This window comes from Micromonospora sp. NPDC047187, assembly GCF_040643355.1.
In the GTDB taxonomy this organism is placed as follows: Bacteria; Actinomycetota; Actinomycetes; order Mycobacteriales; family Micromonosporaceae; genus Micromonospora; species Micromonospora salmantinae.
The window spans coordinates 1-100,724 of the sequence record NZ_JBEYUF010000025.1 but is presented as its reverse complement, the minus strand read 5'-3'; the positions used below and the strand labels follow the sequence as shown (position 1 = coordinate 100,724).

The following is a 100,724-nucleotide window of genomic DNA, read 5'->3' as shown; positions in this document are numbered from 1 at the left end:
GCTTTACAAGCACCCTGTTGAGTTCTCAAAGAACAACCACACACCGACCAGAAGCCCCACCACAGTGGAACCCCAACCGGGGCTAATTCCCGCTCTCACACCCGGCGCTTTCAGCGCCAGGCACTTTTACTACGTTACCCGCTCGTTTCCGCCGTGTCAAACCGATATTTCGCGGTCCGTCATGCTTCAACCCGATAACGCGGGCACCATGTCGCAACCGGCTTGCGCCGCTCTCGTCATGGATTCGGCAGGCCGGCCGTCGCGATTTCTCGCGACCCGCCCGGTGCCCTGCCGGTTCGTAACCATACCCGGTCGGTTTCGCGGCGCCAAATCCGCCTCGCGGCGTTTCTGGCGGCACCTCCCGGTCGGGGTTCCGGTGGGCGTGCCCACCCGACCCCCCAGGCCGTTGGCCGGCGCTCCGGCCGCTTCAGACTTTCGTCTGTTTCGTCCGTTCCGCGCTGGCAGAGAGAAAGTTACGCGTCCGGCGGGATGATCGTCAAATCCGCCGGACGCGTCCCCCGTCACATCGTCGACAGGTGGCTATTCACCCAGCTCAACGCCCGCGAACGAACGCTTCCCCCGGCGCAGCACCAGGTATCGCCCGTGCAGCAGGTCGGCCGGCGACACCCTGGCGTCCACAGCGGTCACCCGGTTGTTGTTGACGTAGGCCCCGCCTTCGGCGATCACCCGCCGAGCCTCCTTGAGGCCACTCACCAGACCGGAATCCCGCAGCAGACCCGCCACATCCGGCAATTCGCCGCTGAGCCGTACGAGGCCCGCCTCGGTCAGGGCCGCGCGCAAAGTCTCCGGCGCCAACTCGTCCAGCGAGCCGCGGCCGAAGAGCGCCTGACTGGCGGCGATCGCCTGTCGGGTCTCGTCGGCACCGTGCACCAGCGTGGTCAGTTCCTCGGCGAGCGCCCGCTGCGCCAGGCGGGCCGCCGGTCGTTCGGCGGTCGCCTTGGCCAGCTCCTCCAGCTCGTCGCGGGTGCGGAAGCTGAAGTACCGCAGGTAGCGGTCGACCTCCTGGTCCTCGACGTTGAGCCAGAACTGGTAGAACGCGTACGGGCTGGTCATCGTGGGGTCTAGCCAGACGGTGCCGCCCTCGGTCTTGCCGAACTTCGTGCCGTCGGACTTGGTGACGAGCGGCGTGGTGAACGCCTGCACCGGCCCCGCGCCCCGCCGGCGGACGTAGTCGACGCCCGCGGTGATGTTGCCCCACTGATCGGAGCCGCCGAACTGGAGCTGACAGCCGTGCCGGCGGTGCAGCTCGAAGAAGTCGTTGGCCTGCAAGAGCTGGTAGCTGAACTCGGTGAAGCTGATGCCGGTCTCCAGGCGGGCGCGCACCACCTCCCGCGCGAGCATCTTGTTCACCGGGAAGTGCTTGCCCACGTCGCGGAGGAACTCGACGATCGACATCTCGCCGGTCCACTCCAGGTTGTTGACCAACTGGGCCGCGTTCTCGCCGGAGTACGACACGAACGGCGCCAGCTGGTCACGGATGCGCTCGACCCAGCCGGCGATCACGTCGGGCGGGTTGAGGGTCCGCTCGGCGCTCTCCTTCGGGTCACCGATCTGCCCGGTCGCCCCGCCCACCAGCAGCAACGGGCGGTGGCCGGCGAGTTGCAACCGGCGGGCCATGGTGACCTGCATGAGCGAGCCGACGTGCAGGCTCGCCGCGGTGGGGTCGAAGCCCACGTAGTACGTGGCGGACTTCCCACCGTCGAGCAGCTCACGCAGCTCGTCGAGGCCGGTCGAGTCCTGTATCAGGCCACGCCAGAGCAGGTCGTCGGTCAGGGAGTCCCGCCCGGGCGGCGGAGGGCTGATGTCGGTCACGGTCACCGATTCTCCCCCATCGCCGGCACCAACCCGTACCGGGTTTGACGCAACCCGCCCCGGCTAGGCTTGCGCCCGTTGATCGAGGAGGGCTTTGCCATGGAGATTCCGGATCTGACGGGCGGTCTCGTCGCCCTGCTCGACCTCAAGTTCGAGGAGGCCAGCGCCGACCGGGTGGTCATCAGTTGGCGAGTCCGCCCGGAGCTGCACCAGCCGTCCGGCATCCAGCACGGCGGGGTGTACTGCTCGGTCGTGGAGACCGCCGCCAGCGTGGGTGGCTCCCTCTGGCTGGCCGACCGGGGCACTGTGGTCGGGGTGTCGAACCAGACCGATTTCCTGCGGGCCGTCCGGGACGGCGAGCTGAGGGCTGTCGGCACCCCGGTGCACCGGGGCCGCAGCCAGCAGCTCTGGCAGGTGGAGGTCACCGACGCCGACGAGCGGCTGGTCGCCCGTGGTCAGGTCCGGCTGCAGAACCTCTCGCCCGCCTGAGCGACGGCACTCGCCCGGCGGGTCAGCTGCGGGCCTCGTCCAGCATCGGCTCCGCGGCCTGGTCGGTGTCGGCGTCGCCGTCAGCTTCATCGGGTACGCGGCTGAGCCGTACCTCGGTGATCGCCCGGTGGTCGATGCCGGCCACCACCAGCACCCACCCGTCCAGCGTGACGTCCTCCCCGGCGACGGTCGGGATGTGCCCGAGCCGAGCCAGCACCAGCCCGGCGACTGTGGTGTAGTCACCGGCCGGGCGCGACGGCAGCTCCACGCCGATGTCCGGCAGATCGTGCACCGGAAAGGTGCCGGGCAGCAGCAGCGCACCGTCGGGGTCGCGCCGTACCGAGCGCACATCCCGGTCGGTCTCGTCGTAGATCTCGCCGACGATCTCCTCGAGGATGTCCTCCAGGGTCACGATGCCGTCGACGGCGCCGCGCTCGTCCACGACGAGCGCGATGTGCTGACGCTCGGCCTTGAACTGGCGCAGCGCGTCCACCACCGGTAGCGAGTCGGGCAGCAGCATCGGCGGTCGGGCGATCTCGTCGACCGGGCGGTCGTCGGGCACACCCACCAGGTCACGCAGGTGGATCACTCCGGCCGTGTCGTCCAGACCGCCGTGGCGCACGACCGGAGCCCGGGAGTGCCCGGTGGCGGCCAGGACCAGCCGCGCGGCCTCCGCGGTGGTCCCGCTGTCGAGCGTGAAGACCTGCAACCGGGGTACGAGAACAGCCCGCAACCGTCGGTCGGCGATCTCCACGGCGCCCGCGATGATGGTGCGCTGCTCCTTGGTGAAGCCGTGGTTGCCGGCGACGATGTCGCGCAGCTCGTCCGGGCCGATCTCCTCCGGCTCGTGTTTGGGGTTGAGCCCGACCAGGCGGACCACCACGTCGCTGGTGGCGCCGAGCGCCCAGACGGCCGGCCGGGTGAGGCTGGCCAGCAGGTCGAGCGGGCGGGCCACCAGCAACGCCCACCGCTCGGCGGACTGCATGGCGATCCGCTTGGGCGCCAGCTCGCCGAAGACCAGGGTGACGAAGGTCAGCGCGAGGGTGACCGCCACGATCGCCACGGTCTCGGCGGCGCCGCCGAACATCCCGAGCAGCGGTACCAGGGGTTTGGCCAGCGACACGGCCGCGGCGGCGGAGGCCAGGAACCCGGCGAGGGTGATGCCGATCTGGATGGTGGCCAGGAAGCGATTCGGGTCCTTGGCGAGCCGGGCCAGCACCCGCCCGGCCCGGCTGGTGCGCTCCAGCCGCTGGATCTGGCTGTCTCGCAGCGACACCAACGCCATCTCGCTGCCCGCGAAGAGCGCGTTGATCACGACCAGGACTCCGACCAGGGCCAGTTGGCTCCCGTAGCTCTGCACGCCCGGTTCGCTCCCTCGTGGTGGTGGCACCGGCCGCTACGCGCGGCACCCGCCGGTCGGCGAGCCCGCCCGGCGTAGGCGTGTCTTTGCCCCGTCCGGCGCCGGCCGAATCCTGCCCCGGCGACGCTACGCCGAATCGGGCGAGGTGAGGCTACGCCGAATCGGACGACGGTGACGCTACGCCGGCTGGGGCGTCGGTGAGCTAGGCCGCCTGGGGCGTCGGTGACGCCGGCAGGTCGAGGACGTACGAGTCGCCCTCCGGGCGGAAGCCGAGCCGGTGGTAGTAGGGGGCCACCATCCGGGGCGGGCTGACCACCCGGTGGAAGCCCCGTTCGGTGAACAGGTGGCTGCGCCGGTAGACGAACTCGCCCGGTGTGAAGTCACGGAACTTCGGGGTCACGTAGTCCAGGTCGATCTGGGCGACGCCGGGCGCCTCGGCGTGCGACAGGACCACACCGACCACCTCGTCGGCCGTGACCACGAGGAACGCCGAGCACCCGGACGCGTCCGGGTCCCAGTGGAAGCCGGGGTTGAACCGGGCGATGTCGGCGGCGTGCACCCGCAGCGTGTGCGCGAGGAACTGGTCGCCGACGCCGACCTCCACCACCTGGTAGGTCTTCTCGTCGTGCCGGGTGGCGAGCATCCCGCGCAGGTACCAGATGTTGATCACCGCGAGCACGACGTTGAGCCCGACGCCGGGCCAGACCTCGATCGCGGCGTTGTAGCCGATCAGCACGAAGCAGCCGACGAGGTTGAGCGCCCGCAACCGCAGGATGCGCGACTGCAGCAGCGACCAGACCAGCACCGCGGAGCCGGCCCAGCCGACGAGATCCAACCAGTTCACGCCGCGAGACTAGTGCCCGCCCAGGTCAGGGCCGTCGGCGGGCAGCTCCAGCAGCCACTCTTCGACGTCTTCGCCGCGGCCGTTGGCGTACCCCGAGTCTGCACCGACCACCACGAACCCGCACTTGCGGAGCACCGCGAGGGAGGCGGCGTTGTCCTTGGCGGCGCGGGCGTGCACCGGCCGGGGCAGCTCGCGCAGCAGGGCGGCCAGGGCCGCCGTGGCGTGGCCCCGACCCCAGCGTGCCGGGTCGATCCAGTAGCTGACCTCGGTCTGCCCCTCGGCCGGCCAGGCGCTCACGTAGCCGACCACCTCGCCGTCGACCTCGGCGGTGCGGACCAGGTTCGCCGGGTTGGTGAGCACCCGGGCCCAGTGTGCGGCGAACTCCCGACGGTCGGACGGGTCCTTGGGGCCGAACGCGGCCATCCGGTTGGCCTCCGGGTCCTGCTGGTGCAGGAAGAACTCGACGAGGTCGTCCTCACGGACCGGGCGCAGCAGCAGATCGGAGGCCATCGGCCGAGGGTACGCAACGGCTGTGACACGAAGCCGCGGCGCGGCGTCAGCCGGCGACGGCTACGACCGCCAGCACGGCGGCGCCCAGGGAGCTCGCCACCGACAGCAGGCGACGCCACGGCACCCGCGCGTCGACCACCGGCAGGGCCCGCCACCGGGTCGCCGCCAGGGCCACCCCCGCCGCCGACAGGCCGACGCCGAGCGGCCACAGCCAGGCCGGCACCATCGACCAGTCCCCCATCCGGTGCCCCAACCCGAGATAGGCGAACGCCCAGACCGCCGCGGCCAGCAGCGTCACCTGGTCCAATTGGCGACGGCGGGCGGTGCCGAGCAGGGAGAGGCCGCCGAGGAAGGTGAGGACGACCGCGAGGCCGGCGCCGATCCACGGCAGCACCATCGACGTCGCCGAGTCGGCCTCCTTCGGCGACACCCCGAGCAGCCGCAGCCCGATCGGCTCGACGCCCTTGTCGGTGTTGCCGAGCACCACCACCGCCCGGCCGGTGGCCCGTTCGAGGCCGACGTAGGACCGGAACCCGCCGGTAGCGCCGTTGTGCCAGACCACCTCGCGATCACCGTGCCGGGTGGTGAACCAGCCGTACCCGATGCGGGTGTCCTCGTCCTCGCGGAAGCGGGCGGTGGCAGCGTCGGCACCTGGTGCGGTGCCGGCGAGGGTCGCGGCGAACAGCCGGCCGAGGTCCTCCGCCGTGGACCAGTGGCCGGCGCCGGCCGGCGCGTAACCCGCTCCCGCCCACGGATCGAGCGGCCGGCCGCCGGCCCGGCTGCCCTGGGCGCGATCGGCCGGCAACTCGTCGTCGCGGGTGGCGACGACCGTGGCCGTCATGCCGAGCGGCCGTAGCAGCCGGTCGTGCAGCAGCTCGGGGTACGCGACGCCGGCCTTCGCGGCGAGCGCGTGGCCGAGCACTGACGGCCCGAGGTTGGAGTAGTGGACCTCGCCGCGCTCGTCGTCATCGGTGCTGACCCGGTCGGCGGCGCTGCGGATGGCGTCGACGCCCTGCCCGGCGTAGAGGTTTCCGCCGGAGACGTTGGACCAGAGGATGCGTGCCCACCCCAGCGGGGAGCCGGGGGCCAGCCGGGGCAGGCCGGCGCGGTGGCTGGCGAGTTCGGCGAGCGTGACGTCGCGGGCGGGGCCGCTGACCTCGGGCCAGGTGGCGCCGAGTCGGTCGTCAGGGCCGACGACACCGGCGGCGGCCTGGTCGGCGAGGAGCATGCCGGTGAGCGCCTTGGTGACCGAGCCGATCTCGAACGGGGTGCCAGGCTCGACGGGCCGACCGGCGAGGTCCCGGTCGCCCAGGCCGGCGGTGCGGATCCGGCCGTTCTCGACCAGGGCGACGGCGAGCCCGCGGAGCCCCGACGGGTCGGGCGTGGCCGACCGGGCGGCAGCGGCCAGGTCGCGATCGCCGGTGGTCTGCGCGTCGAGTCGGGGCACCTGGGGCATCAGCGCCACCCCGACCAGGCCGGCGATCAGCGCGACGACGAAGGCGGTGACGGTCGTCCGGCGCATGGTGGTTCCTCCGTGGGGGGTCGTCGGATGGGCGGCCGAGCCGCGTCTGGTCAGCGGCCGGCGGCGGTGAGGATGGCCAGCAGCGGCACCACGCGTTCGGCGGGGACCGCGTACCGACCTCGGCCGGCGCTGCGCAGCCAACCGGCGGCGGTGATCTGGCGCAGGTGGTGGTGCAGTTGGCCGGTGGTGCCCAACTCCTCGATCTCGGCCAGCTCGCTGGTGCTCTGCCGGCCGCCGATGATCTCCCGCAGTAGCCGCAGCCGCACCGGATGGGCCAACGCGGAGAGGGTGCCGGCCAGCTCCGTCCAGTCGGCGGCGAGCAGGTCGTCGACGGTGCGGCCGTACTGCCAGTCGTAGTGCTGGTCGGCGACGCGGACGGTGCCGGTGTAGACGACCGCGCCTGTGCCATCGACCGGCAGTCGTTGCTTGAGGCCGTCGAGCGCCCAGAAGGCGCCCTCGGGAGCGGGCGGCGTCGGCGGTGCGACCGTCAACCGCTCGGTCAGGGTGGCGACCTGCGCCTCCAGTGCGGCAAGCCGCTCCTCCATCGTGCTCATACGTCGATATTACGAAGTTACGTACTTCCGTGCAAGGCGGAGCGACATCCGTGACTAGCCGTACAGCTCCAGCAACCGGCCCCGCGATGCCTGGAGACGGTCGACGACCACGGCCATGAGCCGGAGGGTGAGCTGCCGCCCGAGGGCGTCGTCGGATTCGATCAGCCGCCGCACTCCCTCGGCGCTGAACTCGACCGTTGTGGTACGGCGCACCGCGACCGCCCCGAACTGCCACCGGTACGGCGGAAAGATCCAGGACCAGCCGAGCACCCCGCCCGCGCCGATCGTCTCGATCCCGATATCGCCCCGGCCGGGCACCGGAAAGTCCAGGGCCACCGCGCCGCCGGAGAGCAGCCAGAACCGTTCGGCCGGCTGACCGGCGCGAAACACCCGGTGGCCGGGGTGCCAGACCACCGGTCGGGCATACCCGGTGAGCCTCGGCAGGCACTCCGGCGGCAGCCCGGTCAGGAAAGGGTGCTCCCGGAGCACGTCCAACGGGGTCATGGTGCCGTCCTTCCGTCGCGGCCGCTGCCGGCCCTTACCCCTCCGACCCCCTCCCGGATACGCGGCGCGAGGGCCGTTGGTCCCGGGCCGCATGGGCGCAACGCCTCTGCCCGGCGCGCTCGCACAGCCGGATGGTGGGACGAGACGGCGTGCCGACGACACGCGCACAAGACGGGGAGGTCGCGGGTGACGACGACCGGAGGACGAGGCGGGATCCTGGAGGACCCCGTCGACCTGGCCGTGCCGGTCGGGCTCGACGCGGCCGAGGCCGCCGCCCGGCTGCGGTCCACCGGCCCCAACACGGTCGCCCCACCACCCCGCCAACACCTGGCCGTACGGGTCCTGCACCAGCTCACCGACCCGCTGGTGGCACTTCTGCTTGCCGCGGCGGCCGTCACCACAGTGCTCGGCGACTACCCGGACACCGCGGTGATCGTCCTGGTCGTGCTGGTGAACACCGTCATCGGGGTCGTGCAGGAGGTACGCGCCGATCGCGCGATCGCCGCTCTGGACCGGCTCGCCGCGCCCGCCGCCCGGGTGGTGCGCGACGGCCGGGAACTGGCGGTGCCCGCCGCCGACCTCGTCCACGGCGACCTGGTCCGCGTCGAGGCCGGCGACATCGTCCCGGCCGACCTGCTGCTGATCGAGGCGAGCCGGCTGCACCTGGACGAGTCCGCGCTGACCGGTGAGTCGGTGACGGTGGGGCGTACCCCCGGCGAGGAGGCGTTGGCCGGGACGGTCGTCACCACGGGACGGGCAGCCGGCACCGTGCTCCGCACGGGAGCAGTGAGCGCCCTGGGCCGGATCAGCGCACTGGTGGCGGGTACCCGTCCCACCACCACACCACTGCAGCGCCGGCTCTCCGCCCTGGGTCGGGTGCTCGGGTTGGTCGCCGTGGCCCTGTCCGGGCTGGTGTTCGCCATCGGCGTGGTCGGTGGCCGCCCGGTGGTGGACATGGCGATCACAGCGGTGAGCCTGGTGGTCGCGGCGGTGCCCGAGTCGCTGCCGGCCGTGGTGACCCTGGCCCTCGCACTCGGCGCGCGCCGGATGGCCGCCGCGCACGCCATCCCGCGCCAACTGCACGCGGTCGAGACACTCGGCTCGGTGACGGTGATCGCCTCCGACAAGACCGGCACCCTCACCGAGGGGCGGATGGCGGTGCAGCAGGTGGTCACGTCCGACGGTGCCCGATATGGAATCACCGGCACCGGATACGCCCCGTACGGCACGGTGCACCGGGACGGCGCGGCGGTGGCCGTACCGGAGAGGCTGCGCCGACTGGCGCGCGCCGGGCTGCTCTGCAACGACGCCGCCCTGTCACCCCCGGATGACGAACGATCCGACTGGGCGGCTGTCGGTGATCCCCTGGAAGCGGCGCTGGTCGCCTTCGCGGCCCGGTGCGGTCTCGACCCACAGACCACCCGCGCCGCCTGGCCCCGGATCGCTGAGCACCCATTCGACCAGGCACAACGCCGGATGATCACCGTGCACCGCTCCTGCGACCAGCGTTACCTGGTGGTCTGCAAGGGCGCACCGGAGAGCATCCTCGGCGCGCCCCTGCTGGACGCCAGCGCCGAGGAGATCACCGAACTGACCAGCACCGCCCATCGGCTGGCGGCCGAAGGGTTGCGGGTTCTCGCCGTCGCGGCCGCCCTGGTGGACCGGATGCCCAACCTCGCCGCACCCACCGGGCTGCGTCCGGTGGGGCTGGTCGCCGTCGGTGACCCGCTGCGCGTCGGCGCCCCGGAGATCGCCGACAGCTTCGACACCGCCGGCGTACGGCTGCTGCTGATCACCGGAGACCACCCGGCCACGGCCGCGGCGATCGGGGGTCAGCTCGGCCTCTGGCGCGCTGGCGACCCCCTCGGCAGCGGCGATGACGACCAAGCGGCGCACCCGGACACCCGGGTCTTCGCCCGGACCCAGCCGGAACAGAAGCTCGACATCATCGCCGGCCTGCAGGCCCGTGGCGAGGTGGTGGCGATGACCGGTGACGGGGTGAACGACGCCCCGGCGCTGCGGCGCGCCGACATCGGGGTGGCCATGGGTAGCGGCACCGAGGTCGCCCGGCAGGCCGCTGACCTGGTGCTGGTCGACGACGAGCTGTCCACTGTTGCCGCCGCGATCGGCGAGGGCCGCCGGATCTACGACAACATCCGCCGGTTCCTGCGATACGCCCTCGCCGGCGGGGTGGCCGAGATCATGGTGATGCTGATCGGCCCGCTCTTCGGGTTGGCCGTACCGCTGCTGCCCGCCCAGATCCTCTGGGTCAACCTGCTGACCCACGGTGTGCCCGGTGTGGCGCTCGGTGCCGAGCCGGCCGAACTCGGCGTCCTGCGCCGCGCGCCGCGCTCGCCCCAGGAGTCGGTGCTCGGCGCCGGGCTGGGTCGGGACGTCCTGGTCACCGGCGCACTGATCGCCGCCGTGGTGCTCGGCGCCGGCGTGTTCGCCGCACACCGGGGCCTGCCGTGGCAGTCGGTGGTCTTCGTGGTGCTCGGGCTGGCCCAGCTCGGTGTGGCGCTGGCGGTCCGAGCGCCCCGGCTGCCTGGAGCCCGACACGGCAACCCCGGCCTCCTCGTCGCGGTGGCGGCGTCGGCGCTGCTCCAGGTCGGTGGGGTGCTGTTCGCTCCGCTGCGGGAGCTGCTCGGCACCGACCCGCTCGGGCCGAGCGTGCTGCTGGCCTGCGCGGCGGTCAGCGTCGTGCCCGGGCTGGCGCTGCGGCTGGCCCGTCGCCGGCCGTCGCTGGCCTCGTCCCGCCATGACGCTGACACGGCGTGACGAATGACGGGACCAACGGCCCTCCGATCGTTGTCGTACGCCCCTGACCGCCGGGCCAACCTCGCACGAGGATGAAGACGGATGAAGGAGGACATGATGACCAGCAGATCCGGTGCTCCCGTGGTGGTGGCGGTGGACGGCTCGACCTCGGCGCTGGAGGCGGTGCGGGTCGCCGCCCAGGAAGCGACGGTGCGACAGCGCCCCCTGCGGGTGGTGCACGCGTTCATCTGGCCGCTCTACGACGTACCGCTGATTCCGGGGCCTGGCGCTCCCGTCGACGCCGGGCTCCGCAACCAGGCTGAGCTGACCGTCGCCGAGGCGGTGACCGAGGCCGGCAAGACCGCGCCGGAACTCGCCGTCACCGGCGCGGTGATCGACGGCGCGGCCACGCCGGTGCTTCTGGGCGAGTCCCGGGACGCGGCGCTGCTGGTGCTCGGCAGTCGGGGCCTGGGAGGTTTCGCCGAGCTGCTGATCGGCTCGGTGGCCGTGCAGGTCTCCGCCCGCGCCGAGTGCCCGGTGCTGGTGGTCAAGGGTGAGGCGCGCGCCGACGGCCCGGTGCTGGTCGGCGTCGACGGCTCGGCCCTGTCCACGGAGGCACTGGCATTCGCCTTCGAGGAGGCCGCGCTGCGCGGCACCGACCTGGTGGCCGTGCACGCCTGGCTCACCCCCACGCCGACCGGCCCCGGCGACATCCTGCCGTTGGTGTACGACGTCGACGCGCTGGCCGCCGACGAGAAGCGGGTGCTCGCCGAATCTCTGGCCGGCTGGTCGCAGCGGTACCCCGAGGTGCCGGTCCGCCAGTGTGTGGCGTACGGCGCGGCGGCGCGGGTGCTGGTGCAGCAGTCCGCCACCGCGCAGCTCACCGTGGTCGGAGCACACGGCCGGGGCGCCCTCGCCGGTGCTCTGCTCGGCTCGGTGAGCCACGCGGTGCTGCACCACTCGCACAGCCCGCTGGCGATCGTCCGGCACCGCCGGGACGCCTGAACGCCGTACCGCCGAACGCGCCGGCCACCTATCGGCCGGCGCGTCCGGCGGCGCGGCGCGGGTACGAGGTCGACAATGACCTGACCGACCCAGGGAGCGCCGATGAACCGACCTGTCGTGGTGGGCGTGGACGGATCGCCGTCCAGCCTCGTCGCCGCCGAACACGCGGCGCGGGCCGCCGTGCTGCGGTCCCGACCGCTGCTCCTGGTGCACGGCTACCTGCATCCGTCCGGGTACGGCGTGCCACTCAACCCGTACGACCTCGGGGTGCCGGCGCCCTCCGAGGAGGCGCAGCAGATGTTGGAGCGCACGGCGGCCGAGCTGACCGGCCGGTGGCCCGGCCTCGCCGTCGAGGTGCGTCAGGTCCTCGGGGGCCCGGGGGCCACCATGATCGAGGAGTCCCGCCGGGCGGAGCTGGTCGTGGTGGGCAGCCGGGGCCTGGGCGGGTTCACCGGGCTGTTGCTCGGCTCGGTCGGCGCGCAGGTGACCGCGCACGCGCACTGCCCGGTGCTGGTGGTTCGCCCGGACGAGCAGCCGATCCCGGTGGACGGCCCGGTGCTGGTCGGCGTGGACGGGTCCGAGTCGTCCCGGCTCGCCGTGGGCCTGGGCGCCGACGAGGCGGCGCTGCGGGACGTGCCGCTGGTGCTGGTGCACGTCGGTCCTGCGGACGGGGACCGGACGGTGCCGGAGGAGATCGAGGAGTCACAGGCCGCGTACCAGGCCGAGGCGGTGCGACTCCTGGCCGACGCCTCCGCCGTGGTGCGCGCCGAACACCCCGACCTGGTGGTGCGGGAGCATCCGGTCCGGGCGGCCGGCGCGGCCCAGGGGCTCATCGAGGCCAGCGGCACGGCGTCGCTGCTGGTCGTGGGCACCCGGGGCCGGGCCGGGTTCGCCGGTCTGTTGCTCGGGTCGGTCAGCCAGGCGGCGATCCAGCACGCGCACTGCCCGGTGCTGGTCGCCCACCCGGTCAGCTGACCGGCGCTCCGCCGTCGCCTCGGCCGAGCATCTGCAGGAAGTCGGTGGTGAGGGCGAACGGGTCGGCCGGCCCGGTGGCCGGTGGCCGGCGCTCGATCTGGTCGGCCAACTCCCCGGCGGCGCGCCGGATCCGAGCACGCAACGCGCCATCGGCGGTGCCGTCGGACCAGTCCTCCGGGGCGGCGAAGACCGCAGTCGGGACGACCACCGACCGAAGGTAGGCGAACATCGGGCGGACGGCGTGCTCCAGTGCCAACGAGTGCCGGGCGGTGCCGCCGGTCGCGCCGATCAGCACCGGCCGGTCGACGAGCGACTCGGAATCCAACACGTCGAAGAAGGACTTGAACAGCCCGTTGTACGAGGCGCTGAAGATCGGGGTGACGGCGATGAGCCCGTCCGCCCCGGTCACCATGTCGACGACCTCGCGCAGCGCGGCCGGCGCGAACCCGGTGAGCATGTTGTTCACCACGTCGTGGGCGTACTCGCGCAGGTCGACGACGCGCAGCTCCACTTCGGAGCCGCGCCGGACCAACTCGTCGCGGGTGGCCGCGGCGAGCTGGTCGGCGAGCAGCCGGGTCGACGAGGGCTGACTCAACCCCGCCGAGACGACGGCCAGGGTGCGGTGGGTCATCGGGTCGCCCCCTCCGGAGCCTTGCCCGTCACGTCGTCGACGGCGTGCACGGTGCTGTCCTTGGCACCGCCCGCGGCGGCGACCAGCGAGGCGTGCGTCGGCGCCGCCGGCACGTGCGCCGGACGCAGCGCGGCGAACTCCTTGCGCAGCACCGGCACGACCTCCTCGCCGAGCAGGTCGAGCTGCTCCAGCACTGTCTTCAGCGGCAACCCGGCGTGGTCCATCAGGAAAAGCTGCCGCTGGTAGTCGCCGACGTACTCCCGGAAGCCGAGCGTGCGGTCGATGACCTGCTGCGGGCTGCCCACTGTCAGCGGGGTCTCCCGGCTGAACTCCTCCAGCGACGGCCCGTGCCCGTAGACCGGGGCGTTGTCGAAGTAGGGCCGGAACTCCCGGACCGCGTCCTGCGAGTTGCGGCGCATGAACACCTGCCCACCGAGGCCGACGATGGCCTGGTCGGCGGAGCCGTGGCCGTAGTGCGCGTACCGCTGGCGGTAGAGCGCGATCATCCGCTGGGTGTGCTCCTTGGGCCAGAAGATGTGGTTGGCGAAGAAACCGTCGCCGTAGTAGGCGGCCTGCTCGGCGATCTCCGGGCTGCGGATCGAGCCGTGCCAGACGAACGGGGGCACGCCGTCGAGCGGGCGCGGCGTCGAGGTGAACGACTGCAACGGGGTCCGGTACTTGCCCTTCCAGTCGACCACGTCCTCGCGCCACAGCCGGCGCAGCAGGTCGTAGTTCTCGATGGCCAGGGGGATGCCGGCGCGGATGTCCTTGCCGAACCACGGGTAGACCGGGCCGGTGTTGCCGCGGCCCATCATGAGGTCCACCCGGCCGCCGGAGAGGTGCTGGAGCATCGCGTAGTCCTCGGCGATCTTCACCGGGTCGTTTGTGGTGATCAGCGTGGTGGCGGTGGACAGCAGCAGCCGCTCGGTGCGCGCGGCGATGTAGCCGAGCATGGTGGTCGGTGACGACGGCACGAACGGCGGGTTGTGGTGCTCGCCGGTGGCGAAGACGTCCAGGCCGACCTCTTCGGCCTTGAGCGCGATCGCGACCATCGCCTTGATCCGCTCATGCTCGGTCGGCTCCCGACCGGTGGTCGGATCGACAGTGACGTCACCGACGGTGAAGATTCCGAACTGCATGACCAGCTCCTCGCGTGTCAACCGGGTGCCGTCGTGGTACCCGGACGCAGCTCTCAACTTATTTGACGACGCAACTATTCCGTGGGCGGGACGCCTGGCAGTGGCGCCGGTCACCCCCGTAACCGGACATCGGGTCAGGAATCCCCTCGGTGTCGACCCGGTCAGCCGCCCGCCACCGAGGGCAGCACCTGCACCTCCGCGCCGTCCTCGACCGGGGTAGCCAGACCGCCGGAGTGCCGACAGTCTTCGCCGTCGACGAAGACGTTGACGTAGCGGCGCAGCTCGCCGCGCTCGTCGCGGATGCGCCGGGCCAGCCGGGGGTGCGCGACGGCCATCTCGTCGAGGACCGCCCGCAGTGTCCCGGCGGCGGTGACGTTCAGCCGACTCGCGCCCCCGGCCTCGCCGCGCAACGGGCCGGGCAGCAGCACGGTGACCACGCTCAGACCTCCGCAGCGCGAACGCAGAGCACGTCGGGCAGGTGCGCCGCGACCGTCGACCAGGAGTCGCCCTCGTCGCGGCTGGCGAAGACCGAGCCGGAGCGGGTGCCGAAGTAGACGCCACCGGGGGTGGAGTCGTCGGCGCACATCGCGTCCCGCAGCACCGCCGGATAGAACGGGCCCTCGGGCAACCCGACCGACAGCGGCTCCCACTTGCCGCCGGCGTCGGCGGAACGGAACACCCGACAACGGTGGTCGGTCGGGAACCGCTCGCCGTCGGCCACCAACGGGAAGGTCCACACCATGTCGCCACGCCCGGGGTGGGCCACCATCGGGAAGCCGAAGTCGCTGGGCAGCCCGTCGGCGATCGAGGACCAGGTGCGGCCGTCGTCATCGGAGCGGTAGACGCCGTGGTGGTTCTGCGCGTACAGCCGCTCGGGGTTGCCGGCGTCCCGGGCGACCTTGTGCACGCACTGGCCGAACTCCGGCCACTCGTCCGGCATGAAGTAGGCGCGGATTCCGGTGTTGCCCGGCGCCCAACTCGCCCCGGCGTCCTCCGAGCGGTAGACCCCGCCGGTGGACATCGCGACCAGCAGCCGAGCCGGGTCACGCGGGTGGGGCAGCACCGTGTGCACGGCCTGACCACCGAAGCCGGCCTCCCACTGCGGGCGGTGCGGGTGATCCCAGAGGGAACGGACCAACTCGAAGCTGCGGCCACCGTCGGTGGACCTGAACAGCGCCGAGGGCTCGGTGCCGGCCCAGACGACGTCCGGCTCGTCGGGGCCGGCCGGCATCAGCTGCCAGACCCGGCCGAGGGAGACCCCGGTGTCGGCCGGAAACGCGACCGGCGCCTCGTCGGGCTCGTCCCAGGATGCGCCGAGGTCGTCGCTGGTGGCGACGCTGGGGCCGAAGTGTGAGCTGGTCATGCCGGCGAGCAGCCGCGGGGTGGGACGACGGGTGTCGACCGCCACCGCGTAGACACCGGTCATCGGAAAGTGCGGCCCGGTGATCTCCCAACTGCGCCGGTCGTCGGTGCTGGTGGCAAGGAACAGTCCCTTCGCCGTGCCGATCGCGAGCAGTGTCGCCATGACGTCCTCCGAACCGTCGGTGAGCAGGTCCGGTGATTATGGCCACACCCCCCGACAGGTTCCGCCGCCCACACGCCGGACGACGCGCTCAGCGGCGCAGGCGCGGCACGTGCCGGCGGTAGGCGCTGACCGTAGGGTCGGCGTCCAGCCAGAACCGCCAGGGCAGATCGTGGGCGCCGGTCACGCCGACCCGAGGACCCGCCACCACCGTCTCCGGCGGCACCGGTCGGGCCGGGGGGCGCAGCCGGACCGGGCCGTCGCCGAGCAGGTACGCCCCGTACGCCTCGCGGTCGATGCCGAGCGCGGAGCAGAGCCGGGCGGGCCCGCGGGCCAGGTCCACGTCCCGCCGGATGGCCGGCCGGCGCTCCCGTGCCGTGGCCAGCCCGTCAACCACCTCACCGGCGCGCAGCAGTACGGCGGATGCCTCCCCCTCGACCCCGGTGACCACGTTCATGCACCAGTGCATGCCGTAGGTGAAGTAGACGTAGGCGTACCCGGCGGGGCCGAACATCACGGCGTTGCGCGGGGTGCGACCCCGATGGGCGTGCGAGGCGGGATCGCCGCCACTTCCCGCGTACGCCTCGACCTCGGTGATCCGGACGGTGACCCCGTCGGCGTGCAGCCGGCAGCCCAGCAGCCCGCGCGCCGCCGGCAGCAGTGGACCGGCGAGCAGGTCCGCCAGCGCCGCCAGGTCGGTGTCGGTGCTGCGGTCACCGGACGACAGGGCCATGTCCACGACGGTACCCATCCCGCCACCGGCCGGGCGCGGCGACCATTCAGCGCCGGCCCGAACAAGACTCACGTCGCACATCAGACAACCGGCCGAACAGTGAAACCGGACCGTCGGCTCGGGGGTGTTCCCGATGTCGTCGCAGGGAGCGACGACATCACGGGAGGAGTCACCATGACCGTACGGAGCATCCGGCGACCACTGATCGCCACCGGCCTCGTCGCGGCGGCCGCGACAGTGGCCTTCACACCGTCGGCCAGCGCGAGCGTCCCGCTGCGCGCCGCGGCGCAGGCCGACGACGCGTCAGTGACCGCGTTCGTGGTCGGTGCCACCGGCAAGATCGAGGCGAAGGGCGCGGCGGCGATCGTGCCGGTCACTGTGACCTGCTCGAAGGCCATCGACTTCGACATCACGGTCAAGGTCGCGCAGGCGGTCGGTCAGACGATGCGCGCGGGCACGACGGTGCGGAGGGTCACCTGCGCGGAGGGCACCCAGCAGGTGCGGATCGCGGTGGTCCCGGTCGAGCGTCCGTTCGTGGCGGGCGTCGCGTTCGGCGTGCTGACCGCGAACCCCTGTGACCCGTACTGCACACCTATGCACGACGAGCGCCAGTTCAACCTGGCGCTCTGAGGTGTCGCCTGGCGGCACGGCATGCCCGTGCCGCCAGGCTTCAACATTTCGTTGACAATTAGGCGTTCATAAGGTGTGCTCGGGGTATGACGACCGAGGACATCTTCACCGCGCCGGACCCTGGCCGGGCCCGCGCCCACCGCACCCACGAGGCGTTACAGCGGATCAGCGAGCGGCACGCCGGCACCGACACGCGGCGCGGCCGGTGGGCCCACCCGTACGTGCTCGACCCGTGGGAGGCGGTCGCCCTGGTCACCGCGCTGGCCGCCGGCGGGGCCGAGCGCGAACCCGCGGAGGAGCCGATCGACGCCGCCGACCTGACCGCCGCGCTGACCCTGCTGCCCCACGTCCGCGCCGAGTTGGACGCCCTGGAGGCCGGCCTGCTGACGCTGGCCCGCGACCGGGGGCTGACCTGGCAGGCGATCGCGTACGGGCTGGGGTTGGGCAGCGCACAGGCGGCCCGGCAGCGCTACGAACGGGTCGCCGCCCGCTCGGCCGAGCAGACCCCCTGATCCGGCGCAGCTTGGGCCGGGACCGGGCGGATCGGCACGCCGCGCGTGTGACGGCCGCGGGGCGGGCACACTGTGCGCACGACGAGGAGGCACCCATGGAGCGCGCGGAGATGTTGGCGTACTGCCTGGCCAAGCCGGGAGCGTGGCTGGACCAACCGTGGGAGGGCGACGAGGTGGTGAAGGTGGGCGGCCGGATCTTCGCGTTCCTCGGCAGCGCCGGGGGCAAACCGACGGTAGGCATCAAGTGCGGGCCGACTCGCGAGGTGGCCGACGAGTGGCTGCACCGGCACCCCGACGACGCCAGCGTGATGGCCTACATCGGCCGGTCCGGGTGGAACACGCTGCGCCTGGACGGCGGGATCGACGACGAGGAGCTGACCGAGGCGGTCGACTCGTCGTACGACATGGTGGTGGCCAAGCTCCCCAAGCGGGAGCGCCCGACGGCCTGAACCGCCGCGGCGCCGGCGGCCAACGCCGACGCCACGGCACAGCTCAGCGCGGAACGACCCGCTCGGTGGCCCACTCCCGCCAGCCGGCCAGCCGGTCCGCCGCGTCGGCGAGCTGGTCGGCGACCGGGCCGGGGCCGGTGGAACCGGGGGTGGTCCGGGCCGCGAGAGCCGAACGGACCGAGAGCACGTCGCGCACCGACGGGTCGAGGTGCCCGCTGATAGCGGCCAGGTCCTCGTCGGAGACGTCGTTCAGCTCGCACTCCCGAGCCGCGCAGAGCGCCACCAACTGGCCGGTGATCTCGTGCGCGTCGCGGAACGGCACGTTGCGTCGGACCAGCCAGTCGGCGACCTCGGTGGCGAGGGAGAAGCCGACCGGTGCGGCGGCGACGAGGCGGTCCACCCGGACCGTCATCGTGGAGATCATTCCCGCCAGGGCCGGAAGCAGCAGCTCCAGGGTGTCGACCGCGTCGAAGGCCGGCTCCTTGTCCTCCTGCATGTCCCGGTCGTAGGTCATCGGCAGGCCCTTGAGCATGGTGAGCACTGTCATCAGGCCGCCGACCAGACGCCCGGACTTGCCCCGGGCCAGCTCGGCGATGTCCGCGTTCTTCTTCTGCGGCATGATCGACGAGCCGGTGGCGAAGGAGTCGTCCAGTTCCACCCAGCCGAACTCGTGCGAGGTCCAGAGCACCACCTCCTCGCCGAGCCGGGACAGGTGCACCCCGATCAGGGCGGTGGTGAAGAGGAACTCGGCCACGAAGTCCCGGTCGGCGACGGCGTCCATCGAGTTGGCGAACGACGTACGGAAGCCCAGCTCCTTGGCCACCGCCACCGGGTCCAGTGGGAGCCCGGAACCGGCCAGGGCGCCCGCGCCGAGCGGGCTGATCGCCGCCCGGTGGTCCCAGTCGCGCAGCCGCTCGAGATCGCGCAGCAGCGGCTGCACGTGGGCGAGCAGCCAGTGCCCGAAGGTGACCGGCTGGGCGTGCTGGAGGTGGGTCATGCCCGGCGCGGCAGTGTCGATGTGCCGCTCGGCCTGCTCGACCAGCGCCTCCGCCAACTCGACCAGGCGGCTGGCCACGCCCCGGGCGTGGTCGCGCAGGTAGAGCCGCAGGTCGGTGGCGACCTGGTCGTTGCGGGACCGGCCGGCGCGCAGCTTGCCACCGAGGCTGCCGAGACGCTCCAGCAGACCGCGCTCCAGCGCGGTGTGCACGTCCTCGTCGTCGATGGTGGGGCGGAACGTTCCGGAGGCGCAGGCGGCCTCCAGGTCGTCCAGCGCGGCCAGCATCCGGCCCAGCTCCTCCGGATCGAGCAGGCCGGCGCCGGCGAGGACCCGGGCGTGCGCCCGGGAACCGGCGATGTCGTAGGGGGCCAGGCGCCAGTCGAACTGCACGCTCACCGACAGTCGGGCGAGCGCCTCGGCGGGGCCGCCCGCGAACCGGCCGCCCCAGAGGCTCGTCCGGTTGGTGGCGGCGCTGTTCTCGGTCAGGCTCTTGTCGTCCACGTCGCCCATCATTGCGTTGGTTGCCTCTCGCTCGCGACTGCGGGGCCCGCTCGCCGCGCTTGCTCAGTCTTCGCGCTCACCCATGTCACTGTCCGCCACCGCCCAAACGGGCGTCCCGAGCGGCGGCCATCCGGCTCGGCAGCCCCCACAGCTGCACGAAGCCCTTGGCCAGGGACTGGTCGAAGGTGTCGCCGGTGTCGTAGGTGGCCATCCCGAAGTCGTAGAGGCTCGCCTCGGAGCGCCGGCCGGTCACAGTGGCCCGGCCGCCGTGCAGGATCATCCGTACCTCGCCGCTCACGTGCCGCTGCGCGTCGTCGATGAACGCGTCCAGCGACGCCTTCAGCGGCGAGAACCACAGACCGTCGTAGACGAGTTCGCCCCAACGCTGGTCGACGCCCTTCTTGAACCGGGCCAGGTCCCGCTCGACGGTCACCGCCTCCAACTCCTGGTGGGCGGTGATCAGCGCGATCGCGCCGGGCGCCTCGTACACCTCTCGGCTCTTGATGCCGACCAGGCGGTCCTCGACCATGTCGAGCCGGCCCACGCCCTGGGCGCCGGCGCGCCGGTTGAGCTCCAGGATCGCCTGGTACGGGGTGACCGTCTCACCGTCGATCGCCACCGGCACGCCGCCGTCGAAGGTGATCACGACCTCGTCGGGGTCGCGCTCCTGGGTCGGGTCCGAGGTGTACGAGTAGAGGCCCTCGACGGGGGCGTTCCAGATGTCCTCCAGGAAGCCGGTCTCCACCGCGCGACCCCACAGGTTCTGGTCGATCGAGTACGGCGACTTGGCCGACACGTCGATCGGCAGCCCCTTCTCCTCGGCGAAGGCGATCGCCTTGTCCCGGGTCCAGGCGAAGTCCCGGGCCGGCGCGATGATCTTCAGGTCGGGGGCGAGCGCGTTCAGGCCCACCTCGAACCGGACCTGGTCGTTGCCCTTGCCGGTGCAGCCGTGCGACACGATCGTGCCGCCGTGCTTGCGTGCCGCCGCCACCAGGTGCTTGACGATCAGCGGCCGGGACAGCGCCGACACCAGGGGGTAGCGGTCCATGTAGAGCGCGTTGGCCCGGATCGCCGGCAGGCAGTAGTCGGCGGCGAACTCGTCGCGCGCGTCCACCACCTCGGACTCGGCGGCACCGCAGTCCAGGGCACGCTGCCGGATGGCGTCGAGATCCTCACCGCCCTGCCCGACGTCGACCGCTACCGCGATCACCTCGGCGCCGGTCTGCTCGGACAGGTACGGAATGGCGACGGAGGTGTCCAACCCGCCGGAGTACGCGAGCACGACCCGCTCGGTCATGACGTGGTGTTCCCTTCAGCGGTGTCTTCCCGGCGGGCCCAGCCGGCGAGCTTGTCTCCGAGCGCGGCCCCGCCGACGGCCTCACGGGCCACGACGAGGATGGTGTCGTCGCCGGCGATGGTGCCGACGATCTCGGGCAGGCCCGCCCTGTCCAACGCGCTGGCCAGGTACTGGGCTGCGCCCGGCGGTGTCCGCAGCACGGCGATGTTGCCGCTGGAGTCGACCCCGTTGAGCAGTTCGCGCAGCAGCCGCACCAGCCTGGCCGGCGCGGCCTCGGCGTCGCGCAACGGTCGCTGCCCGTCCTCGGGGATCAGGTAGACGGCCGGGCCGTCGCCGCCGCGCACCTTGACCGCGCCCAACTCCTCCAGGTCCCGCGAGAGAGTGGCCTGGGTGACGCCGACGCCGTCGGCGGCGAGCATGTCGGCCAACTCGGTCTGCGACCGGATCGACCGGTCGCGGATCAGTTCCACGATCCGCGCGTGCCGGGCCGCGCGAGTCAGCGGCGCGGTCATCGCTGCCCCCCGGTGACGGCATCGCCGGTCCCGGCGCCTCCCGTCGCGGTTCCCAACAGGAACGTCAGCAGCGCCTTCTGCACGTGCAGCCGGTTCTCCGCCTGGTCGAAGACCGCGCTCTGCGAGCCGTCGAGCACCTCGTCGGTGATCTCCTCACCACGGTGTGCGGGCAGGCAGTGCAGCACTATCGCGTCCGGCGCGGCCTGACCGAGCAACTCCTTGTTGACCTGGTACGGCAGGAACGGGGTGATCCGGTCCAACCCGTCGGACTCCTGCCCCATCGACGTCCAGGTGTCGGTGGCCAGCACGTCGGCGTCGCGTACCGCCTGGGCCGGGTCGGTCAGCACCCGCACCGACCCGCCGGTCGCCGCGGCGATCTGGGCGGCCCGTTCCACAACGGCCGCGTCCGGCGCGAACCCGGCCGGGCCGGCGATCCGCACGTGCATCCCGGCGGTCGCCCCGGCCAGCAGGTACGACTGCGCCATGTTGTTCGCGCCGTCCCCCACGTACGCCAGGGTGCGCCCGGCCGTGCCACCGCACCGCTCCCGGATGGTGAGCAGGTCGGCCAGCAGCTGGCACGGGTGGAAACCGTCGGTGAGCGCGTTGACCACCGGCACTGTCGCGCCCGCCGCCACCTCGGCGATCCGCTCGTCGCCGTGGGTCCGCAGCACGATCGCCGCGACGTAGCGGGACAGCACCCGCCCCGCGTCGGCGAGCGACTCACCGCGACCGAAGTGGGTGACCTGCGTGTCCACCACCAGGGGGTGCCCGCCCAGTTCGGCGATCCCGGCGTCGAACGAGATCCTGGTCCGCAGGCTCTGCTTGTCGAAGAGCACCGCCACCGAGCGGGGGCCCACCAGCGGCCGGTGGCCGAACCGGTCCGCCTTCATCCGCGCCGCCAGGTCGAGGACCGCGGACTGTTCGGCCGGCGAGAGGTCGTCGTCGCGCAGGAAGTGCCGGGTCATCGAGTCGTCCCCGTCGTGGTGGTCAGTGTGGCTGGTGCGGTCTGCGCGCCGGCGGCGGCCGGGGCGGTCGCGTCCAGTGCGGCGGGCAGCGCCGCGAGGAAGGTGTCGGCCTGGGCTGCGGTGAGGATCAGCGGTGGGGCCAACCGGATCACACCCGGCTGCACCGGGTTGACCAGGAAACCGGCTTCCCGCAGCGCCTCGGCCAGCACCGAGGCGACCGGCGCGGTGAGCGCCACGCCGAGCAGCAGACCGGCGCCGCGTACCTCGCCGATCAGCGGGTGGCCCAGCGCCTCGATGCCGTGACGCAGCCGCTCACCGACCCGCTTGACGTTGTCGAGCAGGCCCTCGTTGGCGATGGTCGCCACCACGGCGAGCGCCGCCGCGCAACTGACCGGGTTGCCGCCGAACGTGGTGCCGTGCGAGCCGGGGGTGAGCAGGTCCGCGGCGGGGCCGAAAGCCAGGGTCGCGCCGATGGGCAGCCCGCCACCCAGCCCCTTGGCCAGGGTGACCACGTCCGGCTCCACACCCTCGGCCTGGTGCGCGAACCAGTGCCCGGTACGCCCGACTCCGGTCTGCACCTCGTCGAGGACCAGCAGCGCGCCGTGCCGGGCGGTGATCCGCCGGGCCGCGGCGAGGTAGCCGGCCGGCGGGACCAGCACACCGTTCTCACCCTGGACGGGTTCCAGGATCACCATGGCGGTGGCCTCCGAGACGGCCGTTTCGAGGGCGGCGACGTCGCCGTAGTCGACGTGGGTCACCTCGCCGGGCAGCGGCCGGAACGGGTCGGCCTTGGCCGGTTGGCCGGTCAGCGCGAGGGCGCCCATGGTGCGGCCGTGGAAGCCGCCCCTGGTGGCCACCACCTGGGTGCGGCCGGTGCGCCGGGACAGCTTGAACGCCGCCTCGTTCGCCTCCGCGCCCGAGTTGGCGAAGAACACCCGGCCCGGTCGGCCGGCGAGCGCCAACAAAAGCTCGGCGAGGGCGACCGGCGGCTCGGCCACATAGAGGTTGGAGACGTGCCCAAGGGTCGCGACCTGCTTCGACACCGCCGCCACCACCGCCGGGTGGGCGTGACCGAGGGCGTTGACAGCGATGCCACCCACCAGGTCCAGGTACTCCCGGCCGGCGTCGTCGACCACGACGGCACCGTGACCGGAGACCAACGCCATCGGCGGCGTGCCGTAGTTGTCCATCATGGACTGCTTCCACCGCTGCGCCAACGTGCTCATGTCGCGTCCGTCCCGTCTCCCGGCACCACCATCGTTCCGAACCCTTCCGAGGTGAACACCTCAAGCAACGTGGAGTGCGCCACCCGGCCGTCGACGACGTGCGCGGCGGGCACTCCCCCACGCACCGCCCGCAGGCACGCCTCCATCTTCGGCACCATCCCGGACTCCAGGCTGGGCAGCAGCTTGGCCAGGTCGTCCGCGGCGATCTCGGAGACCAGGCTGGTGGTGTCCGGCCAGTCCGCGTACAGGCCGGCCACGTCGGTGAGCACGACCAGCTTGCGGGCCCGCAACGCGATGGCCAGCGCCGCGGCGGCAGTGTCCGCGTTGAGGTTGTGCAGCACACCCTCCACGTCCGGCGCCACCGTGGAGATCACCGGAATCCGACCGGCCTCGATCAGGTCGGTCACCGCGGACACGTCGACCGACTCGACGTCCCCGACCTGGCCCACGTCGACCGGCACCCCGTCCACGTACGCCGGACGCCGCACCGCCGTGAACAGCCGGGCGTCCTCGCCAGAGAGGCCGACCGCGTACGGACCGTGCGAGTTGATCAGACCGACCAGCTCCCGGCCCACCTGGCCGACCAGCACCATCCGGACCACGTCCATCGCCTCGGCGGTGGTCACCCGCAGACCACCCCGGAACTCGCTGGCGATGCCGAGGCGACCCAGCATGGCGGAGATCTGCGGACCGCCGCCGTGCACCACCACGGGCTTCAGGCCGGCATAGCGCAGGAAGACCATGTCGGCCGCGAACGCCCGCTGCAACTCCGGGTCCGTCATCGCGTTGCCGCCGTACTTGACCACGACCGTCGAGCCGGTGAAGCGCGCCAACCAGGGCAGCGCCTCGATCAACGTCTCCGCCTTGACCTGGGCGCGAGCCAAATCGCTGCTGAGACTCACCGCGCCGGCCTTTCGTTCGCGACTGCGGGACTCCGCTGCGCTGCGTTCCTCGCGCTCACGTTGAGTACGCCGAGTTCTCGTGCACGTACGCGTGGGACAGGTCGTTGGTCCAGATCGTGGCGGCCGACGTACCAGCGTGCAGGTCGATCCGGATGGTCACGTCCCGCCCGGTCAGGTCGATTTTCGAACGGTCCTCGGCGGCGGCGCCGCCCCGGCACACCCACACCCCGTTGACCGCCACGTCCACCTCGTCCGGCTCGAACGCGGCGGCGGTGGTGCCGACGGCGGCGAGGATCCGGCCCCAGTTGGGGTCGTTGCCGAACAGCGCCGTCTTGACCAGGTTGTTGCGGGCCACCGAACGGCCCACCTCGACCGCCTCGTCCTCGTCCGCCGCGCCGACCACGTCGATGGCGATCTGCTTCGTGGCGCCCTCGGCGTCGGCCACCAACTGCTGGGCCAGGTCGTGACAGGCCGCGGTGACGGCGGCGGCCAGCTCGGCCGGCGTCGGCTCGATGCCGCTCGCACCGCTGGCCAGCAGCAGCACCGTGTCGTTGGTGGACATGCAGCCGTCCGAGTCGACCCGGTCGAAGGTGACCCGGGTGGCCGCCCGCAACGCCTCGTCCAGCGTCGCCGGCCCGGCCACCGCGTCGGTGGTCAGCACACAGAGCATGGTGGCCATCCCGGGCGCGAGCATTCCGGCGCCCTTGGCCATGCCGCCGACCGTCCAGCCGCTCCCCCGGGCCACAGTGGTCTTCGGCCGGGTGTCCGTGGTCATGATCGCTTCGGCGGCGGCCGGGCCGCCGTCGCGGGACAGCCCACGGATCGCCGAGCGGACGCCCGGCAGCAGCTTCGGCATCGGCAGCCGCTCACCGATCAGACCGGTCGAGCAGACCGCGACCTCACCGGCGCCGAGGATCAGCCGGGGGCTGACCGAGGTCAACGCGGCGGCGGTGTGCTCGGCGGTGGCGTGGGTGTCCTGGAAGCCGGCCGGACCGGTGCAGGCGTTGGCGCCACCGGAGTTGAGCACCACGGCGCGGACCACACCGCCCTGCACGACCTGCTGGGTCCAGAGCACCGGCGCGGCCTTGACCCGGTTGGTGGTGAAGACACCGGCCACACCGGCGTCCGGGCCGTCGTTGACCACCAGGGCGACGTCCGCGCCGCCGCTGGTCTTGAGGCCGGCGGCCACACCGGCCGCCCGGAACCCCCGAGGGGTGGTGACACTCATGGGGCGGTCCCCCAGATCGAGAGGCCCGTCGTCTCCGGCAGGCCGAGCATCAGGTTGGCGTTCTGGACGGCCTGACCGGCCGCGCCCTTGCCCAGGTTGTCCAACGCGCTGAGCACGATCAGACGACCCGAGTCGACGTCAACGGTGGCCTGGAGGTGACACGAGTTGGAGCCCAGGGTCGCGGCGGTGTGCGGCCAACGGCCCTCCGGCAGCACGTGCACGAACGGCGCGTCCGCGTACGCCCGCGCCAGCACCTCCTGCGGATCCACGCCGCGCGCCGGCACCGCGGTGACGGTGGCCAGGATGCCGCGCGGCATCGGCGCCAGGACCGGCGTGAGCGACAGGCCGGTCGCGCCCGTGGCCTGCTTGATCTCCGGTACGTGCTGGTGGGTGCCCACCCGGTACGGCGACAGGTCGCCCATCACCTCGCTGGCCAACAGGTGCGGCTTGGTCGCCCGGCCGGCGCCGGAGGTGCCGGAGGCGGCGACCACCACCACGTCGGCGGGGTTGGCCGCGCCGTCGGCGATCAGCGGCGCGAGCGCCAGGGTGATCGCGGCGGCGTAGCAGCCGGTGTTCGCCACCCGGGTGGAGCCGGCGATCAGCTCCCGCTGACCGGGCAACTCGGGCAGGCCGTAGGTCCACTGCCCGGCGTGCGTGCCGCCGTAGTACTGCGCCCAGGCGTACGGGTCGCCCAGCCGGTGGTCGGCACCCAGGTCGACGATGCGCACCTCGGCCGGAAGCTGGGCCGCGAGAGCCGCCGACTGGCCGTGCGGCAGGGCCAGGAAGACCAGGTCCGCATCGGCCAGGATCGTCGGATCGGTCTCGCCGAGCACTAGGTCGAGCCCGGTGAGCTGCGGGTGCACCACGTCGACGCGGTGCCCGGCCTGGCTGTGTGCGGTGGCGGCGACCAGGTCGAACTCCGGGTGCCCGGCGATCAGGCGCAGCAGCTCGCCTCCGGCGTACCCGCTCGCTCCGGCGACCGCGACTCGGATCCCCATACTCACCTCCGCATGACTATGCAGCGAAGATTAACAAGGACGACACAGGACTGCAAGTTCATACACTGCTCTGCATGATGATGTAGTCCCAATCCCGATGAGCCAGAGCCTTTCATGCTTCTGGCTCATCGGGCTGCGGAGAGCCGGTCTCAGTCATCCGGTACCGGGACGCCGGCCAGCCGGTCACAGCGTGAACACCCAGAAGAAGGAGCTCGTCGGCGACTTCGAGAACAGCGGCCGCCAGTGGCGTCCCGCCGGCGAGCCTGCCCCGGTCAGCGTCCACGATTTCGCCGACCCGCAGTCGGGCAAAGCCGTCCCTACGGGATCTACGATCTGACCGCGAACACCGGCTGGGTCAATGTCGGCACCGATCACGACACCGCCGCGTTCGCAGTGGGAATCGATCCGCCGCCGGTGGCCGCCCTGGCCGCGGAACCCCTCGCCGTGCTGTTCGGCACCAGCCGCGGGCACAGACCGGCGAGGACAACAAGATCAAAACAACGTGTTAATGATCTGCAATCCCTTAGTCGAGTGACCAATTCGTCAGTTTCAGCGGATTAAGCATCAGCCACACGTTCGTCACACATTCAGCACTGACGTCGAAGGTGGCCACCCCATATCGATGATCTTCATTTCTAAGCATGTATCCGAGACCGTCAGCCGTGTCTCGTCGCTCAAAACGGAGAGCGGGTTGCTTACGCATCACTCCCATGAGCCACCGCGCTACATGATCCGAACCACGGATAACCCGAGGTGCGGCATTGACGAATCCGCCGCCATCTACTCGCAGTTCGACGTCCGGGGCCAACACGCGCAACAGGTCTTCAATATTCCCTCCAACCGTTGCGTCGCGAAATGCCCGAACAACTTCATCATGCTGTTGAGGAGAAACTTGTGCTCGCCTTCCTCCTCGAACGTGCCGACGTGCGGACGTCGCCAATTGCCTTACGGCTCCTGGTGAACGGCCCACAACACTGGCAATCTCGCCAAACGGCACACCGAATACATCATGCAGTACGAACGTCACTCGCTCCGCTGGGGTCATAGACTCGAGGACCGTCAACAAAGCCATACTGACCGTATCATCGAGGGAAACGCGATCGAGCGGGTCGGCGGCGATATGACTGGAGCTCGTTGGCTCCTTCGCTGCGTCCGCAAAGAGGTCAGATGGGACTGGCTCCGGTAGCCATTGTCCGACGTACGTCTCCCGTCGTGCCCGCGCGGAGCCCAGCATGTCGAGTGAGATACGGCTCGCAACTCGCATCAACCACGCAGCGGGCGTGGCAATCGCTTCACGTTCCTCGGCCTCAAGGCGGTACCATCTGACATACGTCTCTTGCACAACATCTTCAGCATCGGCCAGGGTGCCCATCATACGAAAGGCCAGCGACATCAAACGGCGTCGCTCGGCCGCGACGGAATCGAGAATCCGCGATTCATCACGCTCGGCTCCTCCGAACCCTACGGATTCGGCAGGAAAATCTTCCGACATTGGGCACCCTTTCCGATCTGAGCGCGGCATGCCTCAACTATCATCTGACGCCCGAGCGTTCCATCGTCCTCTTATTTTGGTTTCAGGCGAGGGGGATTCCTGAAATGGGGTACCTCACAGTCCCTACCCGGTGAGCGCCACGTGGAACCATCGCATCGGGTGCCCCTTCCGCCTCCACGGTCACAACCTCGCGGTCGTCTCCGCGATCAGCCAGCGTGGCACGGAAGAGGTCATCGTGGTAGAAGCGGTCGGGTCCAGCGATCTCGACCTCGCTTCCCGGCTCCAATGTCGTGGCAGCCTCGGCGAGCAGCTCGATGACCTCGTCCAGTTCGACGGGCTGGATGAACGACCTGGGAGCGAAAACCTTTCCGTCCACAGTGTGCTGGTCGATGAGGACGGGAAGGTAGCTCTGGAATTGAGTGGCTCGAATGATGGTTGCGGGGATCGAACCGAATCTTGCGGCCTTCTCCTGCGCTACCTTGCCGAGGTAGTACCCAATCTCAGACGCGTCTCCTTGTCCGACGCCGACGATGGAGAGCAGGACGTGATGACGCACACCTGCCCGCTTGCCCTCCGCATTCAGATTGTTGATCGCTCCCTCGAAGAACGAAATCGCCCCCTCCGCATCAAAACGGGGGGTGTTCAGGACGTTCACGATGGTGTCGACTCCGACGAGGGCCTCGGCGAGCCCCTCGCCAGAGATCACGTCGATCCCGTCATCAAGTCCTCCCGAGACCACCTCGACGCCCCTGGCCTCCAGCTTGTCAGCAAGGGGGGAGCCGACACGGCCGCGCCCACCAGCGATGAAAACCTTCATTTTTCACTCCCGTTCCGGGCCACCGGTCGCCGCCCTCACCAATATGACGACGCAGGCCAGGAAGATGTCAGGTTCCGAGGCAGATCTTTCTCAGGGCCCCTCAGCCGCTGCGACCGGTGGGGGTAACCGGGGGGCGGACCTCACCGGTGAATGCGGGCCGTGGGGAGGGCTACGGCGCGCGCGTTGCATGGTAAGGCGTATGCCAACACGAAGCGAAGGTGCGCGGAGCCCGGTCTCGGCGTGGTCGACATCACCTGACTCCCGTTCGCGCCTCTCACGACGGGGGAACGATGCTTACCCCCCTCGTCGTCGAGATCACCTTCGGCCTCGGTGACCTCCCGCATGTACGCCACCTCGGCGTCATCCTGGCCTGGGCCCGCCATGCCCCCAGGATCGCATCCGGCTGCGAACCGCGCTCGGAGTTGCGAGACTTCTCTTAAGCTCCCCGGTCACGGCACCAACTGCCGGTGCCCTGAACATTGAGAACGGGCTTCCGTGCGGCGTCACTTGTCCATGGTCACCCGAACACATTCCAGCCAGTCCGTCCACGCGGCCGACTTTGACATCACCTCAAATGCTTCACGTTCATCCATTGAATAGCTACCCACGAGAGCCTCCGTAACGGGTGCCGTATTCAATCCACCGCTTTTAAAGGCCCTGGCCTGGTGAGAAATCACCAGGCCAGGGCCTTTAATCGCAGGTTGCCCCGCCAGCGACTCGGACCCCGGACCCGCGGATCAAGAGATCGCGGGGCGGGGCGGGCCGACCCCCGTCAGGCGCCGCGCAGGGTGGCGCCGAGGCGTTCCGCCGCGACGGCGACCGCCGCGTCCCGTGCCGCGACCGCCTCCTCGACGGTGAGCGTCCGGTCCGGTGCCCGGAAGGTGAGCTTGTACGCCAGCGAGCGGCGGCCGGCGCCGAGCTGCGCGCCGGAATACACGTCGAACAGCCGCACGTCCTCCAGCAGCTCACCGGCGCCCGCCTCCAGCGCCCGGCGCACCTGCTCCGCCGGCACCGAGTCGTCCACCACCAGAGCCACGTCGATCAGCGCCGGCGGGAAGCCGGAGACCGTCGGCGCCGGCGTCACCGGGGTCGGCGGCAGCGTGTCGAGGTTCAGCTCCATCGCGCTGGTGCGGCGGGGCAGCTCCAACGCCGCGACCACCACCGGGTGCAACTCGCCAGCGTGTCCGACGACCGAGTCGTCGACCCGCAGCTCGGCGCAGCGACCCGGGTGCCACGGGGCGTACTCGGCGGCGCGCACCTCGACCCGCTCGTCGGGGATCCCGGCGGCGGCCAGCACGTCACGGGCCGCCTCGATCGCGTCCGCCCAGCCGGCCGGTCGACCCGCACCCCACCAGCCGGCCGGGTCCAGGTCACCGGAGAGCACCACCGCGACGTGCACCGGCTGCGCCGGCACCACAGCGTCGGCGGCCGCGAACTCGGCGTCGGTGGGGCGTCGGTCCACGCCCATCGCCGGCGGGCTGCCGGCGCCGACGCGCGGGTGGAAGACCGCGCCGATCTCGTAGAGGGCGAGGTCGCGGTGACCCCGGCCGAGGTTGCGCTTGAGGATGCCGAGCAGCGGGCCGAGCAGCGTGGTGCGCAGCAGCGGCTCCTCCTCGGACAGGGGGTTGGCCAGCCGCACCGCGGGCCGGCGCGGGTCGTCGGCCGGCAGGCCGAGCTGGTCGGCCAGCTCCGGCGACACGAACGGGTGCGCGAGCACCTCCACGTACCCCCGCTCGGCCAGCGACCCGGCGACGGCCCGGCGGCGACGCTGCCGCGGGGTCAGACCGCGCCCTGGAGGCGCGGTCGGCAGCACCGACGGCACCCGGTCGTACCCGTCGAGGCGGACCACCTCCTCGACCAGGTCGGCCGGGTCGGTCAGGTCGGGCCGCCAGGTCGGCGGGGTCACGCTCAGCACCGTCCCGACGCCGCTGGCCACGCCGACCGCGCCCGGGTCCTCGGACAACCGGTCCGCGCCCTGCGCGACAGTGCAGCCGACCCGCTCCAGCAGGGCGACCACCCGCGCGGGCGGGTACTCGACGCCGACCCGCCGGGTCGGCAGGTCCGCCGGAAGACTGATCGGGGTACGCGGCCGGACGTGGTCGATGTCCAGGATCTCCGCACTCGGCGTGCCCCCGCCGTGCTCGGTGAGCAGCCGCACGGCACGCTCCAGCGCGACCAGCGCCACGGCCGGGTCGACGCCCCGCTCCCAGCGCTTCGCGGCCTCGCTGAACAGCTTGTGCCGGCGGGCGGTGCGCCCGACCATCGCCGGGTCCCAGTGCGCCGCCTCGAAGAGCACTGTGGTGGTGCCGGCGACGACCTCACTGGTCTCGCCGCCCATCACCGCCGCCAGGGAGATCGGGCCGGTGTCGTCGCAGATCACCATGTCGTCGGCGGTGAGCACCCGGTTGACCCCGTCGAGGGTGGTCAGCTTCTCCCCCGCGTCGGCGCGACGGACCACCAGCGGCCCGGCGATCCGGTCGGCGTCGAAGGCGTGCATCGGCTGGCCCAGCTCCACCATCACGTAGTTGGTGATGTCGACGGGCAGCGAGATGCTGCGGATGCCGGCGGTGACGAGCCGCTGCTGCATCCAGGACGGTGTGGGCGCGGTCGGGTCGACCCCGCGGACCAGGCGGGCCGTGAACCGGTCGCAGCCGACAGTGTCGCGGACCTCCACCGGGTACGCCGGCGTCTCGGTGCCGCCCGGAGCCGGTGCCAGGGCCGGGTCGCGCAGCGGCACGTCGAACGCATGCGACAGCTCCCGGGCCAGGCCGCGCAGGCTCAGCGCGTACCCCCGGTCGGGGGTGATCTCCAGATCGAGGACGACGTCGTCGAGGCCGACCACCGGGCGCGCGTCGTCACCCGGCTTGGCCGTCACGTCCGGCCCCAGCACGATGATGCCGGAGTGGTCGTCGCCCAGGCCCAGCTCCTTGGCCGAGCAGATCATGCCCGCCGAGTTGTGCCCGTACGTCTTGCGGGCGCCGATGGCGAAGCCGCCGGGCAGCACGCCGCCGGGCAGGATCACCACCACCCGGTCACCCGGGGCGAAGTTACGGGCACCGCAGACGATCTCCTGCGGCTCACCGGTGCCGTTGGCGGCACCCACGTCGACCCGGCAGAACCGGATCGGCTTCTTGAAGCCGGTGAGCTCCTCGATCTCGCGGACCTCACCGACGACGAGCTGGCCGGTGACGGTCCCGGCCAGGTCCACCGCGGACTCGACCTCGATGCCGAGGTCGACCAGGGCCTGCTCCAGGTCACCGGTGGGCAGGTCGGCGGGGAGGTCGACGTACTCCCGCAGCCAGCTGACAGAAACTCGCATGACTTCAGACCACCGTTCCCGTGTCTCGTACCCGCATCGCCTACGCCCCGGTCCCGAGCGCGCGGCTGAACCGCACGTCGCCCTCGAAGAGATGGCGGATGTCGCTGACCCCGTGCCGGACCATCAGGGTCCGGTCGATGCCCATGCCGAACGCGAATCCGGAGTAGACCTCCGGGTCGACGCCGCAGGCGCGCAGCACCCGGGGGTTGACCATGCCGCAGCCACCCCACTCGACCCACTGCGGGCCGTCCCGGTGCTCCGGGAACCACACGTCGAACTCCGCCGACGGCTCGGTGAACGGGAAGTAGTGCGGCCGCCACCGGGTCTTCGCCTCCGGGCCGAACATCGCCCGGGCGAAGTGGTCCAGCGTGCCCCGCAGGTGGGCCATCGTGATGCCCTTGTCGACCACCAGGCCCTCGGCCTGGTGGAACACCGGGCTGTGGGTGGCGTCGATCTCGTCGGTGCGGTAGACGCGACCCGGCACGATCACGTAGATCGGCGGCTTGCGGCTGAGCATCGTGCGGGTCTGCACCGTCGAGGTGTGCGTACGCAGCACCAGGCCGGAGCCCGCGGAGCCATCAGCGGGTGCGATGTGGAAGGTGTCCATCAACCCGCGCGCCGGGTGGTCGGCGGGGATGTTCAACGCGTCGAAGTTGACCCACTCCAGGTCGACCTCGGGCCCCTCGGCCACCTCGTAGCCCATCCCGACGAAGAGGTCACTGATCGACTCCATCAGGGTGCTCAACGGGTGCCGGGCGCCGCGCGGACGCCGGTCGTAGGGCAGGGTGACGTCCACCCGCTCCTCGACCAGCACCCGCTCGGCCTGCTCGCGCTCCACCACCTCGGCGCGCTCGGCGTACGCGGACTCGATCGCCCGCCGGGCCTCGTTGACCCGCTTGCCGGCGTCGGACTTCGCGGCCGGCGGCAGCGCGCCGATCTCCCGGCGCGCGAGGGAGACCGGTGACCGGTCACCCAGGTGCACCGAGCGCAGCGCGGTCAGCGCGTCCGGGTCGGCCGCGGCCTCGAACGCCTTCGTGGCGTCCGCGACGGCCTCGGCCAGGGCGGCGGGGTCGAGCAGGGCGACCTGCTTCGGGTCGTACGGATCGTTGCGGTAGCTCATGGCGTACGGGCACTCCCTCACGGCGGCGCCAGCCCTCACCGGGGCGGCTAGGCGAGTCTACGGACGCGCGGCTGTGCCGCAGCCCGCCGGTAGGAGTTGCGCAGGGAGCAGGTCAGGCCCGCCGCCCGCCGACACCGGCGGGCTGGCTAAACGAACGCCGTGTCGCGTTCATGGACGGACGCTCTCCCCTGCTGTCAGTCGCGCCGGAGGCAATCACCCTCAGCGCTGCGCTCTCGCTGAAGCGTACAGGCAGACCGCTGCGGCGGCAGCCAGGTTGAGGCTCTCCGCGCGCCCGTAGAGCGGCACCCGCACCGTGGTGTCGGCGGCGGCTGTCAACTCCTCGGGCAGCCCGTGCGCCTCCGAGCCGAACAGCCAGGCGGTGGGCCCGACGAGCCGACCGTAGTCGGTCAGGTCGTCCAGGTCGTTGTCGCCGTACCCGGTGGTCGCGAAGATCGACAGCCCGGCGGCGCGCAGCGCGTCGACCACCGCGACCGGGTCGGGGGCGCGCACCACGTCGACGTGGAAGAGACTGCCCGCCGAGGCCCGCACACACTTGCCGTTGTACGGGTCGACGGCGTCTCCGGCGAAGATCACCGCACCCGCGCCGGCCGCGTCGGCGGTGCGCAGCACGGTGCCGGCGTTGCCCGGGTCGCGGATCTCGGCGAGCACCGCCACCAGCCGGGGCGCACCCGCGAGGGCCTGCTCCAGCGACACGTCCAGGTGCCGGCAGATGGCGACCAACCCCTGTGGGGCGACGGTCTCGGTCAGCGCCGCGAGCGCGTCGTCGGTCACCTCGGAGACCGGCACGTCGGCGCGGGCCGCCGTGGCGGCCAACTCCGGGTACCTGTCGAGTGCTGTGGTCGTACCGAACAACTCGGTGACCACCTCCGGCCGCGCGAGGGCCTCGCGGACCGCCTGCGGGCCCTCGGCCAGGAAACGGCCGGTGGCGTCGCGGTCCCGGCGGCGTTGCAGCCGGCGGGCGGCGACAACCCTTGGTGTACGCGGGGTGAAAGCCATGATGTGCGCTCCTCCGGCACGATTGAGGCGCCCCCCGGACGGCGGTGCCGACACGGGAGACGCCTCGCTCTGGTGCGTGGGGATCAGGCGGCCTGAGCCGCCGCGCCGCCGGTGCCCTCGGCCGTGACCGCGGCCCGGGCCAGCTCGACGATCGCCGCGAAAGAGGCGGCGTCGTTGACAGCCATGTCGGCCAGGATCTTGCGGTCGACCTCGATGCCGGCCAGACGCAGGCCCTGGATCAGACGGTTGTAGGTCATCCCGTTGGCCCGGGCGCCCGCGTTGATCCGCTGAATCCACAGCTGCCGGAAGTCGCCCTTGCGGTCGCGACGGTCCCGGTAGGCGTACTGCATCGAGTGCAGCACCTGCTCCTTGGCCTTGCGGTACAGGCGGGAGCGCTGACCGCGGTAACCACTCGCGGACTCCAGCAGGGTACGACGCTTCTTCTGGGCGTTTACAGCCCGCTTGACGCGTGCCATCTCAACTCCTAATTACGTAAGGTGGCGCGCGTCAGCGGCCGAGCAGCTTCTTGATGCGCTTGACGTCGGCCTTGGCCAGCACGACCGTGCCGGTCAGCCGGCGGGTCTGGGTGGAGGGCTTCTTCTCCAGGTTGTGGCGGAGGCCGGCCTGCTGGGCAACGATCTTGCCCTTGCCGGTCACCTTGACCCGCTTACCCATACCCGTGTGGCTCTTCATCTTCGGCATGTGGAACGTCTTCTCCCCTGTTACTCGCTGCTGGTGTCGGCGGCGAGGCCGGTGTCACCGGCTGCTGCGGTCTCGCTGACCGCTGCGGTCTCATCGGCTTCCGGAGCGGCGGACTCGTCCGCTGCCCGGTCCCGAGGTCCGCCGCGAGACGCCGTGGCGGCGACCGCGGAGGCCTTGACGGCCCGATGCGGGGCGAGAACCATGATCATGTTTCGACCGTCCTGCTTCGGAGCGGCCTCGACGTATCCCAGTTCCGTGATCTCGGATTCGAGCCGGCGCAGGAGCCGGTAACCCAGCTCCGGACGACTCTGCTCGCGACCGCGGAACATGATCGTCACCTTGACCTTGTCGCCCGCCTTGAGGAACCGCACCACGTGACCCTTCTTGGTCTCGTAGTCGTGCGGGTCGATCTTCGGCCGAAGCTTCATTTCCTTGATGACGGTCTGCTGCTGATTACGCCGCGCTTCGCGCGCCTTGAGTGCGCTCTCGTACTTGAACTTGCCGAAGTCCATGAGCTTGCACACCGGCGGGCGCGCCATCGGCGCAACCTCGACCAGGTCCAGATCGACGTCCGCGGCCAGCTGAAGAGCGCGCTCCAGCGGGACGATGCCCACCTGCTCACCCTCTGGGCCGACCAGTCGGACCTCACGTGCCCGGATCTGCTCGTTCACGCGTGGTTCGACGCTGATGGGGCCTCCTCGAGTCGTTTCTGCTCACTCGCCGACCCCTGCGGCTCCCGGGAGGGAACCGACCGAAAAGCAGAAGGCCCCGGCATATGCCAGGGCCCGCTCGACCGGTCAGCACGATCACAAGGATCGCGCATCCGGCACCGGGACATGCCCGGAACCGGTGACCGGACCCGGCCACCGTAGCGGCGACTCGGGTGGGAGCAGGCGCTCCGCTTTCAAGGCTGCCTGCTCGCACGCGGAGACAGCCTGGTCGACTCGATAACACTACACCGGCGGCCCGGCGACCCCCAAACCGGGCACGACCTGGTGTTCAGAGACGCCGAGCCCAGCAGGTCGGCGGGTCAACCGCGCTGGGTCAGCGGCCGACGGCGCGTTCGGCGAGGCGAGCCTGGTGGGCCTCGTGCAGCCGGCGCAGCGCGCGGACCCCGTCGACGGCCAGCTCCTTGTCGGCGGCCTGCAACGCGACCATCGGCAGCAGGTCGTCGTCGTGCAGCTCCAGGCTGGCCCACGGCGCGCCCCGGTCGAAGCGGACGCCCCGGACAACCTCCCAGGGCAGCTCGTAGGAGCTGATGACGTTACGGACCCGGATGCTCCGGGCGTCCGCTTCCACCCGGGGGCGGGTGAACAGGAGGAAGCCCAGCGCACCGAAGACGCCCAGGCCGATCATGGCGATCTGGTCGCCGCGCTGGAAGCTGCCGTAACCATCGCCGGTCGGGCCACTCAACGAGGTAGCGACCAGAGCGAACACCACCACCAGGGCAGCCGCCGCCGACCAGCAGACCACGCGGATGCGGCGGGGCTTCAGGCGGACCAGTTCGGTTTCACTCACCCCACCAGTTTGCCACCCGCACTCGTCCACCAAACGCACCACCCGCCGAGCCACCACCGCAGAACCCCGAGTCCTGTGCCCCCCCGGCGAGCGGAAGGATCGCCGATCTTGCGGTTTCGGTTGTCGGTTCAGGGTGATAGGCGCCTTGTGTCGGTGCAGAAAGTGCAAGATCGCCGAGCAGGGTCAGAGGCGGCAGGCGTGGATGTTGGTGACGAGGATGGCGCGGGCGCCCAGTTCGTACAGCTCGTCCATGATGCGGTGCACGTCGTCGCGGAGCACCATCGCCTGCACCGCCACCCAGCCCTCGCGGTGCAGCGGCGACACGGTGGGCGACTCGATGCCCGGGGTGAGCCCGCTGGCCCGGTCCAGCAGACCGGCCGGCACGTCGTAGGCGAGCATCACGTAGCGGCGGGCCACCAGCACACCGTGCAGGCGGCGCAGCAACTGCTCGGCCTGCGGTTGCGCGGGCGCGTCGGCGCGCCGGACCAGCACCGCCGACGAGCGCAGCAGCGGCTCACCGAAGACCACCAGGCCCGCCTGGCGCAGGGTCGCGCCGGTCTCCACCACGTCCGCGATCACGTCGGCGACCCCGAGGCGTACGGCGTTCTCCACCGCGCCGTCGAGGCGGATCACGTCGGCCTTGACGCCCATCTCGCCGAGGTGCCGTTCGACCAGCCCCGGGTACGCGGTGGCGATGCGGTGACCGCCCAACTCCTGCACGGAGGCGATGTCGTCGGGGCGGGCGGCGAAGCGGAAGGTGGCCCGGCCGAAGGCGAGGTCGACGACCTCCTCGGCCGGCGCGGCCGAGTCGATCAGCAGGTCCCGGCCGGTGATCCCGAGGTCGAGGTCACCGGAGCCGACGTAGGTGGCGATGTCCTTCGGACGCAGGTAGAAGAATTCGACGTCGTTGGCCTCGTCCCGGCAGACGAGGTCCTTGGGGTCGGTGCGCTGGCGGTAGCCCGCCTCGCGCAGCATCTGGGCGGCCGGTTCGGCCAGGGTGCCCTTGTTGGGAATGGCGACACGCAGCATGACGGAGTGCTCCTTCGATCCGGTTGGCGATCAACAGGGGTGGGGGCACTCACAGATGTCGGTAGACGTCCTTGAGTTCGAGACCGCTGGCGAGCATCAGCACCTGGACCTGGTAGAGCAGCTGGGAGATCTCCTCGGCGGTGCGCTCCGGCCCCTCGTGCTCGGCGGCCATCCACGACTCGGCCGCCTCCTCGACGACCTTCTTGCCGATGAAGTGCACGCCCTTGTCCAGCGCGGCGACGGTGCCCGAGCCCGGGGTGCCGGCGGCGGCCTTGGCCTGCAGCTCGGCGAACAACTCCTCGAACGTCTTCACGGGGAACGATTCTTCCAGCCACCCGGGCGGCACCCCGCGTCCGGGTCCGCCAAAATCCAGCAAGCGGACAATTCCCTACCAACATGGTGGGACAATTGTCGATCGATGCCCATGGAGCTCTACGCTGTCCGCCATGGCCAGCCGCTCACGTCTCCTCGCGCTCACCGTCGCCGGCGCCGTCGTCGTAGCCACCGCCGGATGCGCGCCACAGGACGAGAAACCCACCCCCAATGTCACAGCAGCGCCGTCCTGCGCCAAGGACAGCCTGCCCACGCGTACGCCGGGCAAGCTGACGATCGCCACCGACCAGCCCGCGTACGAGCCGTGGTTCGCCAAGGACAAGCCGGACAGCGGAGAGGGCTTCGAATCCGCTGTCGCGTACGCGGTGGCCGAGAAGCTCGGCTACGCCCGCGCCGACGTCACCTGGACCCGGGTCAAGTTCGACACCGCCATCGCGCCGGGGCCGAAGGACTTCGACTTCGACATCAACCAGTTCTCCATCACCGACGAACGCAAGCAGGCGGTCGACTTCTCCGCGCCGTACTACCTGGTACGGCAGACCGTCATCGCGTTGAAGTCCTCGAAGATCGCCGGCCGCAAGTCGCTGGCCGAGCTGCGGGACGCCCGGCTCGGCGCGCAGGTCGGCACCACCAGCTACCAGGCGATCACCGACGTGATCAAGCCGACCGCCAAGCCGCTGGTCTACAACAGCAACGACGACGCGAAGAAGGCCCTTCAGAACGGGCAGCTGGACGGTCTCGTGGTGGATCTTCCGACCGCCTTCTACATCACCGGCGCGGAGATCACCGACGCGACGATCGTCGGGCAGGTGCCGCAGGTCGGTACGCCCGAGGCGTTCGGGTTGCTGCTGGACAAGAACTCCCCACTGACCTCCTGCGTGAGCGGGGCGGTCGGTCAGCTCACCGCGGCGGGCACGCTGAAGGAACTGGAACAGAAGTGGCTCGCGCAGGTGGCAGGGGCGGCCGAGCTGAGGTGACGCTTCTGGACCATGCGCCCTCGAAGGCGCAGCTGCGGCGGTCGGCGTACCGGCGTCGGCAGACCGTCTACAGCGTGCTCGTCGCGGCGTCCTCGACGGCGGCGCTCGGCACGCTGCTGGTGATCGCGGTGACCGGGGCGCCGGGCTGGGACCGGGTCCGGCGGTCGTTCCTGGATCCGGAGATCGCCCGCGACGCGCTGCCGACGGTGCTGAGCGGGCTCTGGCTCAACGTACGGCTGCTGGTCTGCTGTGCGGTCGGCGCGCTGCTGCTCGGGCTGGTGATCGCCGTGCTGCGGACGCTGCGCGGGCCGGTCTTCTTCCCGGTCCGCGCGCTGGCCGCCGGCTACACCTACACCTTCCGCGGCCTACCGCTGATCATCGTGCTGTACCTGCTCACCCTCGGCGTGCCGGGGCTGCGGTTGCAGGGCATGCCGCCGGTGCTGGTGCTGGGTGGGATCGCGTTGATCCTCACCTACGGCGGCTACCTCGCCGAGGTGTTCCGGGCCGGCATCGAGTCGGTGCACTCCAGCCAACTCGCCGCGGCCCGCTCGTTGGGCCTGACCTACCGGCAGACGATGCGGCACGTGGTCCTGCCGCAGGCCGTCCGGCGGGTGGCGCCACCCCTGCTCAACGACGTGGTGGCGTTGCAGAAGGACGTCGGGCTGGTCTCGCTGGCCGGGCCGATCGACGCGGTCCGCGCCGCCCAGATCGCCACCGCGCAGACCTTCAACTACACGCCGTATGTCGTGGCGGGGGTGCTCTTCGTGCTGCTCGCCATCCCGCTGATCGCGGTCACCGACTGGGTGACGCTGCGTGCGGCCCGCCGACAGTCGGGGGGCTGACCCATGGCGTTGTTGCGGTGTCGGGGCCTGCGCAAGGAGTTCGGCGGGCACGTCGTGCTCGACCACCTCGATCTGACCGTGGCCGAGCACCAGGTGGTGGCAGTGATCGGCGCGTCCGGGTCCGGCAAGTCGACACTGCTGCGCTGCGTCAACCTGCTTGACGAACTCGACGACGGGACCATCGAGTTGGACGGGGAGGACATCTCCGATCCCCGGGTGGACCCGGACCGGGTCCGGCGGCGGATCGGCATGGTGTTCCAGGCGTACAACCTCTTTCCGCACCTGAGCGTGTTGGACAACATCACCCTCGCGCCGCGCCACGTACACCGGCGGGGCCGGGCGGAGGCCGAGGCGCAGGCCCGGGAGCTGCTGGACCGGGTGGGGCTCGGCGCCAAGGCGGACGCCTACCCGGACCGGCTCTCCGGCGGGCAGCAGCAGCGGGTGGCGATCGTCCGGGCGCTGGCCAACTCACCTCGACTGATGCTGCTCGACGAGGTCACCTCCGCGCTCGACCCGGAGCTCGTCGGCGAGGTGCTGGCGATGATCCGCGATCTGAAGGCCGACGGCATGACAATGGTGCTGGCCACCCACGAGATGGGCTTCGCCCGGGAGGTAGCCGACGAGGTGTGCTTCCTCGACGCCGGGCGGGTCGTCGAGAGCGGCCCGCCGGAGCAGGTGCTCGGCGAGCCGACCCAGCCTCGTACCAGGCAGTTCCTGCGCCGGATCATCGAGGCCGGCCGTCTCTGAAGGCCCGCCTTCAGAGACGGCCGAGGCGGCAGAGGCGTCAGCCGCCGAAGCCGACCCGTTGGGCGTTGCCCGCAGCCACCGTCCGCACGGCCAGCGCCGCGTCGAGTGCCGCCACTGTGGCGGACCAACCCTTGTCCTCCGCCGAGCCGGGCAGACCGGCGCGGTCGCGGGCCTGCTCGATGGTCTCCACTGTCAACACCCCGTGCGCCACCGGCTTGCCCTCGTCCAGCGCCACCCGGGTCAGCCCGTCGGTGACCGAACGGCACACGTAGTCGAAGTGGGCGGTGGACCCGCGGACCACCACGCCGAGGGCGACCACCACGTCGCAGCGACGGGCGAGGGCCTGCGCGACCACCGGCAGCTCGACCGAGCCGGCGACCCGGGCGACCACGGAACGCGCGCCGCACGCCTCGGCGGCGGCCACCGCACGCTCCAGCATGTGGTCGGTCAGCTCGCCGTGCCAGCGGGCGGCAACGACCCCGACGGTCAGCCCTGCGGCGTCGACCGCCTCGACTCCCGGCTCACCGAAACCCGCCATCGTCATGCTCCGATCTCGTCGTTGGCGACCGGACGCCCCAACGGCGCCTCGGACACCTCGTCCAACTCGTCCAGCAGGTGACCCATCCGGTCCCGCTTGGTGCGCAGGTAGCGCATGTTCTCCGGGTGCGCGCCGACCGGCAGCCCCTCGCGGCCGGTGATGGTCAACCCGTACCCCTCCAGGCCGGCCCGCTTGGCCGGGTTGTTGGTCAGCAGCCGCATCGACCGCACGCCCAGGTCGTAGAGGATCTGCGCGCCGGTGCCGTAGTCGCGGGCGTCGGCCGGCAGGCCCAGGTCGAGGTTGGCGTCCACGGTGTCACGGCCCAGGTCCTGCAACTGGTACGCCTGCAGCTTGTGCAGCAGGCCGATGCCGCGCCCCTCGTGCCCACGGACGTAGAGCACCACGCCCCGACCCTCCTGCCCGACCCGAGCCAGCGCGGCGTCCAGCTGCGGCCCGCAGTCGCAGCGCAGCGAGCCGAACACGTCCCCGGTCAGGCACTCGGAGTGCACCCGGACCAGCACGTCCTGGCCGTCACCGAGGTCACCCAGCACCATCGCGACGTGCTCGGCCGGGTCGTGCTCGGCGCGGTAGCCGAGCGCCCGGAACACCCCGTGCTTCGTCGGCATCCGGGCGTCGGCGACCAGCTCGACCTGCTTCTCGGTACGCCGCCGGTGGGCGATCAGGTCGGCGATGGTGACGAGCGTGAGGCCGTGCTCGGCGGAGAACTTCTCCAGGTCCGGCAGGCGCATCATGGTGCCGTCGTCGTTGACCAGCTCGCAGAGCACGCCGGCCGGACGCAGCCCGGCCAGCCGGGTCAGGTCGATCCCCGCCTCGGTGTGCCCCGGTCGGCGCAGCACCCCGCCCTCGCGAGCGCGCAGCGGCACCACGTGCCCGGGGCGGGACAGGTCGGTCGGGTCGGTCGCCGCGCCGGCGAGCAGCCGGCTGGTGTGCGCGCGGTCGGCCGCGGAGATGCCGGTGCCGACCCCCTCGCGGGCGTCCACTGTCACCGTGTACGCGGTGCCGCGCCGGTCCTGGTTGGTGTGGTGCATCGGCGGCAGGTCGAGCCGGTCGGCTTCGCTCTCGGTCAGCGCCACGCAGACGTAGCCGGAGGTGTAACGCACCATGAACGCCATCAGCTCCGGCGTGGCCAACTCGGCCGCGAAGATCAGGTCGCCCTCGTTCTCCCGGTCCGCGTCGTCGACCACGACGACCGGCCGGCCGGCCGCGATGTCGGCGATCGCCTGCTCAATGCTCCCGAAGCTGGTCATGCGACGGCCTCCCGGTAGATGGGCGTACGGACGGTGGCCATGGCGCGCGAGGTGCGCCACCAGGCGGCGAAGCCCCAGACGCAGAGGGCGCCGTAGATCAGGTACATGACGGCCGACGGGTAGAACCCGCCGCGCAGCAGCAGCGGCACGCCGACCGCGTCCACAGCGATCCAGAGCAGCCAGAACTCCACCCAGCCCCGGGCCATGCCGTACGTGGCCAGCAGGCTGCCGGTGAGGATCCAGGCGTCGGGCAGCGGGCCCCACGAGCCCAAGGCCTTGAGCAGCGGGTACGCCGCGGCGGTGCCGATCACGGCGGCCACCAGCAGCATCAGTCGCTCCCGTCCGGTGGCCCAGCGCGGCACGACAGCGGCCTGCCCGGCGTCGGCGCGACGGTTGCGCTGCCAGCGCCACCAGCCGTAGACGCTGACCGCGAAGAAGAACACCTGCCGGCCGGCCTGCCCGTACAGGTCGTGCTCCTGTGGGGTGGCGAACACCCCACCGAGGAAGACGGTGAGGAGCAGCGCGTTACCGACCATGCCGACCGGCCACGCCCAGACCAGCCGGCGCAACCCGAGCAGCGCCGAGACCAGCCCGAACGCGTTGCCGACGATCTCCCTGGCCAGCACCGGCGAGCCGGCGACGTGCACCTGGGCGTCCAGCAGCCAACTGAGCGGGCCCATCAGGCCGCCCCGCCCGGGTTCGCGGCCGCCCCGCTGGCGTCGGCGTTGGTGAGCCGGTCGCCGAGCAGCCGCTCGACGTACTTGGCCAGCACGTCGACCTCCAGGTTGACCGGGTCGCCGACGCCCTTCGCGCCGAGCGTGGTCAGCTTCAGCGTGGTCGGGATCAACCCGACGGCGAACTCGTCCGCGCCGACGGCGGCGACTGTCAACGAGACACCGTCGATGGTGATCGAGCCCTTCTCCACCACGTAGCGGGACAGGGCGGCGGGCAGCCGGAACCGGACGGTCTCCCACTGCTCGGCCGGCTCCCGGGAGATCAGTTCACCGACGCCGTCGACGTGGCCCTGCACCAGGTGCCCGCCGAGCCGGCTACCGAGAGCGGCGGCCCGCTCCAGGTTGACCGGGTCGCCGGGGCGCAGCGCGCCCAGCGCGGAGCGGCGCAGCGTCTCCCCCATCACGTCGGCGGTGAAGACCCCGTCGGCCACCTCCACGACGGTCAGGCAGACACCGTTGACGGCGATCGAGTCGCCGTGCCGGGCGTCGGACGTGACCAGCGGGCCGCGTACGCCCAGCAGCGCCGAATCCCCTGCCGTCGGCGCCACCCGGACGATCTCGCCCAATTCCTCGATAATGCCGGTGAACATCTCAGCCCTCCCTTTTGCGGGGCAAAGCGGTGATCCGCAGATCCGGACCGATCTGCGTAACGTCGACGAACTCCAGATCGATGGCCTCGGCGATGGTGGTCACTCCCGCGTCGACCAGAGCGGTCGGGCCGGCGCCGAGCAGCCGCGGCGCGACGTACCCGACGATCTTGTCGACCAGGCCGGCCTCCAGGAACGCGCCGGCCAGCCGGGGGCCGCCCTCCAGCAGCACCGCGCGGACCCCGCGCTGGTGCAGCGCCGCGAGCAGCGCCGACAGGTCGACCCGGCCGTCCGGGTCGGCGCCGACCTCGTCGGCGGTCGCGATCCACGTGCGGGCGGCGCCGTCGCGGACCTTGGCGTCAGCCGGGGTACGCCCCGAGCTGTCCACCACCACCCGCAGCGGCTGCCGGATGGCCAGGCTGCCGTCGCGCAGGTTGCGGGCGGTCAACCGGGGGTCGTCGGCGAGCACGGTGCCCACCCCGGCGATGACCGCGTCGACAGTGCCGCGCAGCGCGTGCACGTCGATCCGGGCCGCCTCCGAGGTGATCCACATGCTGGTGCCGTCCGCCGCGGCGGAGCGCCCGTCGAGCGTGGCGGCGTACTTCCAGATCACGTACGGCCAGCCCCGGCGCATCGAGGTCAACCACGCGACGTTGCCGGCCTCGGCCTCCTCACCGCGTACCCCCAGATCGACCCGGACCCCGGCGGCGCGCAAGGTGGCGGCGCCCCCGGAAGCGACAGGGTTCGGGTCGGGTACGGCGATGACCACCCGGCCCACCCCGGCCTGGACGAGCGCGGAACTACAGGGGCCGGTGCGGCCGGTGTGGTCGCAGGGTTCCAGAGTGACGACAGCGGTGCCGCCCTTGGCCCGCTGCCCGGCCTGCGCCAGGGCGACGATCTCGGCGTGCGGCCCCCCGGCGTACGCGTGGAAGCCCTCGCCCACGACCTCGCCGTTCTCGTCGAGGAGCACGCACCCGACCACCGGGTTGGGGCTGGTGGTGCCGAGCCCGCGCGCCGCCAACTCGATCGCACGCCGCATCGCCTCATCAACGGAGACGCTGGCCATCGCGCTGCCCCTGCCCTCTCACTCGCCGGTCCGCGCGCGGGCGGTCAGGGAGGCGGTGGCCATGGGGCCACGGGCAGGCGGTGGCGGATTCCGGGAACGGCACAGCCGCCCCGGGGGGTCGGGTCGGCACGCTGAAGCCAGCGGCCGGCTCGGACCCGTCCGTCCCGCGCGCTGTCTCCCATCCGGACTGTCTGGGCGCGGACGAACCGCCCCCAACCGTCGGCCCCGGATTTTCACCAGGTCCACCGGACGGCAGAGCCGTCCGGGTCGCGGGCTGACCACGGTTGGACCGTGGATCACCGCCGGTTCGGAATTTCACCGAGTCCCGCCAGCGCGTGGTGGGTACCCGGAAAGTCTTACACGCCGATCCCGCTCCGTCGCCACCTAGGCGAGCTACTTCACAGCGGTATCACGCTCAGGTGACGCCGCGACGCCGGTCCACCGCCACGTACGAGCCCGGTTGACTCTTGGCCACCGTCTTCATCTCCGAGGCCACCGCGATCGCCTCGAGCGGATCGGTGAACCGCTTGCCGGCGTCGGAGAGGGACACCCCGATGGAGAGCGTGACCAGGGCCGCCCGCCGGATGTTGCCGCGTCGATCCTTCAACTCGACGAAGCCGCGCTCCCGGTCGGTCTGGTCGTAGAGCGTGTCGGCGGCGTTCTCGAAGTCGACGACCGCCCGGGACGTCAGTGGGCGCACCTGGTCCGGGGCGCAGACGATGACGAAGTCGTCACCGCCGACGTGACCGAGGAAGGCCGGTGGCAGCCCGACGCCCACCACCGCCCGGTGCAGGCTGCGGGCCAGCGCGGAGATGAAGTCGTCGCCGCGCACGAAGCCGTACCGGTCGTTGACACTCTTGAACCGGTCGATGTCGACGTAGCCGACGGCGTAGTCCACGCCGTTTCGGACCCGATCGCTGATCTCCCGACGGATCCGGCTGTTGCCCGGCAGCCCGGTCAGCGGGGAGACCTCCCGGAACTCCTTGTTGCGGCGCAGCGTGGACGAGACCCGGGCCACCAACTCGGCGGTGTCGAACGGCTTGACCAGGTAGTCGTCCGCGCCGGCGCTGAGCCCGTGCACCTTGTCGACGGTCATCCCCTTGGCGGTCAGCATGATCACCGGAAGGGCTGACGTCATCGGGTCGGCGCGCAGCCGGCGGGTCAGCTCCAGCCCGTCGATCCGGGGCATCATGAGGTCGACCACCGCGAGGTCCGGCCGTTGGCGTTCGATGACCTCCAGGGCCTCCTGGCCGTCGCTGGCGTGGATCACCTCGAAGCCGTGCAGCCGCAGGTTGAACTCGACGAACCGAGCGATGTCCGCGTCGTCGTCCACGACGAGAATGATGTCCTTGCGGTCGGCCTCGGGCTCCACCTCAGGCCCCGGGCGCCGCGCGTTCCGCCAGTGCCCGCAGGTGCCGTACCGCCTCCGCCGGGTCGGCGGCCCCGTACACGGCGGTGCCGGCCACGAACGCGTCGGCGCCAGCCGCGGCCGCCTGCTCGATGGTGTCGGCGGCGATCCCGCCGTCCACCTCGATGCGCAGCTCCAGGTGCCCGGCCGACGCGTGCCGCCGGGCCGTCCGCACCTTCTCCAGGAGCTGCGGAATGAACCGCTGCCCACCGAAGCCCGCCTTGATCGTCATGATCAGCAGGGTGTCGAAGCTGGGCAGCAGGTCCAGGTAGGGCTCGATCGGGGTGTCCCGGTCGATGGCCAGGCCCGCCTTCGCACCGGCCGAACGCAGGTCCTTCGCGAGCGCCACCGGGTCGTCGGACGCCTCCGCGTGGAAGGTGACGTTGTACGCCCCGGCGTCGGCGTACCCGGGGGCCCACCGGCGCGGGTCCTCGATCATCAGGTGCACGTCGAAGGGCATCGTCGTGACGGCCCGCAGGCTCTGCACCACGGGCAGCCCAATGGTCAGGTTCGGCACGAAGTGGTTGTCCATCACGTCGACGTGCAACCAGTCCGCGGCGTCCTCGACGGCACGGACTTCTTCGGCGAGGCGGGCGAAATCGGCGGCCAGGATGCTCGGCGCGACGATCGGCGGCGGTACGGTCACGGGGCCAGTGTACGAAGGTGGCCACCCGCCACCCGCATCGCGGCACCTTTGGGGACGCCCTGTGACCCAGCAGTGACCATTGGTGCAGAATTGGACGCTCCGGACCCTCGAATCCGGACGAACAGACATCAGCCACTGGCCGATCGACGGAAACGCGACGACACTCCAACCGGGACGGTGCCGTAGGCTGCACGCCCGCCGGGGTCTCGCCGCGGGGCGCGGCGACCGGCCGCCAGCTCCCGGGAGGGCGGACGATGCGACGGTGGCTTCCAGCGCTGGTGCTGGCCAGCGTCACGACGATGCTGCTGCTGGCCGGCTGCGCGCCGGCGCGAGGCGCGGACGGTGATCTCACCGACGACTGGCCGACGCTGCGGGTTCCGAAGCCGTTCACCCCCGCCACCGACACCTGCCTGCCGCGGATCGCCACTGTCGTGCAGGCCAGCACGTACGAGACGGTGGACTGCGCGCGCAACCACCTGGCCGAGACCATCCACGTCGGCACCTTCGTCGGGCCCGACGCGCTGACCGAGGCCCGACCGGAACCCGGATCGTCGGCGCTGCGCACGGCTCGCGCCGAGTGCGACCAGCGGGCCCGCCAGGTGCTCGGCGGCGACTGGCACACGGCCAGACTCGCGCTGTCCCTCGCGTTGCCGTCCGCGCCCGCCTGGGCCGGCGGCGCCCGCTGGTTCCGCTGCGACCTCAGCGAGACCGGCAGCATCGACAACACCCGCCCGGTGAACCGCACCGGCAGCCTGCGCGGCGCGTTGATCGGCGACACGCCCCTGACGCACCGTTGCTTCGACCCCAAACTGATCGGCGACAACCTCAACTACATGGCGCCGGTGCTGTGCACCGAGCCGCACCGCGCCGAGTTCGTGGGTGTCTACGAGGAGCGGGACATGAGCTGGGCGGAGTTCGCCAAGTCCGCCGAGCAGGCCCACCGGCGCTGCATGGCGCTGATCGCCGAGTACGCGGCGGTGCCCAACAACAGCGAGCTGCCGTACCGGGCCGGGTCCATCTACTACCCGCCGTCGCAGCGGGAGTGGGAGGACGGCGACCGTGGAGTGCGCTGTTTCCTGTGGAGCGACGACCGCAAACTCACCCGCTCGATGCGCGGCGCCGGTCCCGAGGGACTGCCCGCGATCTGAACATCGTTGCCGTATGCTGCTGCGCCGTGGCGCTATCGACCGGCTGGGTCCGGTCGGGGGCCAGCAGCAGCGGGAGGTCGGGATGCGACGGTGGCTGGCGGCGTTCGCCGGGGGTGGTGCGCTGGCCCTGGCGCTGGCCGGGTGCGGCGCACCCGCCGGAATCGACAGTGACCTCATCGACGACTGGCCGGCGCCCGTCGCGGCACAGCAGTTCGTCCCCGCAGCCGACGTCTGCCACCAGAGTTCCCAGCAGGTCGGCTTCCTGACCGGCTACAACCCGACGGCGTGCACCGAGGCGCACCGGGTGGAGACCATGCACGTCGGCACCCTCACCGGTCCGGGCGCCGACGGCGGCACGCCTCCGCAGCCCGGCTCCGCCGGCATGCGGGCCGCGCAGACCGGGTGCGACACGGCGGTCAACAAGGCGGTGGGGGCCGACTGGCGTTCCGGGCGGCTCGGCCTGACCGTCGTGCTGCCGTCGCCGCAGGCCTGGTCGGGCGGAGCCCGCTGGTACCGCTGCGACGTCACCGAGATCGCCAGCATCGACGACACCGCTGTCGACCTGCGCACCGGCAGCCTCCGGGGCGCGCTGTCCGGAGCGGCCCCGCTGGCGTACCGCTGCTTCAACCCGAAGCTGGTCAAAGACGACATCGACGAGATGGTGCCGGTCTCCTGCACCGCCAAGCACCACGCCGAGTTCGTCGGCGTCTGGCAGGCGCCGGACACCACCTACGCCGAGTTCACCCGCAGCACCAAGCGGACCCACCGGGCCTGCCAGACGATGATCGCCAAGTACGCCAAGGTGCCGGACAACTCCCAGCTCGACTTCCGCGCCGGCACGATCTACTACCAGCCGTACGAGGAGGAGTGGCGCAACGGGAACCGGGGCGTGCAGTGCTTCCTCTGGATCTCCGACCGGAACCTGACCCGCTCGATGAAGAACGCCGGCACCAAGGGCCTCCCGGTCACCTGAGCACGCCGCGCACGGCGTCCGGCCGGTCGGTCGACCGGCCGGACGCGTGGAACGGATCAGCCTCGGCGCAGGACGGCGAGGAACATCGCGTCGGTGCCGTGGCGGTGTGGCCAGAGCTGCACTGTCGGCCCGTCACCGAGACCGGGCATGCCGGCCGGCAGCAGCGGGCGGGCGTCCACGAAGTCCACCGCAACCCCGCTACGGCGGGCCGCCTCGGTGACCGTCACGTGCGTCTCGACGGTGTGCGGCGAACAGGTCACATAGGCGACCAGGCCACCCGGGCGGACCGCCCGCAGCGCCGCGCCGAGCAGCTCCCGTTGCAGCCGGGTCAGCGGCGGCAGGTCGGACGGTTGGCGACGCCACCGCGACTCCGGCCGACGACGCAGCGACCCCAGCCCGGTACACGGGGCGTCGACCAGCACCCTGTCGAAGTGCTGCTCCGGCAGTTTCGGGTCGCCGCCAACCTCACGGCCGTCCATGGTCAGCACTGCCACCGGCAGGTCCCGGGTCGCCAGGGAGACCAGCCGGGCGCGGTGCTCGGCCACCTCCACCGCTGTCACCCGGGCACCCCGCTGCGCGGCCAGCGCGCCGAGCAACCCGGCCTTGCCACCCGGGCCGGCGCACAGGTCCAGCCAACGTCCGTCCGGGCCGTCCAGCGGCGCGTCGGCGAGCGCGGTGGCCACCAGCTGGGAACCCTCGTCCTGGACGTGGGCCCGGCCGTCGACCACCGCCGGGATGTCGCCCGGCGACCCGCCGGGCAGATAGACGGCGTACGGCGAGAAGGCGCCGGGCGCGCCGCCGACCTGGTCGGCCAGCTCGATCGGGTCGATCAGGCCGGGCCGGGCACACAGGTGCACCGGCGGGCGCTCATTGTCCTCGATCAGGAGGCGCTCCGTCTCGCCCAGATCGCCGCCGAGCGCCTCGGAGAAGGCCCGCACGATCCACTGCGGGTGGCTGTACGCCAACGCGAGGTGCCCCACCGGGTCGGTCTCCATCGGTGGGGCGAGCTTCGCCACCCAGGCGTCCGCGTCACGGCTGGACACCTCGCGCAGCACCGCGTTGGCGAAACCAGTGGCGCCCGGAGCGACCGAACGGACCAGGTCCACAGTCGACGACACCGCGGCGTGCGCCGGCACCCGGGTGTGCAGGAGTTGGTACGCCCCGAGCCGCAGCGCGTCGCGTACCGGCGGGTCGATCCGGGCCACGTCCCGGCCGGCCGCGTCGGTCAGGATCGCGTCCAACGTGCCCAGGTGGCGCAGGGTGCCGTAGGTCAGCTCGGTGGCGAAGGCCGCGTCCCGACCGAACAGCCCCTCTTCCCGCAGGATGATGGGCAGCACCAGGTTGGCGAACGCGTCGTCCCGGTGCACCGCCGCCACCGCCTCGTACGCGGCGCGGCGCGGTCGGTCCAGCGGTGGTCGGACCGGGCGCCGGTCCCCGCCACGGCCGGTCGACGGGCCGGAGCGCGTCGGTCGGGTTCCCTCCGGTGCCGTCACGCGAAGTCCTCTCCAGTGCCGACCCGGACGCCGCGCGCCCAGTCGGTAGCGTCCATCGCCCGCTTGCCCGCGGCGCGGACCTCGCCGAGACGTACCGGCACTGTCGCCGTGCCGGCCAGCACCCGGGACTTCTCCACCAGCAACTCCCCCGGCTTCAGCTGCGGGCCGTCGGGCACCGGGACGACCGGGCCGAGCTTCACCCGCTCGTCGCGGAACGTGGTCCAGCCACCCGGCGCGGGCGTACAGGCCCGGATCCGCCGGTCCACGGCGAAGGCCGGGTCGCTCCAGCGCACCCGCGCGTCGTCCACTGTCAGCTTCGGCGCCAGCGACACCCCGTCGGCCGGCTGCGGCTCGGCGCGGGCGGTGCCGTCGGCTATCGCGTCGAGCACCGCCACCAGCAGCCCGGCGCCGGATTCGGCGAGCCGCCCCAGCAGGTCGCCGGAGGTGTCGGTGGCGCGGATCTCGTCGGTCAGCGTGCCGTAGACCGGGCCGGTGTCCAGGCCCTCCTCCAACTGGAAGACGCTGGCCCCGGTCAGCTCGTCGCCGTGCAGCACGGCGTGTTGCACGGGTGCGGCGCCACGCCACGCGGGCAGCAGTGAGAAGTGCAGGTTGATCCAGCCGTGCCGGGGGATCTCCAGGGCCGCCGGCGGCACCAGCGCGCCGTAGGCGACCACCGGCACGCAGGCCGGCTCCAGCTCGCGCAGCCGGTCGAGGAACTCCGGGTCGCGGGGGCGGGCCGGCGTGAGCACCTCGACGCCGTGCTCGTCGGCCCATGCGCCGACCGGTGAGCGGGACAGACCCCGCCCACGCCCGGCGGGCGCGTCGGGCCGGGTGACCACTGCCACCAGCTCGTGCCGGGAGGCGGCGACGGCGGCCAGGGCGGGAACGGCGACGGCCGGCGTACCGGCGAAGATCACGCGCATCCGGGTCAGCGCCCCAGACCGAAGGGGTCGCTGATGTGCGGGCTGAGCTTGACAGTGGGCGGGGCCGCCGCGTCGTACCACTCGGCCTGGCGGATCGCCTTCATGGCTTCCTTGCGCCCCTCCGGGTCCAGTCGGTCCAGGAAGAGCACCCCGTCGAGATGGTCGGTCTCGTGCTGCACGCAGCGCGCCATCAGGCCGGTGCCGACGATCTGCATCGGGTCGCCGAACGAGCTGAAGCCCTTGGCGACGACGTTCTGCCGACGCTTGGTGTCGAAGTAGAGCCCGGGGATGGACAAGCAGCCCTCCGGGCCGTCCTGCTCCTCCTCGTCGGGGAACTCCAGCACCGGGTTGATCAGGTGCCCGAGGACGTCGTCGACGTCGAAGGTGAACACCCGCAGGCTCACACCGAGCTGCGGCGCGGCCAGGCCGGCGCCGTTCTGCTCACGCATCGTGTCGGTGAGGTCGGCGACGAGCCGACGTAGCTCGGCGTCGAAGTCGACCACCGGATCGGCCGGCGTGCGCAGCACCGGATCCCCAAACAGACGGATGGGCTGGACGGTCACGCGGGACGGCTCCTTCTTCGGGTGGACGAGCGGTGCCGTACCAGTCTACGGAGTGCCCGGCCGGGCGCCGGGCGGCGCACCTCGCTCAACCACCGCCGGTGTGCCCAGCGTCACCGGCGGGCGTCCCGGCGAACAGCTCCCGGACCCGTTCGGCGTCCGGGTGGCCGAGATCGTCGAGGATGACCACGGCCCGCCGCCAGGTACGCGCGGCGCCGGCCGCGTCCCCCACCGCCTGTCGGCTCTCGCCCAGCCGGGACAGGGTGTCCGCCTCGTCGTAGCGGTCGCTGACCCGCCGGTACAGCCCGAGGGCCCGCTGGAAACAGCGGATCGCCGCCCGGTGGTCGGCCAGTCGGGCGTGGATGAAGCCGATGCTGTCCCAGGTGTTCGCCTCACCGTGCCGGTCGCCTGTCGTCCGCAGCAGCGCCAACGCCTCCCGGCAGTGCCCGAGCGCGGGCTCGTACCGGCCGAGCTGGGCGTACGCCCACCCCACCGCGTTGCGGGCGCTGGCCTCCCCGGCGACGTGACCGGCGGCCCGGTACAGCGCCAGGGCCCGCTCGCTCTGCTCCAGGGACTCGGCGTGCCGGCCGAGCCCGTCCAGCATCGCGCCGAACGCCCGGTGGGTGCGCGCCTGCCCGGTGTGGTCGCCCAGCTCCGCGAAGATCACCAGGGCTTGTCGGTAGTTCCTCGCCGCCTCGTTCACCCGACCCAGCCGGGACAGCACCCGGGCGAGGTCGCGGTGGGCGTTCGCCTGCCCGGGTCGGTCGCCGGCCCGCTGCGCCCCGGCCAGGGCGTTCCGCTGGGCCACGGCCAGGTCCGGCCACCGCCCCCGGCGTTGCAGGAAGTCCACCAGTGTCCAGGCCAGTTGCCAGGCATGGCCGTCGAACCCGGCCCGCCTCGCATGGGCGACCGCCGCCAGCAGCACCGGATACTCGACGCTGAACCAGGCGAGCGCCTGACCGAGGTCGGTGATCTCCTCGGGCAGCACACCCGGCGCGGCGGCGGTGAGGGTGACCGGGTCCCGACCCGGTTGCAGCAGCAGCGCCGCCGCGTGGGCGGTGTGCAGGTAGTGGTCCAGCCCGCGCCGGATCGCGGCCCGCCGGGCCTGCTCGGGTTCGAGACGTTCGACCTGCTCGGCCGCGTACGCCCGGAGCAGGTCGTGCGCGCCGAACCGGCCGGGGGCGTGCTCGGTGACGAGGTGCGCGTGGGCCAGTTCGGCCAGCAGTCGGGGCACCTGGGCCCGGGGCAGTCCGGCCAGACTGGCCGCCGCGGCGAACCCGATGTCCGGTCCGGGATGGCAGCCGAAGAGCCGGAACAGGCGGGCCGCTGCCGGGGTCAGACTCCGGTACGACCAGGAGAAGACGGCCTGCACGTCGGTGCCGGCGTCCCCTCCGTCGAACGAGTCGAGTGGTCGCGGCGCCGCCCGCAGTTCGGCCGCGAGGGTGGCCAGCGGGAACGTGGGCTTCTCCGCTCCTCTCGCGGCGAGCACGGCCAGCGCCAGCGGCAGCCGCGCACACCGCTCGATGATCTCGTCCACCGCCTGTGGCTCGGCCGCCAACCGGTTCGTGCCGAGCCGCCGGGCCAACAGTTGCCGGGCCTCGGCGGCGCTCAGCAGGTCGACGCCGATCGGCCGGGCACCTTCGGCGGCGATCAGGCCGGCGAGCCGGTTGCGGCTGGTTACCAGGACCAGGCAACTCGGGCTGCCGACCAGCAGGGGTCGGATCTGGTCGGCGTCGCGGGCGTTGTCCAGCAGCACCAGCATCCGGCGGCCGGCGAGCAGGCTGCGGTAGAGGCCCACCTGCGCGGGCAGGTGGGTGGGGATGCGTTCGGGCGGCACCTCGAGGGCCTCCAGGAAACCTCGGACCGCCTCGACGGCCGTCACCACCGTTCCGGTGGCGTCGAACCCGCGCAGGTCGACGTAGAGCTGGCCGTCCGGGAAGCGATCGGCGACCCGGTGCGCGAAGGTGACCGCGAGGGTCGTCTTGCCGACCCCGGCCGTACCGGACAACGTCATGACGGTGACCGATGCCACGCCGTCGTTCTCGGGCGCCACGGCGCGAGCGCATTCGGCATCGAGCTGGGCGAGTTGGGCCGCACGCCCGACGAACCCGGGCAGCGCCGGGGGCAGTTGGCGGGGTATCGGGAACCGGGGGGACGTGGTGCCGGCGCGCGAGCCGCCGACCCTGGCCCGCGGCACCGCCCGCCCGGTGGTGGCGTGCTCCCGGTTCGGGCGTCGACGTCGCTCCTCGACCCGGTCCCGCGCGGTGGCCAGCACCCCCTGCTCGGCGGGGGTGGCCCCGAGCAGTCGGATGAGGGCGTCGAACCGCTCCGGCGGCGGCAGGATGTTGCCGGCGAAGTACTCCCCGATGATCCCGCGCGACCAGCCGGTCTTCGCTGCCAACTGCCGGTACGTCAGCAGGGTCTCGCCCTGCTGCCGGGCTTCGCGGCGGCGCAGCTGGCGCAGCAACCCGGCCAACTCGGGAAGTGTCTGCGCCTCGATGCCGGCGCGGACCAGCTGGGCTGACCCGTGTGACGTCTGATGAGTGCCGGAAGGTATCCACGGCTCGGACATGTGACCCCCACCCCCGGTCATCCGGCCCCCCGGATGCGCACGGGCAGGGTAATTCCGGGCCGACGCAGCTCGATAGACGGTTGCCAATGTATGACAGTTCCACGTCGCCTGTACCGGCTACCTGACCGCCCGTCGGGTCTGCGCCTGGCGGAGCTACTACGAGGACATGTTCTCCGGCATGGCCGGAGTGGGCGCCTCGGGCGTCATCCTCGGCTGAGCCGTCGCGGCGAAGGCCGTACGACTCCGGGCCGGCGCGCGTACCCCGCGCGTCAGCCCGGCCTCACGCTGGGTTCAGACGCTGGCGCCCGGGTCGCCCGCGAGCACCGCGTCGCCGCGGAGCAGCGCAGGCTCGGGCAGCGGCAGTTGGATCTTGTGGGCCGCCTCCCAGTCGTAGATCAGGCCGGGGCGCACCTGGGCGGCGAAGTAGTCGATCGCGGTCATCCCACCCACTACCGGCTCGTCGACCTCGGCGACCAGCTGGGCGGGAACCAGGGAGAACCCGTTCTGCAGGGCGGCGCTGAGGCGGCGGTGACCGTCGACGACGAAGAAGTACTCGCCGGTGAACCCGATCTTCAGCGGTTCGAGGGCCTCGTCGCCGGCCTCGGCCACCCCACCGACGAAGTCGGTGTCCCACAGACCGCGCAGGGTGGCGATGTCCTCGGTCGGGTAGACCCGGGCCGGGTCCAGCAGCAGCAGCGGCGGCGCGTCGCGCAGCACCTCGGCGCCGAGCGTGCCCTCGTACGCGGCCACGATGTGCTCGATCACCTCGCTGGCGGACGCCCGGGTGGTGTCGCAGATCAGGTCATAGTTGCGCAGCCGGGCCTTGTCCACCCCGTAACGGATGATGAACCGGCTGCGCTCGCTCGCGCTGCGCTCCCGGAGCTTGGCCTTGGCCTCCTCCAGGGAGGCGTAGCTCTCCGCCGGCCCGGAGGGGCGGGCGAGCACCCGGCGGGCCGCCTCGCCCGGCTCGGTGATCATGTGCACCTTGAGCGCGTCGGTGAAGAAGTGCCAGGCCAGCCGGGAGTCCATGACGAGGCGCTCACCGGAGGCGGCGATGTCCCGCTGGAGCTGGTCGACGTAGCCGTCGACGGCCTGGTCGAGCTCGGCGTGCAGGTTGAGCTGCAGCGCGGTCATCTGCCGCTGCTGCGCCATCTCCCGGTAGAGGTCCCCCACGCTGACCCGGCGCATGCCGAGCCGCTTGGCGATCTCGACCGACACGGTGCTCTTGCCGCTGCCGAGGTCGCCGTTGAAGACGATCGATTGTCCAACGGTCACGACTGGTCCACCCCTGATCACCGGCTCATTGACATCATCGACCTCGCGCCCGACCGACGCGTTCCCGCCATCGTCGCGCCATCCCGCGGCGGCTCCAGCTCGGCGCGGCTGACGCCCCCTCGCGACCTGGAGCCCGTCGTACGCCTTGGCATGACGGGCGATGCTACCACTCGGGCGCCACCGCTTTGCCGGACGCGGTGTGCGAGGGCCCCCGGCAGCGGGCGAGGTCCGCGGCCGTCGGCACCAGGCCGAAACGCCTCAGAACAGGCTCAGCGGATCGACCTGGAGACGAACCGGATCGGCGGCCTTGCGAGCGGCCCGGACGCCGGCGGCCGAGTGCAACGCCTCGGCGAGCGCGGCGGCCCGGGCCCGGGGCACCCGGACCAACATCCGCTCCCGGCCCTCCTCGGCCGGCACCGGCCCGAGCACCTCGGCGTCGTCGGGCAGCCGGGCCGCGGCCAGCAGGTCCGCCACCGCCTCGGCCGCTCCGGTGACGCTCGCCATCCGCACGGCCGGCGGGAAGCCCAGCTCGCGGCGCTCGGCCAGCTCCCGACCGGCGAACCAGGCGGCGTCCCAGCGCAGCAGCGCCTGCACGGGGGCGAGCGCACCGTCGGCGACCACCACCACCCGACCGGCCGGCGCCGGGCGGGCCAGCGCCGCCGCCGCCAGCCAGCGGCGCAGCGCCTCCTCGCCGGCGCGCAGGTCGGCCCGGGTCAGCAGGGCCCACGAGTCGAGCAGCAGCACCGCGCCGTAGCCGCCCTCCGCGACCGGCTCGGCGCCCGGGGTGGCCACCACCAGGGCCGCGCCACCGGGCACGTCGGTCAGCACCTCCTCGCGCCCCGAGGTGCGCACCGGCACGTCGGGGAACGCCCGGCCCAACTCCTCGGCGGTCCGCCGGGCGCCGGTCACCGCGGCCCGCAGCCGCCGGCCACCGCACTCCGGGCAGGCGTACGCGGCCGCCACCCGGGCGCACCACCGGCAGGCCGGGGTGCCGCCGGCCGAGGGCAGCGCGAGCGGGCCGGCGCAGTGCGCGCAGCGGGCCGGGGTGCGGCACTCGGCGCAGGAGATCGACGGAAGGTAGCCGCGGCGGGGCACCTGCACCAGCACCGGCAGGTCCTGGCGGAGCGCGTCGCGGGCAGCCGTCCAGGCCAGGCTGGGCAGCCGGGCGGTGGCGGCCCCGGGGTCGCGGGCCAGTTGCGGGTCGTCCCCGGTCGGCGCGATGGCCGGGATCCGCGCCCGCACGGTGGCCCGGTCGGCGACCACCTCCGGGGCCCAGCCGGTCTCCACCAGCAGCTGCGCCTCGGCCGTCCGGGCGTACCCGCCGACCAGCGCGCCGGCCTCGGCGAGTTGGGCGCGGGTGAGCAGCACGTCGCGAGCGTGCGGGTAGGGCGCCCGGGGCTCGGAGTGCAGGTCGTCACCGTCGTCCCAGACGGCGACGAGGCCGATCCGGGCCACCGGGGCGAACATCGCCGCCCGGGTGCCGATCACCACCGGCACCTGACCACGGCGAGCGGCGAGGAACGCCCGGTACCGCCGGGCCGGGCCGAGCGCGGCGGAGAGGCTGACGTGCCGCCCCGGGCCGAGCACACCGGTGAGCGCCGCGTCGAGGCGGTCGAGGTCACGCGCGTCGGGCACCACGACCACCGCGCCGCGCCCACCGGCGACGGTGGCAGCCACCGCGTCGGCGTAGCGGGCCGCCCAGTCCTCACCGGGCAGCGCCGACCAGACCGCGCGGGGCGCCCGGCCGTCGGCGAGCGCCCGCAGCAGGGCCGCACCGGTCGGGTAGTCGCGCCACCCGCGCGGGTCGACAGCCACGGTGGGGGCAGCCGGGGTGGGCTGCTCATCGTGCGGCTCCTTCTCCACCCGCGCGTGCCGGGGTGGCACGGCGAGCCGGAGCACGTCGGCGAGGCTGCCCGCGTACCGGTCGGCGACCGCCCGGGCCAGCCGGGCGACCTCGGGGGCCAGCACCGGCTCCGGGGAGACCACCTTCTCCAGGTACGCGAGGCGGCCGGTGTGCCCGGAGTCGTCGGCGCGCGACAGCAACCACCCGTCGACGAGTTGCCCGGCGAAGCGCACCTTCACCCGGGTACCGGGAACCGCCACCTCGTCCAGTTCCGCCGGCACCAGGTAGTCGAACGGCCGGTCCAGGTGCGCCAGTCCGACATCCACGCAGACGCGCGCGACCGGCGACCCGTCAGCGGGTCGCCGGTCGCTGCGCTTGGTGGTGGTCAGGCTCCCGCGGCCGACTTGAGGTCGGCGGCCCGGTCGGTGCTCTCCCAGGTCAGGTCCGGCAGCTCCCGGCCGAAGTGGCCGTACGCGGCGGTCTGCTGGTAGATCGGGCGGAGCAGGTTGAGGTCCCGGATGATCGCGGCCGGACGCAGGTCGAACACCTCGGTGACGGCCTTCTCGATCGAGGAGACGGGCACGGTCTCGGTGCCGAACGTCTCGATGAACAGGCTCACCGGGTGCGCCTTGCCGATGGCGTAGGCGACCTGCGCCTCGCACCGCTCGGCCAGGCCGGCGGCGACCACGTTCTTGGCCACCCAGCGCATCGCGTACGCGGCCGAGCGGTCCACCTTCGACGGGTCCTTGCCGGAGAACGCGCCGCCACCGTGGCGGGCGTACCCGCCGTAGGTGTCGACGATGATCTTGCGGCCGGTCAGGCCGGCGTCGCCCATCGGGCCGCCGATCTCGAACCGGCCGGTCGGGTTGACCAGCAGCCGGTAGCCATCGGTGTCCAGGCCGAGGCTCTCCAGCTCCGGGGCGATCACGTGGTCGCGCACGTCCGGGGTGAGCAGCGAGTCCAGCGAGATGTCGGCGGCGTGCTGGCTGGACACGACAACGGTGTTCAGCCGGACCGGGCGCAGTCCCTCGTACTCGATGGTGACCTGGGTCTTGCCGTCCGGCCGCAGGTACGGGATCGTGCCGTCCTTGCGCACCGCCGAGAGGCGGCGGGCCAACCGGTGCGCGAGCGCGATCGGCAGCGGCATCAGCTCGGGCGTCTCCGAGCAGGCGAAGCCGAACATCATGCCCTGGTCGCCGGCGCCCTGCGCGTCCAGCGCGCTCTCCGACGCCCCGGTGCGCAGCTCGAAGGCGTTGTCCACACCCTGCGCGATGTCCTCGGACTGCGCGCCGATGGAGACGCTGACCCCGCAGGAGGCACCGTCGAAGCCCTTCTTCGACGAGTCGTAACCGATGTCGAGGATGGTCCGGCGGACGATCGTCGGGATGTCGGCGTACGCCTTGGTGGTCACCTCACCGGCGATGTGCACCTGACCGGTGGTGATCATGGTCTCCACGGCCACGCGGCTGTGGGGATCCTCGGTCAGCAACGCGTCGAGGATGCCATCGCTGATCTGGTCAGCGATCTTGTCCGGGTGGCCTTCCGTGACCGATTCGGACGTGAAGAGACGGCGTGTCACGGCACTCCTAAGCGTGTGAGGTCGTTCCGCGGCAGTCTAATCACCACTGCGGCCGGTGTCGGGATCGGTCGCGCCCTGTTCCACCCGTCAGGAGCGGCCGGGCAGCCGCGCCACGACGAGATCCCACACGGCGTCGGCCACGGCTTCCTTGGCCTGCTCGGGCAGCCGGCTGACCGAACCGTCCGCGCCGATGACCGTCACCGTGTTGGTGTCGGCGCCGAAGACCAGGTCCGGACCGACCTCGTTGACCACGATCAGGTCGGCCCGCTTCCGGGCGAGTTTCGCCCGGCCGTTGGCCTCGGCGTCACCGGTCTCGGCGGCGAACACCACCAGCACCTGCCCTGGTCGTTTGCGCTGGCCGAGCTCCGCCGCGATGTCAGGGTTCGTGACGAGCTCGATGGTGGGTGCGACACCGTCGTCCGACTTCTTGATTTTGCCAGTCGCGTACGTCGCGGGCCGGAAATCGGCCGGAGCCGCCGCCATCACCACCGCGTCGGCCTCGACGGCGGCCTTGACTGTCGCCTCCCGCAACTCGGCGGTGGTGCCCACCCGGATCAGGTCGACCCCGGCCGGGTCGGCGAGGCCGACGTTTGCCGAGATGAGTGTGACCCGGGCACCCCGAGCGACCGCCGCGCGGGCGAACGCGTACCCCTGCTTGCCCGACGAACGGTTGCCCAGGAAACGCACCGGGTCGAGGGGCTCGCGGGTGCCACCGGCGGTGACGACCACCCGGCGACCGGCCAGGTCGGCGGGGGCGGAGGCGCCGCGGGCCAGGAGCCGACCGGCGACGGCGAAGATCTCCGCCGGGTTGGGCAGCCGGCCCTTTCCCGTGTCGGCGCCGGTGAGCCGGCCGACGGCGGGCTCGATGACCCGGACTCCCCGGGAGCGCAACGTGGCCACGTTGGCCACTGTGGCGGGGTGCTCCCACATCTCGGTGTGCATGGCCGGGGCCAGCAGGACCGGGCAGCGGGCGGTCAGCAGGGTGTTGGTCAGCAGGTCGTCGGCGAGGCCGTGGGCGGCCTTGGCGAGCAGGTCGGTGGTGGTCGGCGCGACCACCACCAGGTCGGCCTGCTTACCGAGGCGGACGTGCGGCACCTCGTGGACGTCGGTCCAGACGTCGTCGGCGACCGGTTGACCGGAGAGCGCGGCCCAGGTCGGCGCTCCAACGAAGCGGAGCGCCGACGCCGTTGGCACGACCCGAACCCGGTGACCCGATTCGGTGAAGAGTCGCAGCAGCTCGCACGCCTTGTAGGCGGCGATGCCGCCACCGACCCCGAGGACGATCGAGGCGGACATCGGCCAGCGGGGGCTTACGGCTGGTCGGTCGGCTCGGCGGTGAGCAGGCCCGAGTTGATCTCGCGCATGGCGATGGAGAGGGGCTTCTCCTGCGGGGTGGTCTCGACGAGCGGGCCGACGTACTCCAGCAGACCCTCACCGAGCTGGCTGTAGTAGGCGTTGACCTGGCGCGCGCGCTTGGCGGCGAAGATGACCAGCGCGTACTTCGACGTCGTCTTCTCGAGGAGCTCGTCGATCGGCGGGTTGGTGATGCCTTCGGGGTTGGCGATGGATCCCACGAATTAACCTCTGCGTCTTTCGAGCCGCGCGGACGCGGTGCTGAGTCTCAACGGCGGCCGACCGTCAGCCACGCACGCGCGACCAGGCCGGATCCGGATAAGAAGAACCGAGTAAGCCTACCAGCTCCTCGACCACCCGTTCGGTGTGGTCGTGGGTCAGCGCGTGCTCGACGGTGGCGGCCACCGTGGCGTCGGGCGCGTACCCGGGTGGGCTCAGCAACACCAGCCGGGCGTCGCGCAGGCGCGCCCGGACCAGTGGGACGCCGCGCAGGTCGAGCGGGAGAAGCACCGGCTGGCCGGCGTCGAGCCGGGCGCGTAGCGGCGGGTACGGGGTGCCCCGGCGGTGTGAACCGATCCGGGACCACTCCAGCAGCTCGCCGTCGACGATCCGCCGATCGAACTCGGCGGGGGCGAGGAAGACCCGGTCCACCCCGTCGATCTCCGACTCCCGGCGCGGCCTGGTGGTTGCCGCGACCGGGATCCACACGGACGGAGAACGCGCCCGGACGAGCTCGACGACACTCTCCCTGCCGGAACCCGAAGGTCCAGCCAGGACAGTGAGCCGAGCCGCCGGGCGCGCCTCGTCATCCGTGCTCACTGCTTGTTTCTACACGCTGCCAGGTTCAGTTGGCGGCGAACTCTCCAAGCAGTGCCTTGCGCTGCTGCTCGCCGAGGCCACGCAGGCGACGGCTGTCGGCGATCTTGAGCTTCTCCATGATCTGGGTAGCCCGGATCTTGCCGATGCCCGGCATGGCCTGCAGGACGGCCGACACCTTGAGCTTGCCAACGACGTCGTCGCTCTCGGCCCGCTCGAGGACGGCACCGAGGGTGGTCTTGCCCTGCTTGAGCTGCTCCTTCAGCTGAGCACGGGCCTTGCGGATCTCCGCGGCCTTCTCGAGCGCGGCAGCGCGTTGTTCGGGGGTCAGTGACGGGAGCGGCACCAGTTCTCCTCAGGTCCCTATCGCGGCGGGCGGGGCGCACCGCCGCATCTGTGAAACGTGGTGTCGCTGTGAACCAAGGGGTCCATGGTTCCCAGCGCGGGGAAAACTAGCGGCCAACGGAGCTTTCGGCAACGTGGGGCCGCATGATCACCGTAGAGTGACCGACCCGTCAGTCAGTCACCGGGCAGGCAGGACGGCCCGGCAGTCGACCAACACGCGGTCCGCGGCGGCCCGCAGCGCGGCCACGTCAGGGCCTGCCGAGAGCACTTCCCGGGAGTACGACGGGAGCACCGAGGCGAGGCTCGAACCGAAGACGGTACGCAGATCGGCTGCGCCGGCACCCTGCGCGCCGAGCCCCGGAGCGAGCAGTGGGCCACCCACACCGGAGAGGTCGTGACCGGTGTCACCGATGGTCGCGCCGACCACCAGACCGAAGCTCCCGAGCGGGGACGCACCCCTGTTGAGCTGGGAAATCTCGTCGATCACGGTTTGCGCCACGGTGCGGCCGTCAGCCGTGACGGCCCGCTGCACGGCCGCGCCCTCGGGGTTGGAGGTGAGGGCCAGCACGAACACCCCGCCGCCGTGCTCGGCGGCCAGCTCGAACATCGGCGCCAGCGAACCGACCCCGAGGTAGGGGCTCGCGGTGACCGCGTCGACATACACGGGGCTGGATGGATCAAGGTACGCGGCGGCGTACGCGCTCACCGTCGAGCCGATGTCGCCGCGCTTGACGTCGAGCAGAACGAGCGAGCCGGCATCCCGTAACTGTCGGATAGTTGACTCAAGAATCGCCACACCTCGGGACCCGAACCGCTCGAAAAAGGCCGACTGAGGCTTGACTACCGCAACCCGGTCACCAAGGGCTTCCACCACGGTCCGGCTGAACCGGTCGAGCCCCTGAACGTCGTCCGGGAGGCCCCACTGAGCCAGCAGACCGGGATGCGGGTCGATGCCCACACAGAGTGGGCCCCGCTCGGTGATCGCCCGGTGCAGCCGGGTACCGAAGCTCTCCATCGGAGTGTTCCCCTCTTCTCGTCCGGACGGCTGACCCGCCCGGGTAACCCGTCGACCCGGTGGCCGGGCCGACTCAGCCGGCCGCCACCGCCGCCGCCACCCCGGTCGCGATCCGGGCCAGGTCGACGTCGTCGGTGACGTACGGCGGCATCGTGTAGATCAGGTCGCGGAACGGACGTAGCCACACCCCCTGGGCGACAGCGGCTGTGGTCGCCGCGCCGAGGTCGACCTCGTGGTCGAGCTGCACCACGCCGATCGCGCCGAGAACCCGTACGTCGGCCACGCCCGGCGTGCCGCGCAGGGGCTCCAGACCGGCGCGCAGGCCGGCGCCGACCCTGTCGACCTGGCCGGCCCAGTCTCCGGCCCGCAGCAGCCCGATGGAGGCGTTCGCCACCGCGCAGGCCAACGGGTTGCCCATGAACGTGGGCCCGTGCGCCAGCACGCCGGTCGCCGAGATGCCCTGGGCGACCTCAGCGGTGCACAGGGTCGCCGCGAGGGTCAGGTACCCGCCGGTCAGCGCCTTGCCCAGGCAGAGCACGTCCGGCGTCACCCCGGCGTGCCCGGCGGCGAACATCTCGCCGGTACGGCCGAACCCGGTGGCGATCTCGTCGAAGATCAGCAGAATTCCGTTCGCCCGGGTCACCTCGCGCAGCACGCGCAGGTAGCCCGGGTGGTGGAAGCGCATCCCGCCAGCGCCCTGGACGACGGGCTCGACGATCACGGCGGCCAACTCGTCGGCGTGCCGCTCGACCGTCTCCACCAGGGCCGCCACGTACGCGTCGTCAGGCGGGTCGGTGAAGCCGCCCGGCGGCACCGGGGCGAACACCTGCCGGGGCAGCACGTCGCCCCACAGGTGGTGCATCCCGCCCTCCGGGTCGCAGACGCTCATCGGATGGAAGGTGTCGCCGTGGTAGCCGCCCCGCCAGGTCGCCAGCCGGCGCCGCTGTGGCCGGCCGACGGCCCGCTGGTACTGCAGGCACATCTTCACCGCCACCTCGACGCTGACCGAGCCGGAGTCGGCCAGGAACACGTGCTCCAGGCCGTCCGGGGTCAGCTCGACCAGGGTTCGGGCCAGCCGCACCGCCGGCTCGTGGGTGAGCCCGCCGAACATCACGTGGCTCATCCGGCCGAGTTGGTCGGTCACCGCCGCGTCAAGCACCGGGTGCCGGTACCCGTGGATCGCCGCCCACCAGGACGACATGCCGTCCACCAACTCCCGCCCATCGGCCAGGGTGAGCCGTACCCCCTCGGCGCCACGCACCACGTACGGCGGGTTGGCCGGCGGCAGCGCGGCGTACGGGTGCCAGACGTGCGCCCGGTCGAAGGCCAGGATCTCCTCGGGTGTCACGCGTACTCCTCTGCGCCTCAAGCGGTCCGGACGGCGGACGTCCTGCGGCCGGGTCGAACCTCTCCGCCGCTGCCTTTGCTCTGCACCCGCGGACGCGACACCCGGTGGCCGGGTGTCGCGCTCCGGGTGGTGCACCCACGGGTGCAGAGCAAAGGGCAACAACGGGCGTGTGCTCCTCGACGCGGAGCGGGCTCGGCACCCGGTTGCGCCGGGCCGGCACCGGGCCGAGGGCGGTCACCGGCCGGCGACCGCGTCCGGTGCCGCCGTTGCGGCCGCCGCGCGGGCGGCGGCGCGGACCAGGGCCGGTCCGCGGTAGATGAAGCCGGTGTAGAGCTGCACCAGGGCGGCGCCGGCATCGAACATCCGCGCCGCGTCGTCCGGGTCCAGCACCCCGCCGACGCCGACGATCGGCAGCCGGCCGCCCGTCTCGGAGTGGACGAAGGCGACCACGTCGCGGGCCCGCCCGGTGAGCGGCCGACCGGACAGGCCACCGGCCTGCCCGCCACGCTCGACGTCGACGCCGGCGAGACCGTCCCGGGACAGGGTGGTGTTGGTGGCGATCACCCCGGCGGCACCCCGGGCCAGGCAGACCTCCAGCAGCTCGGCGATCGCCGCCTCGGTCAGGTCTGGTGCGATCTTGACCAGCACCGGCTTCTCCCCCACCAACGCGCCGAGCAGCGCGTCCAGGTGGCCACGGTCCTGCAACGACCGCAGACCCGGGGTGTTCGGTGAGGACACGTTCACCGCGAAGTAGTCGCCGTGCCCGCGCAGCGCCCGGTACGAGGCGAGATAGTCCTCGACCGCCTCGTCCAGCGGGGTCACCTTGGACTTGCCCAGCGAGATGCCCAGCGGCACCCCGAGCGGGCGCGGCAGTGCCGCCAACCGGGCGGCCAGCGCGGCGGCCCCGGCGTTGTTGAAGCCCATCCGGTTGACCACCGCCTCGCTGGACGGCAGCCGGAACAGCCGCGGCCGGGGGTTGCCCGGCTGGGCGTGCGCGGTGACAGTGCCGACCTCCACGAAACCGAAGCCGAGCGCCGGCCAGGCCGGCAGCGCCGCGCCGTCCTTGTCCATCCCGGCGGCCAACCCGACCGGGTTGGGGAACCGCACCCCGAACACGGTGCGCGGCGCGTCGACCGCGTACCGGGCCCGCAGCGCGGCGAGCGCGGCCGGCCGCCGAGACAGGGCCGCCAACCGCCGCAGCGTCCACTCGTGCGCCGCCTCGGCGTCCCCGCCCCCGAGCCGGAACAACCACGGCCGTACCACCTGCTCGAACAGTGTCACCGGGCCGCCCGCAGGATTGCGTGCAGGTCCTGCAGGGGGCGGACCTGCATGTCGCCGCGGATCCGCGCCTCGATGCCCATCACCGCCGCGGCGGCGCCCGGGACCGTGGTGATGCAGGGGATGTCCGCGGTGACGGCCGCGCTGCGGATCTCATAACCGTCGGAGCGGGCGCTGGCACCCGAGCCCTGCGGCGTGTTGATCACCAGCGCCACGTGGCCGCCGCCGATCAGCGACACCGCGTCGTCGCCCGCACCGGCCTGGTAGTGCTTACGGATCTGCTCACAGGCGATGCCGTGCCGGCGCAGCACCTCGGCCGTGCCGGCGGTGGCGACGATCTCGAAGCCCAGATCGGCCAGCCGCTTGATCGGGAAGATCATGCCGCGCTTGTCCCGGTTGGCCACCGAGACGAAGATCTTCCCGGCGGTCGGCAGTGACCCGTACGCGGCCGACTGGCTCTTGGCGAAGGCGTGCCCGAAGTTGGTGTCGATGCCCATCACCTCGCCGGTCGACTTCATCTCCGGCCCGAGCAGCGAGTCGATCCCCTTGCCCGCGCGGGTTCGGAAACGCTTGAACGGCAGCACCGCCTCCTTGACCGCGACCGGCGCGTCGGCGGGCATCGTGCCCCCGTCCCCCGTCGCCGGGAGCAGGCCCTCGGTGCGCAGCTCGGCGATGCTCGCCCCGAGCGCGATCCGGGCCGCCGCCTTGGCCAGCGGCACCGCCGTGGCCTTGGAGACGAACGGGACGGTCCGCGACGCGCGCGGGTTGGCCTCCAGCACGTAGAGCACGTCGTCCTTGAGGGCGTACTGCACGTTGAGCAGGCCACGGACCCCGACGCCACGCGCGATGGCCTCGGTGTAGCGGCGGACCTCGACCAGGTGCGAGCCCGCGAGGGTGATCGGCGGGAGCGCGCAGGACGAGTCGCCGGAGTGGATGCCCGCCTCCTCGATGTGCTCCATCACGCCGCCGATGTAGACCTCGCCGTCGGCGTCGCACAGCGCGTCCACGTCGATTTCGATGGCGTCGTCGAGGAACCGGTCCACCAGCACCGGGTGGTCCGGGGAGATGTCGGTGGCCCGACCGATGTAGTCGCGCAGCGTCGGGTCGTCGTAGACGATCTCCATGCCCCGCCCGCCCAGCACGTACGACGGCCGGACCAGCACCGGGTAGCCGATCTCGTCGGCGATCGTCTTGGCCTCGTCGTACGAGGTGGCCATGCCGTGCGCCGGCGCGCGCAGTCCGGCGCGGGCCAGCACCGCGCCGAACGCGCCGCGCTCCTCGGCCAGGTGGATCGACTCCGGGGAGGTGCCGACGATCGGCACACCGGCGTTCTTCAGCCGCTGCGCCAGCCCCAGCGGGGTCTGCCCGCCGAGTTGGACGACCACCCCGACCACACCCGGCCCGCCGGCCGCCCGACCGGACGAGTCCTCGGCGTGCCAGACCTCCAGGACGTCCTCGAAGGTCAACGGCTCGAAGTAGAGCCGGTCGGCGGTGTCGTAGTCGGTGGAGACCGTCTCCGGGTTGCAGTTGACCATCACGGTCTCGTAACCGGCCGACCGCAACGCCTGCACGGCGTGCACGCAGGAGTAGTCGAACTCGATGCCCTGCCCGATCCGGTTCGGGCCGGAGCCCAGGATCAGCACCTTCGGCCGGTCCGACGGCACGACCTCGGTCTCCAGGTCGTACGTCGAGTAGTGGTACGGCGTGGTCGCCTCGAACTCGGCCGCGCAGGTGTCCACCGTCTTGTAGACCGGGCGCACGTCCAGGCGGTGCCGCAGGGTCCGTACGCCGTCCTCGGCGGCCAGCTCCGGGCGCAGCGCGGCGAGCTGCCGGTCGGACAGACCGGCCCGCTTGGCACGACGCAGCAGGTCGGCGTCGAGCACCGGCGCGTCGACGATCTCGGCGCGCAGCTCGATCAGCGCGGCGATCTGGTCCAGGAACCACGGGTCGATGCCGCCGGACGCCTCGGCCACCTCGGCGATCGACGCCCCGAGCCGCAGCGCCCGCTCCACTGTGTAGAGCCGGCCGTCGTGCGGGATCCGCAGCGCCGCGAGAGTGTCCGCCAGGGTGACGCCGGCCGGGTCCGGCACACTCCAGAAACCGGCCGATTTGGTTTCCATCGAGCGCATCGCCTTGTTCAGCGCCTCGGTGAAGTTGCGCCCGAGGCTCATCGCCTCGCCCACCGACTTCATCGTCGTGGTCAGCTCCGGGTCGGCGCCGGGGAACTTCTCGAACGCGAACCGGGGGATCTTCACCACCACGTAGTCGAGGGTCGGCTCGAACGCCGCCGGGGTCTTCAGGGTGATGTCGTTGGGGATCTCGTCGAGGGTGTAGCCGATGGCCAGCTTCGCGGCGATCTTCGCGATCGGGAAGCCGGTCGCCTTGGAGGCCAGCGCCGAGGACCGCGACACCCGGGGGTTCATCTCGATCACGACGATCCGGCCGTCGACCGGGTTGACAGCGAACTGGATGTTGCAGCCGCCGGTGTCCACCCCGACCTCGCGCAGCACGGCGATGCCCAGGTCACGCAGGCGCTGGTACTCCCGGTCGGTGAGCGTCATGGCCGGGGCCACTGTGACGCTGTCGCCGGTGTGCACACCCATCGGGTCGATGTTCTCGATCGAGCAGACCACCACCACGTTGTCGTGCCGGTCGCGCATCAGCTCGAGCTCGTACTCCTTCCAGCCGAGCACGCTCTCCTCGATGAGCACCTCGTGCACCGGGCTGGCGGACAGGCCGTCGCCGGCGATGCGGGCCAGGTCCTCCGGGGTGTGCGCCATGCCGGAGCCCAGGCCCCCCATGGTGAACGACGGCCGGATCACCACCGGCAGGCCCAGCTCGGCGACTGTCGCCTCGACCTCGTCCATCGAGTGGCAGACCCGCGAGCGGGGCACCAGCCCGGTCGGGTCGTCGACGCCGAGCCGTACGCCGGCCTTCGCCACGATCTCCTTGAACAGCTGCCGGTCCTCGCCCCGGTTGATGGCGTCGATGTTCGCGCCGATCAGCTCCACGCCGTACTTCTCCAGGACGCCGGCCTCGTGCAGGGCGACGGCCGTGTTCAGCGCGGTCTGACCGCCGAGGGTCGCGAGGATCGCGTCCGGGCGCTCCTTGGCGATGACCAGCTCCACGAACTCCGGGGTGATCGGCTCGACGTAGGTCGCGTCGGCGAACTCCGGGTCCGTCATGATCGTCGCCGGGTTGGAGTTGACCAGGCTGACCCGGATCCCCTCGCTGCGCAGCACCCGGCACGCCTGGGTGCCGGAGTAGTCGAACTCGCAGGCCTGCCCGATGACGATCGGCCCGGAGCCGATCACGAGGATGTGCTTGAGATCGGTCCGCTTAGGCATTGCTGCGCCCCTTGCTGTGGGTCCGGCCTTCGATCAAGTCGGCGAATCGGTCGAAGAGGTAGTCCGCGTCGTGCGGACCGGCCGCCGCCTCCGGGTGGTACTGGACGGTGAACGCGGGCAGGTCCACCGCCCGCAGCCCCTCGACCACGTTGTCATTGAGGCAGACGTGCGACACCCGTACGCCACCGAAGTCGGTGTCGATCACCTGGTCGGGGACGACCACGCCGACACCCGCACCGGGCACCCGCACCGCGAAGCCGTGGTTGTGGCTGGTCACCTCGACCTTGCCGGTGACCCGGTCCAGCACCGGCTGGTTGATCCCCCGGTGGCCGTAGCCCAGCTTGTAGGTGCCGAAGCCGAGCGCCCGACCGAGGATCTGGCTGCCGAAGCAGATGCCGAACAGCGGCACCTCCCGCCGCAGCGCCTCCCGGGCCAGCTCCACCGGGGCGTCGGCGGTGGCCGGGTCGCCCGGGCCGGGCGACAGGAAGATCGCGTCGGCGCCGGTGGCGAGCATCTGGTCGATGCTCGACGACGCCGGCAGCACATGGGTGGTCACCCCACGGGTGGCCAGCCGACGCGGCACGTTGCGCTTGATGCCCAGGTCCAGGGCGGCCACTGTGAGCCGGTGCTCGCCCAGGGCCTCGACGACGTACGGCTCGGCGGTGCTCACCTCGGCGGACAGGTCCGCGCCGACCATCTGCGGCGCCTGGCGGACCCGGGCCAGCAGGCTCTGCGGGTCGTTGTCGATGCTGGAGATGCCCACCCGCATGGCGCCCCGCTCGCGCAGGTGCCGGGTCAGCGCCCGGGTGTCCACCCCGCTGATGCCCACCACGCCCTCGGTGGCGAGGCGGTCCTCGAGACCGCCGGTGGCCCGCCAGTTCGAGCCGATCCGGGCCGGGTCGCGTACGACGTAGCCGGCCACCCAGATCCGACCGGACTCGTCGTCCTCGCCGTTGACGCCGGTGTTGCCGATGTGCGGCGCGGTCTGCACCACCACCTGACGGTGGTAGGACGGGTCGGTGAGGGTCTCCTGGTAACCGGTCATGCCGGTGTTGAAGACCGCCTCGCCGAAGGTCTCCCCGACGCTGCCGTACGCCTCGCCGGGGAACGTGCGCCCGTCCTCCAGCACCAGGATTGCGGGTCTGCGCTTGACCATTACTTGACAGCCTTTCCGTCCAGGACCGTCGGCTCGCCACGCAGGAAGGTCGCCACGATGCGACCTGGCAGCGTCATGCGGGCGTACGGGGTGTTGCGACTGCGACTGGCCAGCTCCGCCGGCTCGATGGTGCGGTGGGCGGCCGGGTCGATCAGGGTCAGGTTGGCCGGGACACCCGGCGCGGGGTCGACGCCGTGCCCGGTGAGGCCGGCGATCCGTGCGGGGGTGCGCGACATCCGCTCGGCGATCAGGTCCCACTCGGGGCCGAGCACGTCCAGCGCGATGGAGAGGGCCGTCTCCAGACCGAGCATCCCCGGTCGGGCGTACGCCCACTCGCACTCCTTGTCCTCCACCGCGTGCGGGGCGTGGTCGGTGGCGATCACGTCGATCACCCCGTCGGCGAGGGCGGCACGCAGCGCGGCGATGTCCGCGGCGGTGCGCAGCGGCGGGTTCACCTTGTAGACCGGGTCGTAGGTTTCCGCCCGTTCGTCGGTGAGCAGCAGGTGGTGCGGGGTCACCTCGGCGGTCACCCGTACCCCGCGCGCCTTTGCCTGACGCAGCACCTCGACGCTGCCGGCGGTGGAGACGTGGCAGACGTGCAGTCGGCTGCCCACGTGCTCGGCGAGCAGCACGTCCCGGGCGATGATCGCCTCCTCGGCGACCGCCGGCCAGCCGATCAGGCCGAGCCGGGTGGAGACCTCGCCCTCGTGCATCTGGGCGCCCTCGGTGAGCCGGGGCTCCTCGGCGTGCTGGGCGATGATCCCGTCGAACGCCTTGACGTACTCCAGGGCTCGGCGCATCAACTTCGGGTCGGCGACGCAGTGCCCGTCGTCGGAGAAGATCCGTACCCGGGCCGCGGAGTCGGCCATCGCGCCCAGCTCGGCCAGCCGCTCGCCGGCCAGCCCGACGGTGACCGCGCCGATCGGCTGCACGTCGACCAGGCCGGCCTCGCGGCCGAGGCGCCAGACCTGCTCGACAACGCCGGCGGTGTCCGCCACCGGGGAGGTGTTGGCCATCGCGCAGACCGCCGTGTAGCCGCCCAGCGCCGCCGCCCGGGAACCGGACTCGACGGTCTCGGCGTCCTCCCGACCGGGCTCGCGCAGGTGGGTGTGCAGGTCCACGAGGCCGGGCAGGGCGACCAGGCCGGTGCCGTCGACGACCGTGGCGTCCGGCGCGGTCAGGCCGGCACCGACCTCGGCGATCACGCCGTCGCGGATCAGCAGGTCGGTCGGCGCGGCGCCGACGACACTCACGCTGGTGATCAGGTACGCGGTCACCGGTTGTTCCCTCCGAGCAGCAGGTAAAGGACAGCCATCCGCACGGAGACCCCGTTGGTGACCTGTTCGACGATGGTGGAGCGGGGTGAGTCGGCGACCTCGGGGGTGATCTCCATCCCCCGGTTCATCGGGCCGGGGTGCATGACGATCGCGTGCTCGGGCAGCCGGCGCATCCGCGGGCCATCCAGCCCGTAGCGGCGGGCGTACTCGCGCGCGGAGGGGAAGTAGGAGTCGTTCATCCGCTCCCGCTGCACGCGCAGCATCATCACCACGTCCACGTTCGGCAGGACGGAGTCGAGGTCGTAGGAGACGTCGGTGCCGGGCGCGAGGGCGCCCGCGATGTCGACCGGGATGAGGGTCGGCGGGCCGACCAGGGTGACCTTGGCGCCGAGGGTGGACAGCAGCAGCACGTTGGAGCGGGCCACCCGGGAGTGCAGCACGTCCCCGACCACCGCGACCGACAGGCCGGCGAGCCGGCCCAGCCGGGCCCGCATGGTGTACGCGTCCAGCAGCGCCTGGGTGGGGTGCTCGTGGGTGCCGTCGCCGGCGTTGACGACCGACCCGTCCACCCAGTTGGCCAGGCGGTGCGGCGCGCCGGAGGCGGGGTGTCGGATGACGACGGCGTCCGCGCCCATGGCCTGCAGGGTCAACGCGGTGTCCTTCAGGCTCTCACCCTTGGTGACGCTGGACCCCTTCGCGGAAAAGTTGATCACGTCGGCGCTGAGCCGCTTCGCCGCCGCCTCGAAGGAGATCCGGGTCCGCGTGGAGTCCTCGTAGAAGAGGTTCACCACGGTCCGTCCGCGCAGCGCGGGAAGCTTCTTGATCTCCCGGCCGGCGACGGTGGCCATCTCGGCGGCGGTGTCCAGGATCTCGGTGGCGGTGTCGGCGTCCAGGTCACCGCCGGAGAGCAGATGCTTGATCATGAGGCGGTCCCCCCGTAGAGCTTGACCTCGTCCGTCCCGTCGATCTCCGCGAGCGTCACCTTGACGCTCTCGGCGAGCGAGGTCGGGATGTTCTTGCCGACGTAGTCGGCGCGGATCGGCAACTCCCGGTGGCCCCGGTCGACCAGGACGGCGAGCTGCACCGAGGCCGGGCGGCCCACGTCGTTGAGCGCGTCGAGCGCGGCCCGGACGGTGCGGCCGGAGAAGAGCACGTCGTCGACCAGGATGACCCGCTTGCCGTCGATCCCCCCGGGGGGCAGCTCGGTCGGACCCACCGCGCGGGTGGCGTGCCGACGGAGGTCGTCGCGGTACAGGGTGATGTCGAGCACACCGACCGGAACGGCGACGTCCTCGAAGGTGCTGATCCGGTCGGCGAGTCGCCGGGCGAGGGGGGTGCCCCGGGTGGGAATCCCGAGCAGCACCGTGTTGGCGGCGCCCTGGGTCTTCTCCAGGATCTGGTGTGCGATGCGGTCGACCACGCGTTGCACGTCGGCGCTGGCGAGGATCACCTTCACCGAGGGTTGTTGCGGTGGTGACGAGCGGGCAGCCGGTGGGTATGCCACGGCGGACCTCCTTCCCCGCCTCACGGGACGGGTCGTTAAAGGATGTCGGGCACCTCCGGCCGGACCGCTCAGCAGACCTGGGCCGGGGCTTCCGCCACGTTACCAGTGGTCACCGGGGTGATGGACGGCGGCCGCTGACCACCGGGTCAGGTACCGGAAAAGGGGAAAACTCCCCGGACGCTCCGCAACGGTAGGGGCACGACCACTTGACCACGTGTCGCATTCCCCGTACCGTCACGCTCCGTAGCGATCGACGGGAGAACCCCGAGCAGCACTGGGAGTGTCCGAATGCCCTCTGAATACGCCAAGTCTCTGGGCGCCCGCCTGCGCTCCATCCGCCAGCAGCAGGGTCTCTCCCTGCAGGGTGTGGAGGAGAAGTCGAACGGGCGGTGGAAGGCCGTGGTGGTCGGCTCGTACGAGCGTGGCGACCGGGCCGTGACGGTGTCCCGTCTGGCCGAGTTGGCCGAGTTCTACCGCGTACCCGTCTCGGAGCTGCTGCCTGACGGCAGTGGCGTCCGTCACGAGCCCACCAGCAAGATTGTCCTGGACCTGGAGCGGCTCTACGACGAGGCCTCCGAGGACCTGGCCTACGTTGCCCGCTACGCCCGCGCCATCCAGCAGCAGCGCGGCGACTACAACGGCCGGGTGCTCTCCATCCGCGCCGACGACCTGCGGGCGCTCGCGATCGTCTACGACGCCTCACCGTCGGGCCTGATCGAGCGGCTCACCGAGCACGGCGTGCTGGTGGCCGACCCCCGGGCGTTCTTCGCCTCCTGATCTGCCGCTCCACCTGATCTGCCGCTCCACCGAAAGGGCCCGTGCCAGCTGGCACGGGCCCTTTCGGATGTGCGGTGTTCGGTGCGGACGCTCAGCGGGTGGCGTACTCGGCGATCCGGCCGAGCACCCCGTTGAGGAAGCGCGGCGAGTCGTCGGTCGACATCTGCCGAGCCAGCTCCACGGCCTCGCTGATCGCCACCGCGTCGTCGATCTCGTCGACGTAGAGCAACTCGTAGACGGCGATCCGGGCCAGATTACGGTCGACGACCGGCATCCGCTCCAGCGTCCAACCCTCGGCGTAGCTGGCGATCAGCTCGTCGATCCGGTTGAGGTGCTCGGCAACCCCCTCGACCAGGCCCACCGCGTAGCCGAGGTGCTCCGGTCGGGGCTGCTCGATCCGCTGCACGTAGCCGGCGAGCACCTCCACCGGAGGCTTGTCCCGCAGGTCGGCCTCGTAAAGGACATCCAGCGCCCGCTTGCGCGCCTTGCGGCGCGCCGGCATCTGCTGCTTGGAACCCTCAGCCATCAGGCGCGGCCGAGGTAACGGCCGTCGCGGGTGTCGACCTTGATCTTCTCGCCGGTGGTGATGAACAGCGGAACCGGCACTGTGGCGCCGGTCTCCACGGTCGCCGGCTTGGTGCCGCCGGTCGAACGGTCGCCCTGCAGGCCCGGCTCCGTGTAGGTGACCTCCAGCACGACGCTGGTGGGCAGCTCGATGTAGAGCGGCACACCCTCGTGCTGGGCGACGGTCGCCTCCGCCTCGGGCAGCAGGTAGTTGGCTGCCTCACCGACGGTGCCACCGGGCACGGTGATCTGGTCGAAGGTCTCCAGATCCATGAAGACGAAGTCCTCACCGTCGGCGTACAGGTACTGCATCGTGCGCTTGTCAACGGTCGCGGTTTCGACCTTGGTGCCCGCGTTGAAGGTCTTGTCGACCACCTTCCCGGACAGCACGTTCTTCAGCGTGGTGCGCACGAAGGCACCACCCTTACCGGGCTTGACGTGCTGGAACTCGACGACGGCCCAGAGCTCGCCGTCCAGGTTGAGTACCAGGCCGTTTTTGAGGTCGTTGGTGGAGGCCATTTCCTGCCTTGATCATCAATTGGCGGACAGACCTGGCAAGTCTACAAGCTGCGTCGAATCGGACGGCCCCCCGTTCGGAGCGCCCAGTCGGTGGGCCTTCAGCGGGTGGCCAGATGGTGCAGAGCGAGACGATAGCCGTCGATACCGAGACCGCAGATCACCCCGGTCGCCACCGCCGAGACCACCGAGTGGTGCCGGAACTCCTCGCGGGTGTGGATGTTGGAGATGTGCACCTCCACCAGCGGCCCCCGCAGCATGGCGCAGGCGTCCCGCACCGCGTACGAGTAGTGCGACCAGGCGGCCGGGTTGAGCACGACAGCGGCGCCCTCGTCGGCCGCCGTGTGCAGCCAGCCCAGCAGCTCGTGCTCCGCGTCGGTCTGCCGGACCGTCACCGCCAGCCCCAGCTCCCGACCGGTGCTCTCGCAGAGCGCCACCAGGTCCGCGTAGGTGGTCGCGCCGTACACGTCGGGCTCGCGGGTGCCCAGCCGGCCCAGGTTCGGCCCGTTCAAGACGTAGACCTTCATCACCAGCCCACCTCCCGGTAGGCGGCCTCCAGCAACGCGTCGTTGGGGCCCTCCAACATCGTCGGGCGGGCCAGCCCGTCGAGCACCACGAAGCGCAGCCGACTGCCCCGGGTCTTCTTGTCCACCCGCATCGCGGCCAACAGCTGCGGCCAGGCGTCGGCCGGGTAGCTCACCGGCAGGCCCAGCACGCTCAGCGTGACCCGGTGTCGGTCGGCGGTCGGCGCGTCCAGCCGCCCGGCGAGCCGGGCCAGCGTGGCCGCGTACACCAGACCGACGGCGACGGCGTGGCCGTGCCGCCAGCGGTAGCCCTCGTTCTGCTCGATGGCGTGGGCCAGGGTGTGCCCGTAGTTGAGCACCTCCCGCAGGCCCGACTCGCGCAGATCGCCGGCGACCACGTCGGCCTTGACCCGGATGGCCCGCTCGATCAGCTCCCGGCTCACCGGCCCTCGGGGGTCGGTGGCGGCCTCCGGGTCGTTCTCGACGAGATCCAGGATCGTCGGGTCGGCGATGAAGCCGCACTTGACGACCTCGGCCAACCCGGCAGCCAGGTCGACAGCGGGCAGGCTGTCCAGAGTGGCCAGGTCGGCCAACACCCCGACCGGCGGGTGGAACGCGCCCACCAGGTTCTTGCCGGCGGCCGTGTTGATGCCCGTCTTGCCGCCGACCGCGGCGTCGACCATGCCCAGCAGCGAGGTCGCCACCGGCACCCAGCGCACACCCCGCAACCAGCAGGCCGCGACGAAGCCGGCCAGGTCGGTCACCGCGCCGCCGCCCACCCCGACCACCGCGTCGGTGCGGGTGAAGCCGGCCGCTCCGAGCCGGTCCCAGCAGGAGGCGGCCACCTCGATGTGCTTTCCCGACTCGGCGTCGGGCACCTCGATCGGCAGCGGCTCGACGCCGGCAGCGCGCAGGCGTTCGCCGAGCGCGTCCGCGAGGGCCTTGAGCGGAGGCGCGTGCAGCACCGCGACCCGGGTCGCGCCGGGCAGCAGGCCCGGCAGCGCGCCCAGCAGGTCACGTCCCACCAAGACGTCGTACGGCCGCTCGCCGCCGACCGGAATTCGGGTCACCTCGTCCATCGCCGGCAGCCTAGTCCAGCGGGCGGCGCGGCGAGGGCGGCTGTCCACCTGCTGGCCGAGCGGCCCAGTCCGCCAGCCGGCGGGCGTGTTCGGCCACCGCGGCGCGCAGCGCGTCCGGATGCCGCACTGTGAACGGACACCCCAGCCCGGCCAGCAGCGCCGCCATCCCGGGCAGGCTCTCCGCTCGGGCCCGCAGCAGCACCCCGTCGGTGGTGGCGGTCAACTCGGCCACGCTGGGCGGGATGCGGCGGCGGGCGGCGACCAGGTCGGTCTCCAGCACGACCTCCACCTCGTGCGTGTACGGCACACCGGCCAGCGACCGGGTCACCCAGGTCACCGCTTCGAAGCCGTCCGGCACTGTGAACGTCGCCATGCCGGGCGTCACCGCGCCGATCCGGTCCAGTCGGAAGGTGCGGATCTCCCCGCGCCGGTGGTCGTGGCCGGTGACATACCAGCGGCCGGCGTGGAAGACCAGCCCGTACGGGTCGAGCTCGCGGTGCGACCGCTCGCCCCGCCAGGAGCGGTAGTCAAGCGCCACCCGCTGCCGGTGCCGGGTTGCCGAGGCCAGTGCGAGCAGAGTGCCGGACGCCGGTCCGCGCTCCGGTTCCGGACGACGCAGGGTGAAGCCCAGGTGCTCCTGGATGGCGGCGAGCCGGTCGGCGAGCGCGGCCGGCAGCACCCGGCGGATCTTCGCCAGCGCGGTGGCGGTGGCCGGCTGCTCGGTGGCGAGCCCGACCCGTTCGGCGACGACGAGGCCGAGCAGCACGGCCACCGCCTCGTCGTCGGTGAGCATCAGCGGCGGCAGCTGGTAACCGGGGTGCAGCCGGTAGCCGCCGTAGCGGCCCCGGTCGGCGGTGACGGGAATGCCCAGCTCGACGAGCGTGGTCGCGTACCGGCGGACGGTCCGCTCGTCCACCCCGAGGTGGCCGGCGAGTTCGGCGGCCGTGGACCGGTGCCGGGTCTGCAGCAGTTCGAGCAGGGCCAGCACCCGCCCCGCGGGGTGTGACACGGGCCACTCCTTCAAACCGGGCGGATCCTGTCCGGAATAGATCGTACGGTCTGTCGGTAACCGAGAGAAGGAGCCGCAGATGGCGACATTCGTGCTGGTGCCGGGGTTCTGGTTGGGTGCCTGGGCGTGGCGGGACGTGACCGTCGCGCTGCGGTCGCAGGGGCACGAGGTCTATCCGATGACGCTGACCGGGGTGGCCGAACGCGACCACCTCGCCGGGCCGGAGGTCAGCCTGGACACGCACACCACCGACATCGTCCGACTCATCGAGGTCGAGGACCTGCGCGACGTCCTGCTGGTCGGGCACTCCGGCGGCGGGATGCCGGCCGCCCAGGCGGTGGACCGCATCCCCGGCCGGATCGCCCGGATCGTCTACGTGGAGAGCGGGCCGTTGCCGGACGGCACGGCGCAGTTCGACACGCTGCCGCCGGAGGAGCAGCAGCGGCTGCGGGCAGCGATCGGAGCCGGGCACCTGCTGCCGCCGCCGGCCTGGGACCCGGCCGCCGACCCGACCAACCTGGCCGGCCTGGACGAGCCGACGCTCGCGCTGCTGCGTACCCGGGCCACCCCGCAGCCGCTGCGGGCCGCCACCGACCCGGTCCGACGCACCGGTGGGCGCCCGGTGCCGACGGCGCTGGTCGCCAGCACCTTCCCGCTGGACGTGGTGCGGCAGATGATCCAACAGGAGCATCCGTTCTTCACCGGCCTGGCCGACGGTCAACTGCATGAGCTGCCCACCGGGCACTGGCCGATGCTCAGCGAGCCGAAGGCTCTGGCCGACGTCCTCGACCTGATCGCCCGCACCTGAGGACCACCCCACCGCGCCGATCTTGCAGTTTCGGTTGCCGAGATGGGGGGAAATGCCCCCTACGTCGGGACAGTAAGTGCAAGATCGGCGCGACAGGTCCGCGTCAGCGCGGGAGCAGGGCGGCGACGTCGGCGACCACCTGCGCCGGGGCCCGGCCGTCGGTGACCACCGTCTCGGTGGCGACCTCGGCGTAGAGCGGCCGGCGTTGGTCCAGCAGGTGCTTGAGGGTGGCCCGTGGGTTGATCGCCAGCAGCGGCCGGCCGGCGCCGAGCCCGACCCGCCGCACCGCGTCGGGCAACTCGACCGAGAGGTGCACCACCCGGTGCCCGATCAGGGCCGCCCGGGTCTCCTCGGCCAGCACCGCGCCGCCGCCGAGGGCGAGCACGCCCGTGCCGCCGGCCAGCGCCGCGGCCACGGCGGCGCGCTCCAGGGTACGGAAGTGCGCCTCGCCCTCGTCGATGAAGATCTCCGGAATCGGCTTCCCGGCCATCTGCTCGATGTCGGTGTCGGTGTCGCGGAACTCCACGCCGAGGGTGGCGGCGAGCGCCCGGCCGACTGTGGTCTTGCCGCAGCCGGGCGCGCCGACCAGCACGACGACCGGCGCCATCAGCGGATGACCAGCGCGTCGAGGTACCCGGCCAGATTGCGGCGGATCTCGGCGATCGAGTCTCCGCCGAACTTCTCGGTGGCCGCCTCGGCCAGCACCAGCGCCACCATCGCCTCGGCGACCACCGCCGCGGCGGGCACCGCGCAGACGTCGGAGCGCTGGTTGATCGCGGTGGCCGGCTCGCCGGTGGTGACGTCCACGGTGGCCAGCGCCCGGTTCAGCGAGGAGATCGGCTTCATCGCGGCACGGACCCGCAGTGGCTCGCCGGTGGTGATGCCGCCCTCCAGCCCGCCGGCCCGGTCGGTGACCCGGCGAACGCCGGTGGCCGACGGGATGATCTCGTCGTGCGCCTCGGAGCCGCGGGAGCGGGCCTGCTGCCAGCCGTCGCCGATCTCCACACCCTTGATCGCCTGAATGGACATCAGCGCGGTGGCCAGCCGGGCGTCGAGCTTGCGGTCCCACTGCACGTGACTGCCCAGCCCCGGTGGCACCCCGTACGCCAGCACCTCGACCACGCCGCCGAGGGTGTCGGCGGCCTTCTTCGCGGCATCGACCTCGGCGACCATCAGGGCGCTGGCCTCCGGGTCGAGGCAGCGCAGCGGGTCGGCGTCGATCCGGGCCGTGTCGGACGGCAGGGGACGCAGCCCGGGCTTCGCGGCCACCGGGCCCAGCTCGACGACGTGCGAGACGATCTCGATGCCGAGCGCCTGGCGGATCAGCGCCTTGGCGACCGTCCCGACGGCCACCCGGGCGGCGGTCTCCCGCGCGCTGGCGCGCTCCAGGATCGGCCGGGCGTCGGTGTGGCCGTACTTCTGCATGCCGGCCAGGTCCGCGTGGCCCGGCCGGGGGCGGGTCAGCGGGGCGTTGCGGGCCTGCCGGGCCAGCTCGTCGGGGTCGACCGGGTCGGCGGCCATCACGGTCTGCCACTTCGGCCACTCGGAGTTGCCGACCCGGATCGCCACCGGGCTGCCCAGGGTGACGCCGTGCCGCAGGCCGCCGAGCAGCTCGACCTCGTCGCGCTCGAACGCCATCCGGGCACCCCGCCCGTAGCCCAGCCGTCGACGGGCCAGCTCGTCGGCGATCTCGGTGGTGGTCACCTCAATGCCGGCCGGCACCCCCTCCAACATCGCGACGAGGGCGGGACCGTGCGATTCACCTGCAGTCAACCAGCGCAACACAGCGGTCAGTCTGTCACGGCGGGCCACCGACCCGGCGCACTCCCCGTCGCGTCCCGCCCAGCGGACGCCGCCGCCCGCTCACGCGGGCGGCGGCTCAGATCCCCCGACCGCGCTTGTGCAGGGTGCGCAGCACCGCGTCGGCCCGGACCACCCGACCGGCGACGGCGAGGGCCAGGTAGGCGCGCGGCTCGCGGGGGTTGCTCCGCAGGGTGCGCCGGGCCCAGCGCAACGCGCCCCGGCGGTCGCCGGAGGCAGCCTGGGCGAACGCGATCTGCCCGGACACCCGGGCCTCGCCGGCCGGTTGACTGGCGAACTCCGGGTAGCGCCGCAGCAACCACTGCAACGCCTCGGAGATGGTGTCCCAGCGCTGCGCGAAATACGAGCGCTTGTGCCAGCGGACCAGCACCGACGGCGTCCGCAGGTTGATCAGAGGCGCGCTGCGCGCGGCCCGCAGCAGGAACTCGTAGTCCTCCGCGTAGCTGCCCGGGATCTCCTCGTCGACCAGCCCGAACCCGTCGCGCAACGCGGTGGCGCGGATCAGGAACGTCGACGGGTGCAGCTCCGTCATCCGGTCGCGTAGCAGGTCGTCCAGGGTGATCCGGTCCTTGCCGAGCACCCGGTCGACGGTGTGCCCGTCGTAGTTGACCCGGATGCCGCAGCAGACGAACTCGGCGGCCGGGTCGGCGGCCAGCGCGTCGACCTGGGCGGCCAGCTTGCCGGGCAGCCACTCGTCGTCGTCGTCGCAGAACGCGACCAGCTCGCCCTCCGCCGCGAGGGTGCCGCTGTTGCGCGCACCGGCCAACCCGGGGGTACGGGCGTTGCGGATCACCCGCACCACGCGGGCCGGGCCGCTCCCCAGCTCGGTCAGCGACTCGTCCGGCGCGGACTGGTCGAACACCACGACGACCTCGATCACGCCCGGGTAGTCCTGTGCCAGGATCGCGCGCACCGCGGCCCGCAGCAGCTCGGGGCGGTCCCGGGTGGGCACCACGACGCTGACGGTCGGCTGCTGGGTCATCGAATCTCCTCCGTACCCGGGCGCGGCCGGGACCAGGCCCGCCACCGGGGTGGGCGCGGGGTCGAACGGGCCACCAGGTCGTCGACGATCTGCCCGACCCGGGCCACCGCCGCCCGTCGTACCTCGTGTGCCTCCGGGTCGGCGGCCACCGCGTACCGGGACGGGTCGGCCACCCCGGCGGCCAACGCGTCGTGCAGGGCCTCCCGGGTCTCGCAGAGCGCCACCAGCCCGGCGGCGCCGAGCCGGCGGGCGAAGAGGAGCTGGTGGTTGTCGACGTGCTCACCGCGAGCCGGATCGCGGGGCACCACGATGGGCAGGTGGCCGTGCCGGCGGGCCTCCAGAATGGTCGCCGGGCCACCGTGGCAGACCACCAGGTCCGCATCGATCATCGCCTGTTGCAACGCGTCGTGGCCGAGGAACGGCACCGCGCCGCTCAGCTGGGGCGCGTTGGTGTGCCCGTGCTGCATGGTCAGCCCGATCGGGCCGGAGGCGTGCGCGTGCCACTGCGCCAACCAGTCGACGAGCCGGTCGAAGGGGTGCTTGTCGGTGCCCACAGCGACCAGCAGTCGGAGCTGGGCGACCGCCGAGCTGTCGCGCTGGCGCGGCAGGCGGGCCGCCTCGGTGGCCGGTCGGGGTTGCGGACGCCGGGCGGTGCCCGTCTCCCCGGTCACAGCAGCGTCCCGACGACTGTCGCCTCGGGGTACTGCCGGCGCTGCTCGTCCCACTGCACGAGCATCGCGGACAGGAATGGCCGGCAGAGCCGAGCGGTCAACGTCGGGGTGTCGATCCGGTCGTACACCTCGATATAGACGGTCGGGATGCGCCGCAGCCGGGCCAGCACCACGAACGGCACCGCCACCCCCGCGCCGGTGGTGACCACGGCGGCGACCCGGCGGGCCCGCAGCACCCGCCAGGCCAGCAGCGCGTTGCGCAGCAGGTTCGGCACGTTGCGGGTGGTCGGGTGGTGCGCCGGCACCAGGTCCTCGCCGGCCAGCAGCGACACCGCCTCCGGGGTGTCGAAGGTGACCCAGCAGCGCCGCCGCTGTTCGTACCAGGGCCGCAGGGCCAGTAGTTGGGCCAGATGGCCGCCGCTGGAGCCGACCAGCAGCAGCACCGGCGCCCCACTGTCGTCGTTGTTCGCGTCCACGCGACTCCCCACAAGTTCGCTTGGAATTTCAGTTCACGCCAGGCAGAAGCAGATCACACGATTCCCGGTCGTTGAATAGCGCGACCGGCCGAGATGACGATCTCCACAACGGGCGGTGCGGTGCACCGAACGTCCGAGGTCCATCGATCGTCATCACCACCTGCGATTATGTCGTCACTCTGCGGCGCTCCGTCGCCGCCGCGATTCCTCCAGATCAGCCGCTATGTCTTTTCTCGATGACGTCCAAGAGTGCGGGATGCAGGGCGGCGTTCCAGCCCGCGCCCGCGTCGGCCAGCCGCCACGTCCGCAACCACATCTCCACCAGGTACGCGTCGGCGACGAGCCGACGCTGCGCGGCGTCGAGACCGAGCCGCTCGCCGTGCCGGCTCAGATATCCGTCCACTGCCGACGCGGCGGCGTCGGCCGGCTCCCCGCGCAGCACGAGGGCCCGCTGGAACGCGTCGTGCGCCAGGTCGAAGCCGACCGGCACGTCCGGCCCGCTGTGCTCCCAGTCCCAGGCGACCAACCGACCGGCGTGCCAGCCCAGGTTCCACGGCACCCAGTCACCATGCCAGTGACCGAACTCGACGCTGGTGTCGCAATGCCGGCGGGCCAACGCCGAGACCGCGGCGAGCGCCCGCGCGCCGGCCGGCTCGGTCGCGGCGGCCCGGCCGGCCTGATCGGCCAGCCGGCGCAGGAAGGCCGAGTCGACCAGCGGTCGAGGTGTGCCCGCCGGGCGACCGCGCCGGGCGACCGCGAGCAGCGCCGCGATCCGGGGCGGGTCGTCCACCGGCACACCGCGTACCGCCGGGGGCAACGGCTCGATCACCGCGACCACCTGGCCGGCCCACGACGTCTCGGTGAGCAGCCGCGGCGGCGTCGGGTGGTCGGCGACACCGACCACCTCGCGCAACGCCCGCAGCGCCGCCGCCTCCGCGCTGACCAACGCACGGGTCGCGTCGTTCCAGCCGATCTTCGCGTAGCCACGCGGACGCCCGTCGGCACTGAAGAGTTGCAGGGTGGGCTTGCCGTTCGGGTCGGGTGGGCGGACCCCGAACGCGGCCAGCAGCGGCGTGTCACCCAGGTCGGCGGAGAGCCGCTCGCTCAGCAACAGCTCCGCGGCCGGCACCCCGGCCGGCACCGAGACGGTCAACGTGGGAAAGGGCGCGAGCCCCACCCGACCGAACCGGGCCAGCCCACCGAGCACCGCCCGCAGCGCGCGCACCTTCGGTGGCCGCAGGGCGTTGTACGCCAACAGCGACGCCGCCCCGGCCCGGGGTGCGCCCAACGGCACCAGGAACCGGGCCCGCGCGACCGACGGCACCACCGCGTACCGGGCCACCGTCTGGTGACCGGCCGGCGGGGCGCCTCCCACTGTCAGACCGACCCGGTCGTCCGGGAAGACCGCGCGGCTCACCCAACCCAGGCCGTCCACCCGTGAACGCGGGTCGGTGGCCGGGCCCACCCGGGTCGTCACGCCGCCCGGTCCGCCCAGTCGAGGTCCAGCCCGAGCCGTTGACGCAACGCGTCGTTGTACGGCCGGTAGTAGTCGGTCAGCTCAGCGCGCACGCTCGGCTCCAGCGGTGCCGAGCGCCGATCGTTGTAGACCTTGAAGTTGGGCAGGTCGTACGCCGGCAGACCGAGGAAGTCCAGGGTCCGTCGGTAGGTCGCCCGCGAGTCGCGGTACAGGTCCTCGCTGGGCAGGAAGAGGATCTGCTCCCGGGCGAAACGCTCCAGCCACGGCTCCAGGTGCTCCAGGTAACGCCCCCGGGCCCGGTACGTGTACCAGTCGTACGGCTCGCTGAACGCCTCCGGCTCGGCGATCAACCGCTCCCGCTCCCCCGCCGTACGTTCCGGCTCGGCCGCCAGCGCGGCGGCGAAGTCCAGTGGTTCGATGCCGTGGGTGCGGCGTTCCTTCCAGTGCGAGTACGCCCGCTCCACCGGGTCCCGCAGCAGCACGATGAGCTTCACCGACGGCATCAGCGCGGCGACCCGCTGCGCGGCGAGCGGGTGGAACATGTACAGCGGGGCGGCCTCACCGACCCGGACCGGCCCGCCGTGCCGCTTGGCCAGGGCCTCGCGCTGCCGCTCGGTCGGGAAATGCGAGCGGTACCAGGCTTCGCCGCGACCCCAGTGCTCCTCGAAGTAGTGCGCCGACTTGGTGTTCCACGCGGGAAAGAGCCGGGGCACCAACGGGTGCTGGATGAGGTAGTTCCACAGGGAGGTGGTGCCACCCCGTTTGGTTCCGATGATCAGGAAGTCCGGCAGCGGCCGGCGGTCGCTGGTGCGAACGCCGTAGTCGACGAGCGACTCCTTCACCCGGGTGGTCACCTGGGTCGGAACCAACTGCTTGACCCGGTCACGGATGGACACCACGACGAACCTCACCTACCTCTCGTCGATGCCGAGGTGGGCTCGGCGGCCGTGGCCGCGCTGTCCCCTCCACGGATCTGCCTCATGGTCCCCCGGATGCCGGCGCGCACCCGGGGCAACGTCAACATGCCGACGCAGCCGGTCAGCAGCACCGCCAACGCCACCGCCAGGCCGGGCAGGCCGCGACCGCCGACCAGCACGCCGGCCCCGGCGGCCAGGCCCACACCGGCGATCGTGGCCCCCGCGGCACGCACCATCGCGGCGTCGAACAGCGGCTCCCGAACCACCGACCGGGCGAACCCGGCGGCGGTGAGGTTCTCGGTGGCGATGCCGGCCGCCCAGGCAACCGCCGCGCCCGTCGCGCCGTAGCGGGGGATCAGCCAGAGACCCAGCGAGACGGTCACCGTCAACCCGGCCACTGTGGCGACCAGGTGCAGCCCGCTGCGCCCACCCATCAGCAGCAGGCTCTGCACGTTGCCCACTCCGGTGTTGACCAGCATCGCCAGCGCGAGCACAGTCATCGCCGGCACACCGGCGGTGAACTCCGGCCCGAACAGCTGAAGGAAGGCCAGCGCGAAGACCGCCAGCAGCAGGTACACCGGCCAGGACAGCACCAGCCCCCAGGTGGTCAACTGCCGGTGCACGGCCGCCGCCGCGGCCCGCTCGCCCCGCCCGAGCAGCCGGGACAGCTGCGGCGACACCGCCACCCGCAGCCCCTGCATGGCCAGCTGACCGGCCAGCACGTACCGGCCGACGGCGCCGAACACACCGGCGTCCGCCGGCCCGGCCAGCACCGAGGTGAGCAGCACACCCACCCACATGCTGCCGGCGTCGATGGCCGCCGAGGCGGCCCGGGGCAACGCGAAGCGCCAGAACGTGGACCAGTCGGCGCGGTGCGGACGCAGCGTCGCGCCCCGGCCCAGACCGAGCGGGCCGGCGACGAGGGTGAGACAGGCCAGCAGCGCCAGCGCGGCCGGCACCAACCAGCCGGTCATGCCGGCGAGCAGGCCACCGCCCGCCAACGCGGCCGCGCCGACCAGCACCGGGCGGGCGACCGGCAGCAGCAGGAACTGCACCCCGACGTACGCCCGGATCGGCCGCACGCAGCGCAGCGTGGCCAGCAGCAGGGTCATCGCGACCACCACCGGCACCGCGGCGAACGTGACGGTGAGCAGAGCGTCGCCGCTCGTGCCGGAGCCGCGCAGCAGCCGGGGCGCAAGGGCGTCGGCGGCCAGCACGCCCGCGCCGGCGACCAGCAGCCCGGTCAGCAGCGGCGGGATCAGCGCCACCGGGAGCACCCGGGCGGCGTCACCGCGCGCGCCGGCGCTGCGGCGGGGCAGCGCCCACATCAGACCGGTCTCCGCGCCGAGCGTGCAGATCGCGGTGGCCACGGTGACGACCCCGATCGCGGCGAAGAACGCTCCCGCGCCGGCCGGGCCGTAGCTTCGGGTGATCACGACCGCCAGCACGAACCCGAACAAGCCGCTGGTGGCCGCGCCGAGCAGTCCGGCCACGCCGCTGCGCGCGCTGCGGCGGGTCTCGGCCGAGCCGGTGTCCCCGGCCGGCGACGGCACGGCCTGATCCTCGGCGGGGGCGGGCGTGGGCCGGCCCTCGCCGGCACCGGCCGACGGTCGGGTCGCGGCGGTCACGCGGGCACCGGCGCGGTCGGCGCGGGCGTCGGCGACGACCCGGCCAACCGGGTCAGCCGTTCGCGTTCGGTCAGCGCCATCGCGAAGGCCACCGCGAAGAACGCGACCGCCAGGTTCTGGTTGGCCATGCCGTAGAACGGGACCTGCACGAGGCAGACCACCGGCACCACCGCCAGCCACTGCCCGGCCGCCGACGTCGCCCGCGCGCAGATCACCGCGGCGGCGACGAACCACGCCAGGAAACAGATGAGCGCGGGTACGCCGTGGCTGAACAGCACCATCCACAACTGCCCCTGGGTGCCGATCGGCGCGGCCGCCGACACGGTGTCGACGTTCACCGGAGCGCCGTAGCCCAACCAGGGCGACTCCTGCACCCGCCGGATCACCTCGGTGTAGAGCGAGAGCCGGTCGGTGTTGGTGTCGCTGGAGTCGACCCGTCTGCTGATCAGCTCGGTGATCGGGATGAACAGCGTGGCCAACCCGCCGATCACCACGACCCCGACGATGGACGCGGCCACCCGGATGTTGCCGCGCAGGCTGGCCCGCACCCCGAGCACCGCCAACCCGGCGCCGAGGCTGAGGAACATCGCCCGGTTGAGGGTGAGGAACGCCGGCGCCAGCGACAGCGGCAGCGACGCCAGCAGCGCCCAGCGCAGCAGCCCCTGCCGGCGCAGCATCGCGAAGGCCACCACGCAGGGCAGGGTCATCGCGTACGCGCTGCCGTAGTTGTTCGTGTACGCGAACGGCGCGGCCGGCCGATAGATCGGGTTGAGCGAACGGGCGCTGTACTCAGCGGTGGTGAGGTGCACCATGTCCTGGATGAACGGGGTGCCGGCCACCCCGCCGGGCAGCAGCACCTCCATCGGGGTCGTCATGGCCAGCCGGGGCACCAGCACCCCGAGCCAGCCCAGCGCCACCAGCCCGAACCAGAACGCGCAGAGCGGGGTGAGCACCGCCACCAGGCTGGCGCGTTCCCGGGCGGCCGCGTAGACGTAGACGCCGACCACCAGCGCGGTCAGGTAGAAGGCCAGCCGCAGGGCGAACGTGAGCAGCGAGGCCGGCGACGACAACTGGGTGGCGCTGACCACCACGATGGCGAGGAAGAGCAACCAGATGCCGGCCGCCGGTGGCAGCGGCACGCGCCCCCGGGTGAGCAGCAACGCGAGCAGCAGCGCACCCAGCAGCGGCCAGCCGAGGTAGAACGCACCGAACAGCCACCACAGCGGCACCAGGCCGAACATCATCGACAGCGGCCAGAGCGGCAGTTGCGGCGGGGCGGACGGCGGCACCGGCGCGGCCTCCAGCGGAGCGCCTCCGGGTGGTGGTTCGGTCGCCGGGGCGCGGGTCACCGACACGCTCAGGCCCGACCGTTTCGGGTGAGCACGAAGCCCAACGGGGTGACCCCGGCGGCGCGCAGCCGCTCCACCAGGCGTCGCAGGTCACTCTGCCGGGTGCGGTCCCGCTCCACGACCACCACCGCGCTGCCCTGCCGGGCCACTGCCACGCCACGCTCGTCGGACTCGGCCGGCGGGGCGTTGAACAGGACCAGGCCGTGGTCGGCGCCCTGCCGCCAGGTGCCGAACCGGACACTGCCCACACCCACGACAACCTCGTCGGGGGTGACGACGCGACTGTTCTCCGGACGGGCGGACGACACCCTCGGCAGCGTCAGGGTCGCATCGGGGTCGGTGGACGGGCGGGCGCCGGGCGGGTGCGGGGAGGGCCGACGGGCGGGCGTGCTCTCCGTGGCGGCACCGGCGGCCGGTGTGCTGCCGGCCGGCCGGGGCTTGGGCACCAGCGGCCGCGACGGGTCGATGGGCAGCCGCCCCCGATCGGCGAGAACGGTGGCCCGTAGCCGCTCGATCCGTCCGCTGTCGTCGGCGACGAAGACCTCCCGGCCGTCCACGGCGAGCGCCACGGCGAGCCCGGCGGTGAGCACTGTGGCGTCCTCCCGGGCGGTGACCAGCGCCACCCGGGCCGGCTGCCGGACCCGCTCGGCGACCGCCATCGCCACGTACCGGACGTCGGCGTCGACCGCCCGAGGGCTACCCCGGAACCCCGGCCGGCGTACGGTGCCGAGCAGTGGAAGCCCGGAGGCCTCCCGGCCGTCGGCGACCGAGCGGACCCGCCGGTCGGTCGACTCCCAGAGGTACGCCAGCACGATGCCGATCAGCGCGCCACCGAGCAGGCCGGCGACCAGGTAGAGCGGCCGGTGCCCGGCGGAGGTGACCAGCGCCTTCTCGGCGGTCTGGGTGACCCAGCCGGGGTTGACGTCGACAGCCGCGATCTCGGTACGGGCGGCGTTGAGCTGGGTGAGCTGGTTGTTGATTCCGGCCAGCTCGGCGACCAGCGCGTCACCGGCGGCGGTGTCCTTGGCGGTGTTCGCCCGCTTCTGCAAAGCGGTCTGCTGGGCGGCGACCTTGGTGATGCTGGCGTCGTAGGAGCGCAGCATCTCGGCGCGCTGCTGCTCGTACATGGCCCGGCGCACGCTCAGGTATGCCTCGGCGGCCATGTTGGCGCTCTGCACGGCCCGGTGCGCCTCGCCCGCCTGGTAGGTGAAGCGCAGGATCTGCCCCCCGGTGGGCACCTCGACCTCGAGCGCGTCACGGATGTCCCGCGGGTCGCCGCCGGCCGAGTCGGCGAGCCGCTGCACCACCTCGGTGCCGGTGGCGATGCCGCTCTCCACGTTCATGTTCACCGCGCGGTCGGCGCCCGCGCCGCTGGGGGTGAAGGCGTCGGTCACCACCGGCCGGACCGCGACCACGGCGCTCGCGGACAACGCTGCCGGCACCAGTAGCACATAGCCGAGCGCGGCGAGCAGACCGACCATCGCGACCGCCGCCACCAACCGCATCCGGTGCATCGGCACCCGCAGCAGGTCGGTCAGTGTCACGGCACGCGAGGTGCCGGAGGACGGGCCGTCCGTCGGCCAGGGGGCGGGCGCTGCATCAGTCATGGAACTTCTTCACCGTCTGTTGAGGATTACCGACGACCACGACGCCGGGTGGTACGTCCGTGCGGACCACCGTCGCCGCGCCGACGACGCTGTCCCGACCGACCCGCACGCCCTTCAGGACCAGGGCGTGCGCACCGACCCAGACGTTGTCCTCGAGAACGATCGGGGCACGGGTGAGCGGGCCGGGCGGTGCGTGGCGCTGCTCGGGGGGCAGGTTGTGGAAGTCGTTGTCGAGCAACTCGCAGTCCGAAAGGAGGCACCGGTCCCCCACTGTGACCGACGTCCAGGTGCCGATCCAGGTGGCGTTGAGCAGACAGTCCGCGCCGACGCGCACCTCGCCGGGGCCGGCGAAGCGGACGAGTTTGTTCAAGCGGGTGCGGTCACCGATGGTCACCCGCACACCGCGCCGTAACCGGATCCGGCCACGGATCTCCACGTCCCGACCGAGTGTCAACCGTCGGTAACGGAGCTGATACCAGCCGCGTTTGACCGCGAAGACCAGACGCACCACGCGTCTCGTTCGGATGCCAGCGGCGCCGAGCAACGACCCTCCCCCACCGTCGCGGGCCGGCGGCGGTGGGTACCGCCACCGGCCCAACGTGAACAATCTACCGATGCTCCGTTACGAACGGTTGACCCTTACTGTACGGAGAAGAATGTCGATGGGGTAGACCAGGACAACTCGGGCGTTGCGCTGCTGATGACTGTCGCAGTGGTGCCGTCGACCGCGGCGCTCGGCGCGGCCGTCGGGTCGAACGGCACGCTCCGCAGCGCGCCGTCGGTGGAGCCGTAGACGATCCGGCCGCCCACCCAGGCCATGCCCCGCACCGTAGACCAGGTCACGCCGGTCGTCGGCAGGGCGAACTCGGTGGCGCCCAGGTAGTTGCCGTCGATCTCGAAGTAGCGGTAGTAGAGGTTGTTCGCCCCGGTACGGGTGTAGTAGAGCCGGCCGTCGAGGAAGAAGGCGCCGGTCAGCAACGCCGGGTTGTACCAGTCGTTGTAGCCGGACGCCTCCCACGGCGAGCCGATCGCGCCTCCGTTGAAGAGCGAGACGTCGATCCGACTGCCGGTGGGCGTGCCGGCCACCGTGTGCGACCAGTAGATCCGGTCGTCCACCCGCCAGGTCGCGCCGGCCGCCGTGTACGCGGGCTGACTGACGCTGGTCGCGGTGCCCAGCGTGGTGCCGTCGAACGGCACCTTCGCCACGGTGCCCGAGGCGGTGCCCACGTAGAGGTTGCCGGCGGTGTCCGACGGCGGGTTCTTCGGGGTGAAGGTGCGTCCGCCGGCGAGCGGGAACATGCCGAGCCGGCCGTGATACTCCTCGCCCATGCCGTCGGAGTTGTGCCCGAAGTAGAGGCCGTCCGAGCCGCGCCAGAGCACCGGCACCGACGAACCCCAGTTGCTGGTGCCCGACGGCATCGAGGCGCTGCCGCTCCGACGCGGGTTCCAGTTCACCGGCATACCGGTCGCCGGGGTGACGGCGGCGATGCCGAGCCGGTCGACAGCGCCCGTGCCGGCCCTGTCGCTGGCGTTCGGGTTGTTGACCCAGCGGAAGTGCCCGCCCAGGTAGATGACGTTGTCCGCCACCTCGACCGAGGTGATGGTGTCGTTGCCGGTGTAGTCGACCCAGGTGGCGAGCAGGCCAGAGCCCCGCGCGGCGGTCTCGAAGCGCACCAGGGCGTCGCAGTACGCGGCCGGCCAGCCGCCGCCACCGTTGGTGCCGACCACGAACCAGGTGCCGTCGGCACCGAACTTCACGTCCTGCACGTAGTGCACGAAGGTCGTCGGCGAGGCGCACGGCGGAACGAACTTGTCGGTGCTCCAGTCGAGCACGGTGGGAGTCCCGGAGACGTCCACCAACGCCATCTGGTTACGCGGCAGGTCGTTGACGAGCGTGAAGTTGCCGCCGACGACCAGGGTGTCGCCGTCCGGCGTGACGTCGATGGTCCAGACGTACGACGTGGTGCTGTGCCGTCCCACCGTGGCGTCGATGCTGAAGCTCGGGTCGATCGCGCCGGTGGTCGCGTTGAGCCGGCCGAGACCGGCGTGCGCGGTGCCGTTGAGCCAGTTGAACGCGCCGGCCACGTACAGCCAGTTGCCGTGCAGCGCCAGGTCACGGACCGTGCCACCGTCGGAACGCCCGACCCAGCTGTCGATGATCGCGCCGGTCGACGGGTTGAGCGCCACCAGGTTCTTCCGGGAGACGCCGTTGACGTTCTTGAAGGTGCCGCCGACGATCAGCGTGCCGCCGGGGCCGGCGAGGAGCGTGTTGACCGCGCCGTCGAGCACCGGCAGGAAGGTGGTCGACATGGTGCCGGTGGTCCGGTCGTACGCGAAGAGGTAGCGCTGCGTGATCCACGCGGAGCTGGCGGTCTGGCGGAGCTGGGTGAAGCTGCCGCCGACGAAGACCGTGTCGCCCACCTGCGCGAAGGCACGGGTCTCACCGTCTCGGGCGTGCGGGGTCGCGTCGGCGGGGTTCGCCGACACCAGGGTCGCCGTGGCCGGGACCGGCACCACAGCGGCCGACGCGGTAGTGGGCACGCCCAGAGCTGCGGCGACGATCGCCAACGCGACCATCCCCGCCGGAGTACGACGTCGTCCTGCAAAACGCCACAAGTGCGAGAGTTTGGGCACGCTGCGCCTCCAGATTGGATGAGAACCCGAGGTAGCGTGCCTCGTCCAGCCTGGTTAACAAAATCCGCCGATTGGGCGGTGCATGAATCCGCAAGCCGACAGAACGCCGGAGGATCGGATGTCCGACCCCCCGACGAACGCCGTCCGGTCAGCCCGTTTCGAACGTCAGCGGTTACCTCCGGTGGGTTGCCGCAGGTAGGGGTCCTGTCCGGCCTGCTTGAAGCCGGCCACCGCCGACGCGTCGTGATTCATCGTCATGTCGCAGGTCGACGTGCGGCTGGTCATACCGGCCGAGTTGAAGTAGATCGCCGCCTTGATCTTCGGGTGCGCCTTCAGCGCCGCCGGGAACTCCTGGAACCAGCGCTGCTTGGCGCCCGGGTCGGCGGAGTTGAAGTTGGTGCCGAACTCGGCGAGCATCCGGGGCTTGCCCGCGCCGATGCCGTTGTCGTCCAGCCACCGGTAGAAGCCACCGACCGTCGTGCTCGGGCTCTTCCACACGGTGCTGCCGTTGCAGACGTGGAAGTTGTACGGGTCGTAGGCCACCCAGTCGACGTACTGGTCACCGGGGTACAGGCCGGCGTACCGGGAGTAGTGCCCGGACCAACCCATCATCGTCCAGACCCAGACCGCGTTTGTCGCACCGGCGTTGGCGAACCGCTCGTGCACGTAGCGCCAGGCCCGGACGAAGTCCGCGTCGCTGCCCTTGTTCGGCTCGTCCTCCGGCTCGTGGTCGAAGCCGATGAAGACCGGCACGCCGGCGGCGCGGATCCGGCCCGCTACCGCGTCGATGGTGTCGTCCTGCTTACCCCCGTAGACGTCCGACCACTTGAGGGTGGTGCCGGCGGAGAAGTCACGCGACTCCCAGGCGAAGAACATCAACCGGCCTTCGCGCATCTGCTGCGACTCGTACACGTCCGGGAACGCGCCGTTGCTGCCGGCGTTGGAGAAGTCGTGGTAGCGGTGCACGATGTCGAACTTGCGCCCGACCTGCGTCTCCACGTCGGTGACGGCCTTGCCGTGGTCCCAGCCGCCGGCCGCCCCGGCGGGCGAGTACATGCCCCACCACGCGCCACAGGACGGGACGAGCTTGTCCGAGACGGACCCACACTTGCCGGACGGGAGGGTGCCGCTGGCGCTCGGCGTCGCCGTCCGGGTCGGAGCGATGGTCGGCGACGGCTTCGGCGCGGCGGTGGTCGGCGACGCGCTCGGCGACGGCGGCGGTGCCGGCCGGGTGGGCGTCACCGGCGAAGGCCGGGCCCCGAGGTCGTAGCTGATCAGCAGGCTGGGTCGCAGGTCCGGGTTGCGGTTCTCGACCGACGCCCAGTAGACCCGGCTCTCCAGGCCGCTCTGCGCCAACGAGACCGTCCAGGTGCCGTTGCCGGTGACCAGCTTGGAGACGTCCCACTCGTTGAAGCCCTTGGACACGCTGGTCACGCTGTCCAGTGCGGCACCGGCCGACGTCAGCGGCGGCCGCGACTCGCGGGCGCTCAGCGGCGAGGCGTGCGCCGTCACCGTGGCGGCGAACTGCTGCCAGGCGTGCACCCGCAGCGTCGCCCGGATGTTGACCGCGGTGGCCGGCACCGTGGTCACCGCGAACTCGATGACCGCCTGGCGGCCACCGCGCGGGTTGCCGTCGCAGCGCGTCGCGCAGGTGGCCAGCGTCGACTTGGCCGCGTTGTCACCGTCCTGCGACACCGCGGTGGCGGTGGTGTCGGCCGCCGCCCGGATCGACAGGTCGTCGCTGGCCAGCAGCGGCATCATGGTCGCCACGATGCCGGCCACCACCGAACCGCCGACCACGCCGATGGCAATCGCCTTACGCCGGGGTCCAGAACGGAACCGGGTGATGCGGTGCAGTCCGTGCCTGGTCAAGGAAACTCCCTGTGTCTGCGTCCGTAACGGTGAGCAGCGTATCGATGACCAGGACATGTGGCAGGTAGGACAGTTTTCCGTAAGCGCGTCTTAACCGTCAGCTAAGAAACCGCCTCGGGGAGATCGGGGCCTCTGGCCGCAGGCGCTACCGAAGCCCGCCACACACCTTGCCCGGGGAGCACGCGCGGAGTCAACGGGAGGCGTTGGAAGCGCTTCCGGAACGTGTGGCGACTATCGGCGACCGCGGCCGGACCGTCTGACCGGTCCGTCAGCCGGCGCGAGCGGCAGTCAGCGCGGCAGCCATCGCCGCCCTCGGCGCAGTGACGCCGGTGAACTGCTCGAACTGCCCGACGGCCTGGGCCAGCAGCAGGTCCAGGCCGGAGACGATCCGGCAACCGGCGGCGTCGGCGGCGGTCGCCAACGGTGTCGGCCACGGGTCGTAGAGCGCGTCGAAGAACACCGCGCCCGGCCGCCAGGCCACCGCGCCGGCCAGCGGGTCGGCGACCCCCTTCGGCACCGTGGAGACGACCACGTCGGCGGCGGCGAGTTGCCGGGGAGCATCGGCCCATCGGGCGGGCGTCAGCGCGACGCCCACCGCGCCGGCCACCGGGCGCAGCTCGTCGACCGCCTCGGGTCGGCGGGCCACCACAGTCACCGACGAGCAGGCGAGCTGCGCGGCGGCGGCGAGCGCGGCGCGGGCCGTCCCGCCGGCGCCGAGCACCGTCACGGCGGCACCGGCGCTCACGCCAGCGTCGGTGAGCACCCGCACCATGCCGGCGACGTCGGTGTTGTCCGCGTACCAGGAGCCGTCCGGACGGCGTACCAACGTGTTGGCCGCGCCGACGGCGGCGGCGACCGGCGACGCGGCGTCGGCCACGGCGAGCGCCGCCTCCTTGCCCGGCATGGTCACCGACAACCCGGCCCACTCCGGGCCCAGGCCGGCGACCAGATCCGGCAGCTCCGCCGCCGCGCACTCGATCCGGGTGTACGACCACCCGGTCAGCCCGGCGGCGACGTAACCGGCGGTGTGGATCACCGGAGAGAGGGAGTGCGCGATCGGCTTGCCCAGCACCGCGGCCCTACGGGTCGACACGATCACCGCCGGTCGCGGCCGGTGGCCCGATCACTGTCGACATCACTTCCCCGCTCTCCCGCGCACGTCGGGATCGACAGTACCCAGCGCCCCGGCCCGGGCACCAGGGAACCGGCTCCGCGGCCACCCCGGGCGACCGGGTTATCGCTCGACCCCATCGACGTTGGCGAAAGCATTCCCGGGACGGAAGTGCCGATCGAAAAAGTCAAACCTTGAACAAGGGAGCCTTTACGGCGTGACTCGGCCGGTCAGATGATGCCGGCCTCCCGAGCCTTGTTCTCGTTGCGTTGGTGCTGCTCATACGTCTCGGCGAACGCGGAGTGGCCCTTGTCGTCGATCGCCACGAAGTAGAGCCACTTGCCCGGCGGCGTGTCCATCGCCCCTTCCAGGGCCTGCTTGCCGGGGTTGTTGATCGGGGTGGGGATCATGCCCCGCAGCTTGCGGTTGTACGGGTTCTTCTGGTCGTCGAGCTCGGCCACCGTCATCTGCTTGGACGACTTGGTCGGCTTACCGATCGACTCCAGGTAGTAGTTGACAGTGACGTCCATCTCCAGGCAGTTGCAGTCGAACTCGCCGTACGCGCGGTTGTAGGCGACCCTGGCGACCTTGCCGAGGTCGTCCTTGTTACCCGCCTCGGCCTGGGCCAGCGACGCCACGATCAGCGCCTCGTACGGGCTGACCTTGCGTTCCTCCTGCACCCGGTCGGCGAACTTCATCTCCCCGGTCACCGACAGGAAGCGGTTCACCATCAGCTTGAGGATGCTCTCGGCCGTGGACTTCGGCGGGATCTCGTACGTGTCCGGGAAGAGGAAGCCCTCGATGGACTTGACGCTCTTCTTGCCGTCGCCGCGCGTGAACCACCAATCCGGGACACCGAGCGCCTCCGGGTCCTTGGCGGCGGCCTGGAAGTCCTTGGCCGGGATCTTGGTCTTCTCGGAGAGCAGCTTGTAGATGTTGAAGCTCGTGCGGCCCTCGGGGATGGTCAGCCCGTTGACGATCTTGTTCTTCAGGTCGAGCATCGCGGTCACGGCGTTCGCGCCGCTCATCTGCTTGCGCAGCTTGTACGTGCCCGGCTGGATGTTCTTGCTGCGCGAGTTGGCCTCGGCCGCCTCGATGAAGGCCTTCTGGCTCTTCACCACGTCGGCCGCCACCAGGGCGTCGGCCATGTCGGCGAGCAGCGCGCCGTTCTTGATCTCGACGGTGATCTCACCGGCCCCGCTGCCGTCGTAGTCGGGGGTGACGAAGTAGTTCTGGATGCGGTCGAAGCCGTAGAACGCGCCGCCTCCGATGCCGCCCAACAGGAGCAGGGCCATCAACAGAGCCAGGAATGTCTTGCCCCGGCCGCCACCGGACCCGCCCTTGCCCTTGCGGAAGCCGCGCCGGTGCCGACCCTTCTCCCCCCGTTCCGGCTCGTCGAACCCAAGATCCAGATCGTCGATCATTACGTCCGCCTCCGCTGCGCGTCCAGCCAGCTCTGCAGGATCTCCACCGCGGCCGCCTGATCGACAACCGCACGTTGACGTTTACCTCTGACGCCACGCTCGGCAAGCCTACGAGAAGCGACCACGGTCGACATCCTCTCGTCAGTGAGCGTTACCGGGACCGGCGCTATCACATCGACCAGTCGGTCAGCGTACGCCTTCACATGGACGGCCGCAGGACCGTGCTTGCCGGCGAGATTGACCGGAAGGCCGACGACAACCCCGACGGCCTCGTGCTCGACCACCAACGCGGCCAGCTCGGCCAGGTCGCTCGGCACCGCGTCCGGCGCCGCCGTGAGATCGCGGGCCAGGGTGACCAGCGGCGTTGCCAAGATCCCGTCCGGATCCGAGCGAGAGACGCCCACCCGCACCTGACCGACATCCACGCCGATCCGCACACCGCGCTTCAGCTCAGCCACCGACGGTCACCGCCAGCCGGGTACGAACCAGGGCGGACCAATCGGCCCGCCCTGACTCACAGTGATGATCTGTCACGCCTCAGTGATCGCCTTCTGGACGGTGAGCAGCAGGTTCGGCGCCTCGGCCGCGGGCAGACCGCCGCCCTGGGCCAGGTCGGGGCTGCCACCGCCGCGCCCGGAGAACGCCGCCTTCACCAGATCCGACGCGGCCAGGCCCCGGCTGCGCGCCGCCGCGTTGACCGCCACCACCAGGGACGCCTTGCCGTTCGACCGCGCCGCCACCGCCACGACCGCCGGCCGCGCCGGGTCGATCTTGCCGCGGATCTCCTGGGCCAGGGTGCGCACATCGTTGCCGGCCGCGCCCTCCGGCGCCTCGGTGCCCACGTACGCGACCCCGCGCACGTCCTTGGCCTGCGCCGCGAGCGCCGCCGCGCCACCCAGCACCAGCTGGGCGCGCAGCTTCTCCAGCTCCTTCTCGGCGTCCCGAAGCTGGGTGACGGTCTGCTCCACCCGGTCGGCGACCTGGTCGTTCGGCACCCGGTACAGCTCGGCCAGCCGGGAGACCAGCAGGTGCTCCTTGGCCAGGAAGCCGAAGGCGTCCATGCCGACCAGCGCCTCGACCCGGCGGACACCGGAGCCGATCGACGACTCGGAGAGGATCTTCACGAGGCCGAGCTGGGCCGAGCGGGCCACGTGCGTGCCGCCGCACAGCTCCCGGGCGTAGTCACCCACCTCGACGACCCGCACCTCCTCGCCGTACTTCTCGCCGAAGAGCGCCATCGCGCCGATGCGCCGCGCCTCCTCCAACGAGGTGATGAAGGCGTGCACCTCCAGGTCGGCCAGGAGCACCTCGTTGACCTGCTGCTCCACGTCGCGCAGGACGCTCGGCGACACCCCGGTCGGGGTGTTGAAGTCGAACCGGAGCCGACCGGGGGCGTTCAGTGACCCGGCCTGCGTGGCCGACTCCCCCAGGAAGTTGCGCATGGTCTGGTGCACCAGGTGCGTGGCGGTGTGCGACCGGGAGATCGCCCGACGCCGCGTCGTGTCGATCTCGGCGAAGCCGGCCTCACCGGCGCGTACCTCGCCCCGGATCACCCGGGCGCGGTGCACGATCAGACCGGGCACCGGCTGCTGCACGTCGAGCACCTCGACCTGCCCGCCACCAACCGTGATCATGCCCTGGTCGGGCTGCTGCCCACCGCCCTCGGCGTAGAACGGGGTGGTGTCCAGCACCAGCTCGATGGTGTCGCCCTCGGTCGCCGCCTGACGCGGGCCGTCGGCGCCGAGCAGCGCCCGCACCGTCGACTCGCGGGACACCTCGCTGTACCCGGTGAACGTCACCGGACCACCCGCGTCGAGCACCGACCGGTACGCCGACAGGTCGACGTGCCCCGTCTTACGGGCCTGCGCGTCCGCCTTCGCCCGGGTCCGCTGGTCGGCCATCAGCCGCCGGAACCCCTCGTCGTCGACAGCGAGGCCCTGCTCCGCGGCGATCTCCAGGGTCAGATCGATCGGGAAGCCGTAGGTGTCGTGCAGCTGGAACGCCTTCGCCCCGGACAGCGCCGAGCCGCCCGCCGTACGGGTCTCGGCGATCGCGGTGTCCAGGATCGTGGTGCCGGCCCGCAGGGTGGACAGGAACGCCTCCTCCTCCGCGTACGCGTAATCCGCGATCCGGTCGAAGTCGGTCGCCAGCTCCGGGTACGACGGCGCCATGCAGTCCCGCGCCACCGGCAGCAGTTCGGGCAGCGCCCGGTCCTGCCAACCCAGCAGCCGGATCGACCGGATCGCCCGGCGCATGATCCGGCGCAGCACGTACCCGCGACCCTCGTTGCTCGGGGTCACGCCGTCGCCGATCAGCATCAGCGCCGTACGCACGTGATCCGCGATCACCCGCAGCCGGACGTCGTCCGGGTGCGACTCGCTGGCCACATGCCCGGAGTGCGCGCCGTAGCGCTTACCGGTCAGCTCGGCCGCCCGCGCCAGGATCGGCCGAACCTCGTCGATCTCGTACAGGTTGTCGACACCCTGCAGGATCGAGGCCATCCGCTCCAGGCCCATGCCGGTGTCGATGTTCTTCGCCGGCAGGTCACCCAGGATCGGGTAGTCGTCCTTGGTGGTGCCCGGACCCCGCTCGAACTGCATGAAGACGAGGTTCCAGAACTCCATGTAGCGGTCCTCGTCGACCGCCGGGCCGCCCTCGCGGCCGTACTCCGGGCCCCGGTCGTAGAACAGCTCAGAGCACGGACCGCACGGCCCGGGAATGCCCATCGACCAGAAGTTGTCCGCCTTGCCCCGACGCACGATCCGCTCGGCGGGCACCCCCACCGACCGCCAGATCTCGTACGCCTCGTCGTCGTCGAGGTACACCGTCGGCCAGACGCGCTCCGGGTCCAACCCGAACCCGCCGTCGGCCTGCGACTTGGTGACCAGGTCCCAGGCGAGCGGGATCGCGCCGGCCTTGAAGTAGTCGCCGAAGGAGAAGTTGCCGTTCATCTGGAAGAACGTGCCGTGCCGGCTGGTCTTACCGACCTCGTCGATGTCCGGGGTGCGGAGGCACTTCTGCACGCTGACCGCCCGCTGGTACGTGGGCGTCTGCTGACCCAGGAAGTACGGGACGAACTGCACCATGCCGGCGTTGACGAACAGCAGGTTCGGGTCGCTGATGGCGGGCAGCGGAGCGGACGGCACCACGGTGTGGCCATTCGCCTCGAAGTGCGCGAGGTACCGCCGCTTGATCTCCGCCGTCTTCATCGCTGGTGTTCCTCCGGAAAGATTTCTCGATCGCCGATCCGCGGGTCTTCCCGCAGGTCGGCGAACTTGTCGTCGAACGCCTCGCCCTGGGCGAACGCGTGGTGGATCTCCTGCTCGCGTTCGGCCATCCCGACCCGGACGTCCTCCACGAAACTACGCAGCGACTCGACGAGCCCGCCAGCGGATTCCGTCAGCGAGCTGGCGATGCCCGCCGGCGTGTACGCCTGCGCCGTCCGGGTCGCCTTGCGGACCACGATCACCCCAACGGCCACCCCGATGCCGAGCCAGAACAAGCGCCTCATGTCCCGCTACCTCCTGGTGCGCCGGGCCGGTCAGCTGTTGCCGCGTCGCGCGGCCCGTCGCTGCTGCTTGATGGTGTCGCGTACCTCGCGCTCGGTCTCGGCGTGCCGGCGGCCGGCGGCGGCCTTACGCACGCCGTAGCCGAACGCGGCCACCTTGACCAGGGGGTTGGCTGCCGCGGCGGAGACGACGGTGGCCAGGTTGGCGACGTTGGCGGTGACGTTCTGCGCGTGGCTGGTCATGGTGTCGACCTTCGCCAGCTGGAGGTTCACACCGTCGAGCGAGGTCTGCACCTGCTCCAGCGCGGTGTTGACGTTCTTCACAGTGGTGTTCACGTCACCGAGCAGCGGTGCGGTCCGGTCGTTCAGGTCGTTGATCATGCGGGTGGTGGCGTCAACCGTGTGCCGCAGCCGCAGGATGGGCAGCGTCAGGATGAGCACCAGCACCGCGAACGCGGATGCCGCGATCAGCGCCGCGATCGCTCCAATGTCGCCCACGCCTGTCCTCCTCAAGCAGAGTTCCGCAGGACCCGACGTCCCCGGAACGCACAACCATGCCACCCGTACCGGCCGCCGAGCCGCCGGCGGTCACCGGTAGCGGGCGTGCCCGCCAGCCCCAGACCCTACCGTCCGTGATGGAGACCGGCTCAGGACGGTGAGGGTGTCTGCTCACCCAGCGGATCCGCACTGACCGTCGGGAACGGATCCTCACCGGTCAGTGACGGGTCGGTGGTCGGCTGCGGTCTGGTCCGCTCGTCGTCGATCGCGTTGCGCACCTTCACCGACACCAACGAGCCGGTGCAGTCGGTCGCAGCGGCCGACGGGTCGTCGGACGGCACGACCGCCGGCTCGCCGTCCACCGGCGGCGGCACACAGGTCGGCTCGCGTACCCACAGGTCGAGAGTCAACTCGTCGCGACGCCAGCAGGTGTAGCTGCCCTTCGTCTGCTGTTCCGGGCAGCGGCTCACCTTCCACGGCTGCCACCCGTCGCGGTGCAGCGCGTCCTCGTAGACCTGCGCCGTCTCCTTGGGCGCCTTCTCCGAGGTCACTGTGCGCTCACGCAGCCGGCAGTCGAGCAGGCACCAGCGGCTGCCGCTGACGTCGTCGACCGTCTTCGCGGCCGCCCAGGCGGGCACACCGAGCTGGTCCAGATTGTCGAAGACCGGGTCACGGCTCAGCGTGCGGACGCCGAAGAAGAGCGGAACCGCGCCGAGCAGCACGACGCTGACCAGCACCAACACCGCCGCGCGCAGACGGCGTCGCTCACGGGTCTGCCGGCGCTCCTCGGAACGGGCACCCGGTGCGGCGTCGTCGTCCGGCGCGTCCTGACCGGCCGAGCGCAGCGCCGGCCCGTCGGAGGGATCCGGTTCCGGCCGGTCCACCGGGCCGGACACGGCGGGCACCGCGGCG

Annotated in this window: 96 protein-coding genes, 1 pseudogene and 1 riboswitch; of the genes and pseudogenes, 15 read left to right on the top strand and 82 right to left on the bottom strand. The window is 71.9% G+C overall.

The annotated features are described in order from the left end of the window. Positions 1-540: 540 nt before the first annotated feature. The gene (tyrS, locus tag ABZ794_RS28500) at positions 541-1,833 is read right to left on the bottom strand and encodes a tyrosine--tRNA ligase (RefSeq protein WP_357518434.1); all 1,293 of its coding nucleotides are present in this window, start codon (positions 1,831-1,833) and stop codon (positions 541-543) included. A 99-nt stretch (positions 1,834-1,932) separates the two neighbouring features. On the opposite strand from tyrS, the gene ABZ794_RS28495 reads away from it, so the two are divergent. Further along, a complete protein-coding gene (locus ABZ794_RS28495) occupies positions 1,933-2,322 on the top strand; it encodes a PaaI family thioesterase (protein ID WP_210786238.1) in 390 nt (129 codons plus the stop codon). A gap of 22 nt (positions 2,323-2,344) precedes the next feature. Here ABZ794_RS28495 and ABZ794_RS28490 read toward each other — a convergent pair whose 3' ends face one another. From ABZ794_RS28490 to ABZ794_RS28465, 6 genes are all read right to left on the bottom strand, one after another. Next, the gene (locus ABZ794_RS28490; RefSeq protein WP_357518426.1) at positions 2,345-3,682 is read right to left on the bottom strand and encodes a hemolysin family protein; all 1,338 of its coding nucleotides are present in this window, start codon (positions 3,680-3,682) and stop codon (positions 2,345-2,347) included. Between the two features lie 202 nt (positions 3,683-3,884). Then, positions 3,885-4,526, bottom strand: coding sequence for a YgjV family protein (locus ABZ794_RS28485; RefSeq protein WP_210786240.1), 642 nt, complete (start codon positions 4,524-4,526; stop codon positions 3,885-3,887). A gap of 9 nt (positions 4,527-4,535) precedes the next feature. Further along, positions 4,536-5,036, bottom strand: coding sequence for a GNAT family N-acetyltransferase (locus ABZ794_RS28480; protein WP_210786241.1), 501 nt, complete (start codon positions 5,034-5,036; stop codon positions 4,536-4,538). A 46-nt stretch (positions 5,037-5,082) separates the two neighbouring features. Then, positions 5,083-6,558, bottom strand: a complete 1,476-nt coding sequence (locus tag ABZ794_RS28475) for a serine hydrolase domain-containing protein (protein ID WP_357518423.1) — start codon at positions 6,556-6,558, stop codon at positions 5,083-5,085. A 50-nt stretch (positions 6,559-6,608) separates the two neighbouring features. Then, a complete protein-coding gene (locus ABZ794_RS28470; RefSeq protein ID WP_247670163.1) occupies positions 6,609-7,112 on the bottom strand; it encodes a helix-turn-helix domain-containing protein in 504 nt (167 codons plus the stop codon). Positions 7,113-7,166: 54 nt separating this feature from the next. Beyond that, positions 7,167-7,616, bottom strand: coding sequence for a cyclic nucleotide-binding domain-containing protein (locus ABZ794_RS28465; protein WP_357518421.1), 450 nt, complete (start codon positions 7,614-7,616; stop codon positions 7,167-7,169). Positions 7,617-7,802: 186 nt separating this feature from the next. Here ABZ794_RS28465 and ABZ794_RS28460 point away from each other — a divergent pair, with 186 nt between their 5' ends. The 3 genes from ABZ794_RS28460 to ABZ794_RS28450 all read left to right on the top strand — a co-directional run bounded on the left by ABZ794_RS28460 (position 7,803) and on the right by ABZ794_RS28450 (position 12,353). Then, a complete protein-coding gene (locus ABZ794_RS28460; protein ID WP_357518419.1) occupies positions 7,803-10,394 on the top strand; it encodes a cation-transporting P-type ATPase in 2,592 nt (863 codons plus the stop codon). A 96-nt stretch (positions 10,395-10,490) separates the two neighbouring features. Then, positions 10,491-11,378 (top strand): universal stress protein, encoded by an 888-nt coding sequence (locus ABZ794_RS28455; RefSeq protein ID WP_238690146.1) that lies wholly within the window; start codon positions 10,491-10,493, stop codon positions 11,376-11,378. A 102-nt stretch (positions 11,379-11,480) separates the two neighbouring features. Further along, positions 11,481-12,353 (top strand): universal stress protein, encoded by an 873-nt coding sequence (locus ABZ794_RS28450; RefSeq protein WP_210786245.1) that lies wholly within the window; start codon positions 11,481-11,483, stop codon positions 12,351-12,353. Here the strand turns inward: ABZ794_RS28450 and ABZ794_RS28445 are convergent. The 5 genes from ABZ794_RS28445 to ABZ794_RS28425 form a co-directional block, all read right to left on the bottom strand. Then, positions 12,346-12,984: an FMN reductase gene (locus ABZ794_RS28445; protein WP_210786246.1), complete on the bottom strand. Its 639-nt coding sequence runs from the start codon at positions 12,982-12,984 to the stop codon at positions 12,346-12,348. The two genes, ABZ794_RS28450 and ABZ794_RS28445, sit on opposite strands and share 8 nt — an antisense overlap. After that, positions 12,981-14,123, bottom strand: coding sequence for an LLM class flavin-dependent oxidoreductase (locus ABZ794_RS28440; protein ID WP_210786247.1), 1,143 nt, complete (start codon positions 14,121-14,123; stop codon positions 12,981-12,983). Before ABZ794_RS28440 ends, ABZ794_RS28445 begins: the two co-directional genes overlap by 4 nt. Before the next feature lie 161 nt (positions 14,124-14,284). Then, a complete protein-coding gene (locus ABZ794_RS28435) occupies positions 14,285-14,560 on the bottom strand; it encodes a ubiquitin-like small modifier protein 1 (protein ID WP_196922357.1) in 276 nt (91 codons plus the stop codon). A gap of 2 nt (positions 14,561-14,562) precedes the next feature. Then, complete coding sequence (locus ABZ794_RS28430) at positions 14,563-15,648, bottom strand: exo-alpha-sialidase (RefSeq protein WP_210786249.1); 1,086 nt, start codon at positions 15,646-15,648, stop codon at positions 14,563-14,565. An 88-nt stretch (positions 15,649-15,736) separates the two neighbouring features. Further along, on the bottom strand, positions 15,737-16,378 hold the full coding sequence (locus tag ABZ794_RS28425; RefSeq protein ID WP_357518415.1) for a DNA-3-methyladenine glycosylase: 642 nt from the start codon (positions 16,376-16,378) through the stop codon (positions 15,737-15,739). Between the two features lie 174 nt (positions 16,379-16,552). On the opposite strand from ABZ794_RS28425, the gene ABZ794_RS28420 reads away from it, so the two are divergent. The 3 genes from ABZ794_RS28420 (at position 16,553) to ABZ794_RS28410 (ending at position 17,969) form a co-directional block, all read left to right on the top strand. Continuing rightward, complete coding sequence (locus ABZ794_RS28420; RefSeq protein WP_210786250.1) at positions 16,553-17,008, top strand: hypothetical protein; 456 nt, start codon at positions 16,553-16,555, stop codon at positions 17,006-17,008. A gap of 86 nt (positions 17,009-17,094) precedes the next feature. Continuing rightward, positions 17,095-17,520: a DNA-binding protein gene (locus ABZ794_RS28415; RefSeq protein ID WP_210786251.1), complete on the top strand. Its 426-nt coding sequence runs from the start codon at positions 17,095-17,097 to the stop codon at positions 17,518-17,520. 95 nt (positions 17,521-17,615) lie between these two features. Further along, positions 17,616-17,969 (top strand): MmcQ/YjbR family DNA-binding protein, encoded by a 354-nt coding sequence (locus ABZ794_RS28410; protein WP_124771195.1) that lies wholly within the window; start codon positions 17,616-17,618, stop codon positions 17,967-17,969. A 43-nt stretch (positions 17,970-18,012) separates the two neighbouring features. Here ABZ794_RS28410 and argH read toward each other — a convergent pair whose 3' ends face one another. The 8 genes from argH to argC all read right to left on the bottom strand — a co-directional run bounded on the left by argH (position 18,013) and on the right by argC (position 26,595). Next, positions 18,013-19,476, bottom strand: coding sequence for an argininosuccinate lyase (gene argH, locus ABZ794_RS28405; protein ID WP_210786252.1), 1,464 nt, complete (start codon positions 19,474-19,476; stop codon positions 18,013-18,015). A 76-nt stretch (positions 19,477-19,552) separates the two neighbouring features. Further along, positions 19,553-20,764 (bottom strand): argininosuccinate synthase, encoded by a 1,212-nt coding sequence (locus ABZ794_RS28400; RefSeq protein ID WP_210786253.1) that lies wholly within the window; start codon positions 20,762-20,764, stop codon positions 19,553-19,555. Continuing rightward, a complete protein-coding gene (locus ABZ794_RS28395) occupies positions 20,761-21,276 on the bottom strand; it encodes an arginine repressor (protein ID WP_210786254.1) in 516 nt (171 codons plus the stop codon). The genes ABZ794_RS28400 and ABZ794_RS28395 overlap by 4 nt, the downstream gene beginning before the upstream one ends. Next, positions 21,273-22,241 carry an ornithine carbamoyltransferase gene (argF, locus tag ABZ794_RS28390; protein ID WP_210786255.1) on the bottom strand — a complete coding sequence of 323 codons (969 nt, stop codon included), beginning with the start codon at positions 22,239-22,241 and terminating at the stop codon, positions 21,273-21,275. The genes ABZ794_RS28395 and argF overlap by 4 nt, the downstream gene beginning before the upstream one ends. Then, on the bottom strand, positions 22,238-23,467 hold the full coding sequence (locus ABZ794_RS28385) for an acetylornithine transaminase (RefSeq protein WP_357518411.1): 1,230 nt from the start codon (positions 23,465-23,467) through the stop codon (positions 22,238-22,240). Before ABZ794_RS28385 ends, argF begins: the two co-directional genes overlap by 4 nt. Next, positions 23,464-24,369: an acetylglutamate kinase gene (gene argB / locus ABZ794_RS28380; RefSeq protein WP_091402003.1), complete on the bottom strand. Its 906-nt coding sequence runs from the start codon at positions 24,367-24,369 to the stop codon at positions 23,464-23,466. The genes ABZ794_RS28385 and argB overlap by 4 nt, the downstream gene beginning before the upstream one ends. Before the next feature lie 55 nt (positions 24,370-24,424). Next, a complete protein-coding gene (argJ, locus tag ABZ794_RS28375; RefSeq protein WP_357518409.1) occupies positions 24,425-25,597 on the bottom strand; it encodes a bifunctional glutamate N-acetyltransferase/amino-acid acetyltransferase ArgJ in 1,173 nt (390 codons plus the stop codon). Further along, on the bottom strand, positions 25,594-26,595 hold the full coding sequence (gene argC, locus ABZ794_RS28370) for an N-acetyl-gamma-glutamyl-phosphate reductase (protein ID WP_357518407.1): 1,002 nt from the start codon (positions 26,593-26,595) through the stop codon (positions 25,594-25,596). Before argC ends, argJ begins: the two co-directional genes overlap by 4 nt. A 187-nt stretch (positions 26,596-26,782) precedes the next feature. On the opposite strand from argC, the pseudogene ABZ794_RS28365 reads away from it, so the two are divergent. Continuing rightward, positions 26,783-27,007 (top strand): annotated as a pseudogene (locus tag ABZ794_RS28365) (ISAzo13 family transposase); the annotation flags it as partial. Between the two features lie 111 nt (positions 27,008-27,118). On the opposite strand, the gene sigJ reads toward ABZ794_RS28365, so the two are convergent. The 11 genes from sigJ to ABZ794_RS28310 all read right to left on the bottom strand — a co-directional run bounded on the left by sigJ (position 27,119) and on the right by ABZ794_RS28310 (position 37,922). Beyond that, on the bottom strand, positions 27,119-28,087 hold the full coding sequence (sigJ, locus tag ABZ794_RS28360; protein ID WP_357518405.1) for an RNA polymerase sigma factor SigJ: 969 nt from the start codon (positions 28,085-28,087) through the stop codon (positions 27,119-27,121). A gap of 82 nt (positions 28,088-28,169) precedes the next feature. Then, positions 28,170-28,904 carry an NmrA family NAD(P)-binding protein gene (locus ABZ794_RS28355; RefSeq protein ID WP_210786260.1) on the bottom strand — a complete coding sequence of 245 codons (735 nt, stop codon included), beginning with the start codon at positions 28,902-28,904 and terminating at the stop codon, positions 28,170-28,172. A 772-nt stretch (positions 28,905-29,676) separates the two neighbouring features. Continuing rightward, entirely contained in the window at positions 29,677-32,223 is a 2,547-nt protein-coding gene (gene pheT / locus ABZ794_RS28350) for a phenylalanine--tRNA ligase subunit beta (protein WP_357518403.1), read from the bottom strand. A 40-nt stretch (positions 32,224-32,263) separates the two neighbouring features. Then, positions 32,264-33,343, bottom strand: coding sequence for a phenylalanine--tRNA ligase subunit alpha (gene pheS / locus ABZ794_RS28345; RefSeq protein ID WP_357518401.1), 1,080 nt, complete (start codon positions 33,341-33,343; stop codon positions 32,264-32,266). A 219-nt stretch (positions 33,344-33,562) separates the two neighbouring features. After that, positions 33,563-34,414 carry an RNA methyltransferase gene (locus ABZ794_RS28340; protein ID WP_357518399.1) on the bottom strand — a complete coding sequence of 284 codons (852 nt, stop codon included), beginning with the start codon at positions 34,412-34,414 and terminating at the stop codon, positions 33,563-33,565. A 29-nt stretch (positions 34,415-34,443) separates the two neighbouring features. Further along, positions 34,444-34,836, bottom strand: a complete 393-nt coding sequence (rplT, locus tag ABZ794_RS28335) for a 50S ribosomal protein L20 (protein ID WP_030488429.1) — start codon at positions 34,834-34,836, stop codon at positions 34,444-34,446. A gap of 31 nt (positions 34,837-34,867) precedes the next feature. Continuing rightward, positions 34,868-35,062 carry a 50S ribosomal protein L35 gene (rpmI, locus tag ABZ794_RS28330; protein ID WP_007458415.1) on the bottom strand — a complete coding sequence of 65 codons (195 nt, stop codon included), beginning with the start codon at positions 35,060-35,062 and terminating at the stop codon, positions 34,868-34,870. Positions 35,063-35,082: 20 nt separating this feature from the next. Continuing rightward, entirely contained in the window at positions 35,083-35,733 is a 651-nt protein-coding gene (gene infC / locus ABZ794_RS28325; RefSeq protein ID WP_030488427.1) for a translation initiation factor IF-3, read from the bottom strand. A 373-nt stretch (positions 35,734-36,106) separates the two neighbouring features. Continuing rightward, complete coding sequence (locus ABZ794_RS28320) at positions 36,107-36,580, bottom strand: PH domain-containing protein (RefSeq protein ID WP_238690151.1); 474 nt, start codon at positions 36,578-36,580, stop codon at positions 36,107-36,109. A gap of 183 nt (positions 36,581-36,763) precedes the next feature. After that, entirely contained in the window at positions 36,764-37,609 is an 846-nt protein-coding gene (gene hisG, locus ABZ794_RS28315) for an ATP phosphoribosyltransferase (protein WP_210785439.1), read from the bottom strand. A 49-nt stretch (positions 37,610-37,658) separates the two neighbouring features. Further along, on the bottom strand, positions 37,659-37,922 hold the full coding sequence (locus tag ABZ794_RS28310) for a phosphoribosyl-ATP diphosphatase (protein WP_030335709.1): 264 nt from the start codon (positions 37,920-37,922) through the stop codon (positions 37,659-37,661). Between the two features lie 133 nt (positions 37,923-38,055). Between ABZ794_RS28310 and ABZ794_RS28305 the strand changes: the two genes are divergently transcribed. Genes ABZ794_RS28305 through ABZ794_RS28295 form a run of 3 tightly spaced genes read left to right on the top strand, consistent with a single transcriptional unit; the run spans position 38,056 to position 40,508 of the window. Continuing rightward, a complete protein-coding gene (locus ABZ794_RS28305; protein ID WP_238690152.1) occupies positions 38,056-38,919 on the top strand; it encodes an ABC transporter substrate-binding protein in 864 nt (287 codons plus the stop codon). Then, the gene (locus ABZ794_RS28300) at positions 38,916-39,761 is read left to right on the top strand and encodes an amino acid ABC transporter permease (RefSeq protein WP_210785441.1); all 846 of its coding nucleotides are present in this window, start codon (positions 38,916-38,918) and stop codon (positions 39,759-39,761) included. Before ABZ794_RS28305 ends, ABZ794_RS28300 begins: the two co-directional genes overlap by 4 nt. A gap of 3 nt (positions 39,762-39,764) precedes the next feature. Then, positions 39,765-40,508 (top strand): amino acid ABC transporter ATP-binding protein, encoded by a 744-nt coding sequence (locus ABZ794_RS28295; RefSeq protein ID WP_357518395.1) that lies wholly within the window; start codon positions 39,765-39,767, stop codon positions 40,506-40,508. Between the two features lie 37 nt (positions 40,509-40,545). Here the strand turns inward: ABZ794_RS28295 and ribH are convergent, their stop codons facing one another. The 7 genes from ribH to rpe all read right to left on the bottom strand — a co-directional run bounded on the left by ribH (position 40,546) and on the right by rpe (position 46,755). Further along, positions 40,546-41,046 carry a 6,7-dimethyl-8-ribityllumazine synthase gene (gene ribH / locus ABZ794_RS28290; RefSeq protein ID WP_210785464.1) on the bottom strand — a complete coding sequence of 167 codons (501 nt, stop codon included), beginning with the start codon at positions 41,044-41,046 and terminating at the stop codon, positions 40,546-40,548. A 2-nt stretch (positions 41,047-41,048) separates the two neighbouring features. Continuing rightward, entirely contained in the window at positions 41,049-42,314 is a 1,266-nt protein-coding gene (locus tag ABZ794_RS28285; protein WP_357518393.1) for a bifunctional 3,4-dihydroxy-2-butanone-4-phosphate synthase/GTP cyclohydrolase II, read from the bottom strand. After that, entirely contained in the window at positions 42,311-42,994 is a 684-nt protein-coding gene (gene pnuC / locus ABZ794_RS28280) for a nicotinamide riboside transporter PnuC (protein WP_210785443.1), read from the bottom strand. The genes ABZ794_RS28285 and pnuC overlap by 4 nt, the downstream gene beginning before the upstream one ends. Beyond that, positions 42,994-43,638: a riboflavin synthase gene (locus ABZ794_RS28275; RefSeq protein ID WP_210785444.1), complete on the bottom strand. Its 645-nt coding sequence runs from the start codon at positions 43,636-43,638 to the stop codon at positions 42,994-42,996. Before ABZ794_RS28275 ends, pnuC begins: the two co-directional genes overlap by 1 nt. A gap of 1 nt (position 43,639) precedes the next feature. Then, positions 43,640-44,701: a bifunctional diaminohydroxyphosphoribosylaminopyrimidine deaminase/5-amino-6-(5-phosphoribosylamino)uracil reductase RibD gene (gene ribD / locus ABZ794_RS28270; protein WP_210785445.1), complete on the bottom strand. Its 1,062-nt coding sequence runs from the start codon at positions 44,699-44,701 to the stop codon at positions 43,640-43,642. Between the two features lie 166 nt (positions 44,702-44,867). Then, positions 44,868-45,038, bottom strand: a riboswitch (FMN riboswitch). A 78-nt stretch (positions 45,039-45,116) separates the two neighbouring features. Continuing rightward, positions 45,117-46,073: a response regulator gene (locus tag ABZ794_RS28265; protein WP_210785446.1), complete on the bottom strand. Its 957-nt coding sequence runs from the start codon at positions 46,071-46,073 to the stop codon at positions 45,117-45,119. A gap of 1 nt (position 46,074) precedes the next feature. Then, positions 46,075-46,755, bottom strand: a complete 681-nt coding sequence (rpe, locus tag ABZ794_RS28260; RefSeq protein ID WP_210785447.1) for a ribulose-phosphate 3-epimerase — start codon at positions 46,753-46,755, stop codon at positions 46,075-46,077. A gap of 254 nt (positions 46,756-47,009) precedes the next feature. Here rpe and ABZ794_RS28255 point away from each other — a divergent pair, with 254 nt between their 5' ends. Then, entirely contained in the window at positions 47,010-47,903 is an 894-nt protein-coding gene (locus ABZ794_RS28255; RefSeq protein ID WP_210785448.1) for a septum formation family protein, read from the top strand. A gap of 82 nt (positions 47,904-47,985) precedes the next feature. Next, the gene (locus tag ABZ794_RS28250; RefSeq protein ID WP_210785465.1) at positions 47,986-48,876 is read left to right on the top strand and encodes a septum formation family protein; all 891 of its coding nucleotides are present in this window, start codon (positions 47,986-47,988) and stop codon (positions 48,874-48,876) included. Positions 48,877-48,932: 56 nt separating this feature from the next. Here ABZ794_RS28250 and ABZ794_RS28245 read toward each other — a convergent pair whose 3' ends face one another. The 19 genes from ABZ794_RS28245 to pyrR all read right to left on the bottom strand — a co-directional run bounded on the left by ABZ794_RS28245 (position 48,933) and on the right by pyrR (position 72,560). Next, complete coding sequence (locus ABZ794_RS28245; RefSeq protein WP_210785449.1) at positions 48,933-50,369, bottom strand: transcription antitermination factor NusB; 1,437 nt, start codon at positions 50,367-50,369, stop codon at positions 48,933-48,935. Next, a complete protein-coding gene (fmt, locus tag ABZ794_RS28240; protein ID WP_238690154.1) occupies positions 50,366-51,292 on the bottom strand; it encodes a methionyl-tRNA formyltransferase in 927 nt (308 codons plus the stop codon). Before fmt ends, ABZ794_RS28245 begins: the two co-directional genes overlap by 4 nt. Positions 51,293-51,297: 5 nt before the next feature. After that, a complete protein-coding gene (gene def / locus ABZ794_RS28235; RefSeq protein ID WP_091401921.1) occupies positions 51,298-51,855 on the bottom strand; it encodes a peptide deformylase in 558 nt (185 codons plus the stop codon). A gap of 85 nt (positions 51,856-51,940) precedes the next feature. After that, on the bottom strand, positions 51,941-54,424 hold the full coding sequence (locus tag ABZ794_RS28230; protein WP_357518388.1) for a tetratricopeptide repeat protein: 2,484 nt from the start codon (positions 54,422-54,424) through the stop codon (positions 51,941-51,943). A gap of 291 nt (positions 54,425-54,715) precedes the next feature. Continuing rightward, positions 54,716-55,699, bottom strand: a complete 984-nt coding sequence (locus tag ABZ794_RS28225) for an AAA family ATPase (protein WP_210785452.1) — start codon at positions 55,697-55,699, stop codon at positions 54,716-54,718. A gap of 258 nt (positions 55,700-55,957) precedes the next feature. Beyond that, positions 55,958-57,868 carry a primosomal protein N' gene (locus ABZ794_RS28220; RefSeq protein ID WP_357518386.1) on the bottom strand — a complete coding sequence of 637 codons (1,911 nt, stop codon included), beginning with the start codon at positions 57,866-57,868 and terminating at the stop codon, positions 55,958-55,960. Positions 57,869-57,927: 59 nt separating this feature from the next. Next, positions 57,928-59,121, bottom strand: coding sequence for a methionine adenosyltransferase (metK, locus tag ABZ794_RS28215; protein ID WP_091401916.1), 1,194 nt, complete (start codon positions 59,119-59,121; stop codon positions 57,928-57,930). A gap of 87 nt (positions 59,122-59,208) precedes the next feature. Next, positions 59,209-60,417 carry a bifunctional phosphopantothenoylcysteine decarboxylase/phosphopantothenate--cysteine ligase CoaBC gene (gene coaBC, locus ABZ794_RS28210; RefSeq protein ID WP_210785453.1) on the bottom strand — a complete coding sequence of 403 codons (1,209 nt, stop codon included), beginning with the start codon at positions 60,415-60,417 and terminating at the stop codon, positions 59,209-59,211. Between the two features lie 14 nt (positions 60,418-60,431). Beyond that, the gene (rpoZ, locus tag ABZ794_RS28205; protein ID WP_030335666.1) at positions 60,432-60,695 is read right to left on the bottom strand and encodes a DNA-directed RNA polymerase subunit omega; all 264 of its coding nucleotides are present in this window, start codon (positions 60,693-60,695) and stop codon (positions 60,432-60,434) included. Positions 60,696-60,759: 64 nt separating this feature from the next. After that, on the bottom strand, positions 60,760-61,293 hold the full coding sequence (locus tag ABZ794_RS28200) for a guanylate kinase (protein ID WP_210785454.1): 534 nt from the start codon (positions 61,291-61,293) through the stop codon (positions 60,760-60,762). A 25-nt stretch (positions 61,294-61,318) separates the two neighbouring features. Continuing rightward, a complete protein-coding gene (mihF, locus tag ABZ794_RS28195) occupies positions 61,319-61,636 on the bottom strand; it encodes an integration host factor, actinobacterial type (RefSeq protein WP_030335662.1) in 318 nt (105 codons plus the stop codon). Between the two features lie 177 nt (positions 61,637-61,813). Next, the gene (gene pyrF / locus ABZ794_RS28190) at positions 61,814-62,650 is read right to left on the bottom strand and encodes an orotidine-5'-phosphate decarboxylase (RefSeq protein ID WP_091401910.1); all 837 of its coding nucleotides are present in this window, start codon (positions 62,648-62,650) and stop codon (positions 61,814-61,816) included. A gap of 73 nt (positions 62,651-62,723) precedes the next feature. Next, positions 62,724-63,998 (bottom strand): adenosylmethionine--8-amino-7-oxononanoate transaminase, encoded by a 1,275-nt coding sequence (locus tag ABZ794_RS28185; RefSeq protein WP_210785467.1) that lies wholly within the window; start codon positions 63,996-63,998, stop codon positions 62,724-62,726. Between the two features lie 234 nt (positions 63,999-64,232). Continuing rightward, positions 64,233-65,279 carry a quinone-dependent dihydroorotate dehydrogenase gene (locus ABZ794_RS28180; protein WP_238688692.1) on the bottom strand — a complete coding sequence of 349 codons (1,047 nt, stop codon included), beginning with the start codon at positions 65,277-65,279 and terminating at the stop codon, positions 64,233-64,235. Continuing rightward, the gene (gene carB, locus ABZ794_RS28175) at positions 65,276-68,623 is read right to left on the bottom strand and encodes a carbamoyl-phosphate synthase large subunit (protein WP_210785455.1); all 3,348 of its coding nucleotides are present in this window, start codon (positions 68,621-68,623) and stop codon (positions 65,276-65,278) included. Before carB ends, ABZ794_RS28180 begins: the two co-directional genes overlap by 4 nt. After that, positions 68,616-69,779, bottom strand: coding sequence for a glutamine-hydrolyzing carbamoyl-phosphate synthase small subunit (gene carA / locus ABZ794_RS28170; RefSeq protein ID WP_357518381.1), 1,164 nt, complete (start codon positions 69,777-69,779; stop codon positions 68,616-68,618). Before carA ends, carB begins: the two co-directional genes overlap by 8 nt. Next, positions 69,779-71,056: a dihydroorotase gene (locus ABZ794_RS28165; protein ID WP_210785457.1), complete on the bottom strand. Its 1,278-nt coding sequence runs from the start codon at positions 71,054-71,056 to the stop codon at positions 69,779-69,781. The genes carA and ABZ794_RS28165 overlap by 1 nt, the downstream gene beginning before the upstream one ends. Continuing rightward, positions 71,053-71,979, bottom strand: a complete 927-nt coding sequence (locus ABZ794_RS28160; RefSeq protein ID WP_091401900.1) for an aspartate carbamoyltransferase catalytic subunit — start codon at positions 71,977-71,979, stop codon at positions 71,053-71,055. The genes ABZ794_RS28165 and ABZ794_RS28160 overlap by 4 nt, the downstream gene beginning before the upstream one ends. Beyond that, entirely contained in the window at positions 71,976-72,560 is a 585-nt protein-coding gene (gene pyrR, locus ABZ794_RS28155; RefSeq protein ID WP_210785458.1) for a bifunctional pyr operon transcriptional regulator/uracil phosphoribosyltransferase PyrR, read from the bottom strand. Before pyrR ends, ABZ794_RS28160 begins: the two co-directional genes overlap by 4 nt. 288 nt (positions 72,561-72,848) lie before the next feature. Between pyrR and ABZ794_RS28150 the strand changes: the two genes are divergently transcribed. After that, positions 72,849-73,337, top strand: a complete 489-nt coding sequence (locus ABZ794_RS28150; RefSeq protein ID WP_007458348.1) for a transcriptional regulator — start codon at positions 72,849-72,851, stop codon at positions 73,335-73,337. A 91-nt stretch (positions 73,338-73,428) separates the two neighbouring features. Here the strand turns inward: ABZ794_RS28150 and nusB are convergent, their stop codons facing one another. The 5 genes from nusB to ABZ794_RS28125 all read right to left on the bottom strand — a co-directional run bounded on the left by nusB (position 73,429) and on the right by ABZ794_RS28125 (position 77,029). Further along, positions 73,429-73,839 carry a transcription antitermination factor NusB gene (nusB, locus tag ABZ794_RS28145; RefSeq protein WP_184188983.1) on the bottom strand — a complete coding sequence of 137 codons (411 nt, stop codon included), beginning with the start codon at positions 73,837-73,839 and terminating at the stop codon, positions 73,429-73,431. Between the two features lie 23 nt (positions 73,840-73,862). Continuing rightward, positions 73,863-74,420, bottom strand: a complete 558-nt coding sequence (gene efp, locus ABZ794_RS28140) for an elongation factor P (protein ID WP_007458344.1) — start codon at positions 74,418-74,420, stop codon at positions 73,863-73,865. Positions 74,421-74,518: 98 nt separating this feature from the next. After that, positions 74,519-74,944: a type II 3-dehydroquinate dehydratase gene (gene aroQ, locus ABZ794_RS28135; protein WP_210785459.1), complete on the bottom strand. Its 426-nt coding sequence runs from the start codon at positions 74,942-74,944 to the stop codon at positions 74,519-74,521. Then, complete coding sequence (gene aroB / locus ABZ794_RS28130; protein WP_357518379.1) at positions 74,944-76,020, bottom strand: 3-dehydroquinate synthase; 1,077 nt, start codon at positions 76,018-76,020, stop codon at positions 74,944-74,946. Before aroB ends, aroQ begins: the two co-directional genes overlap by 1 nt. A gap of 10 nt (positions 76,021-76,030) precedes the next feature. Then, positions 76,031-77,029 (bottom strand): YafY family protein, encoded by a 999-nt coding sequence (locus tag ABZ794_RS28125; RefSeq protein WP_357518377.1) that lies wholly within the window; start codon positions 77,027-77,029, stop codon positions 76,031-76,033. Positions 77,030-77,108: 79 nt separating this feature from the next. On the opposite strand from ABZ794_RS28125, the gene ABZ794_RS28120 reads away from it, so the two are divergent. Continuing rightward, the gene (locus ABZ794_RS28120) at positions 77,109-77,837 is read left to right on the top strand and encodes an alpha/beta hydrolase (protein WP_238688687.1); all 729 of its coding nucleotides are present in this window, start codon (positions 77,109-77,111) and stop codon (positions 77,835-77,837) included. A 103-nt stretch (positions 77,838-77,940) separates the two neighbouring features. On the opposite strand, the gene ABZ794_RS28115 is transcribed toward ABZ794_RS28120, so the two are convergent. The 20 genes from ABZ794_RS28115 to ABZ794_RS28020 form a co-directional block, all read right to left on the bottom strand. Next, complete coding sequence (locus ABZ794_RS28115) at positions 77,941-78,444, bottom strand: shikimate kinase (protein WP_210787518.1); 504 nt, start codon at positions 78,442-78,444, stop codon at positions 77,941-77,943. Then, positions 78,444-79,622 (bottom strand): chorismate synthase, encoded by a 1,179-nt coding sequence (aroC, locus tag ABZ794_RS28110; RefSeq protein WP_210787517.1) that lies wholly within the window; start codon positions 79,620-79,622, stop codon positions 78,444-78,446. The genes ABZ794_RS28115 and aroC overlap by 1 nt, the downstream gene beginning before the upstream one ends. Positions 79,623-79,716: 94 nt before the next feature. Continuing rightward, the gene (locus ABZ794_RS28105) at positions 79,717-80,640 is read right to left on the bottom strand and encodes a glycosyltransferase family 2 protein (RefSeq protein WP_210787516.1); all 924 of its coding nucleotides are present in this window, start codon (positions 80,638-80,640) and stop codon (positions 79,717-79,719) included. Then, positions 80,637-81,311: a glycosyltransferase gene (locus tag ABZ794_RS28100; RefSeq protein ID WP_210787515.1), complete on the bottom strand. Its 675-nt coding sequence runs from the start codon at positions 81,309-81,311 to the stop codon at positions 80,637-80,639. Before ABZ794_RS28100 ends, ABZ794_RS28105 begins: the two co-directional genes overlap by 4 nt. Further along, positions 81,308-81,787: a UDP-N-acetylglucosamine--LPS N-acetylglucosamine transferase gene (locus ABZ794_RS28095; protein ID WP_210787514.1), complete on the bottom strand. Its 480-nt coding sequence runs from the start codon at positions 81,785-81,787 to the stop codon at positions 81,308-81,310. Before ABZ794_RS28095 ends, ABZ794_RS28100 begins: the two co-directional genes overlap by 4 nt. A gap of 214 nt (positions 81,788-82,001) precedes the next feature. Continuing rightward, complete coding sequence (locus tag ABZ794_RS28090; protein ID WP_357518373.1) at positions 82,002-83,264, bottom strand: hypothetical protein; 1,263 nt, start codon at positions 83,262-83,264, stop codon at positions 82,002-82,004. Next, positions 83,261-84,163, bottom strand: a complete 903-nt coding sequence (locus tag ABZ794_RS28085; RefSeq protein WP_238688698.1) for a sulfotransferase domain-containing protein — start codon at positions 84,161-84,163, stop codon at positions 83,261-83,263. Before ABZ794_RS28085 ends, ABZ794_RS28090 begins: the two co-directional genes overlap by 4 nt. 8 nt (positions 84,164-84,171) lie before the next feature. Next, a complete protein-coding gene (locus tag ABZ794_RS28080; RefSeq protein WP_210786826.1) occupies positions 84,172-85,734 on the bottom strand; it encodes a lipopolysaccharide biosynthesis protein in 1,563 nt (520 codons plus the stop codon). Positions 85,735-85,805: 71 nt separating this feature from the next. Further along, positions 85,806-87,113 carry an O-antigen ligase family protein gene (locus tag ABZ794_RS28075; RefSeq protein WP_357518431.1) on the bottom strand — a complete coding sequence of 436 codons (1,308 nt, stop codon included), beginning with the start codon at positions 87,111-87,113 and terminating at the stop codon, positions 85,806-85,808. A gap of 53 nt (positions 87,114-87,166) precedes the next feature. Continuing rightward, positions 87,167-88,765 (bottom strand): lipopolysaccharide biosynthesis protein, encoded by a 1,599-nt coding sequence (locus ABZ794_RS28070; protein ID WP_210786818.1) that lies wholly within the window; start codon positions 88,763-88,765, stop codon positions 87,167-87,169. Further along, the gene (locus tag ABZ794_RS28065; RefSeq protein ID WP_181518689.1) at positions 88,758-89,276 is read right to left on the bottom strand and encodes a DapH/DapD/GlmU-related protein; all 519 of its coding nucleotides are present in this window, start codon (positions 89,274-89,276) and stop codon (positions 88,758-88,760) included. Before ABZ794_RS28065 ends, ABZ794_RS28070 begins: the two co-directional genes overlap by 8 nt. Before the next feature lie 128 nt (positions 89,277-89,404). Further along, positions 89,405-91,342 (bottom strand): hypothetical protein, encoded by a 1,938-nt coding sequence (locus tag ABZ794_RS28060; protein ID WP_210786816.1) that lies wholly within the window; start codon positions 91,340-91,342, stop codon positions 89,405-89,407. Positions 91,343-91,564: 222 nt separating this feature from the next. After that, a complete protein-coding gene (locus tag ABZ794_RS28055) occupies positions 91,565-93,271 on the bottom strand; it encodes a glycosyl hydrolase (RefSeq protein ID WP_210786815.1) in 1,707 nt (568 codons plus the stop codon). Positions 93,272-93,539: 268 nt separating this feature from the next. Then, entirely contained in the window at positions 93,540-94,367 is an 828-nt protein-coding gene (locus ABZ794_RS28050; protein WP_210786822.1) for a shikimate dehydrogenase, read from the bottom strand. 245 nt (positions 94,368-94,612) lie between these two features. Continuing rightward, a complete protein-coding gene (mltG, locus tag ABZ794_RS28045) occupies positions 94,613-95,806 on the bottom strand; it encodes an endolytic transglycosylase MltG (RefSeq protein ID WP_210786813.1) in 1,194 nt (397 codons plus the stop codon). Next, the gene (gene ruvX, locus ABZ794_RS28040) at positions 95,806-96,264 is read right to left on the bottom strand and encodes a Holliday junction resolvase RuvX (RefSeq protein ID WP_210786811.1); all 459 of its coding nucleotides are present in this window, start codon (positions 96,262-96,264) and stop codon (positions 95,806-95,808) included. Before ruvX ends, mltG begins: the two co-directional genes overlap by 1 nt. A 72-nt stretch (positions 96,265-96,336) precedes the next feature. Then, positions 96,337-99,015, bottom strand: coding sequence for an alanine--tRNA ligase (gene alaS, locus ABZ794_RS28035; RefSeq protein ID WP_357518370.1), 2,679 nt, complete (start codon positions 99,013-99,015; stop codon positions 96,337-96,339). After that, the gene (locus ABZ794_RS28030; protein WP_091401860.1) at positions 99,012-99,317 is read right to left on the bottom strand and encodes a hypothetical protein; all 306 of its coding nucleotides are present in this window, start codon (positions 99,315-99,317) and stop codon (positions 99,012-99,014) included. Before ABZ794_RS28030 ends, alaS begins: the two co-directional genes overlap by 4 nt. Before the next feature lie 30 nt (positions 99,318-99,347). Further along, entirely contained in the window at positions 99,348-99,812 is a 465-nt protein-coding gene (locus ABZ794_RS28025) for a DUF948 domain-containing protein (protein WP_112677951.1), read from the bottom strand. Between the two features lie 149 nt (positions 99,813-99,961). Beyond that, on the bottom strand, positions 99,962-100,657 hold the full coding sequence (locus ABZ794_RS28020) for a hypothetical protein (RefSeq protein ID WP_357518428.1): 696 nt from the start codon (positions 100,655-100,657) through the stop codon (positions 99,962-99,964). Positions 100,658-100,724 lie beyond the last annotated feature (67 nt).

Excerpts from the sequence above, each read along its gene's own strand:
- ABZ794_RS28495 (WP_210786238.1), top strand. The coding sequence starts at position 1,933 with ATGGAGATTCCGGATCTGACGGGCGGTCTCGTCGCCCTGCTCGACCTC.
- ABZ794_RS28480 (WP_210786241.1), bottom strand. The coding sequence starts at position 5,036 with ATGGCCTCCGATCTGCTGCTGCGCCCGGTCCGTGAGGACGACCTCGTC.
- ABZ794_RS28475 (WP_357518423.1), bottom strand. The coding sequence starts at position 6,558 with ATGCGCCGGACGACCGTCACCGCCTTCGTCGTCGCGCTGATCGCCGGC.
- ABZ794_RS28470 (WP_247670163.1), bottom strand. The coding sequence starts at position 7,112 with ATGAGCACGATGGAGGAGCGGCTTGCCGCACTGGAGGCGCAGGTCGCC.
- ABZ794_RS28465 (WP_357518421.1), bottom strand. The coding sequence starts at position 7,616 with ATGACCCCGTTGGACGTGCTCCGGGAGCACCCTTTCCTGACCGGGCTG.
- ABZ794_RS28455 (WP_238690146.1), top strand. The coding sequence starts at position 10,491 with ATGACCAGCAGATCCGGTGCTCCCGTGGTGGTGGCGGTGGACGGCTCG.
- ABZ794_RS28450 (WP_210786245.1), top strand. The coding sequence starts at position 11,481 with ATGAACCGACCTGTCGTGGTGGGCGTGGACGGATCGCCGTCCAGCCTC.
- ABZ794_RS28445 (WP_210786246.1), bottom strand. The coding sequence starts at position 12,984 with ATGACCCACCGCACCCTGGCCGTCGTCTCGGCGGGGTTGAGTCAGCCC.
- ABZ794_RS28440 (WP_210786247.1), bottom strand. The coding sequence starts at position 14,123 with ATGCAGTTCGGAATCTTCACCGTCGGTGACGTCACTGTCGATCCGACC.
- ABZ794_RS28430 (WP_210786249.1), bottom strand. The coding sequence starts at position 15,648 with ATGGCGACACTGCTCGCGATCGGCACGGCGAAGGGACTGTTCCTTGCC.
- ABZ794_RS28425 (WP_357518415.1), bottom strand. The coding sequence starts at position 16,378 with ATGGCCCTGTCGTCCGGTGACCGCAGCACCGACACCGACCTGGCGGCG.
- ABZ794_RS28420 (WP_210786250.1), top strand. The coding sequence starts at position 16,553 with ATGACCGTACGGAGCATCCGGCGACCACTGATCGCCACCGGCCTCGTC.
- ABZ794_RS28415 (WP_210786251.1), top strand. The coding sequence starts at position 17,095 with ATGACGACCGAGGACATCTTCACCGCGCCGGACCCTGGCCGGGCCCGC.
- ABZ794_RS28410 (WP_124771195.1), top strand. The coding sequence starts at position 17,616 with ATGGAGCGCGCGGAGATGTTGGCGTACTGCCTGGCCAAGCCGGGAGCG.
- argH (WP_210786252.1), bottom strand. The coding sequence starts at position 19,476 with ATGGGCGACGTGGACGACAAGAGCCTGACCGAGAACAGCGCCGCCACC.
- ABZ794_RS28400 (WP_210786253.1), bottom strand. The coding sequence starts at position 20,764 with ATGACCGAGCGGGTCGTGCTCGCGTACTCCGGCGGGTTGGACACCTCC.
- ABZ794_RS28395 (WP_210786254.1), bottom strand. The coding sequence starts at position 21,276 with ATGACCGCGCCGCTGACTCGCGCGGCCCGGCACGCGCGGATCGTGGAA.
- argF (WP_210786255.1), bottom strand. The coding sequence starts at position 22,241 with ATGACCCGGCACTTCCTGCGCGACGACGACCTCTCGCCGGCCGAACAG.
- ABZ794_RS28385 (WP_357518411.1), bottom strand. The coding sequence starts at position 23,467 with ATGAGCACGTTGGCGCAGCGGTGGAAGCAGTCCATGATGGACAACTAC.
- argJ (WP_357518409.1), bottom strand. The coding sequence starts at position 25,597 with ATGAGTGTCACCACCCCTCGGGGGTTCCGGGCGGCCGGTGTGGCCGCC.
- argC (WP_357518407.1), bottom strand. The coding sequence starts at position 26,595 with ATGGGGATCCGAGTCGCGGTCGCCGGAGCGAGCGGGTACGCCGGAGGC.
- sigJ (WP_357518405.1), bottom strand. The coding sequence starts at position 28,087 with ATGTCGGAAGATTTTCCTGCCGAATCCGTAGGGTTCGGAGGAGCCGAG.
- ABZ794_RS28355 (WP_210786260.1), bottom strand. The coding sequence starts at position 28,904 with ATGAAGGTTTTCATCGCTGGTGGGCGCGGCCGTGTCGGCTCCCCCCTT.
- pheT (WP_357518403.1), bottom strand. The coding sequence starts at position 32,223 with ATGCGAGTTTCTGTCAGCTGGCTGCGGGAGTACGTCGACCTCCCCGCC.
- pheS (WP_357518401.1), bottom strand. The coding sequence starts at position 33,343 with ATGAGCTACCGCAACGATCCGTACGACCCGAAGCAGGTCGCCCTGCTC.
- rplT (WP_030488429.1), bottom strand. The coding sequence starts at position 34,836 with ATGGCACGCGTCAAGCGGGCTGTAAACGCCCAGAAGAAGCGTCGTACC.
- rpmI (WP_007458415.1), bottom strand. The coding sequence starts at position 35,062 with ATGCCGAAGATGAAGAGCCACACGGGTATGGGTAAGCGGGTCAAGGTG.
- hisG (WP_210785439.1), bottom strand. The coding sequence starts at position 37,609 with ATGCTGCGTGTCGCCATTCCCAACAAGGGCACCCTGGCCGAACCGGCC.
- ABZ794_RS28305 (WP_238690152.1), top strand. The coding sequence starts at position 38,056 with ATGGCCAGCCGCTCACGTCTCCTCGCGCTCACCGTCGCCGGCGCCGTC.
- ABZ794_RS28295 (WP_357518395.1), top strand. The coding sequence starts at position 39,765 with ATGGCGTTGTTGCGGTGTCGGGGCCTGCGCAAGGAGTTCGGCGGGCAC.
- ribH (WP_210785464.1), bottom strand. The coding sequence starts at position 41,046 with ATGGCGGGTTTCGGTGAGCCGGGAGTCGAGGCGGTCGACGCCGCAGGG.
- ABZ794_RS28285 (WP_357518393.1), bottom strand. The coding sequence starts at position 42,314 with ATGACCAGCTTCGGGAGCATTGAGCAGGCGATCGCCGACATCGCGGCC.
- pnuC (WP_210785443.1), bottom strand. The coding sequence starts at position 42,994 with ATGGGCCCGCTCAGTTGGCTGCTGGACGCCCAGGTGCACGTCGCCGGC.
- ABZ794_RS28275 (WP_210785444.1), bottom strand. The coding sequence starts at position 43,638 with ATGTTCACCGGCATTATCGAGGAATTGGGCGAGATCGTCCGGGTGGCG.
- ribD (WP_210785445.1), bottom strand. The coding sequence starts at position 44,701 with ATGGCCAGCGTCTCCGTTGATGAGGCGATGCGGCGTGCGATCGAGTTG.
- ABZ794_RS28255 (WP_210785448.1), top strand. The coding sequence starts at position 47,010 with ATGCGACGGTGGCTTCCAGCGCTGGTGCTGGCCAGCGTCACGACGATG.
- ABZ794_RS28250 (WP_210785465.1), top strand. The coding sequence starts at position 47,986 with ATGCGACGGTGGCTGGCGGCGTTCGCCGGGGGTGGTGCGCTGGCCCTG.
- fmt (WP_238690154.1), bottom strand. The coding sequence starts at position 51,292 with ATGCGCGTGATCTTCGCCGGTACGCCGGCCGTCGCCGTTCCCGCCCTG.
- ABZ794_RS28230 (WP_357518388.1), bottom strand. The coding sequence starts at position 54,424 with ATGTCCGAGCCGTGGATACCTTCCGGCACTCATCAGACGTCACACGGG.
- coaBC (WP_210785453.1), bottom strand. The coding sequence starts at position 60,417 with ATGTCCGCCTCGATCGTCCTCGGGGTCGGTGGCGGCATCGCCGCCTAC.
- pyrF (WP_091401910.1), bottom strand. The coding sequence starts at position 62,650 with ATGGAGAGCTTCGGTACCCGGCTGCACCGGGCGATCACCGAGCGGGGC.
- carB (WP_210785455.1), bottom strand. The coding sequence starts at position 68,623 with ATGCCTAAGCGGACCGATCTCAAGCACATCCTCGTGATCGGCTCCGGG.
- carA (WP_357518381.1), bottom strand. The coding sequence starts at position 69,779 with ATGGTCAAGCGCAGACCCGCAATCCTGGTGCTGGAGGACGGGCGCACG.
- ABZ794_RS28160 (WP_091401900.1), bottom strand. The coding sequence starts at position 71,979 with ATGATCAAGCATCTGCTCTCCGGCGGTGACCTGGACGCCGACACCGCC.
- ABZ794_RS28150 (WP_007458348.1), top strand. The coding sequence starts at position 72,849 with ATGCCCTCTGAATACGCCAAGTCTCTGGGCGCCCGCCTGCGCTCCATC.
- nusB (WP_184188983.1), bottom strand. The coding sequence starts at position 73,839 with ATGCCGGCGCGCCGCAAGGCGCGCAAGCGGGCGCTGGATGTCCTTTAC.
- efp (WP_007458344.1), bottom strand. The coding sequence starts at position 74,420 with ATGGCCTCCACCAACGACCTCAAAAACGGCCTGGTACTCAACCTGGAC.
- aroQ (WP_210785459.1), bottom strand. The coding sequence starts at position 74,944 with ATGAAGGTCTACGTCTTGAACGGGCCGAACCTGGGCCGGCTGGGCACC.
- aroB (WP_357518379.1), bottom strand. The coding sequence starts at position 76,020 with ATGGACGAGGTGACCCGAATTCCGGTCGGCGGCGAGCGGCCGTACGAC.
- ABZ794_RS28120 (WP_238688687.1), top strand. The coding sequence starts at position 77,109 with ATGGCGACATTCGTGCTGGTGCCGGGGTTCTGGTTGGGTGCCTGGGCG.
- ABZ794_RS28115 (WP_210787518.1), bottom strand. The coding sequence starts at position 78,444 with ATGGCGCCGGTCGTCGTGCTGGTCGGCGCGCCCGGCTGCGGCAAGACC.
- ABZ794_RS28105 (WP_210787516.1), bottom strand. The coding sequence starts at position 80,640 with ATGACCCAGCAGCCGACCGTCAGCGTCGTGGTGCCCACCCGGGACCGC.
- ABZ794_RS28070 (WP_210786818.1), bottom strand. The coding sequence starts at position 88,765 with ATGACTGATGCAGCGCCCGCCCCCTGGCCGACGGACGGCCCGTCCTCC.
- ABZ794_RS28060 (WP_210786816.1), bottom strand. The coding sequence starts at position 91,342 with ATGGTCGCGTTGGCGATCGTCGCCGCAGCTCTGGGCGTGCCCACTACC.
- mltG (WP_210786813.1), bottom strand. The coding sequence starts at position 95,806 with ATGATCGACGATCTGGATCTTGGGTTCGACGAGCCGGAACGGGGGGAG.
- alaS (WP_357518370.1), bottom strand. The coding sequence starts at position 99,015 with ATGAAGACGGCGGAGATCAAGCGGCGGTACCTCGCGCACTTCGAGGCG.
- ABZ794_RS28030 (WP_091401860.1), bottom strand. The coding sequence starts at position 99,317 with ATGAGGCGCTTGTTCTGGCTCGGCATCGGGGTGGCCGTTGGGGTGATC.